Source organism: Streptomyces sp. NPDC052910, assembly GCF_055585605.1.
Genome location: NZ_JBVJJR010000002.1, coordinates 1,108,188 through 1,192,315, shown reverse-complemented (window position 1 = coordinate 1,192,315; position 84,128 = coordinate 1,108,188). Strand labels below are relative to the sequence as shown.

Here is an 84,128-nt window from a genome sequence, read left to right as displayed (position 1 = left end):
GGCGTGGCGCCCGACACCCCGTCGGGCGTGGCGCCCGACACCCCGTCGGGCGTGGCGCCCGACACCCCGTCGGGCGTGGCGCCCGACACCCCGTCGGGCGTGGCGCCCGACACCCCGTCCGGCGTGGCGCCCGGCGCCTCGCCTGACGCGGCGGCCGACGGAACGGCCGCCCGGACGGCCCTCGTTCGATGCCTGCGGCCGAGTGACGGCCGGTACCAGTGGTGCGCACAGAGCCTTGTGAGATTGACAGACGGTCAACACGAGGCGAGTCTGACTGCCGTGTTCGACGGCCCCCGGCGACCTGTCCCGGGGCGCGGTCGGCCTGGAACCATCACCGATTCTCCGGAGGCAGTAGTGGCAGACGCACGCGCACACGGCGGGCGGTACGGCAAGGCGCTGGCGGCGGTCGGCGCGGCCACGGCCCTGGCGGCGGGTGCCGCCGCCCCCGCCGCCGCCGGCACCCCGGTCCACGGCGGCGAGCGCTACGTCGCCCTCGGCGACTCGTACACCTCCGCACCCGGCGTGCCCGCCCAGAGCGGCGGCGACTGCGCGCGGTCCAGCGTCAACTACCCCTCGCTGACCGCGAAGGCGCTGCACGTGAAGTCCTTCAAGGACGTCAGTTGCAGCGGCGCCAAGACCGACGACATGTGGCGCGCGCAGGGCGCCAACGCCCCCCAGTTGAACGCCCTCGGCAAGAACACCCGCCTCGTCACCGTGGGCATCGGCGGCAACGACATCGGCTTCGGCGAGATCATCGGCACCTGTGCCCAGCTCTCCGTCTCCGACCCGGCCGGCGCCCCCTGCCGCAAGAAGTACACCGCGGCCGACGGCTCCGACCTGCTGAACAAGCGCATCGCCGGCGCCGCGCCCAAGGTCGCCCGCGTCCTCAAGGCCGTGCACCAGCGCGCCCCGCACGCCCGCGTCGTCCTGGTCGGCTACCCGTCGATCATGCCGGACAGCGGTGTCGGCTGCTTCCCGAACGTGCCGATCGCGGCCGGCGACACGCCGTACCTGCGCGACACCGAGAAGAAGCTCAACACGATGCTGCGCGCGCAGGCCCGCAAGGCGCACGTCCGGTACGCCGACACCTACCGCGCCACCGTCGGCCACGACGTCTGCCGCCCGGAGAAGGACCGCTGGATCGAGGGCGCCCAGCCCACCCGTCCCGCCGCGCCCTTCCACCCGAACGCCGACGGCGAGCGGGCGATGGCCAAGCCGGTGCTCACCCAGGCCCGGGGCCGCTGAGCGAAAGCCCGCACGAAAGCCCGCACGAAAGGGCGAACGCGAGCCGTGTCGCGCCCTGTCGGGGGAGGGGTCCGGCGAGTAGGGTCCGGTGCCTCTCAGCCGACAGGGAGGTACCCATGGCAAGACCGCCAGCGCGCCGGCGAACGACCGTGCTCTGCGCGACGGCCGCACTCGTGGCCGGACTCGGAATCGTGCCGGCCGCCGCTCAGGGGGCGGCCGGCACACCCGGTTCCACGGCCGCGTCGGGCCGCACCCCCGCCAAGACCCCGCTGGCCGTGGGCCGCGGCGGGGCCGTGGCGAGCGTCGACGCCGACGCCTCGGCCGCCGGCATCGAGGTGCTCAAGGGCGGCGGCAACGCCGTCGACGCGGCGGTGGCCACCGCCGCCGCCCTCGGCGTCACCGAGCCGTACTCCGGCGGCATCGGTGGTGGCGGCTACTTCGTCTACTACGACGCGAAGGCCCGCAAGGTCTTCACCATCGACGGCCGGGAGCGGGCGCCGCTCAGCGCCGACCGGAACCTGTTCGTCGAGAAGGGACACGCGATCCCCTTCGACGAGGCCATGACCAGCGGCCGGAGCGTCGGCGTCCCCGGCGCCCCCGCCACCTGGGACGCGGCGCTGCGCTCCTGGGGCCGCAGATCGCTCGGCCAGGTGCTGAAGCCCGCCGAGCGCCTGGCCCGCCAGGGCTTTACCGTCGACGCCACCTTCCGGCAGCAGACCGCCGACAACGAGAAGCGCTTCCGCGACTTCCCCGCCACCGCCAAGCTGTACTTGCCGGGCGGCAGGCTGCCGGCCGTCGGCTCCACCCTGAAGAACCCCGACCTCGCCCGCACCTACGCCCTGGTGGGCAAGCGCGGCATCGGCGCGATGTACGGCGGCGAGGTGGGACGGGACGTGGTCCGTACCGTCCGCAAGCCGCCCGTCGCCCGGACCGCGCACCGCGTCGTACGCTCCGGCGACCTCACCGAGCGCGACCTGCGCGCGTACGCGGTCAATCGGCCGGGCCCGACGCACAGCACCTACCGGGGGCTCGACGTCTACGGGATGGCCCCCTCCGCCTCCGGCGGGATCGCCGTCGCCGAGGCGCTGAACATCCTGGAGAAAAGCGACCTCCGCAAGCTCGACCGCACGGCCTACCTCCACCGCTACCTCGAGGCGAGCCGGATCGCGTTCGCCGACCGCAACCGGTGGATCGGCGACCCCGCGCAGGAGAACGTGCCGACCGCGGCGCTGACCTCCAAGCGGTTCGCCGCCTCGCGGGCCTGCCTGATCAAGGACGGCCGGGCGCTGACCAGCCCGCTCGCCCCCGGCGACCCCCGGCACCCCAAGCCCTGTGGCACGGCGGGCCGCGCCGCCCCCACCCCGTACGAGGGGCAGCAGACCACCCACCTGACGACGGCCGACAAGTGGGGCAACGTCGTCTCGTACACCTTCACCATCGAGCAGACCGGCGGCAGCGGCATCACCGTGCCCGGCCGGGGCTTCCTGCTCAACAACGAGCTGACCGACTTCTCGTTCACCCCCATCAGCCCGGGCGTCCACGACCCGAACCTGCCGGGACCGGGCAAGCGCCCGCGCTCGTCGATCTCGCCGACGATCGTCCTCGACCACGGGAAGCTCCGGTTCGCGCTCGGTTCGCCGGGCGGGGCGACGATCATCACGACCGTCCTGCAAACCCTGCTCAACCACGTGGACCGCGGGATGCCGCTGGTCGACGCCATCGCCGCGCCGCGCGCCAGCCAGCGCAACGCCGCGACGACGGACGTCGAACAGGCGCTGTGGGACGACTCCGTCCGCCGCAAGCTGGAGGCGAAGGGGCACGTGTTCAAGCTCAACCCGTCCTTCATCGGCGCGGCGACCGGCGTCGAACGACTGCCGGACGGCCGGTGGCTGGCCGCCGCCGAGAAGGTCCGGCGCGGCGGCGGGTCCGCGATGGTGGTGCGGCCGGGCCGATGAGCCCCGGGGCGCGCGGCGGTGTACCGGGAGGTACGGGCCGCGCGCTCCGGTGGAGCGGTGGTGTGCCGGGGGGGCCCGGGCCGTGCGCTCCAGCCGTGCGGGCGGTGTGCCGGAAGGTGCGGGGCCGGGCCGCGCGCTCCGGCCGAGCGGTGGTGTAGCGGGAGGCGTCCGACCCGCGCCCCGGCCGCACGGCCGGAGGACGTCCGTCGCCACGCCGGTCTCGTCCGGCGGCGGGAACCCATGCCCCGTCACGCCGTTCCGGTGCCGCTCCGGGGCGACGTCCGCGGCCGCGTCCGCCACCGCCGTCCCGTGTGGCCCCCGTGCTTCCGCGCGGCCCGGGCCGTGGAAGGCGGCGCCGGCGTCCTCGTCGCCGAGCGGATTCCGGGGCGGGTCGCGCCGGTCTTGCCTCGGCCGGTGCCGGGGCCTACGGTCGCAGGCACGCGGATCTTCGTGCCTAGCCCGGCACACGCCCCGGCGGAGGAGCAGCTCATGCCCAATGTTGTGCGCGCCGCACTGGTCCAGGCCGGCTGGACCGGTGACACCGAGTCGATGATCGCCAAACACGAGGAACACGCCCGCGCCGCCGCCGCGCAGGGCGCCCGGGTGATCGGCTTCCAGGAAGTCTTCAACGCCCCCTACTTCTGCCAGGTCCAGGAGAGCGAGCACTACCGCTGGGCCGAGCCGGTCCCCGACGGGCCGACCGTGCGCCGGATGCGCGATCTCGCCCGCGAGACGGGCATGGTGATCGTGGTGCCGGTCTTCGAGGTCGAGCAGTCCGGCTTCTACTACAACACCGCCGCTGTCATCGACGCCGACGGCGGGTACCTCGGCAAGTACCGCAAGCACCACATCCCGCAGGTGAAGGGCTTCTGGGAGAAGTACTACTTCAAGCCCGGCAACCTCGGCTGGCCCGTCTTCGACACCGCCGTGGGCCGGGTCGGCGTCTACATCTGCTACGACCGCCACTTCCCGGAGGGCTGGCGGCAGCTCGGCCTGGCCGGTGCCCAGCTCGTCTACAACCCCTCCGCCACCTCCCGCGGCCTCTCCGCGCACCTCTGGAAGCTCGAACAGCCCGCCGCCGCCGTCGCCAACGAGTACTTCGTCGCGGCGATCAACCGCGTGGGCCGGGAGGAGTACGGCGACAACGACTTCTACGGCACCTCCTACTTCGTCGACCCGCGCGGGCAGTTCGTCGGCGACGTCGCCAGCGACACCAAGGAGGAACTGGTCGTCCGGGACCTGGACTTCTCGCTGATCGACGAGGTGCGGACGCAGTGGGCGTTCTACCGCGACAGGCGCCCCGACGCGTACGAGGGGCTGGTGCGGCCGTGAGCGCCCCCGGCCCGGCCGTCGCCCCAGGACTGCACGCCCGCCACCGGGCCGTCCTCCCCGCCTGGCTGTCCCTCTACTACGCGGAGCCCCTCGAACTCACCCACGGCGAGGGCCGGTACGTCTGGGACGCCGAGGGCCGCCGCTACCTCGACTTCTTCGGCGGCATCCTCACCACCATGACCGCCCACGCGCTGCCCGAGGTCACCAAGGCCGTCGCCGAGCAGGCCGGGCGGATCCTCCACACGTCCACCCTCTACCTCGACCGGCACATGGTCGAACTGGCCGAACGGATCGCCGCGCTGAGCGGCATCCCCGACGCCCGCGTCTTCTTCACCACCTCCGGCACCGAGGCCAACGACGCCGCGCTGCTGCTGGCCACGACGTACCGGCGGTCCAACCAGATCCTGGCCATGCGCAACGGCTACCACGGCCGTTCCTTCTCCACCGTGGGGATCACGGGCAACTCGGCCTGGTCGCCCACCAGCCTCTCGCCGCTCCAGACGCTCTACGTCCACGGTGCCGTCCGCTCCCAGGGCCCGTACGCGCATCTCTCGGACGCGGCGTTCACCGCCGCCTGCGTCCGTGACCTGGAGGACATGCTCGGCCAGGCGCACGGGACGGTGGCCGCGCTGATCGCCGAACCGGTGCAGGGCGTCGGCGGGTTCACCGCGCCGCCCGACGGGCTCTACGCGGCCTTCCGCGAGGTCCTCGACCGGCACGGCATCCTCTGGATCAGCGACGAGGTGCAGACCGGCTGGGGCCGCACCGGCGACCACTTCTGGGGCTGGCAGGCCCACGCCGAGAACGGCCCGCCCGACCTCCTCACCTTCGCCAAGGGCATCGCCAACGGCATGTCCGTCGGCGGCGTCGTCGCCCGCGCCGAGGTGATGGACTGCCTGGGGGCCAACTCCATCTCCACCTTCGGCGGCAGCCCGGTCACCATGGCGGCCGGCCTCGCCAACCTCACCTACCTGCTCGAACACGACCTCCAGGGCAACGCCCGGCGCGTCGGCGGCCTGCTGACCGAACGGCTCCGGGCCGTCACCGCCGGCCTGCCGGCCGTCCGTGAGGTCCGCGGCCGGGGTCTGATGATCGGCGTCGAGCTGACCTCGTCCGAGGCGGCGAACCAGGCACTCGAACGGGCCCGTGAGGAAGGCCTGTTGATCGGCAAGGGCGGCCGGGACGGCACCGTCCTGCGCATCGCCCCGCCGCTGACCCTGACCGTCGCCGAGGCGGAGGAGGGCGCGGCGGCGCTGGAACGGGCGCTGCGCCGGGTCGGGCACGCGGGAGGGAGCTCGTGACCAGGACCCTCGTCAAGGGCGGTCTCGTCATCACCGCCGCCGAGGAGACGTACGCCGACGTCCTCGTCGAGGACGGGAAGGTGGCCGCGCTGGCGGCGGCCGGAGGCTCGGTCGCCCGGGGCTGGACGGCCGACCGGACGATCGACGCGACCGGCAAGTACGTCGTCCCGGGCGGCGTGGACGCCCACACCCACTTCGACTTCCCCTTCGGCGGCACCTCCTCCTCCGACACCTTCGAGACCGGCACCCGGGCCGCCGCCTGGGGCGGCACCACGACCGTCGTCGACTTCGCGGTGCAGACCAGGGGCCGGGCGCTGCGCGAGGGACTCGACACCTGGCACGCCAAGGCGGAGGGCCGGTGCGCGGTCGACTACGCCTTCCACGTGATCCTCTCCGATGTGACCGAGGAGTCGCTGAAGGAGATGGACCGGTTGGTGGGGGAGGGGGTGACCTCGTTCAAACTCTTCATGGCGTACCCGGGGGTGTTCTACAGCGACGACGGGCAGATCCTGCGGGCCATGCAGCGGGCCGCCGGGAACGGCGGGCTGATCATGATGCACGCCGAGAACGGCATCGCGATCGACGTCCTCGTCCGACAGGCGCTCGCGGCGGGCAAGACGGCGCCCCGCTACCACGGCGAGGTGCGCAGGGCCCTGCTGGAGGCCGAGGCCACCCACCGCGCGATCCAGTTGGCCCGGGTCGCCGGCAGCCCGCTGTACGTCGTCCACGTCTCGGCGGAGGAGGCGGTCGCGGAGCTCGCCTCGGCCCGCGACAAGGGGCTGCCGGTCTTCGGCGAGACCTGCCCCCAGTACCTCTTCCTGTCGACCGACAACCTGGCGGAACCCGGCTTCGAGGGCGCGAAGTACGTCTGCTCGACGCCGCTGCGGCCCCGTGAGCACCAGGCGGCCCTCTGGCGCGGGCTGCGCACGGACGACCTCCAGGTCGTCTCCACCGACCACTGCCCGTTCTGCTTCTCCGGCCAGAAGGAACTGGGCCGGGGCGACTTCTCGAAGATCCCCAACGGCCTGCCGGGCGTGGAGCACCGGATGGACCTCCTCCACCAGGCGGTCGTCGACGGCCGCATCTCCCGCCGCCGCTGGATCGAGCTTGCCTGCGCTGCCCCGGCCCGGATGGTCGGCCTCACCCCGCACAAGGGCACGATCAGCCCCGGCGCCGACGCCGACCTCGTCGTCTACGACCCGCACGCCACACAGGTTCTCTCCGCCACCACCCACCACATGAACGTCGACTACTCGGCGTACGAGGGGAGGGAGGTCACCGGCCGCGTCGAGACCGTCCTGTCCCGTGGCGAACTCGTCATCCACGAGCGTCGGTTCACCGGCCGGACCGGGCACGGCCGGTACGTGCCGCGCTCGACGTGCCAGTACCTCACGTAACGGACGCGCCGGCACCCCGCACCGGGGACCGCCCGCGGCCCCGTACGCCCCGGACGTCCCGTACACCCCTACACCCCGTACACCCCGCAGCTTCCCGTAAGGAGCACCACCCTTGGACTTCGGCCTCGTCCTCCAGACCGATCCGCCCGCCACCGCCGTCGTCGACCTGATGCGCCGCGCCGAGCGGCAGGGCTTCCGGTACGGGTGGACGTTCGACTCCGCCGTGCTGTGGCAGGAACCGTTCGTGATCCACAGCCGCATCCTCGAACACACGGAACGGCTCGTCGTGGGGCCGATGGTCACCAACCCGTCCACCCGCACCCCGGAGGTGACCGCCTCCACCTTCGCCACGCTCAACGACATGTACGGCAACCGCACGGTCTGCGGCATCGGACGCGGCGACTCGGCGATGCGGGTGGCCGGCCGCCGCCCCAACACCCTCGCCGCGCTGAGCGAGTCCATGCGGATCATCCGCGACCTCGCCGAGGGCCGCGAGACCGACGTCGGCGGCACACCGCTGCGGCTGCCATGGGTGCGTGACGGCCGGCTCCCGGTCTGGATGGCGGCCTACGGCCCGAAGGCACTCGCCCTGGCCGGCCGCGAGGCCGACGGTTTCATCCTCCAGCTCGCCGATCCCTTCCTGACCGAGTGGATGGTCAAGGCGGTCCGCGGGGCGGCGGAGGAGGCCGGCCGCGACCCGTCGTCCGTCACCGTCTGCGTCGCCGCCCCCGCCTACGTCGGCGACGACCTCGCCCACGCGCGGGAACAGTGCCGCTGGTTCGGCGGCATGGTCGGCAACCACGTCGCCGACCTCGTCACCCGCTACGGCGCCCACTCGGACCTGGTTCCCGAGGACCTCACCTCGTACATCGAACAGCGGCAGGGCTACGACTACAGCCACCACGGCCGGGCGGGCAACCCGTCGGCGGACTTCGTCCCTGACGGGATCGTGGACCGCTTCTGCCTCATCGGGCCGGCGGAGGCACATGTGGCGCGGCTGGAGGAGCTGCGGGCGCTGGGCGTGGACCAGTTCGCGGTGTACGCGATGCACGACGCGAAGGAGACGACGGTCGACGCGTACGGCGAGCGGGTGATCCCGGCGCTGGCCGGAGCGGCCTGACCCTCGTCACCCGACGCCCCGCCGCTCCTTCTCGTACGTCCCGTCCGGTCCTCGCGGAAACCGTCGAGCCCGCGGCGGACGCCGCGCCACACCGCGGTGGCGGCGTACGTCCACGAGCGCGACGGCGGCCCGGCGACGGCGGCCCGGCCGTACGCCGAGGCGATACACCAGGCACCCACCCGCGCCGAGCACGGCCGCCCGACGTGGCGGCCCGCCCGGCTCGACGGCCGCGGCTACGGCCGGTGACGCCTTCCCCCTCGGTCAGGGCGCGGTGCACACCACATGGGCGACCGCCAGGCGCGGGACGTTGTCGGTGTTCGTGGCGCGCAGAGACCAGCCGGTCGCCGTGGGGGCCGACGCGTTGTGGAGAACATTGGGATGACCGGCTCCCCCGCCCGCGGTCGGCACCTGTCCACTGGGGCACGACGCCGTGGACGTTCCGGTCTGTCCCGGCTGGAGATTCACGGGATCGCCGTTCGCGGCGGAGTGCGGCCTGTCGGAGCATCGCGCGAACGCGACCGTTTGGGAAAAGGGCGTGTTGACGTTCTTTGCCCGGCCGAACCAGTGGGAGGCGTCGGAGACGGCCAGGCTGAGGTAGTTCCTCGCCCCGGCAATCACCCCGCCGCCGGCCACGAACCGGCCCGCGGGACACGTCGCCGCGCTCTCTGCCGTAGGACCACTCACCGTGGTGCCGACCTGATGGGTGATGGACGGATCCGCCGCGCAGACCACCAGAGGCGTCACCGTGCGTGGCTCGTCGCTTTGGTTGTCGACGGTGACGTCCCAGCCGGTCCCACCGGGGGTGGACTCGCTGAGGAAGACTCCGTTGTCGGGATTGAGTCTGATCCCGCCACCGGTGGATGTCTGACCCTCCGGGCAGAAAACTCTGGGCAGACTTCGCCTCTCGTTCGCCTGCAGGGTTACGGAAGGGCCTTCCACTTGCCGGACAAGCGCGGACGCGGCGCGGGCGGCGTCCCCTTCGGCCTGCGCGACCGGGACTGCGGCGGCGAGAATCACGCAGGCTGCCAGTGCGGTGATGCGGCGTTTCTTCATCCCGGCACTCCTTGCGGTCTGAAGGAAACAGATCTGGAGCCCCAGAGTCCCCTGACCGGGGGACAATTGGCCGCGCGTCCGTGCAAAACCACCCGCACGGGGCATGTGCGGCGGGGGTGCGGATCCGCAGGTTGCCTTGCCTTGCCTTGCCTTGCCTTGCCCTGCCCTGCCGGGCCGTGCGGGCGGGGCAGGCGCCGGGTCGGTGGCGTGGCCGTCGCCGCCCATGTGAGTGGGGCGCCGTCTGGTGGATCATGTGCAAGCAGGGCTCGGTAGGTTGAGCACACCTCGGTAGGTTGGGCACACCTCGGTAGGTTGGGTCCATGCCTTCTGCACTTGTTGTCGGGTACGACCCGCAAGCGATTCCCGGCGTCGACGGGGAGGCTCTCCGCGCGGCGCTCGACGGGGAGATGGCCCGGTTCGGTGAGCACGGCATCGACGCGGCCCTGACGCTGATCCAGTTCGACGCAGCGGCCGAGTCCATCCTCGTCGCCTCGTTGACCAAGCAGCCGTTGGATGTCGTGATCGTCGGCGGCGGAATCCGCAAGACCGAGCAGTTGCTTCCGCTGTTCGAACTGATCGTGAACCTGATCCGCCGCCATGCGCCGCAAGCCGCCATCGCCTTCAACACCAGCGGCGGGGACAGCGTCGAGGCGGCACGGCGGTGGCTCTGAATCCCGGCCGCCCGACCGCGCCTTGAGCCACGAGCGGCCATCACCTGCCTTGCCCGGAGTCAGAACAGTGGCCCTCTGTCCGGCCTTGGGGAGTAACGCCCGTCAAACCGGTCAAGTGTGCGGTGTGATGGCCCCGGTGGAACATGAAGGTGACCGATCCGAGGGTGTCGCCTCACCTCTTCGCCGCGGAGTCCCGGGTGGCGGCAAGGAGATCTCGTGCCTGTTCACGGGCATGGCCGATGGGGTCCGCGATGATGTTCAGGCCGTGGGCGACGAGCGCTCCTTCGTGAAGCAGTGTCAGCGTCCGGCCCAGGCGATCGGCCCTGTCCGGGGTGACGTCCCTGGCGAGGTCGGTGAACAGGGCGAGCATCCACCGCTTCTGCCCGGTGATGACCGGGTACGCCGGGTGGGACGGATCGCTGATCTCGGCGTGGGCGTTGACCATGCCGCACCCCTTGGCATTGTTCTCCACCGACCATGCGCGTGAGGCGTCGAAGACGGCCAGGACGCGCGCCGCCGACGCCGGCTGCGCGGCGTCGAGGTACCGGGTGAGGAAGGCGCGCCAGCGTTCATCGCGGTCCGCGAGGTATTCGACGACGATCTGCTCTTTGGAGCCGAACCGGTCGTAGAGGGTCTTCTTCGTCACCCCGGCCTCGGAGGCGATCAGGTCCACCCCGACGGCATGGATGCCGCGCTCGTAGAACAGCCGCGCGGCGGCCTCCAGGACGCGCCGTGCGGCAGGCGTCATCGTGATCCGTCGCGGCCCTTCGGTGGTTCCCATGCTCAACAGTATACCGATCTGTATAGTGAGCGATGGGTATACCGATCTGTATAGTGAAGGGGGAGGCATGAACTTCCTGCTTTCGCTCGCTTTCGTGCTCTGCTGGAGTTCCGGGTTCATCGGGGCGAAGCTCGGCGCGGGCAGTGCGTCCGCGGTCACGATCCTGATGTGGCGGTTCCTGCCGCCGGCCATCGTGCTGACCGTCGTCGCCGCCGTTTCCGGAACGTTGTGGCGGGGCCTCAGGGTGCGGGACGTGGCCCGGCAGGCCCTGATCGGCGTGCTCTCGCAAAGCGGTTATCTGCTCACCGTCTACTACGCGATCCAACTCGGGGTCTCCAGCGGCACCACAGCCCTGATCGACGGTGTCCAGCCCCTCGTCGTCGGAGGACTTGCCGGACCGCTGTTGCGCCAATACGTCTCGCGCACACAGTGGTTCGGACTGTGTCTGGGGGTGGGGGGCGCCGCCATCGTCACGATGGCCGATGCCGCGGCCGGCTCCGGTGCGGCCTGGTGGGCCTACCTCATCCCCTTCCTCGGCATGTTCTCGCTGGTGGCGGCCACGTTCCTCGAAAGCCGTTCCCGCGCGCGGGTCACTCCCGCCGTGTCGATGACCGTCCACTGTGCCACCAGTGCCGTCGTCTTCACCGCCTTCGCCCTGGGCGCCGGAGCCGCCAAGCCGCCCGCCGAGCTCGCGTTCTGGGCCGCGATCGCCTGGCTCGTGGCCTTGTCGACCTTCGGCGGATACGGGCTGTACTGGCTCATCCTGAGGCGCTCCGGAGTCACCAAGGTCAATACGCTCATGTTCCTCATGGCTCCGGTGACGGCGGTCTGGGGAGCCCTCATGTTCGGTGAACCGTTCGGTCCGCTGACCGCTCTCGGCCTGGCCGTCGGCCTCGCGGCAGTGGTCATCGTCCATCGCGGTGACACCCGGTCCACCAGGACGGTCGCGCGGGACGCGCACACGGGCGAGGTCGCGCGCCCGGCCGAGCGAGGCGCCTGAACCCTCCGCCTCGTCGGAGAGGAGAGCTTCCTCGCCGAGTGCGGCACGGGCCGCCGGGTACGCGGCCCCGGCGCTCCCGGCGCAGGCGGCCCGGCGCAGCGGCGCCTCCGGTCACATCGGCGAGGGCCGGGCAGGAGCCGGGTGGCGTGAGCGGGATCGATGCGGAGCCGTGAGGACCCGCCGGTTTTCAGGGCGGGCGAAGCCGGGTCCGACGGGTACGCGCCGGTCGGCGGGGAGGCTAGGGCCTGTCCGGCGGATCTTGGATCGCCTCGGGGCCTGTTCATTGGCATGACTGGCCATGGGGCATAGTCCGATGGCGGCCTTCTCCGCTGTGAGCCGTGCTCCAGGATCCCGTGACGGATACCGAAAGGGCCTGGTCAGAGCGGTATTCCAGGCCTTAAGGTCCGGTCATGATCCAGGAAACGCCCACCACCATCGAGCCAGCCGCGCCGTTCCAGCCGGTACTGACCCGTCACGCCGACGCCGAGACCTGCGCCGACCCCAGCAGCGTGATGAAGCTGCTCGCCGACTCCGACCGCACGGCCGACGGCTTCACCTGCTACCGATCCACGTTCGCCGAGGGAGCCGTGGGGGCACCCGCGCACTTCCACACCAAGGCGACCGAGCTGTTCTTCGTGATCAGCGGCTCCCTCCAAGTGCTGGTAGGCGAAGAGATCACCCTGCTCAACACGGGCGACTTCCTGGCGGTGCCGCCGCACACCCCGCACGCCTTCGCCGCGGCGCCCGGCTGCGAGGCGGACGTCCTGTTCGTGTTCACCCCCGGCATGGGCCGCTTCGACTACCTGCGCCTGCTCGGCCGAGTCATGCGCGGTGAGGCCGACGCGAAGGAGATCGCAGAGTCGGCGGAGCGTTTCGACAACCACTACGTCGACAGCCCGCTCTGGCGCGCGGCCCTGGAAGCATCCGCATGATCGACTCCAACGCCCGCGTCCGGGTGGCCCGCCCCTCGCGCGACCTCGCTGCCGCCGAACGCTTCTACGTGGATGGCCTTGGCCTGGACGTTCTGTGGCGCACCACCGAGCGCGTCCCGGGCGAGCACGATCTGCTGATGGTCGGCCCCAAAGGCGGCGTCTGGCACTTCGAGCTCACCCATGACCCAGAGCACCCGCTGGAGCCCACCCCCACGGTGGATGACCTGTTCGTGGTCTACCTGGGCAAGCCGGTCGACCAGCCCCTGATCGATCGCCTCGTCGCGGCCGGCGGAACCCGCGTACCGGCACACAACCCGTACTGGGACGAGCACGGGGCAACGGTCGCCGATCCGGACGGCTACCGCCTGGTCCTGTGCTCCCACACCTGGACCTGACACCCATTCACCCGGTCATCAGCGAAGCCAGAGGCCGATCGAGGCGACGGTCATGGTGCCGTGGAAGATGTAGGCGCGTTTGTCGAACCTCGTGGCCACGGCCCGGAAGTTTTTTTAGGGCGTTGATCGTCCGCTCTACATCGTTCCTGCGCTTGTAGATCGTCTTGTCGAAACCGGCAGGCCGGCCGCCCTTGCTGCCACACCGTTGGCGGTTGGCCCGCTGGTTCTTCGGCTCGGGGATGGTGTGCTTGATCTGCCGTCTACGCAGATAGGAGCGGTTGCGGCGGGAGGAGTATGACGCTTATCCGCGTGGGATGTCTTGTCGCCGCCGAAATGGCCCGGTCGGGTGCGGGGACGTCCGCCACCGGGCCGGCCGACGCGGATACGGTCCATGACCGGGATGAGCCGCGGGGCGGCAGCCCACTGGCCCGGAGTGATCAGCAGGGCCAGTGGGCGGCATCCGCCCTCGCCCGCGAGGTGGATCTTGCTGGTGCAGCCGCCCCGGGAGCGTCCGAGTCCCTCGTCGGGACGGTGCTGCCGGGGCGTGGTTCTTTTCCCGGCACCCGCGGCCGCTTCTTGCGTGCTCCGGCCGCATGCTGGTGGGCCCGCGCGGTGGTGGAGTCCACACTCACCATGGACCAGTCGATCCGGCCTTCCGCTTCGGCGTCGGCCAGGACGTGCGCAAAGAGCCTGTCCCATGTGCCGTCCGCCGACCAGCGCCGATGCCGCTTGTACACGGTTTTCCACTTCCCGAATCGCGCAGGCAGGTCCCGCCATGGCACCCCCGTCCGGTTGCGGTACAGGATCCCGTTGATGAACCTGCGATGGCCCGCCCAACGGCCGCCCCGCTTACCGGACTTCGGCAGATGCGGCTTCAGCCGCGCCCATTCCTCTTGCGTGAGGTCTCCCCGCCCCATGAACACGTCAACGAGTAGAGGATCAAGAGGTCACATGATCCGCCGGACAGGCCCTAGCGAGGCGCCGCGAGGATGTCCCGGAGGACGTCCGCGAGCGTGACGCGGGCCAGTTCGCGTCGCAGCGTCTCCTCGATGCCCTCGTAGATGCCCCGCATCGCCGGCTGGATGCCGTAACCCACCACGCACTCCTGGTCCGGGGTGGTCCGGTGCATGGCGAACAGCGGGCCGGGCTCCACCGCCTCGTACACGTCGAGCAGGGTCGTCGCCTCCAGCTCGCGCGTCAGCGACCAGCCCGCGCCCACGCCCCGCCGGGACTCCACGAGTCCGGCCCTGCGCAGCTCGCCGAGCAGCCGCCTGATCACCACGGGGTTCGTGTTGGCGCTGGTCGCGATCTGCTCGGAGGTGGCGACCTCATGGCCTTGGCGCTGGTAGAGACCGATCCAGGTCAGGGCGTGGGCGGCAAGGGTCAACCTGCTGTTGGCGCTCACGCACCCTCCTCCCGGCCGCGACGCCCATGGTACGACAGCCCCGTCGTAACAGTGGTGGTTGCGACAGGGTTGTCGTAACCATTAGCGTTACGTCTCACCGGAAGGGTCAACCAACGAGGTGAGACGGATGAACAAGCCACTCATGGGCAAGGTCGCCCTGGTCACCGGGGGATCGCGTGGACTGGGAGCCGCGACCGTACGGCTGCTGGCCGAACAGGGCGCCGACGTCGCCTTCACCTACGTCAGCTCCGCGAAGCGGGCGCAGGCCGTCGTCGACGAGCTACACGGAAAGGGAGCCAAGGCCGTCGCCATCCAATCCGACCAGGCGGACACGAGCCGGGCGCCGGCACTGATCGACGACGTGGTCGCACACTTCGGCGGCCTGGACATCCTCGTCAACAACGCGGCGATCTCGGTGGAGCAGGGCCGCCGGGTGGACGACCCGGACGCCGACACCGCCGCACTGGACCGCATGCACGCCACCAACTACCTCGGCGTGATCGCCGTCATCCGGGCCGCCTCCCGGGTGCTGCGCGCGGGCGGCCGCATCATCACGGTCAGCTCCGGACTGGGCTCCCGGGTCGGCGCCCCGGGCCTTGCCGACTATTCGGCGACCAAGTCGGGGATCGAGAGGTACACCATGGGGGTCGCACGGGACCTCGGGCCCCGGAACATCACGGCCAACGTCGTGGAAGCCGGACTGATGGAGGGCGGCATGGAAGGGCCGGACCCCGAGACCCTCAAGGCCCTGGTCGGCTCGCTGTCCCTGCAACGCATGGGCCACCCCGACGAAATAGCCGCGGCGATCGCCTTTCTCGCGAGCCCCGCCGCCTCGTACGTCACAGGCGCGGTGCTGGACGCCCACGGCGGCTACAACGCCTGAACCGTAACCCCTCCCGCGTGCCCCGAAGGACACCGCACCTCCGGGGCGCGCACCGCACCGCCGGAGACCCGCGCGTGTGCGCAGGGCTCTCGGCGGGTGGCGCTGCCGGGATCTCGGGAAGTCCTGAGCCGGCCGTGCCGACGAAGCCGGTGGTCTGTCACCGTGCCTGGGTTGTCACGGAGGTCGCCTGGTAGACGGTGGGGGGGAAAGCGTGCGGCAGGACCGGGAGTTGTGATGACCGGCCGCCGCTCGAGATGTCTCGCCGACCCGCGGCGGCGTCGGCCCGTTCCGCGTACGCCTGTCCGTGGGCCGGGCGGGGTGGCCGTCCGGACAGGCGCGGGCACGGGTTCAGGTGGTGGGGAGGAAGGGGTAGTCGGTGTAGCCCTGGGCACCGGGTGTGTAGAACAGGTCGGGGCGCGGTGCGTTCTCCGGGTGCCGGCCCTGCCAGCGCTCGACCAGGTCGGGGTTGGCGATGAGCGGGCGGCCCACGGCCACGGCGTCGGCGTGTGCGGCTTCGATCAACTGGACCGCTTCCGCGCGGGTGGTGACGGTGCCGAAGCCGTTGTTGGCGATCAGCTTGCCGCCGAAGCGCCGGCGCAGCTCCTGGACCAGTTCGCCGGCGGGCTCCTTGTGCAGGACCGACAGGTAGGCCAGGCCCAGCGGGCGGAGCCGGTCGAGGAGGGCGCCGTAGGTGGCCAGGACGTCGTCCCGGTCGTTCTCGTAGGCGTCTTGGATGTTGTGCTCGGGGGAGATGCGCAGTCCGACCCGCCCGGGGCCCACGGCCTCGGCGACCGCCGTGACGACCTCGGCGACGAAGCGTGCCCGGTTCTCCGGCGAGCCGCCGTAGTGGTCGGTGCGCCGGTTGGAGGCCGGGGAGAGGAACTCGTGGAGCAGGTAGCCGTTGGCGCCGTGGATCTCCACGCCGTCCATTCCGGCTTCCATCGCCCGGCGGGCCGCGGTGACGAAGTCCTCCAGGGCCTCGCGCGCCTCTTCGGCGGTCATGGCCTGCGGGAGGGGGTAGGGCTGCTTGCCCTTGTAGGTGTGGGCCTCGGCGTCGATGGCGATCGCGCTGGGGGCCAGCACCCGGCGGCCTCCGTTGAGGTCGGGGTGGCCGGCGCGGCCGCCGTGCATGATCTGCATGACGATGCGGCCGCCACGGGCGTGCACGGCCTCGGCCACCCGCCGCCAGCCGGCCGCCTGCTCGTCGGTGACGATCCCCGGCTGCCCGACGAACGCCTGGGATTCGTGGCTGGGGTAGGTGCCCTCCGTGATGATCAGCCCGGCGCTCGCCCGCTGCCGGTAGTACTCCGCCAGCAGCTCCCCGGGGACACCTGAGGCGCCGGAGCGGGAGCGGGTCAGGGGCGCCATGACGACGCGGTTGGCGAGCTCGATGTCCCCGAGGGCGACCGGCGCGAATATGGAGGAACCAGAGAGACCGGCAGAAACCGGCGAAGGCGTGACAGACATTGCTACCTACTGTGAAAAGGGGGTGTAGCGGGATATGAGCGTTCCCGCTGTGCCACCGTAACGCATGTACGCAGCTTCGTGAACATAGATGTACGCAACTTCACGAACATGGGTGGGGGTGGGGCGGTATCCTGGCCCCATGGCCAGCCGCACCTCCTCCCCGCTCGTCCACCCCGACGAGGAAGACCTCGATCTGTTCAAGATCATGAGCGCGTTGGCCGACCCCGTCCGGCTCGGCGTCGTGGTGACCCTCTCCGCCAGCCCGGGCCTGGCCTGCAGCGGCTTCTACCAGGAAATCCACAAATCGTCCCTCACCCGCCACCTGCGCATCCTGCGCGAGGCCGGCCTGATCAGGCAGCACGACATCGGCACCCGTCGCATGAACACCCTGCGCAAGGAAGAACTCGACCGTCGCTTCCCCGGCCTGCTCGACCTGGTCATCAAGGAAGCCGCCGACCGCGACCTCCCCGTCCCGGACGCCGACAGCGCCTGACCGGCGCCCCGCGCACAAGAGCGCGCCTGGTCGCGGGTGTGGACGCGGCCAGGTGATCAACGACTGTCCTGCTCCGGTCCTGTCCTGCTCCGCCCCTGTCTCGCATCCGGCCTTGTATCGCATCCGGCCTTGTCTCGAAAAGGCCGGCCAAGGCGATGGCCCTCACCCTCTCGGACGCGCGAAGTCGTGGCCGCCGCCCGCCGCCCGCCGTACGAAGTGCCGAGCCCATGGTTCCCCGCACAGCCGTCACGAGCGGGCGGACTCCATCGACGCGCCGACCTCTTCCACCCCACCGGTGACAAGGGCCACGACCGATGCGTTCACCTGACCGTCACCGGCCGGCCGGGCGCGCGGCTTCTCGCCCCGCCCACCCCAGTACCGCACTAGGGTCCGTCCGGCGGATCATGGTTGATGCCATGGTGGTTGATGCCATGGTGGTTGTGTGAGTTACAGCCTCTTCCTGATTCGGTTCGAGCATGGCGAAGCATCTGTCATGGATGGTGCGCTCTTCGACGAGGTGATCGGGCCGTGCGTCGTCAAGCGTGAGCCGGAGCACGGCTTTGTACTCGTCCGGGCGGAGGATGGGGGCGAGGCCGACATCTACGCGAGGACGTCCGGAATTGAGTCAGGCCTGACCGGCGTGACGATCAGCCACTTCAGTCCCGGGCTGGTCCTAGACGTGATCGCGCGCCTGGCACAACGGCTTGAGGCTGCGGTCGTGCTTCAGGAAGGCGTCGCCCTCGTCGATACGAGCGGGCGCTTGGAGGATTTGCCGGAGAACCTTCGGTCTGACGCGGAGGTCGTCAACCTGTCCGGGACCGCGATCCAGGTGGCGATCGATCGTGCCTGATCCTGGCGTCGGATCAGCTTCTGAGCCAGAGGCGGATCGAGACCAGGACCACGGTGCCGGTGAAGACGTAGGCGCGCTTGTCATCCACTGAGGCCGCACGGCCCGCGCCCGCGCCGGTGATGAGCCACCAAGTCCCGGGCCGAGCCCGAACGGTGAGCCCCCGACCGAGCCCCGGACCGCGGGTCCGGGAGGGCGATGGGCGGCAACCGGCCACGGCGGTGCGGCCGGCCCCTACGGCACCCGCGCCGTCCACTCCACCGACGAGAACTTCTTCTCCGCCAGCTCCACAGCCCGCGCCATCTCCTCCTCTGTGACCGCTCCCGCCGTCGACCCGTACCGTCCCCGGAAGGAGTCGACCATGCGGTCGATGACGGCGGCGCGGGGGAGGCCGGTCTGGCGGCGGAGCGGGTCCACGCGCTTCTTGGCACTCTTGGTGCCCTTGTCGGAGAGCTTCTCGCGGCCGATGCGGAGGACGTCGAGCATCTTGTCGGCGTCGATGTCGTAGGCCATCGTCACGTGGTGGAGGACCGCCCCGTTCCCGCCGACCATGCGCTTCTGCGCAGCACCGGCGATCTTCCCGGCTTCGGTGGCGATGTCGTTCAGCGGCTGGTACCACGCCTTGATGCCCATGTCCCCGAGGGCGCCGAGGACCCAGTCGTCCAGGTAGGCGTAGCTGTCCGCGAAGGACAGTCCCTGCACGAGGGAGTCCGGTACGTAAAGGGAGTACGTGATCGTGCTCTGAGGCTCTACGAACATGGCCCCGCCACCGCTGATGCGCCGGACGACCGTCATGCCATGACGCGCGGCGGATTCCGTGTCCACCTCATTGCGAAGGGACTGGAAGCTGCCGATGATCACGGCCGGCGATTCCCATTCCCAGACCCGCAGCGTCGGCGGGCGACGGCCTGCGGCGACCTCGGCGGTCAGGACCTCGTCAAGGGCCATGTGCAGGGCCGGGGACTGAGGGCCGTCGTGGATGAGCTGCCAGTCGTAGTCGTGCCAGTCGGTGGCGTTGGCCAGCGCCCGCCGCACGGCGACGCCCACCGCCTCGGAGGTGAGGCCGAACATCACCGTCCCCTCCGGGAGCGCCGCGTCGACGCGCCCGGCGAGTTCCTGCGCGGACAGCTCTGCGCTCGCGCCCTCCAGCGCCCGGTTGATGTCGAACAGCGCCTCGTCGGGTTCGAGGAAGAAGTCCCCGGCCACCCGGACGTCGCGCAGCACCCCGTCCCGGACCTCCAGGTCCACGACGACGAGCTTGCCGCCCGGCACCTTGTACTCACCGTGCACGGCGTACCCTCCTGAAACACGCCCCTGGGCCGGTCCCAGCGGCAGCTACAGCCACGGTACGTGTTGGGGTCGGCTTCTCTTCGCCGACCGTCATCGACAGGTCACGGAAGCGCCGGCGGAGGAAGTCTCCGCGCAGGGCGAGGGCGCCGGATCGGGCAGGAGCCCCGCGGATGACCGGTCGGCCTTCGCCCGCGGCACCGGGGCTCAGGGGTCGGGGCTGGTGATCACCTCTTACCGCGCCCTCTTCAGGATGCGGTCCGCGACGACGGCTCGGCCGAGGTCACCCCGTCCCCGTGTCCCACCGGACCGGCGCCCATGCGCACAGGGGGGCGGAATGCGCCCCTCCATGATCACTTTTTGGCCCGTTGCGGGCTCACCTCGCCAACTCCGTGGCCGCTAAGTTCCCCCCTTGACCGAACACGCACAACCAGGGAGAAAGGGTAACGATGCGCCCCATCAGACCCGTCAGCCGCATAGGCAGACCGCTCATGGCCTGTGCCGCCTCGGCCGCTTTAGCCACTGTGGGACTTGCCGTCTCACCGGCCGCCGCCGCACCCGCCACGCCCGCCACCACCACGCAGGCCGAGCCCGGTGCCGCCTGCACGGCGGCCGACCTCGGCAAACGGCACCCGTACATCAAGACCTCCGAGGTGATCCCGACGATCACCCATTTCAAAGGCTGGTTCGTCACCGCCGGCTCGACCGGTACCCAGACCGTCAACACCAGCGTCCAGACGACCATCTCGGTGACCGTCGGCCTCACCGAAAACATCGAAGGTGGCTTCGGCGTCGAGACCCTCGGCAAGGTCGGCACGAGCCTGGGCCTGAACGTGCAGGTGAGCTACACCTCCACCAGCAGCGAATCGACGTCCGTCACGTGGGACTTCCGCAACCCCGGCTATTACGGCCTGTACAAGGGCACCAAGAAGGTCACCGGTACGTATGGCAGTCTCAACTGCAACCGCGTCCGGCAGGGTGACGGCAATTGGGCGCTGAAGTGGATCGAAGGGACCGACACCGGTAGCTACACCACCTACACCACCCTCGAAGAAGGTGCGGTGCGCTGCGAGGACAAGGTTCCCGCCAACAGCATCATGCGCAAGGCGCAGATCCTCCTCGACTGCGGCTCAGCCATGGCCACCGCGAAGCATCCGGCCGGGCCGGTCCCCTCGGCGAAGGCCGCCCAGGCCAGGCAGGAAGCCGAGAAGACCGCCAGGGCCGAGAAGACCGCCAGGGCCGAGAAGACCGCCAGGGCTGAAAAGACCGCCCAGGCCGGGAAGAAGGAGAAGGCGACCGGGAGCCCGGCCTCCGCCAAGCCGGTCGCCCTTGACTGCCAACCCGGCGTCTACAGGATCGATGTCCCCGGCAAGCCCCTGAACTGGAGCGCACCGCTCCTGGCCAACGACGGCATCCGCCTGCGCGAATCGAACTGGACCAGCGCCCACCTGGACAACTGGCGCCTGTGCAACGTGACGGAGCGCAACGGGGTCATCGAGGCGTCCCTGTGGAACTGGGGCAACGGCGAATGCGCGACCATCCCGGCGGACATCGCCAACCGGGAACAGGCCTACCTGACGACGGCCACCTGCGGGGAGGACGACCTCCAGAGGTTCTACGTCTACCGCGACGTACCCGGCAGCTCGAAGATCGGTCTGCAGAACAAGTACACCGGCTCCATGCTGGGCCACGACCGGTACGCCGACGGGGAGTTGATCCGCCAGTACTCCAGCGGCAGGCAGGACGGTACGGGTACGTACACCCTGACCGCAGTCTGACGGCCCCCACCGCGTGAGAGCGGTCCACACCTGAGCCCCCGGCCTCCCGGTTCCCACGGGGGCGACGACGCCGAGCGGGTGCTCACCCAGGTCTCCGGCCGGCCCCTCGGCCGGTCGCCCCGTCAACGGTAATGCCGCGGCCGTCGTGCCCGGTCGGTGGTGTCGTGGGGTGATGGTGTCCGGTGGGGTGGGAGTGGCGTCGGTCAGGGCGGTCCCGTGGGCGGTGGTGGCGTGGTGCGAACCGGTGGTCGTGGCCTTCGTCACCTCGGCGGCCTCGTCCGGTATGCACGGCGTCCCGGCGCGGGTGAGGAGGGTCAGCGGCCGCTCGGGAACGCAGGGAGGTTCTGCGCCGTCGAGCGCGTGCCAGGCCCACGGGGCTTCGAAGTGCCACGCCCGCCCCGCCGCGTCCGCCACCTCGTCGCCCGGGCGTAGGAACGCGTACGGCCTGACGAGGAGGCCGAAGGTGAACGGCGTGCCGTCGGCGGGGTGGAGTTCGTGGCCCGTGCCGTCGGCGTGGTCCGTGGGGACCTCGGGGTGCGAGCGGCCCCGGGGGAGCACCGTGACGCCGCGGCGCGGGCGCGGCAGCCGGTCGGTCTTCAGGGGCGGGGCGTAGTGGTCGACGGCGGTGACGTGCACCACCGTGGGCGGTAGGCCGACGCGGCGCGTGCCGCCCCGGGGTCAGGTCTTCCGGTGCCGGGTCGGTCCGGAACAGTTCCGGTGTGGTGTCGGCGCGGGTGCCCGCGTCCGTCCCCAGAGCTACGACGCCGTTCCAGTGGAACACGGCGGCCGGGTCGGGACGCCACCACGGCCACTCCACTCCCACGCGGCTGGGCTCCGGGCCATGGCTCACTCGAGCCGGCGTGATCGGGCAGGTGATTTCCGGAACGTCGCCCAGCCGACAGTCCGCTTCGGTCGGTTCTCTCGGCTCGTTCCGCATGGTGCGGCATCCTGCGAGGCCGCTCGGCGGTGCGTTCACCTCTTGGCCGCCCCACGGTCACCTCCCCGGCCCCGGTTGTCGGTGGGGCATGATTCGATGGCCGTATGAGCCGTACGATCGAAGACTTTCTCGCAGGGGACCTGACTGACGTCGAGGAAGCGGTGCGCAAGGCCGCCGCGGCCGAGATCATGCCGCGCTTCCGCCAGCTCGCCGCGCACGAGATCGTCGAGAAGAAGGGGCCGCACGATCTGGTGACGGTCGCCGACCGGCTCGCCGAGGAGCACCTGACGGCGTCGCTCACCGCGCTGCTGCCCGGGTCGCGGGTGGTCGGCGAGGAGGCCGTGCACGCGGACGCGGCGGTGCTCGACGCGCTGCGTGGTGACGATCCGGTGTGGATCGTGGACCCGGTGGACGGCACCCGGCAGTTCGTCCACGGCGACCCCGGCTTCGCCACCCTCGTCTGCCTCGCGCACCGCGGCGAGCTGCTCGCCTCCTGGACGTACGCGCCCGCGCTGGACGAGATGGCGACCGCCCGGCGGGGCGCGGGGGCGTTCCTCGGCGGGGAGCCGCTCCGGCTCGGGCCCGCCGCGCCCGGCGCGGCGCTGCGGGTGGCGATATCGCACTACGACTTCACCACCGACGACGAGAAGCGGCTGCTCGCGCGGCTCGACACGCCCGGCGTCGCGACGCGGCCCTGCGGCTCGGCCGGCCTGGAGTACCTGAACGTGGCGCGGGGCGAGATCGACGCGGTCGCCTTCTCCTGGCCCAATGCCTGGGACCACGCCGCCGGGTTGCTGCTGGTCGCCGAGGCGGGTGGGGCGAGCGCGACGGTGGCGGGCGAGCCCTTCCGGATCGCGGGCGGCAACACGATGCCGTTCTCCGCCGCGCGGGACGCGGGAACGCTCGCCCGTATCCTGGGGCTTCTGGCGGCCTGATCGGGTGTGTGGCGTCCCGGACGTGGACGCGGGGCCCGTCCCCGTTCCGGCCGGGGCGCGCCCGCACGCCCCTCAAGGCCGTCACATTCACCGCTCCGAAAAAACCGTCACGTCCCCCAGAATCGTCGCTTCCACCCAGAACCGTCACCCCCGCCCAGAACCGTCACACCCCCCGGGCCGTCATGCCGCTCAGGGGCGTCGCGCCGGTCAGGGCCGCCCCACCGTTCAGGGCGTCCCCGCCGGGAGCGCCCTCGGCTCCGGCCCGTCCCGACCGGGGCCGCCGGGTCCGTCCGGCCGGCCGATGCGCACGAGAAGGAGTCCGCCGGTGCCCACCATGCTCGACGCCGTCGTCGTAGGGGCCGGTCCCAACGGGCTGACGGCCGCCGTGGAACTGGCCCGCCGCGGCCTGTCCGTCGAGGTCTTCGAGGCGGCCGACGGCATCGGCGGCGGCGCCCGCACCGAGGAGCTGACCCTCCCCGGGTTCCGCCACGACCCGTGCTCCGCCGTCCACCCGCTCGGCATCGGCTCCCCGGCGTTCGAGGCCATGCCGCTCGCCCGGCACGGTCTGGAGTGGCTCCACCCCGAGCTGCCGATGGCGCACCCCTTCCCCGACGGGTCGGCCGCCGTGCTCTCCCGACGGGTGGGCGAGACGGCCGCCTCCCTCGGGGAGCACGACGCGGGAGCGTACCGCCGCGCGGTCGAGCCCTTCCACGGGAAGTGGGACGCCCTCGCCCGGGACTTTTTGCGCACGCAGTGGGACGGGCTGCCCGGCGACCCGGTGGGTTACGCCCGCTTCGGGCTGTCGGCCGGGCTGCCCGCGGCCGTCTACGTACGCCGGTTCCGCGACGCGAAGGCCCGGGCCCTGTTCGCGGGGCTGGCCGCGCACGGCATCGCCCCGCTCACCGGCATCGGCACGGCCGGCATGGCCCTGATCTTCGCCCTGGCCGCGCACGAACGCGGCTGGCCCGTGCCGCGCGGCGGTTCGCAGGCCGTCGCCGACGCCCTCGGCTCGTACCTGCGCGCCTGCGGCGGCGCGATCCACACCGGCTACGAGGTCCGGCGGCTCGACGAGCTGCCGCCCGCCCGCGCCTACCTCTTCGACACCTCGCCGACCGCCCTCGCCCGCATCGCCGGCCTCGGCGACGCCTACCGGGGCTTCCGCTACGGCCCCTCCGTCTTCAAGATCGACTATGCGCTGTCCGGGCCGGTGCCCTGGCGGTCCGAGGCCGCGCGCCGGGCCGGGACCGTCCACGTCGGGCCGACGTACGGGGAGATCCGCGAGGCGCTCGGCGCCGCCGTCCACGGCCGGGACCCCTCCGTCCCCTTCCTCATCACCGCCCAGCCCAGCATCGTCGACCCCAGCCGTGCGCCGGAGGGCAAGCACACGTTCTGGGTGTACGGGCACGTCCCCAACGGCTGGCGCGGCGACGCGACGGAGGTGATCGAGCGCCAGATCGAGCGCTTCGCCCCGGGCTTCCGTGACCTGGTGCTGGCCCGGGCCGTCGCGGGGCCGCCCGCGCTCGCCGCCCGGAACGCCAACTACGTGGGCGGCGACATCGCCTGCGGTTCGGTCGCCGGCCTGCGGTTGCTCGTCCGGCCCAAGCTGGCCCGCGTGCCCTACGCGACCGCCCACCCCGCCGTCTTCCTCTGCTCCTCCGCGACGCCGCCGGGGCCGGGGGTGCACGGGATGTCGGGGCATCACGCGGCACGGGCGGTGTGGCGGAGGTTGCGGGGGTTTCAGGGCGGGGCTGTGGGGGCTCTGGGGTGAGCGGCGCCTTGCCGCCACTATGGCGACGGGCCGAGTGATCTCGGGGCGCCCGGGCAATGCTGCGTCGGGTGGTGCCGCATGCGCGCCGGTTTCCGGCGGGGCCGCGGAGCCGCCCGGGGGAGCAGCCGCCCCGGCGTTCCCCCTAGGGCACACGAGAGAAACGGGTCCGTGATGAGACGAGCACTCGTGGCGGGGACGCTGGCGCTGGGACTGGCCGCGGCCGTGCCGGTCCTGGCCGCCACCCCCGCTTCCGCTCTGGACGCCTTCGAGATCCGCAACGACCGCAGCGGCAAGTGCCTGACCGTGAACGGCGACAACGTCGAGATCCGCACCTGCGGAAACGGTTCGTCGCAGTGGTGGATGTGGGACGGCAAGAAGCTCCGCAGCCTCGCGAACATGCACTGCCTCGACGTCCGCAACGGCGGCATCAACGAGGCCGTCCAGGCGGTCGGGGACTGTCACGGCAACGCCAACCAGCGCTGGTTCTTCTGGAACCGCGAGCTCCACACCGACCTGAACGGGCAGATCGCCCAGGTCCAGCGGGCGGACGACACCTGGGACGGCGCGGGGATCAACATGCGCGATCCCAATGGGGGGTCGTGGCAACACTGGTACACCACGCAGGTCTGAGACCGGCTTGTCGATTCGGCGGGGCCGGGGCCCTTCGCGCCTTCGGCGCGGTGGTGTGCCCCGGCACCTTCCCCGGAAGGGGCACCCTCTCCCTGGAAGGGGCACCCTCGCAGAGGGGGCGCCCCCAACGGACGGATTCCTCCTCAGGCCGCCGGCCGCAGGTGGGCCAGCAGGTCGGCGCGCAGCGTCTGCGGGTCGGTACCGAGGGTCCGGAGGGCCCGTACCACCGGCGGGTGGTCGAGGGCCAGGACGCCGAGGACGACGTGTTCGGTGCCGATCCGGTTCTCCTTGCGGGTGAGCGCCTCCCGCAGGGACTGTTCCAGGGCCCGCTTGGCCTCCCGGGTGAACGGGATGTGGTGCTGCCGGGGTCCCTTCACGGAGCGGAACGGCCACCGGCGGGACGGCGGTTCGTCGGTCGCCTCCGTCGCGCCGTCCCCGTCCAGCGCCCCCGGCCCGAAGGCCCGTTCCGCGCGGGCCCGTACGGCCGAGAGGTCGATGCCCAGCGAGCGCAGCGCCTCCGCGTCGTTCTCGTCCAGCCCGGCCGCCGACCGGATCGCCTCCCGGCACGCCTCGGGGGTGATGCCGAGTCGGGCGAGGGCGGCCCCGCCCGGCGACTCCGGGTGGCCCGCCGCGGCGGCGAGGAGGTGTTCCGCACCGATCCGGGAGTGGCGCAGGACGCGTGCCTCCTCCTGGGCGCCGATCACCACGAACCGGGCTTCCCTGGTGAACCTTTCGAACATCGTCGCCTACCTCCGGGCGTGCTTCTTGTGGACGGCCTGCCTGCTCACACCCAGTTGGGTGCCGATCTCCTCCCACGACCAGCCCATCCTGCGGGCGTTGTCGACCTGGAGTGCCTCAAGGCGTTCGACCAGCCGCCGCAGTGCGGCGACGGCGCGGAGCCCCACGCGGGGGTCGGTGTCCATGGCGGCCTCGGTGGTGCCGACCGCGTCTTTCGCGTCTGTTCCGGCCATGCGTCAACCATGGATGACACCCTCGCGGCGTGTCAACCTCCGTTGACGACGCCCCGGTTGACGCTCATGTCGGATTTCCGCCAGCCCCGGACGCCCGCGACGTCGATCCTTGTCTCCATGCACACCGACTTCGACCGTTGCGTCCGGGCCGCGCGGTCCAAGGACCCACGGTTCGACGGCTGGTTCTTCACCGCCGTCCTCACCACCCGCATCTACTGCCGGCCCAGTTGTCCCGCCGTCCTGCCCAAGGACCGGAACATGAGCTTCTACCCGAGTGCCGCCGCCGCGCAGCAGGCCGGCTTCCGGGCCTGCAAACGCTGCCGGCCCGACGCGAGCCCCGGCTCGCCGCGGTGGAACGAGCGGGCCGACGTGGTCGCCCGCGCCATGCGGCTCATCGCCGACGGCACGGTCGACCGCGAGGGCGTGCCCGGCCTCGCCGCCCGGCTCGGCTACAGCGCCCGCCAGATCGAGCGCCAGCTCCTCGCCGAACTCGGCGCCGGGCCGCTCGCCCTCGCCCGCGCCCAGCGCGCGCAGACCGCCCGCGTCCTCATCGAGGCCGGCGAACTGCCGATGACCGACGTCGCGTTCGCCGCCGGCTTCGCCTCGGTCCGCGCCTTCAACGAGACCGTGCGGGCCGTCTTCGCACTGACCCCCACCGAACTCCGGGCCCGCGCCGGGCGCGGCCGGCCGCCGGCCACGCCCGGCGCCCTCACCCTGCGCCTGCCGTTCCGCACCCCGTTCACCCCCGACAACCTCTTCGGCCACCTCGCCGCCACCGCCGTCCCCGGCGTGGAGGAATGGCGCGACGGCGCGTACCACCGCACCCTGCGCCTGCCGTACGGGCACGGCAGCGTCAGCCTGCGCCCCCTGCCCGACCACATCGTCTGCCGCCTCGCCCTCTCCGACCAGCGGGACCTCGCCGGGGCCATCAGCCGCTGCCGGCGCCTGCTCGACCTGGACGCCGACCCCGAGGCCGTCGACGCGCTGCTGCGGACCGACCCGCACCTGGCCCCGCTGATCGACAAGGCGCCGGGCCGCAGGGTGCCGCGCACGGTGGACGCCGAGGAGCTCGCCCTGCGGGCCGTCCTCGGACAGCAGGTGTCCACCGCGGCCGCCCGCACCCTGGCCGCCCGGCTGGTCACCGCCCACGGCACACCTGTCGAGGCGTCCGGCGAGGCGTCCGGCGAGCTGTCCGGAGGGACGTCCGGCGAGCCGTCCGGAGGGGCGACCGTCGGGACGTCCGTCGGGGCGTCCGGAGGGGCGTCCGCCGGGACGTTCGTCGGGGCGTCCGGAGGGGCGTCCGGAGGGGCGTCCGCCGGGACGTTCGTCGGGGCGTCCGTCGGCACGTCTCGTGGAGTCTCCGGAGGGCTCACCCATCTGTTCCCGAGCGCCGAGGCCCTGGCTGCCCTCGACCCCGCCTCCCTGGCCATGCCGGCCGGCCGCCGCACCGCCTTCACCCGCCTCGTCACCGCCCTCGCCGAGGGCGACCTCGACCTCGGCGTGGGCAGCGACTGGAACCTGGCCCGAGCCCGGCTCGCCGGGATACCCGGCATCGGCCCCTGGACCGCCGACCTCATCGCCATGCGCGGCCTCGGCGACCCCGACGCCTTCCTGCCGACGGACCTGGGCGTCCGCCGCGCGGCGACCGCCCTCGGCCTGCCCGCGACCCCCGGCGCCCTCACCCGCCACGCGGCGTTCTGGCGGCCGTGGCGGGCCTACGCGGTCCAGTACCTGTGGTCCGCGGACGACCATCCGGCGGCCCGGATGCCGTCGCGCCCGGGGGAGGGGCGCGGGTGACCGGGGTGTCCGGGACGCTCGCGGGGACTCGGCGCTCGGCACTCGGCACTCGGTGTCGGGTGCCGGGCGCCGGGCGGAGCGGGACCTCGGCCGGCCCGTCTCTCCGGCCGCTCGCGACGCCCGTCCCCCCCCCGGCCGCCCGCGCCGCTCGCGCCGCAGCGTCGGCTGGGGCCTCCTTCCCGAACGCCGTCTGCGGCGCTCCCCGCTCCGGGCGGGAGCCGCGGCGGGGCCCCGGCCGCGTCAGGGCCCGTGTCACCGACGATGCCGAGGCTTCTTGTGACGGGCCGGCCGCCGCCCTCGCCGAACGGGCGCCGGGGCGGGGGCCGGGGCCCGCGCCGCCGTTGCATCCCTTCCGGCGGCTCACGGCGTGGGCGCACAACGGCGGCGGGAGCAGGACGGCGGCGGCGCTCCGGTCGCCCTCCGTCCCCGGCCCGATCGCGAGCTCAAGAAGAGCGGCATCCGGCGGCCGCCGTCGGCCCCGACGGCGTACCCTCCGGCAGTACGAGTACGAGCCTCAGCCGCCCCCAAGGCCCCGCAAGTCACCCCGCCCACCGACCGACTGTCCCCGACACCGAACGGAAGCGAACGGATCCCCCATGTCCGCCGTACACACCGTCATCGACAGCCCCTACGGGCCCCTCACCCTGGTGGCCGCCGACGGCATCACGCTCTCCGGCCTCTACGTCCTCGACCAGCGCCACCGGCCGGGGGACGAGGGGTTCGGGCACCCCGACCCCACGCCGTTCACCGAGGTCGCGCGCCAGATGGCGGCGTACTTCGAGGGGAAGCTCACCCGTTTCGACGTCCCACTGGACCTGCGCGGAACCCCGTTCCAGCGCCGGGTCTGGGCCGGGCTCCTGGAGATCCCCTACGGGGAGACGCTGTCCTACGGGGAACTGGCGCGGCACATCGGCGCGCCCAACGCGTCGCGCGCGGTCGGACTGGCGAACGGGAAGAACCCCGTGTCGATCATCGTGCCCTGCCATCGGGTGATCGGCGCAGACGGCAGCCTCACGGGCTACGGCGGCGGCGTGGAGCGGAAGCGGCGGCTGCTGGAACTGGAGGGCGCGCTGCCGTCGGCGGACCGGCAGGACGCCCTGTTCTGACGGCGGCCGTCACCTGCCGCCGCGCCGGCCCGGGGCGACCGGCCGCCCTCAGCTCTCCGGGCGCCCCTCCCACCGCCGCAGCAGTTCCGGCAGCGCCGTTCCGATCGGCTCGCGGATCACCTCGTCCGCGCGCTCGTCGTACGGCGTCGGCTCGGCGTTGACGATGATGAGCCGGGCGCCGTGGTCGGCCGCCACCCCCGCGAGCGCCGCCGCCGGGTTGACCGTCAGGCTGGTGCCCACCGCGAGGAAGACGTCGCACGCCTTGGCCACCGTCAGCGCGTCGCCGAGCACGGCCGGGTCCAGCGGCTGGCCGAACATGACGGTCGCCGACTTCAGGATGCCGCCGCACGCCTCGCACGCCGGGTCGGGGTCGCCCGCCGTGACCCGCTCCAGCGCGGCCTCCATCGCCGACCGCGTCCCGCACTCCGTGCACACCACCGAGCGGGCGGAGCCGTGCAGTTCGAGCACCTTGCGGTCGGGCAGGCCGGCCGCCTGGTGGAGCCCGTCCACGTTCTGGGTGATGACCCGTAGGGGGATCCCCGAGCGTTCGAGGCGGACGATCGCCTCGTGCGCGGCGTTCGGGCGGGCCCGGAGGGTGGGGGCGTCGCGGCGCATCAGCCAGGAGCGGCGGCGGATCTCCGGGTCGTTCATGTAGTACCCGTAGGTGACGAGCTTCTCCGCCTCCGGGTCGCGCCGCCACAGGCCGTTGGGGCCGCGGTAGTCGGGGATGCCGGAGTCCGTGGAGACGCCTGCGCCGGTGAGGATCGCCACCAGGGGGTTCTTCGCCATGCGGCGAGGGTACGCAGCGGCGTCTCGCCGGGCGAGCGGAAATCGCCGGGCGCGCCGCGCGCGCCCGTGGGGGCGGCCCCTGTCCCGCCCTTTCTCCGTCTCTTGCATGGGCTGCGCCCCCGCACCCCCGAAACCGCGCTCCGCGCGGTTGTCCTCAAACGCCGGACGGGCTGTCAGGGAGCAGGCTGTCCATGAACGAGCTCACCGAGAACACCGCCCGCCCCGGCCCCGCCGGCCCGTACCCAGGCGGCGACGACAGCCCGAACTCGTCCATCGTCGCCCGGTAGGTCTCCAGCAGCCGGATGTGGTACTCCAACGGCGCGCCCTCCGGGTTGGCGCGGCCGAGCGGCGTCGTGGGCTCCGGGCACCAGGTGGTGAACCGCGGCGTGATGCCGCGCGACATGAAGAACCGCAGCCCCTCCGCCGTGGAGGCGATGGCCTCGTCGACCGTGGTGAACCCGGCCGGCGCGGCCATCTCCACGCCCGCCACGAAGTTGGGGATGACGTTCCGCGGGCCGAAGACCTCGGCCGAGTCCAGGATGCGGCGGTGCCACTCGTCCCGGCCGACGTAGCGCTCCTTGCCCGGGCAGTAGAGCTCGAACAACCGCCGGTCCCACACCTCGTAGTTGGGGTGGTAGATGCGTATCCCGTAGTCGTGGAACCGCTGGACGTCGGCCTTGGGCAGCGCCTGCGCGACGACCTTGCCGGTCCAGCGTCCGGGGAAGCGCTCCTCGATGGCCTGCGCGTAACGGCCGTAGAAGTCCGCCTCGCCGAGGCCGTCCACCCGCGAGGTGATGGAGCCGCCGGTGAGGGTGTACGCGCGGGAGGCGCCGGCCGTGTCGTGCCGGTCGATGATCGCCAGCGCCTCCAGCACCTCCTCGACCGACTTCACGCCCGTGTACGGCCGTCCGGCCGCCTTGTGCTGCCGCCAGTTGTGGTTGATGTCGCAGTATTGGCACTCCTCCTTGGCGCCGAAGTACTGGCAGACCCGGAAGACCGTCAGGTAGATCAGGTACCCCCACTGGATGGTCGGGGCGACCTCCATCACCGACTTCCCGTTGGCCAGGGTGTGCCGGTAGTAGTCCGGCATCGGCGGCAGCCCCACGTCGGCGATGTGCCGGCCGTCCAGCATCAGGCCGAGTGCCCCGTCGGGGGTGACCCCGACCCGGTACGGGGACTGCGGGTTGACCCGTACGGAGACGACGGTGCGCCGGAGCCCGTAGGGGCCGCCGGTCAGCACGATCTCCTCCGGCGGGCGGCGCAGGGCGGCGGCGCCGAGTTCGGGGAGGGTGCGGTGGTCGAAGGAGAAGATGAAGTAGGACTTCGGTTTGACGTCGCCGCCCTCCTCCCCGGTGAGCGCGGACTCGTCGAAGGCCACGCCGCCGCGCAGCAGGTCCTCCTTGATGACGGCTTCCCGCGGCACCCCGGGGAAGCGGCCCATCAGGTCCTCGACCTCTTCCGTACGGCTGCGTCCCATGACCGCTTCCTCCCCGTCCCTCATGTCCCTGGCGCCCCCTGACGCCTCCGGCGTCGCGGCGTCCCGCCTCGTCACGCACCGCCCGGCCCGGCCGGGAAGCCGCCGCCCCGGCGCGGGCAACGACGCGCAACGGTGTGCGCCGGGACGGCGGTTGTGCCCCCGGGGCACCCCCGGACGGAACCAACGGCGCCCGGACGGCACGCCGCCGATGCTAACGCGCGGGTAGGGGACGCCGGGGACCCAGGTCCGCGGGCGGATGCCGGACGCTTCGTCGGCGGTCGTCGCGCGGGGCGGCGACGGGGGGCGTCAGACGGCGTCGAAGCGGCCCCACGGGCAGGGGGAACCGGCCATTCTCACGAGCGGATCCGGCTCTGCGCCGTTCCGTTTCGTCGTCGCCGTACCAGCCGCCCATCACCCTGCTCACGCGACGGCTGGGGAAAGCCGCATTCCGGGTGGCGGGCGACTTCAGGTCAGTCCCCTCAAGGCACTCGACACAGACGCAACAAATTCACACTGTGACCACAAGCTCGGCAAGTTCTCCGCGCAGCGCCACAAGCGATCGCATCGACGTGCCGTCGCACGGTCGCCGGGGCCGGTCGCGCGGTCGCCCACCCACGACACCACACTCCGGAGAACCTCCTTGATACGCACACGACTGCTCTCCCTCCTCGTCGTCGGCACGTCGACCACGGCTCTGCTGCTCACCAGCGGCGCGGTGGCGCACGCCGACGGCCCCACCCCCGCACCGACGGCCACCGCCACGCAGCCGCCGTCCGAGGAACCGCCCGGGGAAGGGGCGGACGACCCGACGGACGAGCCGTCCGAGGAGCCTTCGACGGAGCCCACCGACGAGACGACGGGCAAGCCCGGCGACCCGTCGAAGGTGCCGCCGGACGGCAGACCCGGAACCGAGTCCGGCGGCCCGGTCATAGCCGACTACAAGGGCCGCAAGATCAACCTCGCCGAGTCCTGGGAGGGCGCGACCAGTTGCACGGAGCTTCCCGGCGGGAAGGTCCACTGCTACGACACGGACGAGGAAGCGCTGACCGACCCCGCCCTCCCGGCCGCGACCCGCGAGGCGACGCGTCAGGCCGACGCCTCCCCCGACGCGACGTTCAGAATGCCGAGCCGGTGCGTCACCGACTACTGGTGCCTGTACCAGCACGCCGATTACAAGGGCAAGATCCTCCGCTTCTCCGAAAGCGGCAAGAAGAAGCTCTCGAACTGGGGCATGGGCGACAAGCTGAGCTCCGTGTACTACCGGGTCAGGACCTGGCCGCTCAACTACGGCGACGCGACGATCATCGACTCGCGCTCGTGGCCCGTGGCGGACCGCGTCAGGAGGCTCGACGCCGGAAGCGACACCAGGGCGGGCGCTTACCCCAACTTCAAGCGGCTCGGCTACCCGGGTGGCGGCAACTGGAACGACAAGACCGACTACTTCCACGTCCGGCGCGCCTGACCGGCGCCGAGCGGGAGACTCGGCAGCCGCGCCGCCCGGCGATCACCGCGGCCGGTTCGGCCGCCGGCCGCCGCGTCCGGCGGGCTCGGAGAACACCGAGCCCGTGACCCGGCCCGTTCGGGGGCCCGTCAGGACGACGGGCCGTCCTCCCCGTCGCCGCGCTCCCGGGCGCTCTCCGCGACCCGCCGCAGTCGGGGGTGCCGGACGGGGCCCGGTCCCTGTTCGGTCATCGCCTCACCGACCATCGTCCGCAGGGCGTCCCGCAACCCGTGCAGCGCGTGGTGCCGGGCGGGACCCGCGCCCGGGTCCGCGCGCAGCTCGGTCAGCAGCGACCAGCACAGGGCCAGCATCACCAGCACGAACGGCAGGGCGACGAGGATCGTCGCGGACTGCAGCGACTTCAGCCCGCCGGCCACCAGCAGCACCGCCGCCACGGCGGCCATCAGCACGCCCCACGTGACCACCAGCCAGTTCTTCGGGTGCAGGGCGCCGCGGCTGGTGAGGGAGCCCATCACCAGGGAGGCGGAGTCGGCGCTGGTGATGAAGTACGTCATCACCAGCAACATGGCGATCCACGAGACGAGGGTGGCCAGCGGCAGCGTGTCGAGCAGGGCGAACAGCGAGGCCTCCGCGCCCTGGGCGACCGTCCCGGCCATGTCGGCGGCACCGGTCATGTCGAGCCGCAGGGCGCTGCCGCCCATGACGCAGAACCAGACGATCGTGGCGCCGCTGGGCACGAGCAGGACGCCGATCAGGAACTCGCGGATGGTCCGGCCGTGCGAGATGCGGGCGATGAACGTGCCGACGAACGGCGCCCAGGAGAGCCACCACGCCCAGTAGAAGACCGTCCAGGCGCCCAGCCACGCGGAGTCGGTGAAGGCGCCGGTCCGGGTGGCGAGGGTGACGAGGTCGTGCAGGTAGGCGCCGGTGGCGGCGGGAACGGTGTTCAGGACGAAGACCGTGGGGCCCAGGAGGAAGACGAAGAGCATCAGGCAGGCGGCCAGCGCGATGTTGAGCGTGCTCAGCCACTTGACGCCCTTGTGCAGGCCGGAGAAGGCGGAGAGGACGAACGCGGCGGAGAGGGCGCCGATGACGATGAGCTCCACGGACGTCGAGTCCTTGATCCCGGTGGTGATGTTCAGCCCCTTGGCCACCTGGAGGGCGCCGAGACCCAGGCTGGTGGCGGTGCCGAAGACCGTCGCGAACACGGCCAGCAGGTCGATGATCCGGCCCGGCCAGCCGTCCGCCCGCTCCTGGCCCAGCAGTGGCACGAAGACGGAGCTCAGCCGGTTGCCGCGGCCTTTGCGGAACCCGGCGTAGGCGAGGGCCAGGCCGGCCATGCCGTAGATGGCCCAGGGGTGCAGTGTCCAGTGGAAGAACGAGTACTCCAGCGCGGTGCGGGCGGCGGCCGGCGAGTTCGCGGTGACGCCGCTGCCCGGCGGGGGCGCGACGAAGTGCTGGAGCGGCTCGCCCACGCCGTAGAACATCAGTCCGATGCCCATGCCGGCGCTGAACATCATCGCGATCCACGCCAGGTTGCCGAACTCGGGCCGGTCGTCGTCCGCGCCGAGCCGGATCCGGCCGAACCGGCTGAGCGCGATGACCACGCACAGCACGAGGAACGCGTCGGCCGCGATGACGAACAACCAGGCGAAGTTGGACAGCACCCAGCCGAGGGCGGCGGTGGAGACCCGGTCGAAGGAGCGCTTGCCGAGCGCCGCCCAGGCGACCACCGCCAGGACGGCGACGGCGCCGATGGCGACCAGGGGCGGGTCCGGGCGGTCGTCCCGCGACGAAGACGAAGGGGACGCGTCGGTGGTCTCGGTGCTCATGACGCCCCACTATGGCCGGATTGGGGCGCATTCCCCGGGCTGGCACGCCGCCCGGGGGACGGGCGGGGGATGGGCGAGGGCACGGGCGGGGGGATGGGCGAGGGGATGGGCACCGCCCCGGCCGCCCCGATAGGGTGCGCGGGCGCGGCGCGGCGCCGGACCACACCCGGAGATTGAGGGGCAGCGGATGAACGACGCACAGGTGCTCATCGCCGCGGACAAGTTCAAGGGCTCGCTGACGGCCGTCGAGGTCGCCGCCCACCTCACGGCCGGGCTGCGCCGGGCGGCGCCCGGCCTCGACGTCACGGCGCTGCCGGTCGCCGACGGGGGCGACGGGACGGTGGACGCGGTGGTGGCCGCGGGATTCGGCCGGCACACGGCCCGGGTGACCGGGCCGCTCGGCGAGCCCGTCGAGGCGGCGTGGGCGCTGAGGGGTGACACGGCCGTGGTCGAGATGGCGGAGGCGTCCGGCCTCCGCCACGTACCGCCCGGGCGGCACGCGCCCCTGACCGCCACCACGTACGGCACCGGCGAGCTGCTGCGGGCCGCCCTCGACGCGGGCGCCCGGCGGATCGTGCTCGGCGTGGGCGGCAGCGCCACCACCGACGGCGGGACCGGCATGCTCGCCGCGCTGGGCGCGCGGTTCCTCGACGGGTCCGGGCGGCCCCTCGGGCCCGGGGGCGGGGCGCTCGCCTCGCTTTCGCGGGCGGACCTGTCCGGGCTGGACGGGCGGCTGGCGCGGACGGACGTCGTCCTCGCCTCCGACGTCGACAATCCGCTGACCGGGGCGGCGGGGGCGGCGGCTGTCTACGGTCCGCAGAAGGGGGCCTCTCCGGAGGATGTCGCCGTGCTGGACGCCGCTCTCGGGCGGCTCGCGGGCGTCCTGGATCCCGCCCGGGCCTCCGCCCCGGGGGCCGGCGCCGCCGGGGGGCTGGGGTACGGCGCCCTCGTCGGGCTCGGGGCCGGTTTCCGGCCCGGGATCGAGGTGCTGCTTGACGTCGTCGGGTTCGAGGAGGCGCTGGCCTATGCGGATGTCGTGATTACGGGGGAGGGGTCGCTCGACGCGCAGACGCTGTACGGGAAGGCGGTTCAGGGGGTCGCCACGGCGGCGCGAGCGCGGGGGGTGCGGGTTGTCGCCGTCTGCGGGCGGCTCGCGTTGTCGCACGACGCTCTCGTGGGGCTCGGCGTCGAGCGGGCTTATGCGCTGTCCGCGCTGGAGCCGGATCCGGCTCGGTCCATGGCCGACGCCGGTCCGCTTCTGGAACGGGTGGGGGAGCGGATCGCTCGCGAGGCGCTCGGCTGAGCCGAGGGGGGTGTGCCCCTGTCCCGCCCGTTCACCGTTTCTTGCGGGGGCTACGCCCCCGCACCCCCGAAGCGCGCTGCGCGCGCTGTCCTCAAACGCCGGACGGGCTATTCAGCCCGTCCGGCGTTTGAGGACAAGCGGCGAAGCCGCTTTCACGGGGTCCGGGGCGGAGCCCTGGAAGAAACGGTGAACGGGCGGGACAGGGGCACCCCCCGCGCCGGAGGCACGAAAAAGGCCCCGGGCTTCCGCCCGGGGCCTCAAACGAAAAACAGACTACGGAAGCTGCGCCGCCCGCGCTTCCCGCCGATTGTCACGGAAGGTATTCACCCGCCGCGCAGTGGCGAACAGCGGAATCACCGCCCCGAGCACCACCTGCAGAGCGCACCCCGTCTGAAGCAGCAGCTCCCCACCGGGCGCGTCGAACGCCCAGGCCGCCAGCAGCCCCATGCTGAGCACGATCCAGCTCAGCATCGCGACGGCCAGCCGTCCCCGCGGCTTCGGGTACTCGACGCGGCTCACCATCAGCCACGCGACACCCACGATCGCCAGCAGGGTCGGCACGAACGGCAGCTCCAGGAGCACCACGGAGACGACCGTCAGCGCGCCGAACGGACTCGGCATGCCCTGGAAGATCCCGTCCCGCAGCGTCACGCACGAGAAGCGGGCGAGCCGTAGGACGACCGCCAGCAGCACCACCACCGCGGCCACCGCGGAGACCTTCTGGTGGGCGCCCTGGGCGACGACGCCCCAGACCACCACGAAGTAGGCGGGGGCGAGGCCGAAGCTGATCAGGTCGGAGAGGTTGTCCAGCTCCGCGCCCATCGCCGAGCTGCGCAGCTTCCGCGCCACCAGGCCGTCGAACAGGTCGAAGACGGAGGCGAGCAGCATCAGCATCACCGCGGTGGCGGCGTTGTTGCGCGCCATGCCGCCGTCCTCGTTGTTGGTGAGGTGCGGGATGAGGATGCCGGTGGTGGTGAAGTACACCGCCATGAAGCCGCAGATCGCGTTGCCCAGAGTGAGGGTGTCCGCTATCGACAGCCGCGTGGAGAGCGGCATGTCGTCGACGTCGTCCTCGGGCTCCGCCTCCGGGACCCAGGTCGCTTGGGTGTCGGGATCAATCACGGTCAAGGCGGGTCACTCCTGCTGTCGTGGCCTGCCCCACCTCGACGGCCGCCTCGACGCCCTCCGGCAGGTAGACGTCGACGCGCGAGCCGAAGCGGATCAGGCCGATGCGCTCACCCTGCTCCACCTTGGTGCCCTGGGGCACGTAGGGGACGATGCGCCGGGCCACGGCACCGGCGATCTGCACCATCTCGATGTCGCCGAGCTCGGTGTCGAAGTGCCAGACGACGCGCTCGTTGTTCTCGCTCTCCTTGTTGAACGCCGGAACGAACCCGCCGGGGATGTGCTCGACCGACGTCACGGTGCCGGCCAGCGGCGCGCGGTTGACGTGGACGTTGAGCGGGCTCATGAAGATCGCGACGCGGGTGCGGCCGTCCTTCCAGGGCATGATGCTCTGCACCACGCCGTCGGCCGGGGAGATCACCCGGCCCTGGGCGATCTCGCGTTCCGGGTCGCGGAAGAACCACAGCATGCCGGCGGCCAGCGCGGTCGTCGGCACGGCGACCGCGGCCCAGCGCCCGGAGCGGCGGGCGCGGGTGAGGCTGACCGCCGCCGTGGCGACGGTGGGGAGGAGCCACGGCGATGCTCCGCGCGCGAGGCGTACACCGAGGAGGCTGTCGCGTGGTGCAGAGGTAGAGCTGTGGGGCATGGGTGACCTTCGTAGCGGAGGGTGCCGCATCAACGATCGGGGGACGGCGGCTTTCCGGCGATGCTATCGGTTGCGACCGACAACTGGCTAAGCGCCAGGGCCAGTACGTGGCCGGACATCGATGACAGAGTGTGATCTACTTCTCGACAAATCCTCTACGAAAGCCCTTCATTTCGGACAATTCCCCTCGCTTTACCCCTGGATCCGGTACTCCTCCAGAAGCCGGCGACCGATGATCATTTTCTGGATCTCGGCCGTCCCCTCACCGATCAGGAGCATCGGAGCCTCGCGGTAGAGGCGCTCGATCTCGTACTCCTTGGAGAAGCCGTAGCCCCCGTGGATGCGGAAGGCGTCCTCCACGACCTCCTTGCAGAACTCGGAGGCGAGGTATTTGGCCATCCCGGCCTCCAGGTCGTTGCGCTGACCGGAGTCCTTGGTGCGGGCGGCTCTCACCATCATCGCATGGGCCGCTTCGACCTTTGTCCCCATTTCGGCCAACTTGAACTGAATGGCCTGATGCTGAGCGATGGCCTTCCCGAACGTGTGACGCTGCTGCGCGTAGGCGACGCCCAGTTCGAACGCACGCTGTGCGACGCCGCAACCACGCGCCGCGACGTTCACGCGGCCGACCTCGACGCCGTCCATCATCTGGTAGAAGCCGCGCCCGGTGGTGCCGCCCAGGACGCGGTCGGCCGGCACCCGCAGCCCGTCCATGATCAGTTCGGTGGTGTCGACGCCCTTGTAACCCATTTTGTCGATCTTGCCGGGAATGGTGAGACCCGGCTTGACCTGCCCGAACCCGGGCTCCTTCTCCACCAGGAACGTGGTCATCGACTTGTGCGGCGCCGACCCCTCCGGCAGCCCCTCGTCCGTCCGGCAGAGCACCGCCACCAGCGTCGACGAGCCGCCGTTGGTCAGCCACATCTTCTGGCCGGTGAGGACGTAGTCGTCCCCGTCCCGGACGCCCTTCGACGTGATGGCCGACACATCGGAGCCCAGCCCCGGCTCGGACATCGAGAACGCGCCCCGCACCTCACCCGTCGCCATCCGCGGCAGGAAGTGCTCGCGCTGCTCCTGGGTGCCGTGCTGCTTGAGCATGTAGGCGACGATGAAGTGGGTGTTGATGATCCCCGACACGCTCATCCAGCCGCGGGCGATCTCCTCCACGCAGAGCGCGTATGTGAGAAGCGACTCACCGAGCCCTCCGTACTCCTCCGGGATCATCAGCCCGAACAGGCCGAGTTCCTTGAGGCCCTCGACTATCTCGGTCGGGTATTCGTCGCGGTGCTCCAGGTCCGTCGCGACCGGAATGATCTCCTTGTCGACGAAGTCCCGGACCGTGGCGAGGATCTCCCGCTGGACGTCCGTCAGTCCCTCGGTCTGTGCGAGGCGGCCCATGCCCATCTCACTTCTCCCGGACGATCGGCTCGGGGCGGCCGGGCTGCTCGCCGCCGCGCTCCTTGATGTACGTGGCGGTGGGCACCATCACCTTGCGCCGGAAGACGCAGACGACGGTGCCGTCCTGCTTGTATCCGCGGGTCTCGACGTACACGATCCCGCGGTCGCTCTTCGACTTCGACGGCGTCTTGTCCAGCACGGTCGTCTCGCCGTAGATCGTGTCGCCGTGGAACGTCGGCGCCACGTGCTTCAGCGACTCGACCTCCAGGTTGGCGATCGCCTTCCCCGACACGTCCGGTACGGACATTCCCAGCAGCAGCGAGTAGACGTAATTGCCGACGACGACGTTCTTTCCGAAATCCGTCGTCCGCTCCGCGTAGTTGGCGTCCATGTGCAGCGGGTGGTGATTCATCGTGAGCAGGCAGAAGAGGTGGTCGTCGTATTCGGTGACCGTCTTTCCGGGCCAGTGCTTGTAGACGTCGCCGACGGTGAACTCTTCGTAGGTCCGGCCGAACTGCATGACGGTCACGCCTCCGGGATCTCGAACTTGGACGTACGCGACATGCCGGCCGCCCGGCCCTTGCCCGCGATCACCAGCGCCATCTTCCGGCTGGCCTCGTCGATCATCTCGTCGCCGAGCATCGCCGAACCCTTGGCGCCGCCCGCCTCGGACGTGTAGTACGCGTAGGCGTCCAGGATCAGCTCGGCGTGGTCGTAGTCCTCCTGCGACGGCGAGAAGATCTCGTTGGCGAGTGCCACCTGATCCGGGTGGAGTACCCACTTGCCGTCGAAGCCCAGCGCCGCCGAGCGCCCGGCGACCTCGCGGTAGCCGTCGGCGTTGCGGATCTGGAGGTAGGGGCCGTCGATCGCCTGGAGGTCGTGGGCGCGGGCCGCCATCAGGATGCGCATCAGGATGTAGTGGTAGGCGTCGGCGCCGTAGCCGGGCGGCTGCTCGCCGACGACCAGGGACTTCATGTTGATCGACGCCATGAAGTCGGCCGGGCCGAAGACGATGGTCTCCATGCGCGGCGACGCGGCGGCGATGGCGTCCACGTTCACCAGGCCCTTGGCGTTCTCGATCTGCGCCTCGATGCCGATCCGGCCGACCTCGAAGCCCATGGTCTTCTCGATCTGCGTCAGCAGCAGGTCCAGGGCGGCGATCTGCTGGGCGTCCTGCACCTTGGGCAGCATGATGCAGTCCAGGTTCGGGCCCGCGCCCTCGACGACCGTGACGACGTCCCGGTACGTCCAGTGGGTGGTCCAGTCGTTGACGCGCACGACCCGGGTCTTGCCCGTCCAGTCGCCGTTGTTGAGCGCGTCCACGATCGTGTGGCGGGCGCCCTCCTTGGCGATCGGCGCGCAGGCGTCCTCCAGGTCGAGGAAGACCTGGTCCGCCGGGAGGCCCTGGGCCTTCTCCAGGAAGCGGGGGTTGCTGCCGGGGACGGCGAGGCAGGAGCGGCGGGGACGAAGCCGGTTAACCGGAGTGGCGGGGATGCCGGTCATGCGGAGACCTCCAGGGGGTCGAGCGCGTTCGCTGTGCGGATCTCATCGACGATACGGCCGATGATCTCGGTGATACCGAAGTCCTTCGGGGTGAAGACGGCCGCCACCCCGGCCTCCCGGAGCGCGGCGGCGTCGGCGGACGGGATGATCCCGCCCACGATCACGGGCACCTCGCCCGCCCCGGCCGCCCGCATCCGGGCCAGCACGTCGGGGACGAGTTCGGCGTGCGAGCCGGAGAGGATGGACAGGCCGACGCAGTGCACGTCCTCCGCGACGGCCGCCGCGACGATCTGCTCGGGGGTCAGCCGGATCCCCTGGTAGACCACCTCGAAGCCGGCGTCGCGGGCCCGGACGGCGATCTGCTCGGCGCCGTTGGAGTGCCCGTCCAGGCCGGGCTTGCCGACCAGCAGCCGCAGCCGGCCCGCGCCGAGCTCCTCGGCGGTCCTCGCGGCCTTCGCCCGGACCGCGGCGAGCGGGGTGCCCGCCTCGGCGGTGACGGCCAGCGGGGCGCCGCTGACGCCCGTCGGGGCGCGGAACTCGCCGAAGACGTCGCGCAGCGCCCAGGCCCACTCCCCGGTCGTCACCCCGGCGCGGACGCACTCCAGGGTGGCGGGCATCAGGTTCTCTGAGCCGGCCGCGGTCTTCTTCAGCACCGACAGGGCCTCCTGGGCCCGGAACTCGTCCCGGTCGTCCCGCCACCGGTGCAGCGCCGCGACCACCCGCGCCTCGTTGTCCGGGTCCACCGTCATGATCGCGGTGTCCAGGTCGGCGGTGAGCGGGTTGGGCTCGGTGGTCTCGAAGCAGTTGACCCCGACGATCTTCTCCTCGCCCGACTCGATCCGCGCCCGCCGCTCGGCGTGCGAGGAGACGAGCTGCGCCTTGAGGTAGCCGGACTCGACGGCGGCCATCGCGCCGCCCATCTCCTGGATGCGGTCGATTTCCGCCAGGCTGTCGGTGACCAGCCCGGCCACCTTCTCCTCGATCACGTGCGACCCGGCGAAGATGTCCTCGTACTCCAGCAGGTCGCTCTCGTGCGCCAGCACCTGCTGGATGCGCAGCGACCACTGCTGGTCCCAGGGGCGCGGCAGGCCCAGCGCCTCGTTCCAGGCGGGCAACTGGACGGCGCGGGCGCGGGCGTCCTTGGAGAGGGTGACGGCCAGCATCTCCAGGACGATCCGCTGGACGTTGTTCTCCGGCTGCGCCTCGGTCAGGCCCAGGGAGTTGACCTGGACGCCGTAGCGGAAGCGGCGCTGCTTGGCGTCCTGGATGCCGTACCGGTCCCGGGTGACCCGGTCCCAGATGCGGCCGAACGCCCGCATCTTGCACATTTCCTCGACGAAGCGGACGCCCGCGTTCACGAAGAACGAGATGCGGGCGACGACGTCCCCGAACCGCTCGGCCGGCACCTGCCCGGAGTCGCGCACCGCGTCCAGCACCGCGATGGCGGTGGACATGGCGTACGCGATCTCCTGGACGGGGGTGGCCCCCGCCTCCTGGAGGTGGTAGCTACAGATGTTGATCGGGTTCCACTTCGGCATGTGCGCCACCGTGTACGCGATCATGTCGGTGGTCAGCCGGAGGGACGGGCCCGGCGGGAACACATGGGTCCCGCGCGACAGGTACTCCTTGACGATGTCGTTCTGCGTCGTCCCCTGGAGCGTGGTGACGTCCGCGCCCTGCTCCTCCGCGACCACCTGGTACATCGCCAGCAGCCACATGGCGGTGGCGTTGATGGTCATGGAGGTGTTCATCCGCTCCAGCGGGATGCCCTCGAACAGCCGCCGCATGTCACCCAGTTGCGACACCGGGACGCCGACCCGGCCGACCTCGCCGCGGGCCAGGACGTGGTCCGGGTCGTAACCGGTCTGCGTCGGCAGGTCGAACGCGACGGACAGGCCCGTCTGGCCCTTGGCGAGGTTGCGGCGGTAGAGCTCGTTGGACGCCTCGGCGGTGGAGTGGCCGGCGTACGTCCGCATCAGCCAGGGACGGTCCTTCTGTCGGCCGGAGCCCATCAGACGTTCCGGAAGCGGTTGATGGCGTCGATGTGCCGGGACCGCATCTCCTCGTCGCGCACGCCCATGCCCTCCTCAGGAGCCAGCGCCAGCACGCCGACCTTGCCCTGGTGGAGGTTGCGGTGGACGTCGTACGCGGCCTGGCCGGTCTCCTCCAGCCGGTACGTCTTCGACAGCGTCGGGTGGATCTTGCCCTTGGCGACCAGCCGGTTGGCCTCCCACGCCTCGCGGTAGTTGGCGAAGTGCGAGCCGACGATCCGCTTCAGCGACATCCACAGGTAGCGGTTGTCGTACTGGTGGTCGTAGCCGGAGGTGGAGGCGCAGGTGACGATGGTGCCGCCCTTGCGCGTGACGTAGACGGAGGCGCCGAACGTCTCGCGGCCCGGGTGCTCGAAGACGATGTCCACGTCCTCACCGCCGGTCAGCTCACGGATGCGCTTGCCGAACCGCTTCCACTCGCGCGGGTCCTGGCTGTGCTCGTCCTTCCAGAACCGGTAGTCCTCGGCGTTCCGGTCGATGATCGCCTCGGCGCCCATCCGCCGGCAGATCTCCGCCTTCTGCTCGCTGGAGACGACGCAGATCGGGTTGGCACCACCGGCGAGCGCGAACTGCGTGGCGTACGAGCCGAGTCCACCGCTCGCGCCCCAGATCAGCACGTTGTCGCCCTGCTTCATGCCCGCGCCGTTGCGCGAGACGAGCTGCCGGTACGCGGTGGAGTTGACCAGGCCGGGGGCCGCGGCCTCCTCCCAGCTCAGGTGGTCCGGCTTGGGCATGAGCTGGTTGGACTTCACCAGCGCGATCTCCGCCAGGCCGCCGAAGTTGGTCTCGAAGCCCCAGATGCGCTGCTGCGGGTCCAGCATGGTGTCGTTGTGCCCGTCGGCGGACTCCAGCTCGACGGACAGGCAGTGCGCGACGACCTCGTCGCCCGGCTTCCAGGCGTTGACGCCCGGGCCCGTGCGCAGCACGACGCCCGCGAGGTCGGACCCGATGACGTGATACGGCAGGTCGTGGCGCGCGGCGAGCGGCGAGAGCCGGCCGTAGCGCTCCAGGAAGGAGAAGGTGGAGACGGGCTCGAAGATCGAGGTCCACACGGAGTTGTAGTTCACCGAGCTGGCCATCACGGCCACCAGCGCCTCGCCGGGCCCGAGTTCGGGCACCGGCACCTCCTCGACGTGCAGGGACTTGCGGGGGTCCTTCTCCCGGGTCGCCAGTCCGGCGAACATGTCCGCCTCGTCCTTGTGCACGGTGACCGCGCGGTAGGACTCGGGGATCGGCAGGGCGGCGAAGTCCTCGCTCGTGGTGTCCGCGGCGAGGATGGCGTCGAGTATCTGGTTCACGGTAGTGCCTCCGGCGAAGCGCGTTCTCGGGGAAACGGCTTGAGGGAACGTCGGGGGATGGTGCCGTCGGTTCGGTGGGGTGGCGCGGGAGCGCGCGGGGTGGCCGCGCAGGCGGTACGTGTGCCTGGTGACGCAGGCGGTCCGGGCGCACAAGTGGTGCTTGTGGGGACAGCCGGCACACGACGCTGTGGTCGGTGCGCCGGCCGCCCGGACGCCATCAAGGTATGGCACGCCGTGCCACTCGACAAGACACTCGGTGCCAGGAATTTGAGACATCTGTCACCGGGGGTTCACAGATGAGCGGGCATCGCCGGTGGAACGGGTGGATTTGCCGGGTCGCGGGGGAGTGGCCCGGCCGATCCGTTGATCGCCGTAGGGCGCCCCGCCTAGGTTGACGCGGGAGGAGTCCGTGTGGCCCGGCGTCCGGCCGGTCACCGGACGCGGCGACCGGTCCTCCCGGCCCGGGGGTACCGCCACCGTTGTCGACAGCACGGGAGGAACACATGGCTCAGATGCTGAGAGTGCAGAACTTCACCGTCTCGAGTGACGGAATCGGCGCCGGCGAGGACCAGAGCCTGGAGCGTCCGTTCGGCCACGTCGAGCCCGAGAGGCTGTTCGCCTGGGCCGGCGCCACCGCCAGTTGGACCATGCGCACCGACCCCGGCGGGAGCCGAGGTCTCGACGACTACTTCACGCGGGACTACGCCCGCAACATCGGCGCCGAGATCATGGGCCGCAACAAGTTCGGACCCCAGCGCGGGCCTTGGCAGGACCACGAGTGGCGCGGCTGGTGGGGCGACAAGCCCCCGTTCCGCACCCCGGTCTTCGTCATGACCCACCACGAACGCCCTTCGTTCACCCTCTCCGACACCACGTTCCACTTCGTCGCCGGCGACCCGGCCACGGTCCTGGAGCGGGCGCGGGAGGCGGCGCGGGGGAAGGACATCCGGCTCGGCGGCGGAGCCACCACCATCCGGCAGTTCCTCGACGCCGACCTCGTCGACACGATGCATGTGGCGGTCTCGCCGGTGAAGCTCGGGTCCGGAATGCGGCTCTGGGAGTCCCCCGACGAGCTCCTCGACCGGTTCCACCTCGATGTCGTGCCCAGCCCGAGCGGCGTGACGCACCACTTGTTCTGGCGCAAGTGACGCGAGGTCGTTCTCGGCTCGCGCGGATCCGGGCGCCACGGGGCCCGGGTCGAGAGCGTATGAGCTTGGTCCCGTTTCGGTCCGGCCGCCGGCCGGCGACGCGGGAGCGGCCGAGGATGGGGGGATGACCTCAAGCACCACATCTCACGGAGAGCCGATGGACCCGGTGGCCGAATCCGTCGCCGTCTACAGCGACCACGCCGACGCGTACGCGGCCGAGCACGCGCCCAAGATGGCCGATCGTGTCGAACGGTTCGCGGGCTCCCTGCCCGCGCCTTCGCTGATCCTCGACGCGGGGTGCGGTCCCGGTCGTGACCTCGCACGATTCCGGGACCACGGGCACGTGGCGCGCGGCGTCGACCTCAACCCGGTGTTCGTGGAGATGGCCAACGCTCACGCGCCCGCCTCCGCGTGCGACCTGCGCGAGGTCGGAACGCGGTTCCCGGCCGGAACGTTCGACGGGATCTGGGCCTCCGCCTCGCTCGTCCACCTCGACTCGGCGGACGCGGTGGACGTGCTCGGGCAGTTCGCCGGGCTGCTGCGTCCCGGGGGCCGTCTGTACGTGTGCCTGAAGGCCGCCGGCCGCACGGGCTGGCTCGACGAACCCGACGGCCGGCGGTGGTACACCGTCTGGGACCCGGACGAGTTCGCCGCGGCGGTGGCCGGTGCGGGTTTCACGGTCGACGCCGTGGACCCGGGCCCGTACGTCGAGGTCTGGGCGACCCGCAACGGCTGACCTCGGGGCCGGGGCCGGTGCCCGGTCCGTCGCCCAAGGCCGCGGTCACGGGACCCGCCCGGACCGGGGGGGGCGCCGGGAGCGAGCCCGGCCGGCCTGAGCGGCGGGTGAGGCGCCGTGGTGGGGCCGCGGATGGTGCCGCCGGGTCAGACGCGGTCGGCCGCGATCAGCACGTACTGGAAGGAGCCGTCCCGGTAGGACTCGATGAACGCCTTCTCGATCCCGGTGACCAGTGAGGACGTGGCCCGCAGTTCCCAGTACGGCAGGGTGTCGGGGGTCAGGTCGATCACGGTCTGCGGTACGAGCCGGTTGTCGGCCATGGCCCGCAGGTACTCGCGGCGGGAGTGGATGTTGCACTCGAAGTGGGCGTTGATCTGGGAGACCCACTTCGACGGCTGGCCGTAGCGGGGGTTCCAGCAGCCGGTGATGGTCACGTACCGGCCGCCCACCCTGAGGAAGCGGGAGTGCTCGGCGAACAGGTCGTGCAGGTCCACGTACATGGTCGACTCGTTGTTCCACGAGGCGGCCACACTGCCCTTCTCGAAGGGGGTGTCGAGCATGTTGCACACGCGGGAGCGCACGTGGTCCTGGATCCGCAGGTCCCGTGCCCGCCCGTTGCCGAAGTCGGCCTGGGCGGCGGACAGGGTGACGCCCTCGACGGTGCAGCCGAAGCGCCGGTGGGCCATGACCATGCATCCGCCGCGCCCGCAGCCGGCGTCGACGAGCAGGTCGTCGGTCTTGATGGGACCGAGGTGGTCCAGGAGGAAGTCGGCCTGAGCGGACTCGAGCCGGTGCAGCTCGGCGATCAGCTTCTTCTCGTACTCGCTGTGCTCCGGGTCGCCCAGGGCGTCGTGGTTGACGGCGCCGATGCCGTAGTGATGGTGGTAGAGCCCGTCCACGTCACCGAGGCGCAGGTTCACCGGCCGCGCCTCGTTGTTCCAGTACCGGGCGATGTCCTTCTGGTAGGGGGTCGCCGGGGCCGGGATCGCCGCGGAGCCGGCGGGGATGATTTCTGTGGTCATCGAGGTGTCCGTTCCTTACCAGAAGTCGGGCAGGCTGTAGCGGTAGGTGTTGGTGCGGTGCCAGTCGTGGTTGCCGTCGACCCATGTGGCCACGCCCTTGAGGAAGCGCAGCACGGTGGGCAGCGGGCAGTCCGCGGCGAGCTCGGCCGCCGCCGCCTCGAAGGCGTGCATGAGGTCGTTGTGGATCTCGATCGCCTTGAGGTAGGCGTCGCGCTCCGAGAGCTGTTGGCGTTCGGCGAGGACCACGGGCAGGTTCAGGTGCCTGCCGGGACTGGCGAGTTCCTTGGTGTAGGAGTACAGGTCGTTGACGATGGTGGTCGCGTTCCCGGCCAGCGCGATGACCCGCTGCATCTCCGGGCGTGCGTGCAGGTCCGCCGGGAGCTCGTAGCCTCCGACGGTGTCGGTGATGGTGGGACAGGGGCGGAAGTTGTTGAACTGGCGCATGGCCAGGTACTCCCACACCTCCGGATCATGGTCGGTCTCGGCCCAGGCGGCCTCGGCCAGATAACCCAGGTGCAACCGGGCCATGTCGTGACGGAAGCGGTCGACCTGGGAGGGCGTGGCCATGCGGACGAAGTAGTCCATCGCGCTGCGGTAGGCGCGCCGCGGGGCGTCCGAGCCGAGCGACTCCCCCCACGCCGCCGCGTACTCGGGGGTCGTGTGGAGCGGGTCCAGTGCGGTGTGTGCCAGGAGAAGGCGTCCGCCGAGGCCGACGGGCGAGCCGCCGTGATCCTCGCAGTAGCAGTCGTCGACGGCGTTCTCCGCGACCATCATCCGGGTGGCGATCATCAAGTGATCGATCGTGGGAGCGTCGGGGTGGCAGCCGACCATGTACCGCCCGACCGACAAGCCGTCGAACTGCCCTTCCCACTCCTCGGGGTAGAGCCGGACCTCGTCCTCGGCCCAGCGCTTGATCCGGCGGCTCACTTCCTCCACACGGACGGGGTCGGGCTCCGGAACGGGATGGTGGTACAGGCCGGGTACGGCCTGGCCTTCGGCGGGCGGGGCCGGGTCGGGCTCCGGCGGTGGCCGGTGCGAGGTGAGGGCGAGGGACAGCGCGGCGGTGCCCAGCCCGCTCGGCCCTCCCGGGAGCCGTCGAGGACCCGGGCCGGCCACCGGTTCGGCCACCGGTCCGGAGGGGGTGACCGCTCCCGCGCCGGTGACCGGCGGAGGAGCGGGAGGCGGCGACGGCGCGCCGGCCGGTCGCGGACCGCCCGCCAGGGACAGCGAGGTCGTGCCCAGTCCGGTGGGCCCTCCCAGGAGCTGCCGGACGGTGGGCTCGGCAGCGGGCTCGGCAGCGGGTTCGGCGGCGGGGGCGGAGGGCGGTGCGGGCGGCGTGCCGGTGCCCGACGGCAGAGGGGGAGCAGGGGGGAGAGCGATCGGCGGATGCGGCATCGCGGCGAGGCCGAGGGCCGCCGCCGGGATCGGAAGGTCGGGCGTCGCCGGTGTGGGGACGTCCGCCACCGGGGCGTCCGGCCTCGACGGCTGCGCGGGGACGGCTGGTCCACGGGGCCCGGGATCGGGCATCTGCTGCTCCTCTGCTGCTCCTCGTCGCGGTGGGGTGAGCGCTCGTGCGGCGTGGACGGGCCGGCCCGGCCCGCTCCGCGCGGCGTACGTGCCCTCAGCCGCGTCCGCGGGCGATCTGCACGTTCTCCATGACCCCGAGGGCGTCGGGTACGAGCACCGCGGCGGAGTAGTACGTGCTGACGAGGTACGAGACGACCGCCTGCTCGTTGATGCCCATGAAGCGCGCCGAGAGGCCCGGCTCGACCTCGTCCGGCAGCCCTGTCTGCCACAGGCCGATGACCCCTTGGCTCTTCTCGCCCGTACGCATGGCGATGATGGAGCTGGTCTGCTCTTTGCTGATCGGGATCTTGTTGCAGGGCAGGATCGGGACCCCGCGCCAGGCCGGGACGGACTGTCCGCCGAGGTCGACGTGGTCCGGATAGAGCCCGTAGGCGTTGAAGCCGCGCCCGATCGCGGCGATCGTCCTCGGGTGGGCGAGGAAGAACTTGGTGCCGCGGCGGCGACAGAGCAGATCGTCCATGTCGTCCGGGGTCGGCGGGCCGGAGTGGGGCTGGATGCGCTGCTTGAAGTCGACGTTGTGCAGCAGCCCGAACTCACGGTTGTTGACCAGCTCGTACTCCTGGCGTTCGCGCAGCGCCTCGATGGTCAGCCGGAGCTGCTCCTCCGTCTGGTCCATCGGCCCGTTGAAAAGGTCGGAGACCCGCGTGTGGACCCTCAGGACGGTCTGGGCGACCGACAGTTCGTACTCGCGCGGCTCGAGCTCGTAGTCGACGAAGGCTTTCGGCAGGTCGGCCTCGCCGACGTGCCCGGCCGACATGGCGATCTCGGCCTCACCGTGCTTGTTCTGCGGTCGCTGCGCGGCGGCGGCGAACTCGGTGACGTGGGCGCGAAGACCGGGCACGGAGTCCTGCACGGCGGCGAAGTCCGCACGGGAGAGCGTGAGAAGGGTGCCGGACGTCTCGGCGGTGGCCGTGTAGTCGTAGCGGGCGTCGGGGTCCAGAAGGGCGTTCTCCCCGAAGTGGCCACCGTCCGCGAGCACCGCGAGGAAAGTCTCTCCGCCGTACTGTCCCTCACCGACCTGCCGGACACGGCCGTGGGCGATCAGATGGATTCGGTCCGCCGGGCTGCCGCGTTCGACGATGACCTCACCCGCGGTGAAGTCCCGCTGTTCGCAGCGACCGGCGAGAGCGGTGAGGGCGGTCAGGTCCTCGAAACCCCGCAGGAGGGCCAGTTCGCCGAGTTCGCGGGGGATGACACGGACCGTGGCACCCTCCTGCACGAACTCGACGCGCCCGTCGCCGACGGTATGACGCAACCGTCGGTTGACCCGGTAGGTGCCGCCCTTGGTCTCGACCCAAGGGAGCATCCGCAGCAACCAGCGGGAGGTGATCTCCTGCATCTGCGGGGCGGACTTCGTGGTGGTGGTGAGGTTGCGTGCGGCGGAGGTGCTCAGCGACTGCTGAGGTGCGGCCGGTGCGGCCTCGGGTCCCGGGCTGCTGTCCACGGTCATCGGGGTGGGCTGCTCCTTGCGTGGCCGGGCGACCGGCGCACGCGGGTGCGCCGATACGGGAGACGCGGAGGATCCGGTAGGCAGGGAGGGACGATTGCGGTGATCCGTCCGCCAACAGCACGGTAACGGCCGGCCGAGTCGGTTCGCCCGGAGAGCCCGGCAGCTTCCTTCGAAGCGGTGATTATCTTTCGAATGCGGTTTGTCCGACCATCGAGCGACAGCGCGCCGCCTCCATCGCCCGGCAACGGATCGCGCAGGCCGGGCACCACGCCCGCTCAACGCCTCACGCCGCCGCCGGCACGCGAGGGCGCCGTGCTGTTCGAGGGCGGGGCACCGGAGCGGACCGGGCAGGCGGCCGGCTTCGGCCGCCCGCGGCGCGCTGAGCGCTGGGCGCGGCGGGTGTGAAGCCCCCGAGCGGTCGTCCGCCGGAGGGCGACCGGACCCGGCGACCGACGCGGTGCGGCTCGCTCATGCCGAGCGGTTGACGAGATCCTCGACGTAGTTCGGGCGGTCGGGTGACACGATGCGCTCCGGCCGGTAGCGTCCGGTCTCGATCTCCCACTGGTGATACCCGGCCATCCATGCCTTGAAGGCCGCGACGGACTTGTCGACGGCGGCGCGGTCGCGGGCGTCGAGGCCGAGTGCCGCGCAGGTTCGCATCAGTTCCGGTTCCAGGCTCCGGAAACGAGGAATGCGGTCATCGACGACCATGTCCCGCACCGCGCGCAGTGCCTCGGCGCGGCTGCACCCACGCTCGTGCTCGACGACGAGGACGGCATTGTCGACATCGCCGCGGGGCGCCTCCTTGTGCACCGAGTGCACATCGTTGCAGAGCAAGGGCACATCGGCGGCGATGCGACGCATCATGCGGTACTGGGGAGTGTGGGCGACGACCTGCGGAACGGTGAATCGGCCGGTCCGCTCGCCGTAGTCGACGACGGTGCGGGTGCCGGACATACCGCGTCGCACCTCCAGGTAGTGCTGCCAGGACGGAACGCGGCCGCTGGTGCGATCGATCGCTTCGGGGATGTAAGTGCCCAGGTAGTACTCCCAGTTGCAGGCGGCACGGGCGGCCCACCAGGCGGGCATGCCCTGCCTGCTGCGTTCCCATAGGTCGGTGAAGAAGGACACCAACGGCGAGCAGGGACGGGGCAGCGGCTGCCCGGCCGACCGGTACAGGACGGCGATCAGTTCGGCGGTGAAGGCTGCCGCGCCCGCCGGGTCATGCCCGAGTGGGCCGTCGAACTGGTCGTCGAAGACGAAGAAGAACGCCATCAGGTCCACCGCGAGATCCAGTTCGTCACCGACGGCCGACGGATAGCTGTATCCGGCCAACCGGGCCATGTCCCAGGACAGGTAACACTCCTCGGCTTCGAGGGTGGCCAGCATTCCGTGGGCCTTCATGCGGGACAGGTTCGCAGCCCTGGCCCGCTTCACGTCAGGGCTGGATCGCGGGGGAAACGGGAGGTCGAACCCGGGAAGGTCGGTCGATGTCATCATGTCCTCGACATTCACCCTGGCTGATCATTTTTTCGATTCAGCTTCGATTCAGCCTTTTTGTCCGCCCCCACCAGGGTCCGGGCAACCATCAGGTCTGACAAGAGGGCCCTCACCCGCTCCGGACGAACGCGCGACCCCGGTCGCGGCACGTCCCCTCCGTTCACGGAGTCCCCAGCGGCCGCCGGCGACCCCGTACGCCTCACCACCGAGAACGAGCGGCTGCCCGGCGCGCTTGCCGCGGAGGGCCGCGTCGGCTTCGTCGATCTTGCCGGGCGGCGGACTCCACCCCGGGCCGGGCGTCCCGCCGCCTCCGCACCCCGCTCCGGTGACCACCGCTCCCGGACCGGACGTGATCTGCGTCGCGATTCGGCCACCGGCCGTTTCGCGGGTCCGCCCGGTGTGAAGGCGCGCCGCGACATCGGGCCCCGTGCGGGGAAACGCCTGTTGCCGGGCCCGCGCCACCGCGGGAAAGGAACCGAGCCTTGTCAGGAGGCGGCAGCGTCGACGTCCGGCGCGACGGCAGTGATCGGACGGCGGCCGGAGGGCGTCGCACACCAGGTCGGCGACGCACGGAAGGCACGGCCGCGGACGGCACGGCCACGGGCGGGACGGTCACGGGCGGGACGGTCATGGAGGGCACGGCCACGGACATCACCCGCGCGGACGTCACGGTCACGGACGAACGCCTGGTCAGACGGGCGGTGAAGGCCGCGGCGCTCGGCAACGCGATGGAGTGGTTCGACTTCGGGATCTACAGCTACCTCGCCGTGACGATCGGCGACGTGTTCTTCCCGTCCGACGACGGCGCGGTGCGGCTGCTGTCGTCCCTGGCGACCTTCGCCGTGGCGTTCCTCGTCCGGCCGCTCGGCGGGCTGTTCTTCGGGCCGCTCGGCGACCGCGTCGGCCGCAAACGGGTGCTCGCGCTGACGATGGTGCTGATGGCCGCCGGCACGTTCGCCATCGGGCTGATCCCGTCCTACGCCGCCATCGGCTTCTGGTCACCGGTCCTCCTGATCACCTTCCGGATGGTGCAGGGCTTCTCCACCGGCGGCGAGTACGGCGGCGCGTCCACCTTCATCGCCGAGTACGCGCCCGACAAACGCCGTGGTCACTACGGCAGTTTCCTGGAGTTCGGCACCCTCGCCGGCTACGTCGGCGCCGCCGGACTCGTCACCGTCATGAGCGCGTGGCTCGGCGGCGACGGCATGCGCGAATGGGGATGGCGTGTGCCCTTCCTCGTCGCCGGGCCGCTCGGCCTCGTCGGCCTCCACCTGCGGCTGAAGCTGGAGGACACACCGGCCTTCCGGAAGCTGTCCGAGGACTCGGCGAGCCGGACCGGGCACCGCGAGGAAGCGGCCGGGCTACGGGAGATCTTCGCCACCCAGTGGCCCCGGCTGACCCTGTGCGTCGTCCTGGCCGGCGCCTACGGCATCACCGACTACATGCTGCTCTCCTACCTGCCCACCTACCTCACCGACCGCCTCGGCTACGACGAGGCGCACGGCGTCGTCGTCCTGATCGTCACCATGCTGCTGCTGATGTGCGTCATCACCTTCGTGGGGCGGCTCAGCGACCGCGTGGGCCGGAAGCCGCTGCTGATGGCGGGCATGGGCGGGTTCGTCGTCCTGTCGGTGCCCGCCTTCCTGCTGATCGGGCAGGGCGGCCTCGCCCCGGTGTTCGGCGGCACGCTCATGCTCGGCCTGTCCCTCGTCTGTCTGCTCGGCACGATGTCGGCCGCGCTCCCCGCCCTGTTCCCCACCCGCGTCCGCTACGGCTCCCTCTCCATCGGCTACAACCTCTCCACCTCCCTCTTCGGCGGCACCACTCCGCTGATCACCACCGGCCTGATCCACGCCACCGGCAGTGACCTGGCCCCCGCCTGGTACGCCGCCGGGGCGGCACTGGTCGGCCTGGCCGCGGTGGCCGTCATGAAGGAGACCGCCGGACGGCCGTTGGAGGGGTCGCCGCCGTCGGTGGCGACGGAGGAGGAAGCGGCGGAGATCGCGGGGGCCCGGGCCCCGGAAGCCGGGGCGTGACGGCGCTCCGGCTCTGTGGGCGTGACGGCGCCCCGGCCCGGTGGGTGCGAGGGCGGGGAGCCAGTGCCCTCCCGGACGGCTGCTCGCCGGCCGAGGGGTTCTGCGGCTGCGCCCGCCGCACGGACACCCGGGACCAGGTCTGCCTCGACGTTCGGCTCCGGCGACCAGGGCGTCGTCGGGAACGACCGGACCCGGTGCCAGTGGCTGGCGCCTGGTACTCCGCAGAACTTTGCCGTTCGGTCGACCAAGCATCAGCGCAGGTCGGATAGCGTCCAGGCATTCACTGTCGAAGGCGGGGCGCGGATTCGTGTGCGCCCGGTGGGAGGAGTGTGTCGTGAGCCTGACCAACCTGGTGAACACCGCGGTAGACCTCCCGGAAGGGTGGCGGTCCCGGGTGCTGGGGCACGTGGGCACCGCCTGCGTGAAGGTGCTGAGGATGGACGAGATGCCCGTGGAGGCGGAGAGCCATGATGCCCCCGAGGCTCTGCTGGTTCTCGAGGGGCAGCTCCGGCTCGAAGTCGAGGGCCGGCCTGTTCCGGTCGGTGCGGGCGAGCTGTACATGATTCCGGCGGGCACGACCCACGCGGTCCGCCCCGGCAGCCGGGGGACACTCCTGATCGTGGAACTCCGGGAAGGCGCCACTGCGAACTGAGCGCGTATGACGGCCCGGACGGGCTCTGGCCAGGGCACGGAGCACGGAGAGAGAAGGTCCACCCACCTCGCCGTCACCTCACCGTCGACCGGAAGCGCCGCCCGCCGGCGGTCGTCCCGACGCGGTGGGGCGCACCATGTCCCGTGCCCTCTGCCGTCTGCCGTCCGGATCGACGGGGGAGCGGCCCGCTGTACGGCCTGTCGGGCACTGCTCAGTAGGCGGCGATCGCCCAGAAGAGGCCCACTTCGTCCTCGTTGACCGCGATCAGCCCCAGATCGCCCCACAAGTCGATGCCGTCGATGTACTCGCAGCTCAGGAAGCCGCTGAAGGAGAAGTACGCCGAGAGGCCCGAGGCGAGGAAGTCGTGGCCCGGTTCCTCCGTGGGCGACGCGGTGGTCCAGAAGCGGGCCGTGGGGCCGTAGCGGTCGAGCAGGGTCCGGGCGTCCGCCAGGACGGCGGCCCGGTCCGGGCGCGAACGGACGGGGGCGGGTTCCGCCGACCACCCCTCGGTCATGACGGCGAGCGAGGCGACCGCCGTCTCTTTCTCCACGGGGTGCACATACTTGGCGACTTCGTCGGCGGTCGGTGGCGCGAAGGGGTAGGCGGGCAGTGTCTCGCGGGCGGCGTTGGTGCGGTCCCAGTCCAGGCGTATCAAGCCGCGGGGGTCGGGAGCCGACCGGTGCATGACGGCGATGGCGTCCTGCTTCCAGTCCTCGTGACGGCGGGGCCCGGTGGCCATGAAGGTGTAGTGATCGTCGAGCAGCCGCAACGCCGCCGCGTTCCAGGGGCTGCGGCGGCCGCGGAGGTCGTGCAGCAGACCGTTGACCTGAAGCCCGAAGGCGTCGTTCGGCTCGCGGGGGATGCGGCGGAGCCGATCGAGGGCCCAGGCGAGGAGCTCTGCTTCTCTCTCGTCGGTGCCGGTGCCGGTGCCGGTGCCGGTGCCGGTGAACGCGGGAAGCTCCGGGAGGGCGAGGGCGTCCGTGAGGGCGCCTTGGCTGTTCCACAGGGCGTCCGAGAGCGCTTCCAGGTGACTGTCGAGGAGGTCGAGGGGCGACCGGTCGGCGGGCGTGATCATGACGTCACTGTAAACATGGACGCATTTGGTGTGATCGTCACTACGCCGCGGTGCGGGGGCCCGGTGCGGCGATCGGATGTGACCGTCGTCGGTGGCGCCTCTCCGCACTGCCGGAAGACGGCGGGGATGAGGGGGCCGGCAGGCACAGTGACACGTGCGGCACGGTCATCCCGCCTCGAAGGCGGAACGCAGGGTGTCGCGATGGGCGCGCACATAGCGGATGTCGGCCTCGTACAGGTCGGTGTGACCGTCCGCGACGTGTTGCCGGAACGCCTCGTTGCCCTGTGCGGCCTGGTGGCGCATGAAGTCGATGAGGGCCCGCAACCGGTCGGGGACGATGTCGATGACGTCGGCGCCCGCTCCCGGCCCGTATGCCCGGCAGAAGGCGGCGACCCGGCGTCCCTGCTCCCGCGGGGTGCCGAAGCTCTCCGGGTTGTCCGGCCCCTGCAACGGCGCGAACCGGTACACGGCGTAAGCGACGTCCCAGGCGCGTGGCCCGGGATGCGCCGCGTCGAAATCGATGAAACCGACCGCCACGCCGTCCTTCACCACGCAGTTGTAGTGAGCGGCGTCGCCGTGGCACATGACCTCGGCCGGCTGCCGGGCCGGTAACAGCCAGGAGTCGTGGCGACTCGGCCGGAACGTCGTACCGGCGTCGTGAAGGCCCCGCAGCAGTGTCGCCGCGGAGGCGAGGAGCTCGGGCGTACGCAGGTCCGGCGTAGCACGTCGTGCACCTCGCCGTCGAGGAAGTGAGCAGTTCGTTGCCGTCGTCGTCGAAGCCCCGTGGCTCCGGTGCGCCGTGGAAGCCCTGATCGTGGAGGTGCCGCAGCAGCCGGTGGATCGCCGGCGCCGCTTGCGACGCCGGGCGGTGGACGAGGCCACCGTGGCGGCGCACGACGTTCACGCCGCCGCGGAATTCCTCCCATGCGCTCATTCGCGGCTCGCTTTCCGCGGACCAGGGACCGGGCTTCTTCGACCGTACGTCGGGCGGGGGCATTTGGTGAGTCGGCGGTTGCAGATGAGGGCTGCGCCGATGACGAGGGCTGCGGTGATGACAGGGCGAGGAAGCGCCCGGGTTTGCGTTCGGAGCGGCCGTGCGGGCGGCGGCATCCGGCCGGGCAGGACCTGGTGCCCCCTGACGGTCCGGCGGTGGCAGCCGAGCCGGATGGAGGGCTCGGTGCCCCGACGGGCGACGCGGTGGGTAATGCCGCGTTTCCGCAGTCGGCGGCGCGGCCCGCGCCGGGGGCGGATCGGCTGGGTGCGGATCGGCTGGGTGCCGCATATCAGGGTGCCGTGTATCAGGGACTTGAGCGCTTGACCGTCGCGCGGGTTGGCGCCGGGGACGCCCGGGGGCAGGGGCAGACCGGTGCGCTCGGTGTCCGGGTGGGCCTTCGGCCTGCTCTGGCTCCGGTCGACAGGGTGCGGACCTGTCAGCTCCCCCTCTTCGGCACCCGTAGGGCGCCCGCGCCGGGCGTGGGAGCCGGCGCGGGCGCGGCCTGATGAATGCTTCGGTCTTCAGGCGGTGAAAGCGCCGGTCTTTATGGCGGATACGAGATCCGCGAAGGCGGCGACGGGGACGTGCAGCACGGGGCCGGTGGGGCGCTTGCTGTCACGGACGGGGACGAGGCCGGACGTCGTGGAGGTGGGCGCCCACTCGACGCAGTCGGTGCCATCCGGGTGGCTGTAGCTGCTCTTGACCCATTTATTCATGTCGGTACCCATTTCTCGCCCTTCTCGTCAGGAAATGAGGTCTCCCTCCTTGAGGGAGGATACGAACTTCGCGAGAGTGGCGGCGGGAAACCACAGGACGGGGCCGGTCGGCGTTTTACTGTCCCGCACGAGGGCGGAGTCGGGGGTACCTTGGCCGATTTCCACGCAGTTGGTGCCGTCGGGGTGGCTGTAGCTGCTCTTCACCCATCGCGCGGCGCTTGTAGTGACCTCCATGATCCCTCCCGTACTCTTCCAGTACATCTTTGATGAATGCAGCGGAGTCGCTGGCTGATAGGCAATCAGCTCTGAGGATCTCGTAGCTGTGGTTATGGCGGGCGACGACTTCCGGATCGTCACTGAAGTGTCCCCTGTCTAGCGATTCGTAGTACAGCCATTCTTCCCCGTCGGGAAGCTTGAGGATCGTCATCGACGTCCTGGGGCGCATGAGTTTGCTGTTACTCGCCGGTGCTACCTGAATGCGAATGTTGGGGAGCTTCCCGACATTCAGGAGAAACTGGCACTGCCCCGCCATCACTCTCGCCGACTCCACCACGTTGCGGAGAGCGCTCTCGTCCAAGACGACTGCCAGAAGCGGACCGCCCGAACGAAGGAACCGCTCTTGCCTACCCAAACGAGTGCGGATGCGCTGCTCCCTTCTCACCGGGTCCGTATCCCTGGAGAACAGTGCATGCACGTACGCCTCACTCTGCAAGAGCCCGGGCATGACATTTTCCTGAAACACACGGAGGGATGTCGCCTTGGCTTCCAGATTCAGCCGACGCTGGAACCAGTCGGGGTACGCCTGATCCGGATACCAGTCCGTCTCCCGCCACACCTTGTACAGCGCACCGCCGGTGTTCAGCTTCTTGTCGCATCTCTTCACCAGGGGCTCGCTCGGGACCCGGTCGCCCGTTTCGATGCGGCTCAGCACCGACCGCTCGCAGAGGATCTGCGGTGCCAGTGATTCCTGTGTTTCTCCGGCCGCTCTCCGGTAGTGGGCGAGCAGTTGGCCGAACGCGCGGCGCCCTCCCGGGGCGACGCTGGCGGCGTTGCGGGCGGACATGCGCCTCCAACCGTGATCACGTGTCGTGTCAGTGCGTCACTGGCACGACACGAAGTGTTGCGTGCGCGCTGTGACCCGCGCAACTCTGCTGGTGGAGCCCGAAGTTGCGCTCTGTGGGAAGCAGGAAGGTGCACAAATGATCGAGTTCACGTATCGCGTGGGCGGTGCCGCGTGACGCACATGTCGTTCGGGGTCGGGGCCCGGCCCGCGCTCGTGCCCAACCCGCGCGTGCCGTGCGTCGCGTGCGCGCGGATCACCGACGCGCGGCATGCCGCCGAGCGCGCCGGCGAGTGGAAGCGTGTGGAGTTGCTGCGGCGGGAGGGGCTGCGGCACGGGGATGAGGTGCACCGTGGTTGACGACTGGATCCCTCAACCGCTCGAACCCGTCCTCGACGTGGAACTCGACCGGGTCGGCGTCGTCGTCGGCTGGGACCACGACACCGGGCAGATCACCCTCCGGCCTCCCGGCGGCGGGCGGACCTGGCGGCCGGCGCGCTACCGTCGCGCCACCGCCACCGACAAGCTCCGCGCCCGCGTGAGCGAGCTGAACCGGGAGGGACGCAGGTGGTGACGCCTGTCGGGGGACAAGGCGCGGGGTGCCCCGAGTGCGCCCGGTCGAAGACCGCGTTCGCGCATGCGCTGCGTACCGGCGACCGTGACGAGGGAGAGCGCGTGATGGCGGCCCGCGGACTGCACCTGTACGCGGCACATTGGGGGCCTGACCGGGGGCGGCGAACGGCCGTCGGGCCCGGAGACGCTTCCGGGCCGCACCCGGCACCGCGCCCGGCGTGAAGGCTGCATCGGAAGACCAAGGTGGCGGTCAGGTTAGGCAATTGCGACCGCGGAACCCACCACGGCGAATCGACGAGACACTGGAGATGGCGGTGGGCGGGGGAGGTGCCGTCGGCGGCCCCAAGTCCCCCCGGTGACCTCGGCGATGGCAGCGATGGCGGCTCGGCGAAGAAGGGTGAGCTCTCTTTCGTCTACTCGAACTGCGACGTCAGTTGGGCATCACCGCCTATGGCGGGAAGGACGGGGCGGGGACACCCCCGGAGTGTTTGAGTGTCGGGCGTCGGAACGCACGCGACGTACCGTCGGGCCGTCGCGTGGGCGCTCGCGTTCAGGGTGGGCGACCTGCTCTGTCGGTGACGTCCGGCCCTGCCGGCCCCTCGCGCGTGGTGAACGCGGTTCGTGGAATGCCGTCGCCGGGGGCCGCTTAGGCTGCTCCCATGGGTGAGGGGGCCGAGGACATCGGCGTGGATCCTGACGGTCAGTGCTGGAGTGCCACGCGCTCCTGGGTGGAGAAGGCGCTGCCCGCTGCGGAGCGCATCGAAAAGGTCGAGCGACTGCGCGGCGGCTGGACGTCGGAAATGCGCCGGCTGGACCTCTGCGGTCCGGACGGTCGGCGCTCAGTCGTCCTGCGGTCCTTCGTCAAGCCGTTCTTCGTTCGGCACGCGGAGGGTCTGTTGACCCGTGAGGCGACCATCCTGCGCCTGCTCGGTGACACGGACGTACCCGCGGCCACGCTCCTGGCGGTGGACGCGGCGGCGCACCACTGCGATCACCCCTCGTTGTTGATGTCCCGACTGCCGGGGAGCGTGCGCCTGGACGACCGGGGTGCTGACGACCGCGCCGAACTGCTGGCCCGGCAACTCGTGCGTATCCATCGGCTGCCGGTGACCGCGCGGCAACGGCCTCGCACCTACCAGGCCTGGGCCTCTCCCGAGCGAGTGACTCCGCCCGTGGCCACCGGACGGCCTGAGCTCTGGCAGCGGGCTGTCGACGTCATCCGCCGCGAGCCCCCGGCCTACCAGGGCTGCTTTCTCCACCGGGACTTCCATCCCGGCAACGTCCTCTTCACAGGCCCCGACGACGATCCGCGGATCAGTGGGGTCGTCGACTGGGTGGAGACGTCCTGGGGGCCGGCCGACCTGGACGTGGCGCATTGCTCGACGGCTCTCGCCCTGCTGCACGGAGTTCCGGCGGGCATGCGCTTCGCGGATCGCTACGTCGCGGCGGGAGGGGCCTTGGCCGAAGACGGCACCGCCCATCTTTACTGGCGGCTGCTGGACGCGCTGGGGTTCGCTCCGGACGCGGAGAAGGTCGCTGTCCCCTGGCGTGAACTGGGCCGCGCCGACCTGACGCCCGGAGTCCTGACGCAGAGGCTTGAGGGATACATCGAAGCCCTTTTCAGCCGATACGTCTGAGCACGTCTGAGCCGTCGCCCGTGAGGTGAGCAGCGCGCGATCAGGTCCTCCGACGGCGCGCCTCCGAACCGAGGGGCGCAGCCGCATCGTGAGGCGGAGCTGCCGCGCTCGTCCGGTGCCGGTTCGCCACCGGCTGCCGAGGCGGCCGGGCGGGCGAGGGAGCGGGCGAGTGCGGGGTGGGGCCGGAGCGGGGCCGGGGCACCCTGCACCCCGCCCCCCTCAACGGCTCTTGAGTACCTTCTCGATCGCCGCCATCACGTCCCCCAGCGGAGTGTCCGTCCGGGCCACCGTCACCAGGACCTCGCCCTCCGTCTGCGCGGTGACCGCCGGGGCGGCCGGCAGGGGCGCGCGGCCCGCGCCGATGCCCTTCCCGAAGGTCTCGCGGACGATGGCGAACGCGTGGTCGAGCTGGGCCTCGACGTCGCCCTCGCCGCCGCTGCGGAGCCAGCGGCGCAGGACGTGGTTGTGGGCGGTGACCACGGCGGAGGCGGCCACCTCGGCGAGCAGGGGGTCGTCGTCGTGGTGGGTGCCCTCCTCGAAATGGCCCAGGAGGTAGCGGGTGAAGAGGCGTTCGTAGCGGGCCACCGAGGCGATCTCGCGCTCGCGGAGCGTGGGGACCTCGCGGGTGAGGCGGTAGCGGGCGACGGAGACGGCGGGGGAGGCCGCGTACATGCGCATGACCTCCTTGATGCCGCGGCACACCGTGTCCAGCGGGTTCTCGTGCGCGGGCGCGGCGTCCAGGACCCCGGCCGCGCGGACGAGGGTGTCGTCGTGATCGGGGAAGATGGCCTCTTCCTTGGAGCGGAAGTGGCGGAAGAAGGTCCGCCGGGCGACACCGGCCGCCGCCGCGATCTCGTCGACGGTGGTGGCCTCGTACCCCTTGGTGGCGAACAACTCCATCGCCGCAGCGGCGAGTTTGCGCCGCATGGTCAGACGCTGGGCGGCGGCGCGGCCGGAGCCTGACGCCTCGGAGGCGGGGGAGGACGGCGACGGGCGCGGGCCGGGTGGGCCGGGCTCCTCGGAGCCCCGGGTGGCGGTCCCGCGCGGGGAGCGGACGGACTTGGCGGGCTGGGACATGTGGGGAACGTAACACGCTCCCGCGCGGGCGTGCCGGGACGGACCGGCGGCCGGTTCCAGCAGGCCGCCCCAGCTTGAGCCGTCCCGGCTGCCGGTACGGTTCCGGCTTCCGGCACCGTCCGGGCCGCGGGAGTCCTCCCGGCTCCCGGTATCGCTCCGGCTCCCGGTATCGCTCCGGACTCCGTTGCCGCCCGAAGCGGCGGTGCCGCCCCGGCCTCCAGCGGCGCGTCGGCCGCCGGTTGCCCCGGCCCCGCCCGTTCCTCCGGCCCTGCCCGTTCCCCCGGCCCCGCCAGTTGCCCCGGCCCTCCCCGTTCCCCCGGTCCCGCCCGATCCCTCAGGCCCGCGCATACTCGCGGAAGCCACGTCCCGTCTTGCGCCCGAGGCAGCCCGCCGCGACGAGGTGTTCCAGGAGCGGCGCGGGTGCCAGGCCGGGGTCGCGGAACTCGCGGTGCAGGACGCGTTCGATGGCCAGCGAGACGTCGAGGCCGACCACGTCGAGGAGTTCGAAGGGGCCCATCGGGTAGCCGCCGCCGAGCTTCATGGCGGTGTCGATGTCGTCCGGCGAGGCGTAGTGCTCCTGCACCATCTTGACCGCGTTGTTGAGGTACGGGAACAGCAGCGCGTTGACGATGAACCCGGCGCGGTCGCCGCAGTCCACGGGGTGCTTGCGGACGGCCGCGCAGACCTCGCGGACGGTGGCGTGCGCGTCGTCGGCCGTCAGGACCGTCCGCACCACCTCCACCAGCTTCATGGCGGGCGCCGGGTTGAAGAAGTGCATGCCGACGACGTCCTGCGGCCGGGAGGTCGCCCGGGCGCAGGCGATCACCGGCAGCGAGGAGGTGGTGGTGGCGAGGACGGCGCCGGGGCGGCACACCTTGTCGAGCGCGGCGAACAGGTCCCGCTTGACGGTGAGGTCCTCGGCGACGGCCTCCACGGCCAGGTCCACCTCGGCGAGGGCGTCCAGGGTGCCGGCCGGGGTGATCAGTTCCAGGGCCGCGTCGCGCTGCCCGGCGGTGATCCTGCCCTTGTCCACCGAGCGGGCCAGCGACTTCGCGACCCGGGTCCGGGCGGCGTCCGCCTTGGCCGGCGTCCGGGCGGTGAGCACCACCGGGAGTCCCGCCCGGGCGAAGACCTCGGCGATGCCGCTCGCCATCGTCCCGGAGCCGACGACGCCGACGGAGCGCACCGGCCGGCCGGTGCTTCCGGCGGCGGACGCGGCGGGCGTCTCGGCGTCCGGGACGGTCTCGGACGAGCCCGGGGCCGCGTACGTGTAGAAGCCGCGGCCCGCCTTGCGGCCGGTCAGCCCGGCCGCCGTCAGGTGGCCGAGGATCGGCGCGGGCGCGTGCAGCCGGTCGTGGGAGTCCGCGTACATGGCCTCCAGGACGGTCCTGGCGGTGTCGACGCCGATGAGGTCCAGCAGGGCCAGCGGGCCCATGGGCAGGCCGCAGCCCAGCTTCATCGCGGCGTCGATGTCCTCCCGGGACGCGTACCGCGACTCGTACATGGCGGCGGCCTGGTTGAGGTAACCGAACAGCAGGCCGTCGGCGACGAAACCGGGCCGGTCGCCCACCGCGACCGGCTCCTTGCCCAGTTCACGGGCGAGTTCGGTGACGGCGGCGACCGCGGCGGGCGCGGTGAGCACCGAGGACACCACCTCGACGAGCTTCATGGCCGGGGCGGGGTTGAAGAAGTGCAGGCCGAGCACCCGTTCGGGACGGGCGGAGTCGGCTGCCAGCCGGGTGACGGACAGCGCGTTGGTGCCGGTGGCCAGGATCGTCGTGGGAGACACGATCGAGTCGAGGGCGGTGAAGACGTCGTGCTTGAGCGCGTAGTCCTCGGGCACGACCTCGATCACCAGGTCGGCACCGGCCGCGTCGGCGAGATCGGCGGAGGTGCGGAACCGGCCCAGTGCGGCCCGGCGTTCGTCCTCGGTGAGCCTGCCGCGGGCCACCGCGCGGGCCGTGGCGGCGGTGAGCGCCTCGACGGCCCGGGCGGCCGCGCCGGGGCTGACGTCGATGCCGACGACCTCGCGGCCGGCTCGGACCAGGACCTCGGCGATGCCGGTGCCCATCGTGCCGAGGCCGACCACGGCGACGGACCTCAGGGGGGCGGTGGCGGCGTCGGGGGTCGCCCGGGTTCCGGGGGTGAGGGAGGGCAGGGAAGGGGGGACGGCGGACTGACGGTCCATGACGGGACTCCAGAGGGTGTTTCCCGGGCACGGGGAGCTCGACGGGAGCGGGGAACCGCCCCGGCGGCGCTGCCGGGTACGGGTGCGCGGCACGTCCCTGCGCGGGCGCGGCGCCTTAAGGATTTCCGCGGACGGGTAAAGGGCGTCCACGGGAAGGGAGTTGTGCGACCGGCCGGCCCTGTCCCGGGGCCGTGCCGTACTGGAGTGCCGAACCGGCGGGCGGCACCGGGCGGACCGGTGCCACGACGGCCGCGTCACCGGCCGCCCGAGCCGGGGTACGGCTCGTGCCGGGAGATTAACTCACCGGTAACCGGGAGCGCCAGGGGGCCCGGGCGCGACTTACCATGTGGTCCAGGCCACTCGGGGAGGAGAGCAGGAAATGGAAGAGGAATTCCGCGTACTGCTGAAGCGGGTACGGGCCGAACTGGTCTCCCCGGCCGAGTTCACGGCGTACGAACGGCTGGTGTCCCTGGCGGGCACCGACGGACGGGCCGCCCGGGACACGCTCGCCGAGGTGCTGGTCGCCCCCGAACAGCCGCTCTGGGCGCGGGAGATCGCCGCCTTCGCGCTCGGCGTCCAAGGGGACCGGCGGGCCTTCGAGACGCTCGTGCTGCTCCTCAACTACCGCGAACCGGTACGGTGCGCGACCGCGGCCCATGTCCTCGCCCGGCTCCGCGACCCGCGCACGGCGCGCGCCGCCGCCGCCCTCGCGACCAACCCGCTGCGCACCGCCTACGCCCTCCACCCCGTCCGGCTGCTGACCGAACTGCGCGCTCCCGAGTCCGTCCCCGCCCTCCTCTCCACCCTCGAACGGCTGCTGGCCGCGCGGGACCACTGCTGGCCCGTCGCCCGCGCCTGCGTCGAGGGGCTGGGACTGCTCGGCGACCGCCGGGCCGAGGCGACTCTGGTCGCCGCGCGGGAGCACGAACGGCTGCGGTCGGCGGCGGTGGTGGCACTGGCGCGGCTCAACGGAAGGCCGTTGCCGAGCGCTCAGGCGGTGCGGTCTGCCCGGAACGGGCCGCGTGGTTGACGTCGGGGGCCCGTCCGGGGGAGCTCGGGGACATCCGCGCGAAGCGCGGTTTCGGGACCGCGGGGGCCTGCCCCCGCGAGAAGCGGTGAAATCGGCCGGCCTCTGGGGGAGGGGCCGGGGCGCCCCCTACAGCTCCCGCACGTACCGCACCTCCGTCAGCGGTTCGCCGTCCACCGGATCGACGCGCTCCGCGCCGTCCGGGGCGAAGCCGGCGCACGCGTAGAAGCGGCGGGCGCGTGCGTTGTCGCGCAGCACCCACAGCCCCAGACGCGCGTCGCCGCGCTCCCGGGCGCTTTCCAGTGCGGAGGCGCACAGGGCGCGGCCCACGCCGGTGCCGATGAGCGCGGGGCGCACATAGAGGGCGTACAGCTCACCGGCGGGCGCCGGGAGATCGTCGTCGCGGCAGGGGCCGAGACAGGCCCAGCCGGTGAGGGAGCCGTCGGGGGACTCGGCCACGAGCTCGACCATCGGGAACTCGGCCGCCGTCCGGCGCGCCCGGTGGGCGGTGGCGTCCGCCGCCGGGTCCATGGCGTCGAGGTAGGAGGCGGGGACGAGGTCCCGGTACGCCTTCCGCCACCCGCTGACCCGGATTTCCGCCACAGTGTCCACATCGTTGTCGGTCATCGTTCGTATGCGCACCATGCACGCACGTTAGCGGGCGCGGGACGCGAGCAGACGGAAACGCCGGTATGTACGCGGAACGAGGGCACTCCGATTTGGGCGGGTGTGGCGATGGTGATTGGCTTTGCCCGCACCCGCGGGACACGCGGGCTGTTGCACATATCGTCATCCCGGAGGGCAAGTCATGGGCCAGGTCGAGGCCACCACCGAGCGGATCATCGCGGCGGACCCGGAGGAGGTGTTCGACGCGCTCGCCGACTACAGCGGCACCCGTCCCAAGCTCCTGCCCGAGCAGTACAGCGAGTACGAGGTCCGGGAGGGCGGCGACGGCGAGGGCACGCTGGTGCACTGGAAGCTCCAGGCGACCAGCAAGCGCGTCCGGGACTGCCTGCTGGAGGTCACCGAGCCGTCCGCCGGGCAACTGGTGGAGAAGGACCGCAACTCCAGCATGGTGACCACCTGGACGGTCACCCCCGCCGGTGAGGGCCGCGCGAAGGTCGTCGTCACCACCACGTGGACGGGCGCGACCGGCATCGGCGGCTTCTTCGAGCGGGCCTTCGCGCCCAAGGGCCTGGCGCGGATCCACGACGCGGTGCTCGCCCGGCTGGCCGGCGAGGTGGAGAAGGGCTGACCCCGCCTTTCCCACGGCCGGCGGCGGACGCGGGCCGAGCCGGGGCCGGCCCACCACCGCGGGCCGCGCCACGGCCGGTCCACCGCCGTGGGCCGCGCCAGGGGCCGGTTCACCGCCGTGGGCTGACCTGCGGCCTCACCTGTTCGAGTGGTTTTCCCGGCCGGGTGCCGGACTGTCACAACGCCTCCGACCGGCGGAAAGCCCGCACGGGCGAACTCCCGGGTAAAACGTCGCGCTTGCTCCCCGTTGTCGCGTAATGCGAAAAAAGGGCGGCCGGACCAGGCGCGACGACGGGAGATCACACGTGGGCGGGTCCATCTCCGAGGCCATCGTGGCGACGAGCGGGCCACCCGCCCTGCCCGCGAGCGGGCCCGTCCCGGCCGGACCCCCCGGCCGGGTCTCCCGGCGCGGGCGGGGGCGGGTCCGCGTCGTCTTCACCGCGCTGATGCTCACCCTGCTCCTCGCGGCGCTCGACCAGACGATCGTGGCCACCGCCCTCCCGCGGATCGTCGGCGACCTGCACGGCGTGGACCGCATGTCCTGGGCCGTCACCGCCTACCTGCTCACCTCCACCGTCGTGCTGCCGCTCTACGGCAAGGTCGGCGACCTCCTCGGCCGCAAGACCGTCTTCGTCTTCGCGATCGTCGTCTTCGTCCTCGGCTCCGGGCTGGCGGGCTGGTCGCGGACGATGGACCAGCTCATCGCCTTCCGCGCGCTCCAGGGCGTCGGCGCCGGCGGACTGCTGATCGGCGTGCAGGCGATCATCGCCGACATCGTCCCGCCCCGCGAACGCGGCCGCTTCATGGGCGTCATCAGCGCCGCCTTCGGCCTCGCCTCCGTCGCCGGGCCGCTGCTGGGCGGGTACCTGACCGACCACGCCTCCTGGCGCTGGTGCTTCTACGCCAACGTCCCCTTCGGCCTGGTCACCCTCGCTGTCGTCCTCAAGGCCCTGGACCTGCCCCGGCCCACCGCCCGCGGCAGGTTCGACGTGCTCGGGGCGCTGCTGCTCAGCACCTCCGCCACCTGCCTGGTGCTGCTCACCAGTTGGGGCGGCACCGAGTACGCCTGGACCTCCCGCGTCACCCTCGGCCTCGCCGCCGGGGCGCTCGGCACGGCCCTGCTGTTCCTCGTCGTCGAGCAGTACGCGGCCGAACCGATCATCCCGCCGCACCTGTTCCGCGACTCCGTCTTCACCGTCACCGGACTGATCGGCGCGGTCGTGGGGGTCGGCCTCTTCGGCGCGGCCACCTACCTGCCGACCTTCCTCCAGATGGTCGACGGCGCCGACGCCACCGAGTCCGGGCTGCTGATGCTGCCGATGATGGGCGGTGTCGTGGCGGCCTCGCTCGTCGCCGGCCAACTCGTCAGCCGCACCGGCCACTACAAGCTGCTGCCCGTCCTCGGCTGCGCCCTCGCCGCCGAGGGCATGTACCTGCTCTCGCACCTGGACGCCGGGACCGGCCGGCTGGTCTACAGCCTCTGGATGGCCGTGCTCGGCGTCGGCATCGGCCTGGCCCTGCCCGTACTGGTCCTCGCCGTGCAGAACTCCGTCCACCCCGCCGACCTGGGCACCGCCACCAGCGCCAACAACTTCTTCCGGCAGATCGGCGGTTCCGTGGGCGCGGCCGTCTTCGGCACCCTCTTCGCGCACCGGCTGGCCGCCCGGCTCGCCGGCGAACCGCCGCACCGCGCCGGGCTCCCCGACGCCGACTCCCTCACCCCCGGCCTCGTCCACGCCCTCCCGGCGGCCCTGCGGGACGGCTACGTCCGGGCGTACGCGGACGCCATGCCGCGGATCTTCCTCTACCTGGTGCCGGTGTTCATCCTCGGCTTCCTGCTCGCCTTCCTGCTGAAGGAGAAACCGCTGGTGTCCCACAACGCCCCCGACGCGCCCACCATCCCGTCCGCCCGCACCGAACCGCCCCCGCCGCCGCCCGCGCCCCTGATCACCGAGCCGGACCCGGTGCGCGACGCGTACGTCCCGCGCGCCGCCACCCCGGATGACGACCTTCCACACGTCACCGGGGCCGGCGCGGCGGGGGGATCCGAGAGAGCCGCAGGGGTGCCCGTCACCGGGGCCGTCCAGCACCAGGACGGCACCACCGTCGCCCGGGCCGCGCTCACCCTGATCGACGTCCAGGGCCGGCAGATCGGGCGCGGTTCCAGCGGCGAGGACGGCCGGTACGCGCTCAGCACGCCCGGCACCGGCTCGTACGTCCTCATCGCCGCGGCCGGGGGCCACCAGCCGCAGGCGGTCACCGTCACCGTCGGCGACCGGCCGGTCGAACTGGACGTGGTACTCGGCGGCGCCGGCCGGCTGGCGGGCACCGTCCGCGCCGCCGACGGCAGTCCGGTGTGCGAGGCGCTGGTGACGCTCACCAGCGTGCAGGGCGAGGTCGTCGCCTCCACCCGGACCGGGCACGAGGGCGGCTACGTCATCGGCGAACTCGTCGCCGGCGAGTACACCCTGGCCGCCAGCGCCCCCGCCTACCGCCCGGCCGCCCTCCCGGTCACCGTCCAGTCCGCCCGCGAGACCCGGCAGGACATCGAGCTGGCGGGCGGCGCGGTGCTGCGCGGCACGGTCCGTGCCGGGGGCGGGCGACCGGTCGAGGACGCCCGGGTCACCCTGCTCGACGCGGCCGGGAACGTCGTCGACTCCGCCATCACGGGCGCCGACGGCACCTTCCGCTTCGTCGACCTGTCCGCGGGGGAGTACACCGTGGTCGCGGCCGGGTACCCGCCGGTCGCGACGGTCCTCCAGGTCGCCGGGGGCGGCCGGACGGAGCGGGACCTGCAACTGGGCCACGCGGACCAGGGAATGACGGACATGTTCCGGGAGCGGCACGGAAGGTGAGGCGGGGGAGGCGGGGAGTCGGGGGGAGGCGCGGGCCGGGGAGGCTCGGGGAGGTCCGGGGCGTCTCAGCCGCCGGCCGGTGACGACGCGTCGGCACCCGCCCGTTCCGCGCCCGCCCGTTGCCTGCCCGCCCGGTCCTCGGAGGCCGCCCGGTGGGCGCTCGGGCTCACGCCCCTGACCCGCTTGAACGCCGCGCTGAAGCCGAACGGATCGGCGTACCCGACGCGCCGCGCGACGGCGGCGACCGTCGTGCCGGGCTCGGACAGCAGATCGGCGGCCAGCGCCATGCGCCATTCCGTCAGGTAGGCCAGCGGAGGTTCGCCCAGCAGGGCCTGGAAGCGCTTGGCGAACGTGGAACGGGACACTCCGGCGACGGCCGCCAGGGACGGCAGCGTCCAGGCCCGTTCCGGAGCGTCGTGCATCGCGCGCAGGGCGGGACCCACCACGTCGTCCCCCAGCGCCAGGTACCAGGCGGGCGGGGCGGCCCCCGGCCGGTCGAACCACTGACGCAGCGTGCACACCAGCAGCCAGTCCAGCAGCCGGTCGGCCACGATCTGCCGGCCGGGCAGACCATCGGTGAGCTGGACCTCCAGATAGCCGCGCATGGCGGCGCAGTCGTGCTCGTCCGGGACGACGGCGACCGGCGGCAGGGCGCACAGCAGCCGGCGGGGCACCTCGCCCGGGACGCGGTAGGCGCCGGCGAGGAGCACCGTCCGGCCGTCGCCGTCCGGCACCGGCTCCGGGCGGCCGCCGGACGTTCCCAGGGCGTCCGTGAAGGTGAACGGGCCGCGGACGATCGCCGCCTCGCCCGTACGCAGCGGTCGCGGCTCCCCTCCGCCGTCCGGGACGATCCGGCCCGCGCCGCGCAGGGGGACGCACAGGGTGAGGTAGGCGTCGTCGGGGAAGCGGAGCGTCCACGGCGGGGTGAGCACCGGGCCGGCGAGGACGGCGCCGTTGGCGCGCACGCCGCGCAGGAGGTCGTCGAAGGGGTCCATGGGCGGCACGATATGCGGGCCCGTGGGGGCGGAGGCCGGGGTGGGGCCGGTTCGGGGTGGTGGCCGCGAGGGCGGGCGGGGCCGTGGATGCGCGGACTCGCGGACATGGGGTGCGGACGGTCGCCCATGTCCCGCCCTGCGGACGCCGGGTTGACTCGTCCCCATGTCCAAGAGCACTTCCCCTTCCGCCCCCTCCGTCCTTTCCACCGGTGTCCGTTCCGTCCTGGTCCTCGGCGCGACCGGCAAGACCGGCCGCCGCGTGGTGCGCGAGCTGCGCGCCGCGGGCGTCCCCGTCCGGGCCGCGTCCCGCTCCGGCGAGGTCCGCTTCGACTGGACCGAGCCCGCCACCTGGTCCGCCGCCCTCGACGGCGCCTCCGCCGTCTACCTCGTCGCACCCGACGAGGGGTACGAGGCGGTGCCGGAGTTCACCGCGCGGGCCGTACGGGCGGGCGTCGGCCGGTTCGTGGCCCTCTCGGGGCGGGGCATCGAGCACGTCGGCCCCGACTTCGGACAGGGCATGGCCGCGGCCGAGGCGGCGGTGCGCGCCTCCGGCGTCGAATGGGCCGTCCTGCGGGCCAGCAACTTCAACCAGAACTTCGACGAGGACCTGTGGCGCGGGCCCCTGCGCGACGGCCGGCTGGCCCTGCCCATCGGGGACGTCCCGGAGCCGTTCGTCGACGCGGACGACGTCGCGGCGGTGGCCGCGACGCTGCTCACGCGCGCCGCGCACACCGACGGCGTGACCGAGATCTCCGGGCCGCGCGCCCTGACCTTCGGCGAGGCCGTGGCGGAGATGGCCCGGGCGGCCGGGCGCGAGATCGCCTACGTGGAGCTCTCCCCGGCGGAGTACCACGCCGAACTGCTCGCCGCCGGCGTCCCGGAAGCGGCGGCGAGGGCCCTCGGCGCCCTGTTCGCCCTCCACCGCGCGGGGCACACGGCCGCCCCGACGGACGGCGTGCGGCGGATCCTGGGCCGCGAGCCGGTGGACTTCACGGCCTACGCGGAACGGGCCGCGGCGGCCGGGGCGTGGGCACAGGCGTAGCCGTGAGGGGCGGACGGCGGCGGTGCGCGGCGGGGGCGGTCAGCGGTCCGGGGCGTCGGGGGCGTCGGGGGCGCGCCGGTACACCGCGTGCTGGAGCTGGTCCTTGGCCGGGCCGGTGGTGCGCCAGGCGAGGCGCCATTCGTCGGCCGAGACGACGGTGAACGTCCCGTCGTAGCGGTCCCGGCCGCAGGGGTGGCGGGTGGCCCAGTGCCCGGTGCGCAGGTCCAGGGGGTGGAAGGGGCGGCCGTCGGCGAACGTGACGTCCGCCGTGCCGTCGGGGCGGCCGTGCAGCCCGAGCGTCCGGCCCGCCCGGCGCGTGCCGCCGTTCCAGGTCAGCTCACCCTCCTCGACGTGCAGCAGGCGCGCGGGGTCGGTCCCGTCCGGCCGGAAGGCGGCCGTGCCCCGGAACGTGCCCTCCAGGCCGGTGGCCAGGTCCCGGAGAACGCGGCGGACCACCCACCGGCCGGCCAGGTAGGCGACGGCGTCGGGAACCGGATGCGGCGCCCCCGGGGCCGTCGGGGCCCACGTCGGGGCCGGGGCCGGGATCGGGGCCGTGGGGGTCGTCGGGGCCGGGCCGGTGGAGCTCATGGCGGCCATTATCGCCGGGGCGGGAGCGCTTACCCCATGTCGCCGCGCATCGCCCGCTGGAGGTGGCGGATCAGCGCGTTCGCCGCCGGATTGGCGGAACCGTCCTTGCGCCAGGCGAAGGCGATGGACCCGCGCATCGGCGGTTCCGTGAGGGGGATGCCCCGCAGCGTCGCCGGGCGGGCCGCCGCGAAAGGGGCGGGGAGAATGGCCACGCCGAGGCCCCGTGCGGCGAGTTCCGCCAGGAGATTGGGGTCACTGGCCTCGAAGGCGATGCGCGGCGGAAACCCGGCCTCGGCGCACGCCTCCTCGACGGTCGCCCGCGCGCCCACGCTCTGGTGGAAGACGATGAGCGGTTCGTCGCGCAGGTCGGCGAGGCGCAGCCGGTCGTGGCCGGCGAAGGGGTGGTCGGGGCTGACGGCCGCGACGAGGGGTTCGTCGGCCACGGTCAGCGTCTCCACACCCGGCGGCACGGCCGTGGACGGGGAGATCGCCACGGCGTCGAAACGGCCCTCGCGCAACGCGTTGAGCAGGTGGTCGGACGTGGACTCGGAGAGGGTGATCTCGATCGCGGGATGCTCCCGGTGGAAGTCCGCGAGCAGCCGCGGCAGATCGTAGGCGGAGGCCGACGAGGCGACCATCCCGACCGAGACCCGTCCGCGCAGCAGCCCCGTGTGCTCGTCCACGGCCTGCCGCACTCCGGCCACCGCGGCGAGCGCGGCCTGTGCGTAGGGCAGGACCGCCGCGCCGACCTCGGTGAGCAGGACGGTGCGTCCGGTCCGGTCCAGCAGTTTCTGTTTCAGTTCCCTTTCGAGCTGGCGAATTTGAGTGCTCACGCCGGGCTGGGCGACGTGTAATTTGGCCGCCGCTCTGGTGAAGCTCTTTTCCTCCGCCACGGCTACGAAGTACTCCAATTGCCTCATTTCCATAAGGATTCATTATACCAGTCAGAGGGACTCGGTATTGGACTTATGAATGGCCCGGCCGGACCATACGGGTGAGGTACTTCCGGATCGCCGGCCCACCGTGGCCGCACCCCGGATGACGTGCGATCGAGGTGCGCGGCACGGGCGTTGGGCCGCCGGCGCGGGAGGTACGGGACGAGGTCCGGCGCCCCCGGACGCCGGACGGCCGCCGACGGCCGGGCCGGTTCCCGTGTCTCCGCGCCGTCGACCCGCGCGGCGCCCGGCCGGAATCCCGTACGAGGCGACCGCGCGTCACGCCCGCCGAAAAAGCGGACTCTGCTTGGGAGGAAAGCAAGTGTCACATGCCACCGACGCGGCACCGGGGCGAATGTCCCGGTTCAGCGTCCCGCTCCTGGGATTCGGCGTATTCGCGGTAGCCACGAACGAATTCGTGCTGGCCGGCATGCTGCCCCACCTTGAGGACACGCTGCACGTCTCGACGGCGGCCGCGGGCCAGGTGGTCACCGTCTACGCGCTGGCGTGTGCCCTGTTCGGCCCCGTCTTCGCCACCGTGACGGCCGCTTGGTCGCGCCGCGTCGTGCTGCTGACCGCCGCGCTCGTCTATCTGGTGGGGACCATCGGCGCCGCCGTCGCGCCCAACTACCCGCTGCTGCTGGTCGCCCAGGCGGTCGCGGCCGGCGGTACCGGACTGTTCGTCCCCGTCGCCGCCTCGTCGGGGGCCTCGCTGGTGGCGCCGGAGCGCCGGGGCCGCGCCATCGCCACCGTGCTCACCGGCTTCACCGCGGCGACGGCCTTCGGCGCCCCGATCGGCACCGCGTTCGGCAGCCGTTTCGGCTGGCGCGGCACCATGTGGTTCGTCGCGGGCCTGGCCGTCCTCGGGATCGTCGGGCTGGTGACCCTGGTACCGCGCACCATCCCGACCCCGCCGGCCGAGAGCCTCAGGAAGCGCTTCCTGCCGCTGGCCGACCCCCGCGTGCTGACCACGCTGGGCACCACGGCACTCGCGTTCACGTCGGTGTACGTCCTCTACACCTACATCGCCGACATCTTCGACGGCGCCACCGGCGGGTCCGGCGGCAGGGTCGCCACCCTGATGTTCGTCCTCGGTGTGGTGTCCATCGTCGGCAGCTACCTCGCCGGCGTCGTGACCGACCGCATCGGCGGCCGCGGTGTCATGGCCATCTGCCTGACCTGGGTGGCCGTCTGCCTGGCGCTGGTGCAACTGGTCAGCGACTCGTTCCCGGCGTCGGTCGGCTTCATCGCCGTCTTCGCGGTCGCCTGCTTCAGCATGAGCGCCCCGCAGCAGCACCGGCTGATCGGCCTGAACCCGCCGCTGGCCTCGGTGCTGATCTCGCTGCACGCCTCCATCCTCTACGTGGCCATCGCCCTCGCGGGCGCCATCGGCGGCGCCGGCCTGTCCGTCGGCGGCTCCGCCAGCCTCGGCTACATCGGCGCGGCCATCGCCCTCCTCGGTCTCGGCCTCTCGGAGCTCGCCCACCGGCTGACCCGGCACAAGGCCGCCGCGGTCGCGACGGGCGCCCCCGAACCGGCGGAGGGCGCGGCGGCGGCGTCCTGACCGGACCCCGCCCGCACGAGGGCTGCCGACCGTACGGCATGGACCCCCGCCTTCCGTACCGGGGGCCCCGGCCCTCCGCCGACCTCGGCCGGTGCGCGGTTCCCCGGAACCGCGCACCGGCCGCGGACGTTCGGATGGGCCGGCGATGCTGTGCCCGGGGAGGTGCCGGAACGCCGTGGCTCCGGGCCGCACTCCGTGTCGAGTGCGGCCCGGAGCCACGGCGTTCCTCAGGCGCACTCCCGGGCGAGCCACGGCACTCCGGTGAGCGAGCCGAAGCGGCCGGCGTGGAAGACCAGCGGACCCTCCCGGCCGGTCAGGGCCCCCTCCAGGGCCTCCGCGACGACGAGTTCGTGGTCGCCCGCCGGCTGGATCGTGGAGATGGCGCAGTCCAGCCAGCCCAGTCCGTCCCGCAGGACCGGGTGCCCCGACCGGGTGAACGTCCACTCCCCGCCCGCGAACCGGTCCGCCCCGCGGGTGCCGAACGCCCGGCACACCTCCTCGTGCTGTCCCCCGAGGATGGTCACGGCGAAGCCCCCGGCGGCCCGGACGGCCGGCCAGGTGGTCGAGGTCCGCGCGGCACACACCGCGATCAGCGGCGGTTCCAGCGAGACGGAGGTGAAGGAGTTGACGGCCATGCCCACCGGGCCGTGCGGCGTCCGCGCGGTGATCAGCACGACGCCGGTGGCGAACCGGCCGAGGATGTCGCGAAAGGAGCGCTGCTCCAGCATCTGTTCTCCCGTTCGGTACGGCGGTCCCGGGCGTGCCGGTCCGCCTGTGCACAGCGTCGGGCCGCGGCGGCGCCGCCGGCCGCCCCCGCGCGGGAGCGGCCCGGCGGCGGCCCGGCGAGCCGTTACAGCAGGAAGCTGACGGCCTGCGGATCCTCGCCGAGCAGCACCCGGCCGTACATCTCCTCCGGGATACCGGCGCCGAAGCCCGCGTGGCGGTTGGCCACGTGCACGTCCCGCCAGATCCGCTGGAGCGGGTTGGACTCGGCGAAGGCCGACGTCCCGTGGGCGGTGACCAGCAGGTCGACGGCTTCGCGGCACTGGCGGCTCGCGTAGGCCGAGTCGTTGCGGACGCGGGTGCGGGTGGGCACGTCGGGGGTTTCGGCGCGGCGCGCGTGCGCGTCGATGTCCTCGGTGAGCCGGTGGGCGTGGAACCGGGCGGTGTCGATCTTGGTCGCCGCTTCGGCGACGGTCGTCTGGAAGGTGACCGACTGGACCTGGCTGGTGTACGTGGAGGCGTTGACGGAGCGCTTCGGTGCCTTCTCCAGGACGAGCTCCAGCGCCGCGCCCACCTCGCCGAGCTGTGCGCCGAGCAGTGAAGTGAGCAGCATGCCGGCGAAGTTGCTGCGGTAGAGGGTCTCCTCCGGGTGGCGGGGCGGCACCGTGCCGGCGAGGGCGGGCGGCAGGGGGATCAGACGGTGGTCGGGCACGGTCTTGCCGTCGACCACGATGGTGTTGCTGCCGGTGCCGCGCAGGCCGGTGATGAACCACGTGTCCCTGACGGTGGTGTCCCCCGCGGGGATCAGGGCGAGGAACGGCTCGGGCGCGGCGTCCCCGTCCCGGACCGGGACGACGACCACGGCCCAGTCGCAGTGCGCGGAGCCGGAGGCGTAGGGCCACTCGGCGGTGACCAGCGCGCCGCCCTCGACCCTGCGCGCGGGGGCGCCGGGGCCGAGGACCAGGGCGACGCCGGCGTCGGGGTTCCCGCCCCAGACCTCCTCGCGGGCCTCGTCGGGGAAGAGCGCGGCGACGAAGTTGCCCGCGTTGAGGACGCCGGTGACCCACGCGGCCGAACCGCAGCCGCGGCCGAGCTCGGTGACGACGTCCAGCAACGTACGGGAGTCCGTTTCCCAGCCCCCGAAGCGCCGGGGGGTGAGAAGCCTGAAGAGCCCCGCGTCCCGGATCGCGTCGACGGTGCCGGAGCCGAGGCGCCGGTCGCGGTCGGCCCGCGGCGCGTCCTCCCACAGTCGGTCCCGCAGGGCCGCGGCCCGTGCGACGAGTTCGGCACGGGACGGCACGTCGTCCGGGGCGGCCGCGGCGGACGGGCTCTGGGTTGCCATGGTCATGGGCAGGTGTCTCCTGTCGGACTGAGGGGCCGGCCGACGGCGGAACGGCGCGAGCCGCCGGGCCGGCCGGCAGGACGGGACGGGCCGGGCGCTGTCCGGCGCGGCCGGGGCGGACCGTCGGGACGACGGAGGCGGGGCCGCGGCCGCCCGTGGGAGGCCGGCCACCGTGCGGCACGCCGTGACGGCGGCGGTACGGTGCGCCCGGCCGGAGCGGTGACGTCACGCGGGCAGGGCGCGAGGACGTTCATCTCCCACTTCCCCCGTTGGTCCCCGTTTTCAAGCCGAAGGTCCGTCCAGGGACCTAGGCCGATGGTTCGAGCTTCCCCTACCGACGGGCGGAGTTCCAATACGAACGACGTATGGGAGGCATAGGAAAATCGAATCGCCGCACCGGGTCCTGCCGTATGGTACGAGGCTGTCGTACGTGCGCCACGGAGCATTCACGTAAAGGTCCCGAACGCGTGGGTCCGACCGTGGAGTTGGGGATGATTTGACCCGACGAATGGTGAAGTGACTCAGCGGAACGGCCGATTCGAATGGCGGTGCCATCCGTACGGCCCAAATACGCCCTGGGCGTTGCAAGTCAAGCCCCCAGCGTGTCAAATGGTCTCCATGTGGCGCGCCTTGATATCCATTGCCTGGCGCCGCCGAGTGGGTCAGAATCGACCGAGCCGCCGGACCCGGCAGGGCCGGCGGACCAGGTGTATTCAGCAGGGGGCGGCACCCGTGGTCCGGCTACGCGGAAGCCTGCTCCCGAACGGGGGATCGGCATGAACACCACTTTGTGTCCATTTTCGCCCGCACCGCCCAGCGGGGCGGTTCCATGCCCTCGCCCGGTGACCGGGCGACGTGACGGCTAGACGAGCCGGCTGACACGGGCCGGCTGACACGGGCCGGTCCGGGCGCCGTCGCCGTGCCGCCCGAGGGAACGGCGGAGTGCGCGGCACCGGCGGTCCTTCGCGCGGCCACACCGCTCCCGGCGAGCCCGACGGCCTCCGCGTGATCCGTCCGCCTGCCCGCCCTGCTCCGGACCGCATCACCCGCCGGCGCGTACGGGGCGCCGGCACGGCCGCCGTTCCGTGCCGAGTGGCGGGCCGGTGCGAAGAGACGCCATGTGCCCCGGCGTCAGGGCGACGGAAAGCGGAATTCCCAAACCCGTACTCCCGTACTCCATCCGACATCCACGGAGGAAATCCCATGTCCGAGCCTGTGCGGTCGCGAGGATTCACCGACGACGCCGAGCTGCGGCGGATCAATCGCGCCACGGTCGAGAAGTACATGAACACCAAGGGTCAGGACCGGCTGAAGCGGCACGAGCTTTTCACCGAGAACGGCGGCGGCGGTCTGTGGACCACCGACACCGGCGCCCCGATCACCATCAACGGCCGTGACCGCCTCGCCGAGCACGCCGTCTGGTCCCTCCGGTGCTTCCCCGACTGGGAGTGGTACAACATCAAGATATTCGAGACCGACGACCCCGATCACTTCTGGGTCGAGTGCGACGGGCACGGGAAGATCCGGTTCGAGGGATACCCCGAGGGTTACTACGAGAACCACTTCCTGCACTCCTTCGAGCTGGAGAACGGGAAGATCAAACAGAACCGCGAGTTCATGAACCCGTTCGAGCAGCTTCGCGCCCTGGGCATTCCGGTCCCGGAGATCAAGCGCGAGGGCATCCCCACCTGACGCCCCCACCCGGCGTCCCGCGGCCGGAGCCGGCCCGGGCCGGCCGGCCGCCACCCCCCTCAACCCGATCCACCGCTCCCACCGCCGGATTGGAGTTCGAGTACGTGATCAAGAACGACGTCTTGGAAGACATACGGACGCGCGACGCCCGGCAGCAGCCCGCATGGACCGATCCTCTCCAGGTCAGCCGGGTACGGGAGGCCCTGGCCGCCCGCCCGCCCCTGGTCCGGGCCGCCGACGTCGCCACCCTGCGCGGGTACCTGGCCCAGGCCGCTGCCGGTCAGGCGCTGATCCTCCAGGCCGGCGACTGCGCCGAGGACCCCCAAGAGTGCACCGCCTTCCACGTCGCCCGCAAGGCGGCCCTGCTGGACCTCCTCGCGGGCGCCCTGCGCCTGGCCGCCCACAAGCCCGTCATCCGCGTCGGACGCATCGCCGGCCAGTTCGCCAAGCCGCGCTCCAGGCCCACCGAGATCGTCGAAGGCGTCGAACTCCCCGTGTTCCGCGGCCACATGGTCAACGGACCCGAAGCCGATGCCGACAGCAGGTGGCCCGACCCGCTGCGCATCCTCACCGGCCACATGGCCGCCGGCGACATCGTGGAGCACCTGGGCTGGCGCGAGCGCGCCGCCGGCCGCGACGTCATCGAGCCGGTCGTCTGGACCAGCCACGAGGCACTGCTGCTCGACTACGAGGTGCCGATGCTGCGCACCGACGACCAGGACAGGCTCTACCTGGGCTCCACCCACTTCCCCTGGATCGGCGAGCGCACCCGGCAGGTGGAGGGCGCCCACGTCGCGCTGCTCGCGGAAGTGGGCAACCCGGTGGCCTGCAAGGTCGGCCCCGCCATGACCCCGGAGGAACTCCTCGCCCTCTGCGAGCGGCTCGACCCCTGCCGCGAGCCCGGCCGGCTCACCCTCATCGCCCGGATGGGCGCCGACCACGTCACCGAGCGGCTGCCCGCCCTGGTCGGGGCCGTCCGGGCCGCAGGCCATCCGGTGATCTGGCTGACCGATCCCATGCACGGCAACACCGTCCCCGCGCCCGGCGGTCGCAAGACCCGCCTCGTGCGGACCGTCGCCCTGGAGGTCGCGCGCTTCCTGGAGGCCGTCACCGACGCCGGCGGCACCGCCGGCGGACTGCACCTGGAGACCACCCCCGACGACGTGACCGAGTGCGCCGCCGACGAGTCCGGCCTGGCCGGCGTCGGCGAGCGGTACACGTCCTGCTGCGACCCGCGGCTCAACCCGTGGCAGGCCGTCAGTGTCGTCTCCTCCTGGACGGCCGCCTGACGCGCCGGCCCGACGGGCTCGTACCCACGTGACGCCGAAGCGCGTCGGCGCGCTCCGGACCACAGCAAGGAACTCGAAAGCAGGGTCATGTCCGGCATACCACCGATCAGTCCGTATCCGCTGCCCACCGCGGGCGACCTGCCCCCCGACACCATCGACTGGATCCCCGACGCCGACCGCGCCGTCCTCCTCGTCCACGACATGCAGCGCTACTTCCTCAAGCCGTTCCCGGAGAGCGTCCGCGCACCGCTGGTCCGCAACGCCGCCGCGCTGCGCGACCGTTGCGCCGCCCGCGGCGTTCCGGTCGCCTACACGGCCCAGCCGGGCGGGATGACCGACGAACAGCGGGGCCTGCTCAAGGACTTCTGGGGCCCCGGCATGCGCCCGGAGCCCGCCGACCGGCTCGTGGTGGACGAACTGGCGCCGGCCGACGGCGACTGGGAGTTCACCAAGTGGCGCTACAGCGCCTTCTTCCGGTCCGACCTGCGGGAGAGGATGCGCGCCAGCGGCCGTGACCAACTGATCCTCTGCGGCGTCTACGCCCACGTCGGCGTGCTGATGACCGCGGTCGACGCGTACACCCGTGACATCCGGGCGTTCCTCGTCGCCGACGCCGTGGCGGACTTCTCCGAGGAGTACCACCGAATGGCCCTGCGGTACGCGGCCGAGCGCTGCGCCCGGGTCGTCACCGTGAAGGAGGTCTTCGCATGAGCGCCCGTCCCGCCACCGGTGATCTTCTCGGCCGCGTGCTCGGCACGGCCGGCCCGCGCCCGGCGGCCTTCGCCCTGCTCCACCGCCCCGAGGCCGTCGGCGCCGACGTCCTGGACGTCCTGGTGGGCGAGGTGTCACATCCCGCCACCCTCGGCGAGATCCCGTTACCGGACGGTCCGGCCGGCGGGGGAGCCCGGCATGAGGTGCTCACCGTCGTCCCGTACCGGCAGATCGCCGAGCGCGGCTACCACTGCGCCGACGACGGGGCTCCGCTGATCGCGATGACGGTCACCGGCCAGGAGCGGGTACCCGTCGCCGAGCTCGACCGTTTCCCCCTCGTGCCGACCCGGCCGGCCGGCGGGCACTTCGACCTCGACGACGACGCGTACGCGGAGGTCGTCGCCCGGGTCGTCAAGGAGGTGATCGGTACCGGTGAGGGCGCCAACTTCGTGATGAAACGTTCCTTCATCGCGGACATCACCGACTACGGACCGCACAGCGCGCCGGCCTTCTTCCGCCGGCTGCTCCGGCGGGAATCGGGCGCCTACTGGACGTTCCTCGTGCACACCGGCGACCGCACCTTCGTCGGCGCCTCGCCCGAGCGGCACGTCAGCCTCGACCGCGGCACGGCCGTGATGAACCCCATCAGCGGCACCTACCGCTACCCGGCCTCGGGCCCCAGCCTGCCCGAGGTGATGGAGTTCCTCGCCGACCCGAAGGAGACCGACGAGCTCTACATGGTCGTGGACGAGGAACTGAAGATGATGGCCCGCGTCTGCGAGTCGGGCGGCCGGGTGGTCGGCCCGTACCTCAAGGAGATGGCCCGCCTCGCCCACACCGAGTACTTCATCGAGGGGCACACCACCCGCGACGTCCGCGAGATCCTGCGCGAGACCATGTTCGCCCCCACCGTCACCGGCAGCCCGCTGGAGAGCGCCTGCCGTGTCATCGACCGGTACGAGCCCGCCGGACGCGGCTACTACAGCGGCGTCGTGGCCCTCATCGGCCGGGACGAGGACGGCGGCCGGGCGATGGATTCGGCCATTCTCATCCGCACCGCGGAGATCGACGCCACCGGCCGCGTCACCATCGGCGTCGGCGCCACCATCGTGCGCCACTCCGACCCGGCCTCCGAGGCCGCCGAGACCCGGGCCAAGGCCGCCGGCCTCGTCGCCGCCCTGGAATCCGGCGGCGACCGGCGGCTGGGCAGCCATCCCGCGGTCAAGGCCGCCCTGGCCCGGCGCAACGAGACCATCGCGGACTTCTGGCTGCGCGACCTCGACGGCCGTTCGAGCACCCTGCCCGGACTCGACGGCCGCCGGGTGCTGGTGGTGGACGCGGAGGACACCTTCACCTCCATGATCGACCACCAACTGCGGTCGCTGGGTCTTGAGGTGGAGGTCCGCCGGTACGACGAGGCGTACTCCTTCGACGGCCACGACCTGATCGTGATGGGCCCCGGCCCCGGCGACCCCCGGGAGACCGACCGGCCCAAGATGGCCCACCTGCACGCCGCGGTGCGCACCCTGCTCGCCCAACGCCGCCCGTTCCTGGCCGTCTGCCTCAGCCACCAGGTGCTCGGCCTCCGACTGGGCTTCGGACTGTGCCGGCGCGAGGTGCCCAACCAGGGGGTGCAGAAACAGATCGACCTGTTCGGCCGCACCGAACACGTCGGCTTCTACAACACCTTCGCCGCCCACAGCGACCGCGACGAGGTCGAGGTGGACGGCGTGGGCACCGTCCGGGTCAGCCGCGACCCGGACACCGGCGAGGTGCACGCCCTGCGCGGTCCGCACTTCGCCTCCATGCAGTTCCACGCCGAGTCGGTGCTCACCCAGGACGGACCGCGGATCGTCGCCACCGCGGTGCGGCAGGTCCTGGGCGTCCTGGAGACCGAGGCCGTCGGCTGAGCCGGCCGCGGCACGGTCCACCGGTCCGCGCCCCGGCGGCGCGGACCGCCGCCCCGGCGGTACGGCGCGGCCGGGCCGCCACCCTTGCGGCGGGGGATGGCGTGTCGTTCGGCCGTCACGCCCGCCGTTTTCGCCACGCCCGTCGTATTCGCCGCACCCGTCGTACTCGTCACGCCCGCCGTATCCGCCACGTCTGTCGTATTCGACGCACCCGTCGTACTTGCCGCACCTTCCGTATCCGCCACGCCCGTCGTACCAGCCCCACCCGTCGTACTTGCCTCACCCGCCGTACTTGCCGCACCCGTCACACCGTTCGCATCCGTCGGCCCGCCCCCCTCGCACCACTTGGAGCAGCACATGCCTTCCTACGTAGTCGTCGACGCCTTCGCGACGCAGCCGCTCAAGGGCAACCCGGTCGCCGTCTTCTTCGACAGTGACCACCTCTCCGCGGAGCGCATGCAGGGCATCGCCCGGGAGATGAACCTTTCCGAGACGACCTTCGTCCTGAAGCCCAAGCAGGACGGCGACCACCACGTCCGGGTCTTCACCCCCGTCAACGAACTGCCCTTCGCCGGGCACCCGTTGCTGGGCACCGCCGTGGCGCTCGGCCGCCGCACCGAGGCGGACAGGCTGCGGCTGGAGACGGCCATGGGCATCATCCCGTTCGAGCTGGAGCGGGAGGACGGCGAGGTGACCGCCGCGTGGATGCGGCAGCCCATCCCGACCTGGCAGCCCTTCGACCGCACGGAGGAACTCCTCGCCGCCCTGGGCGTCCGCGAGTCCGCGCTGCCGGTGGAGATCTACCGCAACGGCCCCCGGCACGTCCTCGTCGCCCTGGAGAGCGTCGAGGCGCTCTCCGCCCTCCACCCCGACCACCGGGCCCTCGGCGCCTTCGAGGACATGGCCGCCAACTGCTTCGCCGGTTCGGGCACCGCGTGGCGCAACCGGATGTTCTCGCCCGCCTACGGCGTCGTCGAGGACGCCGCGACCGGTTCCGCCGCCGGGCCGATCGCCATCCACCTGGCCCGCCACGGCCTGATCGAGTACGGGCGGCGCATCACCATCACCCAGGGCGTCGAGATGGGCCGCCCCTCGCCGATGCACGCGCTCGTCCACGGCACGGGCGACGCCGTCGAATCCGTCGAGGTCGGCGGCAACGGGGTCCTCGCCATCGAGGGCACGCTGCACGTGTGACCGGCCCGGTGCGCCGACCGAACGCCGTCCCTCACCGCTGGAGTCACTCATGAGCAACCTCGCGAGCACGAGGTCGGAATCCATGACCGGGAACATCGACGTCGGCTTCCCGGAGTTCGCCGACCCGCCGGCGGAGCCCTACGGCCTGCTGCGGGCCTGGATCGAGAACGCGAAGGAGAACGCGGTCCGGGAGCCCCTGGCGCTCGCCCTGGCCACCGCCGACGAACGCGGCCGCTCCTCCTCCCGGATCGTGGTCCTGGGCGCGGTGACCGACCGAGGACTCCACTTCACCTCCCACAGCACCAGCCGGAAGGGGCGCGAACTGGCCGTCAACCCCTGGGCGTCCGGCGTCCTGTACTGGCGCGAGACCAGCCGGCAGATCATCGTCGGCGGCCCGGTGCGGAAGCTGCCGGACGAGGAGGCCGATGCCCTCTGGCACGCCCGCCCGGTCTTCACCCACGCCATGTCCTCGGCCGCCCGCCAGAGCGCGCCGTTCGAGGACCACGCCCACGTCGAGGCGGTGCGCGCGGAGGCCCGGCGGCTCGCCGGGCTCGGCCGCCCGCTGCCGCGCCCCGCCTCGTACGCCGTCTACCGACTGGAGCCGGAACTCCTCGAGTTCTGGGCCAACGGCACCGACCGGCTCCACGAGCGGCTGCGCTACGACCGTTCGGCGGAGGGCTGGACCACCAGCCGCCTCCAGCCCTGAGCACCGGCCACCGAACGACCCTCTCCCGCCAGGTCCCCACCCGACTCCCGCCAGGCCCCCACCCGACTCCCGCGAGGATCCCATGAGCGACGACACCACGCCGGCCCCGGCCCTATCCGCCTTCACCAGCCACCTCGACCTGCGCGCCCGCAACCGGGAAGCGGTCGAGAAGTACCTGCGCACCGGTCCCGAGGCGCGCCTGGAGCGTCACACGCTCTACACGGAGGACGGCGAGACCGCCCTCTTCTACACCGACATCGGCCGCCCGATCGTGGTCAGGGGCAGGGACCGGCTGAAACGGCACGGCGAGCTCTCCCTGCGGGTGCTGCCCGACTGGCAGTGGACCGACGTGCGGATCTACGAGACGCAGGACCCCGACGTCATCTGGGTGGAGTGCGACGGGGAAGGGACGATCAGGTTCCCGGACTATCCCGAGGGGCACTACCGCAACCACTTCGTCCACGGGTTCACCCTGCGCGA

The 84,128-nt window shown here is 72.0% G+C and carries 75 protein-coding genes and 1 pseudogene (1 of these 76 only partly in view); 41 read left to right on the top strand and 35 right to left on the bottom strand.

All coding sequences use genetic code 11. The annotated features are described in order from the left end of the window. The first annotated feature begins 354 nt into the window (after positions 1–354). The 7 genes from ACZ6X9_RS10705 (at position 355) to ACZ6X9_RS10675 (ending at position 8,596) form a co-directional block, all read left to right on the top strand. Positions 355–1,245, top strand: a complete 891-nt coding sequence (locus ACZ6X9_RS10705) for an SGNH/GDSL hydrolase family protein (RefSeq protein ID WP_469777570.1) — start codon at positions 355–357, stop codon at positions 1,243–1,245. 116 nt (positions 1,246–1,361) lie between these two features. Next, positions 1,362–3,200: a gamma-glutamyltransferase gene (ggt, locus tag ACZ6X9_RS10700; RefSeq protein ID WP_469777569.1), complete on the top strand. Its 1,839-nt coding sequence runs from the start codon at positions 1,362–1,364 to the stop codon at positions 3,198–3,200. 489 nt (positions 3,201–3,689) lie between these two features. Next, positions 3,690–4,532, top strand: coding sequence for a nitrilase-related carbon-nitrogen hydrolase (locus ACZ6X9_RS10695; protein ID WP_469777568.1), 843 nt, complete (start codon positions 3,690–3,692; stop codon positions 4,530–4,532). Continuing rightward, positions 4,529–5,833 carry an aspartate aminotransferase family protein gene (locus ACZ6X9_RS10690; RefSeq protein WP_469777567.1) on the top strand — a complete coding sequence of 435 codons (1,305 nt, stop codon included), beginning with the start codon at positions 4,529–4,531 and terminating at the stop codon, positions 5,831–5,833. The genes ACZ6X9_RS10695 and ACZ6X9_RS10690 overlap by 4 nt, the downstream gene beginning before the upstream one ends. Then, positions 5,830–7,230, top strand: a complete 1,401-nt coding sequence (hydA, locus tag ACZ6X9_RS10685) for a dihydropyrimidinase (protein WP_469777566.1) — start codon at positions 5,830–5,832, stop codon at positions 7,228–7,230. Before ACZ6X9_RS10690 ends, hydA begins: the two co-directional genes overlap by 4 nt. A gap of 112 nt (positions 7,231–7,342) precedes the next feature. Further along, a complete protein-coding gene (locus ACZ6X9_RS10680; RefSeq protein WP_469777565.1) occupies positions 7,343–8,350 on the top strand; it encodes a TIGR03842 family LLM class F420-dependent oxidoreductase in 1,008 nt (335 codons plus the stop codon). 96 nt (positions 8,351–8,446) lie between these two features. Next, entirely contained in the window at positions 8,447–8,596 is a 150-nt protein-coding gene (locus tag ACZ6X9_RS10675; protein ID WP_469777564.1) for a hypothetical protein, read from the top strand. A 15-nt stretch (positions 8,597–8,611) separates the two neighbouring features. On the opposite strand, the gene ACZ6X9_RS10670 is transcribed toward ACZ6X9_RS10675, so the two are convergent. After that, a complete protein-coding gene (locus ACZ6X9_RS10670) occupies positions 8,612–9,403 on the bottom strand; it encodes a hypothetical protein (RefSeq protein WP_469777563.1) in 792 nt (263 codons plus the stop codon). 320 nt (positions 9,404–9,723) lie between these two features. Here ACZ6X9_RS10670 and ACZ6X9_RS10665 point away from each other — a divergent pair, with 320 nt between their 5' ends. Beyond that, entirely contained in the window at positions 9,724–10,074 is a 351-nt protein-coding gene (locus tag ACZ6X9_RS10665; protein WP_469777562.1) for a hypothetical protein, read from the top strand. A gap of 172 nt (positions 10,075–10,246) precedes the next feature. On the opposite strand, the gene ACZ6X9_RS10660 is transcribed toward ACZ6X9_RS10665, so the two are convergent. Next, complete coding sequence (locus ACZ6X9_RS10660; protein ID WP_469777561.1) at positions 10,247–10,855, bottom strand: TetR/AcrR family transcriptional regulator; 609 nt, start codon at positions 10,853–10,855, stop codon at positions 10,247–10,249. Positions 10,856–10,922: 67 nt separating this feature from the next. On the opposite strand from ACZ6X9_RS10660, the gene ACZ6X9_RS10655 reads away from it, so the two are divergent. The 3 genes from ACZ6X9_RS10655 to ACZ6X9_RS10645 all read left to right on the top strand — a co-directional run bounded on the left by ACZ6X9_RS10655 (position 10,923) and on the right by ACZ6X9_RS10645 (position 13,182). Next, positions 10,923–11,855: a DMT family transporter gene (locus tag ACZ6X9_RS10655; protein WP_469777679.1), complete on the top strand. Its 933-nt coding sequence runs from the start codon at positions 10,923–10,925 to the stop codon at positions 11,853–11,855. A gap of 410 nt (positions 11,856–12,265) precedes the next feature. After that, on the top strand, positions 12,266–12,787 hold the full coding sequence (locus ACZ6X9_RS10650) for a cupin domain-containing protein (RefSeq protein WP_469777560.1): 522 nt from the start codon (positions 12,266–12,268) through the stop codon (positions 12,785–12,787). Then, complete coding sequence (locus ACZ6X9_RS10645; RefSeq protein ID WP_469777559.1) at positions 12,784–13,182, top strand: VOC family protein; 399 nt, start codon at positions 12,784–12,786, stop codon at positions 13,180–13,182. The genes ACZ6X9_RS10650 and ACZ6X9_RS10645 overlap by 4 nt, the downstream gene beginning before the upstream one ends. An 18-nt stretch (positions 13,183–13,200) precedes the next feature. Here the strand turns inward: ACZ6X9_RS10645 and ACZ6X9_RS10640 are convergent. Then, positions 13,201–14,099: pseudogene (locus ACZ6X9_RS10640) on the bottom strand (IS5 family transposase). A gap of 53 nt (positions 14,100–14,152) precedes the next feature. Further along, positions 14,153–14,587, bottom strand: coding sequence for an Rrf2 family transcriptional regulator (locus ACZ6X9_RS10635; protein WP_469777558.1), 435 nt, complete (start codon positions 14,585–14,587; stop codon positions 14,153–14,155). A 127-nt stretch (positions 14,588–14,714) separates the two neighbouring features. On the opposite strand from ACZ6X9_RS10635, the gene ACZ6X9_RS10630 reads away from it, so the two are divergent. Continuing rightward, positions 14,715–15,470: an SDR family NAD(P)-dependent oxidoreductase gene (locus tag ACZ6X9_RS10630; RefSeq protein WP_469777557.1), complete on the top strand. Its 756-nt coding sequence runs from the start codon at positions 14,715–14,717 to the stop codon at positions 15,468–15,470. 348 nt (positions 15,471–15,818) lie between these two features. Here ACZ6X9_RS10630 and ACZ6X9_RS10625 read toward each other — a convergent pair whose 3' ends face one another. Then, a complete protein-coding gene (locus ACZ6X9_RS10625; protein ID WP_469777556.1) occupies positions 15,819–16,937 on the bottom strand; it encodes an alkene reductase in 1,119 nt (372 codons plus the stop codon). Between the two features lie 139 nt (positions 16,938–17,076). On the opposite strand from ACZ6X9_RS10625, the gene ACZ6X9_RS10620 reads away from it, so the two are divergent. Both ACZ6X9_RS10620 and ACZ6X9_RS10615 read left to right on the top strand, forming a co-directional pair. After that, complete coding sequence (locus tag ACZ6X9_RS10620; protein WP_469777555.1) at positions 17,077–17,430, top strand: ArsR/SmtB family transcription factor; 354 nt, start codon at positions 17,077–17,079, stop codon at positions 17,428–17,430. Positions 17,431–17,872: 442 nt separating this feature from the next. Continuing rightward, entirely contained in the window at positions 17,873–18,280 is a 408-nt protein-coding gene (locus ACZ6X9_RS10615; RefSeq protein WP_469777554.1) for a hypothetical protein, read from the top strand. 231 nt (positions 18,281–18,511) lie between these two features. Here ACZ6X9_RS10615 and ACZ6X9_RS10610 read toward each other — a convergent pair whose 3' ends face one another. Then, positions 18,512–19,567 (bottom strand): lipoate--protein ligase family protein, encoded by a 1,056-nt coding sequence (locus tag ACZ6X9_RS10610; RefSeq protein ID WP_469777553.1) that lies wholly within the window; start codon positions 19,565–19,567, stop codon positions 18,512–18,514. Positions 19,568–20,055: 488 nt separating this feature from the next. Between ACZ6X9_RS10610 and ACZ6X9_RS10605 the strand changes: the two genes are divergently transcribed. From ACZ6X9_RS10605 to ACZ6X9_RS10590, 4 genes are all read left to right on the top strand, one after another. Then, a complete protein-coding gene (locus tag ACZ6X9_RS10605; RefSeq protein ID WP_469777552.1) occupies positions 20,056–21,342 on the top strand; it encodes a cell envelope integrity protein TolA in 1,287 nt (428 codons plus the stop codon). A gap of 1,041 nt (positions 21,343–22,383) precedes the next feature. Beyond that, positions 22,384–23,214 carry an inositol monophosphatase family protein gene (locus tag ACZ6X9_RS10600; RefSeq protein WP_469777551.1) on the top strand — a complete coding sequence of 277 codons (831 nt, stop codon included), beginning with the start codon at positions 22,384–22,386 and terminating at the stop codon, positions 23,212–23,214. A 325-nt stretch (positions 23,215–23,539) separates the two neighbouring features. Next, entirely contained in the window at positions 23,540–24,982 is a 1,443-nt protein-coding gene (locus ACZ6X9_RS10595; protein WP_469777550.1) for a phytoene desaturase family protein, read from the top strand. Between the two features lie 171 nt (positions 24,983–25,153). Continuing rightward, positions 25,154–25,612 (top strand): RICIN domain-containing protein, encoded by a 459-nt coding sequence (locus tag ACZ6X9_RS10590; RefSeq protein WP_469777549.1) that lies wholly within the window; start codon positions 25,154–25,156, stop codon positions 25,610–25,612. Between the two features lie 143 nt (positions 25,613–25,755). Here the strand turns inward: ACZ6X9_RS10590 and ACZ6X9_RS10585 are convergent, their stop codons facing one another. Together ACZ6X9_RS10585 and ACZ6X9_RS10580 are read right to left on the bottom strand one after the other, a co-directional pair. After that, complete coding sequence (locus ACZ6X9_RS10585; RefSeq protein ID WP_469777548.1) at positions 25,756–26,352, bottom strand: Clp protease N-terminal domain-containing protein; 597 nt, start codon at positions 26,350–26,352, stop codon at positions 25,756–25,758. A gap of 6 nt (positions 26,353–26,358) precedes the next feature. Beyond that, complete coding sequence (locus tag ACZ6X9_RS10580; protein ID WP_469777547.1) at positions 26,359–26,583, bottom strand: hypothetical protein; 225 nt, start codon at positions 26,581–26,583, stop codon at positions 26,359–26,361. 117 nt (positions 26,584–26,700) lie between these two features. On the opposite strand from ACZ6X9_RS10580, the gene ACZ6X9_RS10575 reads away from it, so the two are divergent. Continuing rightward, complete coding sequence (locus ACZ6X9_RS10575) at positions 26,701–28,380, top strand: DNA-3-methyladenine glycosylase 2 family protein (RefSeq protein WP_469777546.1); 1,680 nt, start codon at positions 26,701–26,703, stop codon at positions 28,378–28,380. A 596-nt stretch (positions 28,381–28,976) separates the two neighbouring features. Further along, the gene (locus ACZ6X9_RS10570) at positions 28,977–29,486 is read left to right on the top strand and encodes a methylated-DNA--[protein]-cysteine S-methyltransferase (protein ID WP_469777545.1); all 510 of its coding nucleotides are present in this window, start codon (positions 28,977–28,979) and stop codon (positions 29,484–29,486) included. A gap of 48 nt (positions 29,487–29,534) precedes the next feature. Here ACZ6X9_RS10570 and ACZ6X9_RS10565 read toward each other — a convergent pair whose 3' ends face one another. Beyond that, complete coding sequence (locus ACZ6X9_RS10565) at positions 29,535–30,275, bottom strand: SIR2 family NAD-dependent protein deacylase (RefSeq protein WP_469777544.1); 741 nt, start codon at positions 30,273–30,275, stop codon at positions 29,535–29,537. A 154-nt stretch (positions 30,276–30,429) separates the two neighbouring features. Then, positions 30,430–31,752, bottom strand: a complete 1,323-nt coding sequence (locus tag ACZ6X9_RS10560; protein ID WP_469777543.1) for a radical SAM protein — start codon at positions 31,750–31,752, stop codon at positions 30,430–30,432. Between the two features lie 640 nt (positions 31,753–32,392). Between ACZ6X9_RS10560 and ACZ6X9_RS10555 the strand changes: the two genes are divergently transcribed. Next, on the top strand, positions 32,393–33,214 hold the full coding sequence (locus tag ACZ6X9_RS10555) for a peptidase inhibitor family I36 protein (RefSeq protein WP_469777542.1): 822 nt from the start codon (positions 32,393–32,395) through the stop codon (positions 33,212–33,214). A 128-nt stretch (positions 33,215–33,342) separates the two neighbouring features. Here the strand turns inward: ACZ6X9_RS10555 and ACZ6X9_RS10550 are convergent, their stop codons facing one another. Continuing rightward, on the bottom strand, positions 33,343–35,046 hold the full coding sequence (locus tag ACZ6X9_RS10550) for a BCCT family transporter (protein WP_469777541.1): 1,704 nt from the start codon (positions 35,044–35,046) through the stop codon (positions 33,343–33,345). 187 nt (positions 35,047–35,233) lie between these two features. On the opposite strand from ACZ6X9_RS10550, the gene ACZ6X9_RS10545 reads away from it, so the two are divergent. After that, positions 35,234–36,349: a glycerate kinase gene (locus ACZ6X9_RS10545; protein WP_469777540.1), complete on the top strand. Its 1,116-nt coding sequence runs from the start codon at positions 35,234–35,236 to the stop codon at positions 36,347–36,349. A 273-nt stretch (positions 36,350–36,622) separates the two neighbouring features. On the opposite strand, the gene pssA is transcribed toward ACZ6X9_RS10545, so the two are convergent. The 7 genes from pssA to ccrA all read right to left on the bottom strand — a co-directional run bounded on the left by pssA (position 36,623) and on the right by ccrA (position 44,370). Beyond that, positions 36,623–37,477 carry a CDP-diacylglycerol--serine O-phosphatidyltransferase gene (gene pssA, locus ACZ6X9_RS10540; protein ID WP_004945535.1) on the bottom strand — a complete coding sequence of 285 codons (855 nt, stop codon included), beginning with the start codon at positions 37,475–37,477 and terminating at the stop codon, positions 36,623–36,625. Continuing rightward, positions 37,464–38,120 carry a phosphatidylserine decarboxylase gene (locus ACZ6X9_RS10535; RefSeq protein ID WP_436781667.1) on the bottom strand — a complete coding sequence of 219 codons (657 nt, stop codon included), beginning with the start codon at positions 38,118–38,120 and terminating at the stop codon, positions 37,464–37,466. The genes pssA and ACZ6X9_RS10535 overlap by 14 nt, the downstream gene beginning before the upstream one ends. 192 nt (positions 38,121–38,312) lie before the next feature. Then, positions 38,313–39,518: an acyl-CoA dehydrogenase family protein gene (locus ACZ6X9_RS10530; RefSeq protein ID WP_469777539.1), complete on the bottom strand. Its 1,206-nt coding sequence runs from the start codon at positions 39,516–39,518 to the stop codon at positions 38,313–38,315. 7 nt (positions 39,519–39,525) lie between these two features. Beyond that, entirely contained in the window at positions 39,526–40,038 is a 513-nt protein-coding gene (locus ACZ6X9_RS10525) for a MaoC family dehydratase (protein WP_469777678.1), read from the bottom strand. 5 nt (positions 40,039–40,043) lie between these two features. Beyond that, positions 40,044–41,021, bottom strand: a complete 978-nt coding sequence (locus ACZ6X9_RS10520) for an HpcH/HpaI aldolase/citrate lyase family protein (protein WP_469777538.1) — start codon at positions 41,019–41,021, stop codon at positions 40,044–40,046. Next, positions 41,018–43,033: a protein meaA gene (locus ACZ6X9_RS10515; RefSeq protein ID WP_469777537.1), complete on the bottom strand. Its 2,016-nt coding sequence runs from the start codon at positions 43,031–43,033 to the stop codon at positions 41,018–41,020. Before ACZ6X9_RS10515 ends, ACZ6X9_RS10520 begins: the two co-directional genes overlap by 4 nt. After that, positions 43,033–44,370: a crotonyl-CoA carboxylase/reductase gene (gene ccrA / locus ACZ6X9_RS10510; protein ID WP_469777536.1), complete on the bottom strand. Its 1,338-nt coding sequence runs from the start codon at positions 44,368–44,370 to the stop codon at positions 43,033–43,035. The genes ACZ6X9_RS10515 and ccrA overlap by 1 nt, the downstream gene beginning before the upstream one ends. A gap of 503 nt (positions 44,371–44,873) precedes the next feature. Between ccrA and ACZ6X9_RS10505 the strand changes: the two genes are divergently transcribed. Both ACZ6X9_RS10505 and ACZ6X9_RS10500 read left to right on the top strand, forming a co-directional pair. Next, positions 44,874–45,518 (top strand): dihydrofolate reductase family protein, encoded by a 645-nt coding sequence (locus tag ACZ6X9_RS10505; protein ID WP_469777535.1) that lies wholly within the window; start codon positions 44,874–44,876, stop codon positions 45,516–45,518. Between the two features lie 124 nt (positions 45,519–45,642). Beyond that, positions 45,643–46,254, top strand: coding sequence for a class I SAM-dependent methyltransferase (locus ACZ6X9_RS10500; RefSeq protein WP_469777534.1), 612 nt, complete (start codon positions 45,643–45,645; stop codon positions 46,252–46,254). 146 nt (positions 46,255–46,400) lie between these two features. Here ACZ6X9_RS10500 and ACZ6X9_RS10495 read toward each other — a convergent pair whose 3' ends face one another. From ACZ6X9_RS10495 to ACZ6X9_RS10480, 4 genes are all read right to left on the bottom strand, one after another. Beyond that, positions 46,401–47,276, bottom strand: a complete 876-nt coding sequence (locus tag ACZ6X9_RS10495; RefSeq protein ID WP_469777533.1) for a geranyl diphosphate 2-C-methyltransferase — start codon at positions 47,274–47,276, stop codon at positions 46,401–46,403. 15 nt (positions 47,277–47,291) lie between these two features. Next, positions 47,292–48,803 carry a family 2 encapsulin nanocompartment cargo protein terpene cyclase gene (locus ACZ6X9_RS10490; RefSeq protein WP_469777532.1) on the bottom strand — a complete coding sequence of 504 codons (1,512 nt, stop codon included), beginning with the start codon at positions 48,801–48,803 and terminating at the stop codon, positions 47,292–47,294. Between the two features lie 94 nt (positions 48,804–48,897). After that, the gene (locus ACZ6X9_RS10485) at positions 48,898–50,313 is read right to left on the bottom strand and encodes a family 2B encapsulin nanocompartment shell protein (protein ID WP_469777531.1); all 1,416 of its coding nucleotides are present in this window, start codon (positions 50,311–50,313) and stop codon (positions 48,898–48,900) included. Positions 50,314–50,781: 468 nt separating this feature from the next. Then, positions 50,782–51,717: a terpene synthase family protein gene (locus ACZ6X9_RS10480; protein ID WP_469777530.1), complete on the bottom strand. Its 936-nt coding sequence runs from the start codon at positions 51,715–51,717 to the stop codon at positions 50,782–50,784. A gap of 578 nt (positions 51,718–52,295) precedes the next feature. Between ACZ6X9_RS10480 and ACZ6X9_RS10475 the strand changes: the two genes are divergently transcribed. Continuing rightward, a complete protein-coding gene (locus ACZ6X9_RS10475) occupies positions 52,296–53,849 on the top strand; it encodes an MFS transporter (RefSeq protein ID WP_469777529.1) in 1,554 nt (517 codons plus the stop codon). A 334-nt stretch (positions 53,850–54,183) separates the two neighbouring features. After that, complete coding sequence (locus ACZ6X9_RS10470) at positions 54,184–54,501, top strand: cupin domain-containing protein (protein ID WP_469777528.1); 318 nt, start codon at positions 54,184–54,186, stop codon at positions 54,499–54,501. 211 nt (positions 54,502–54,712) lie between these two features. Here ACZ6X9_RS10470 and ACZ6X9_RS10465 read toward each other — a convergent pair whose 3' ends face one another. From ACZ6X9_RS10465 to ACZ6X9_RS10445, 5 genes are all read right to left on the bottom strand, one after another. Then, complete coding sequence (locus tag ACZ6X9_RS10465; protein ID WP_469777527.1) at positions 54,713–55,576, bottom strand: hypothetical protein; 864 nt, start codon at positions 55,574–55,576, stop codon at positions 54,713–54,715. Positions 55,577–55,741: 165 nt separating this feature from the next. Next, the gene (locus tag ACZ6X9_RS10460) at positions 55,742–56,458 is read right to left on the bottom strand and encodes a phosphotransferase (protein WP_469777526.1); all 717 of its coding nucleotides are present in this window, start codon (positions 56,456–56,458) and stop codon (positions 55,742–55,744) included. Between the two features lie 633 nt (positions 56,459–57,091). Further along, the gene (locus ACZ6X9_RS10455; RefSeq protein ID WP_469777525.1) at positions 57,092–57,298 is read right to left on the bottom strand and encodes a DUF397 domain-containing protein; all 207 of its coding nucleotides are present in this window, start codon (positions 57,296–57,298) and stop codon (positions 57,092–57,094) included. Between the two features lie 15 nt (positions 57,299–57,313). Continuing rightward, complete coding sequence (locus ACZ6X9_RS10450) at positions 57,314–57,451, bottom strand: DUF397 domain-containing protein (RefSeq protein WP_469777524.1); 138 nt, start codon at positions 57,449–57,451, stop codon at positions 57,314–57,316. Then, positions 57,402–58,349 (bottom strand): helix-turn-helix domain-containing protein, encoded by a 948-nt coding sequence (locus tag ACZ6X9_RS10445; protein WP_469777523.1) that lies wholly within the window; start codon positions 58,347–58,349, stop codon positions 57,402–57,404. The genes ACZ6X9_RS10450 and ACZ6X9_RS10445 overlap by 50 nt, the downstream gene beginning before the upstream one ends. A 171-nt stretch (positions 58,350–58,520) precedes the next feature. On the opposite strand from ACZ6X9_RS10445, the gene ACZ6X9_RS10440 reads away from it, so the two are divergent. The 3 genes from ACZ6X9_RS10440 to ACZ6X9_RS10430 all read left to right on the top strand — a co-directional run bounded on the left by ACZ6X9_RS10440 (position 58,521) and on the right by ACZ6X9_RS10430 (position 60,556). Further along, on the top strand, positions 58,521–58,706 hold the full coding sequence (locus ACZ6X9_RS10440; protein WP_469777687.1) for a hypothetical protein: 186 nt from the start codon (positions 58,521–58,523) through the stop codon (positions 58,704–58,706). After that, on the top strand, positions 58,699–58,920 hold the full coding sequence (locus ACZ6X9_RS10435; protein ID WP_469777522.1) for a hypothetical protein: 222 nt from the start codon (positions 58,699–58,701) through the stop codon (positions 58,918–58,920). The genes ACZ6X9_RS10440 and ACZ6X9_RS10435 overlap by 8 nt, the downstream gene beginning before the upstream one ends. A gap of 658 nt (positions 58,921–59,578) precedes the next feature. Then, complete coding sequence (locus ACZ6X9_RS10430; protein WP_469777521.1) at positions 59,579–60,556, top strand: phosphotransferase family protein; 978 nt, start codon at positions 59,579–59,581, stop codon at positions 60,554–60,556. A gap of 219 nt (positions 60,557–60,775) precedes the next feature. On the opposite strand, the gene ACZ6X9_RS10425 is transcribed toward ACZ6X9_RS10430, so the two are convergent. Further along, complete coding sequence (locus ACZ6X9_RS10425) at positions 60,776–61,633, bottom strand: TetR family transcriptional regulator (RefSeq protein ID WP_469777520.1); 858 nt, start codon at positions 61,631–61,633, stop codon at positions 60,776–60,778. Between the two features lie 334 nt (positions 61,634–61,967). Beyond that, positions 61,968–63,821 carry a 3-hydroxyacyl-CoA dehydrogenase family protein gene (locus ACZ6X9_RS10420; RefSeq protein ID WP_469777519.1) on the bottom strand — a complete coding sequence of 618 codons (1,854 nt, stop codon included), beginning with the start codon at positions 63,819–63,821 and terminating at the stop codon, positions 61,968–61,970. A gap of 379 nt (positions 63,822–64,200) precedes the next feature. Here ACZ6X9_RS10420 and ACZ6X9_RS10415 point away from each other — a divergent pair, with 379 nt between their 5' ends. Further along, a complete protein-coding gene (locus tag ACZ6X9_RS10415) occupies positions 64,201–64,851 on the top strand; it encodes a HEAT repeat domain-containing protein (protein WP_469777518.1) in 651 nt (216 codons plus the stop codon). Positions 64,852–64,977: 126 nt separating this feature from the next. On the opposite strand, the gene ACZ6X9_RS10410 is transcribed toward ACZ6X9_RS10415, so the two are convergent. Beyond that, the gene (locus tag ACZ6X9_RS10410; protein WP_469777517.1) at positions 64,978–65,493 is read right to left on the bottom strand and encodes a GNAT family N-acetyltransferase; all 516 of its coding nucleotides are present in this window, start codon (positions 65,491–65,493) and stop codon (positions 64,978–64,980) included. A 163-nt stretch (positions 65,494–65,656) separates the two neighbouring features. On the opposite strand from ACZ6X9_RS10410, the gene ACZ6X9_RS10405 reads away from it, so the two are divergent. Both ACZ6X9_RS10405 and ACZ6X9_RS10400 read left to right on the top strand, forming a co-directional pair. Further along, positions 65,657–66,103, top strand: a complete 447-nt coding sequence (locus tag ACZ6X9_RS10405) for an SRPBCC family protein (RefSeq protein ID WP_469777516.1) — start codon at positions 65,657–65,659, stop codon at positions 66,101–66,103. 256 nt (positions 66,104–66,359) lie between these two features. Further along, a complete protein-coding gene (locus ACZ6X9_RS10400) occupies positions 66,360–68,957 on the top strand; it encodes an MFS transporter (RefSeq protein ID WP_469777515.1) in 2,598 nt (865 codons plus the stop codon). Between the two features lie 65 nt (positions 68,958–69,022). Here the strand turns inward: ACZ6X9_RS10400 and ACZ6X9_RS10395 are convergent, their stop codons facing one another. Beyond that, the gene (locus ACZ6X9_RS10395; protein ID WP_469777514.1) at positions 69,023–69,952 is read right to left on the bottom strand and encodes an AraC family transcriptional regulator; all 930 of its coding nucleotides are present in this window, start codon (positions 69,950–69,952) and stop codon (positions 69,023–69,025) included. Positions 69,953–70,115: 163 nt separating this feature from the next. Between ACZ6X9_RS10395 and ACZ6X9_RS10390 the strand changes: the two genes are divergently transcribed. Beyond that, complete coding sequence (locus ACZ6X9_RS10390) at positions 70,116–70,994, top strand: NmrA family NAD(P)-binding protein (RefSeq protein WP_469777513.1); 879 nt, start codon at positions 70,116–70,118, stop codon at positions 70,992–70,994. A 39-nt stretch (positions 70,995–71,033) separates the two neighbouring features. On the opposite strand, the gene ACZ6X9_RS10385 is transcribed toward ACZ6X9_RS10390, so the two are convergent. Together ACZ6X9_RS10385 and ACZ6X9_RS10380 are read right to left on the bottom strand one after the other, a co-directional pair. Further along, the gene (locus ACZ6X9_RS10385) at positions 71,034–71,582 is read right to left on the bottom strand and encodes a DUF6314 family protein (RefSeq protein ID WP_469777512.1); all 549 of its coding nucleotides are present in this window, start codon (positions 71,580–71,582) and stop codon (positions 71,034–71,036) included. Positions 71,583–71,611: 29 nt separating this feature from the next. After that, positions 71,612–72,502, bottom strand: a complete 891-nt coding sequence (locus ACZ6X9_RS10380; protein WP_469777511.1) for a LysR family transcriptional regulator — start codon at positions 72,500–72,502, stop codon at positions 71,612–71,614. 337 nt (positions 72,503–72,839) lie between these two features. Here ACZ6X9_RS10380 and ACZ6X9_RS10375 point away from each other — a divergent pair, with 337 nt between their 5' ends. Beyond that, positions 72,840–74,081, top strand: a complete 1,242-nt coding sequence (locus tag ACZ6X9_RS10375; RefSeq protein WP_469777510.1) for an MFS transporter — start codon at positions 72,840–72,842, stop codon at positions 74,079–74,081. A 227-nt stretch (positions 74,082–74,308) separates the two neighbouring features. Here the strand turns inward: ACZ6X9_RS10375 and ACZ6X9_RS10370 are convergent, their stop codons facing one another. Together ACZ6X9_RS10370 and ACZ6X9_RS10365 are read right to left on the bottom strand one after the other, a co-directional pair. After that, entirely contained in the window at positions 74,309–74,809 is a 501-nt protein-coding gene (locus ACZ6X9_RS10370) for a flavin reductase family protein (RefSeq protein WP_469777509.1), read from the bottom strand. Positions 74,810–74,931: 122 nt separating this feature from the next. Then, the gene (locus tag ACZ6X9_RS10365) at positions 74,932–76,152 is read right to left on the bottom strand and encodes an acyl-CoA dehydrogenase family protein (RefSeq protein ID WP_469777508.1); all 1,221 of its coding nucleotides are present in this window, start codon (positions 76,150–76,152) and stop codon (positions 74,932–74,934) included. Positions 76,153–77,349: 1,197 nt separating this feature from the next. Between ACZ6X9_RS10365 and ACZ6X9_RS10360 the strand changes: the two genes are divergently transcribed. The 7 genes from ACZ6X9_RS10360 to ACZ6X9_RS10330 all read left to right on the top strand — a co-directional run. Beyond that, positions 77,350–77,838, top strand: coding sequence for a PhzA/PhzB family protein (locus tag ACZ6X9_RS10360; RefSeq protein WP_469777507.1), 489 nt, complete (start codon positions 77,350–77,352; stop codon positions 77,836–77,838). A 104-nt stretch (positions 77,839–77,942) separates the two neighbouring features. Continuing rightward, entirely contained in the window at positions 77,943–79,127 is a 1,185-nt protein-coding gene (locus ACZ6X9_RS10355) for a 3-deoxy-7-phosphoheptulonate synthase (protein ID WP_469777506.1), read from the top strand. Positions 79,128–79,214: 87 nt separating this feature from the next. Beyond that, the gene (locus tag ACZ6X9_RS10350) at positions 79,215–79,838 is read left to right on the top strand and encodes an isochorismatase family protein (RefSeq protein WP_469777505.1); all 624 of its coding nucleotides are present in this window, start codon (positions 79,215–79,217) and stop codon (positions 79,836–79,838) included. Further along, a complete protein-coding gene (locus tag ACZ6X9_RS10345; RefSeq protein WP_469777504.1) occupies positions 79,835–81,748 on the top strand; it encodes an anthranilate synthase family protein in 1,914 nt (637 codons plus the stop codon). The genes ACZ6X9_RS10350 and ACZ6X9_RS10345 overlap by 4 nt, the downstream gene beginning before the upstream one ends. A gap of 357 nt (positions 81,749–82,105) precedes the next feature. Beyond that, a complete protein-coding gene (locus ACZ6X9_RS10340) occupies positions 82,106–82,942 on the top strand; it encodes a PhzF family phenazine biosynthesis protein (RefSeq protein ID WP_469777503.1) in 837 nt (278 codons plus the stop codon). A gap of 82 nt (positions 82,943–83,024) precedes the next feature. Then, positions 83,025–83,648: a phenazine biosynthesis FMN-dependent oxidase PhzG gene (phzG, locus tag ACZ6X9_RS10335; protein WP_469777502.1), complete on the top strand. Its 624-nt coding sequence runs from the start codon at positions 83,025–83,027 to the stop codon at positions 83,646–83,648. A gap of 82 nt (positions 83,649–83,730) precedes the next feature. Next, a protein-coding gene (locus ACZ6X9_RS10330) for a PhzA/PhzB family protein (protein ID WP_469777501.1) crosses the window boundary here: on the top strand, positions 83,731–84,128 show its 5' portion. 109 nt of this gene lie beyond the right edge of the window; the window shows 398 of its 507 coding nt (coding positions 1–398); its start codon is at positions 83,731–83,733; its stop codon lies off the right edge, out of view.

Bases quoted from the DNA above. Each gene is read 5' to 3' on its own strand.
- ggt (WP_469777569.1), top strand. From the start codon at position 1,362: ATGGCAAGACCGCCAGCGCGCCGGCGAACGACCGTGCTCTGCGCGACG.
- ACZ6X9_RS10695 (WP_469777568.1), top strand. From the start codon at position 3,690: ATGCCCAATGTTGTGCGCGCCGCACTGGTCCAGGCCGGCTGGACCGGT.
- ACZ6X9_RS10670 (WP_469777563.1), bottom strand. From the start codon at position 9,403: ATGAAGAAACGCCGCATCACCGCACTGGCAGCCTGCGTGATTCTCGCC.
- ACZ6X9_RS10665 (WP_469777562.1), top strand. From the start codon at position 9,724: ATGCCTTCTGCACTTGTTGTCGGGTACGACCCGCAAGCGATTCCCGGC.
- ACZ6X9_RS10660 (WP_469777561.1), bottom strand. From the start codon at position 10,855: ATGGGAACCACCGAAGGGCCGCGACGGATCACGATGACGCCTGCCGCA.
- ACZ6X9_RS10655 (WP_469777679.1), top strand. From the start codon at position 10,923: ATGAACTTCCTGCTTTCGCTCGCTTTCGTGCTCTGCTGGAGTTCCGGG.
- ACZ6X9_RS10650 (WP_469777560.1), top strand. From the start codon at position 12,266: ATGATCCAGGAAACGCCCACCACCATCGAGCCAGCCGCGCCGTTCCAG.
- ACZ6X9_RS10645 (WP_469777559.1), top strand. From the start codon at position 12,784: ATGATCGACTCCAACGCCCGCGTCCGGGTGGCCCGCCCCTCGCGCGAC.
- ACZ6X9_RS10630 (WP_469777557.1), top strand. From the start codon at position 14,715: ATGAACAAGCCACTCATGGGCAAGGTCGCCCTGGTCACCGGGGGATCG.
- ACZ6X9_RS10625 (WP_469777556.1), bottom strand. From the start codon at position 16,937: ATGTCTGTCACGCCTTCGCCGGTTTCTGCCGGTCTCTCTGGTTCCTCC.
- ACZ6X9_RS10620 (WP_469777555.1), top strand. From the start codon at position 17,077: ATGGCCAGCCGCACCTCCTCCCCGCTCGTCCACCCCGACGAGGAAGAC.
- ACZ6X9_RS10605 (WP_469777552.1), top strand. From the start codon at position 20,056: ATGGCCTGTGCCGCCTCGGCCGCTTTAGCCACTGTGGGACTTGCCGTC.
- ACZ6X9_RS10600 (WP_469777551.1), top strand. From the start codon at position 22,384: ATGAGCCGTACGATCGAAGACTTTCTCGCAGGGGACCTGACTGACGTC.
- ACZ6X9_RS10590 (WP_469777549.1), top strand. From the start codon at position 25,154: ATGAGACGAGCACTCGTGGCGGGGACGCTGGCGCTGGGACTGGCCGCG.
- ACZ6X9_RS10585 (WP_469777548.1), bottom strand. From the start codon at position 26,352: ATGTTCGAAAGGTTCACCAGGGAAGCCCGGTTCGTGGTGATCGGCGCC.
- ACZ6X9_RS10580 (WP_469777547.1), bottom strand. From the start codon at position 26,583: ATGGCCGGAACAGACGCGAAAGACGCGGTCGGCACCACCGAGGCCGCC.
- ACZ6X9_RS10575 (WP_469777546.1), top strand. From the start codon at position 26,701: ATGCACACCGACTTCGACCGTTGCGTCCGGGCCGCGCGGTCCAAGGAC.
- ACZ6X9_RS10570 (WP_469777545.1), top strand. From the start codon at position 28,977: ATGTCCGCCGTACACACCGTCATCGACAGCCCCTACGGGCCCCTCACC.
- ACZ6X9_RS10565 (WP_469777544.1), bottom strand. From the start codon at position 30,275: ATGGCGAAGAACCCCCTGGTGGCGATCCTCACCGGCGCAGGCGTCTCC.
- ACZ6X9_RS10560 (WP_469777543.1), bottom strand. From the start codon at position 31,752: ATGGGACGCAGCCGTACGGAAGAGGTCGAGGACCTGATGGGCCGCTTC.
- ACZ6X9_RS10550 (WP_469777541.1), bottom strand. From the start codon at position 35,046: ATGAGCACCGAGACCACCGACGCGTCCCCTTCGTCTTCGTCGCGGGAC.
- ACZ6X9_RS10545 (WP_469777540.1), top strand. From the start codon at position 35,234: ATGAACGACGCACAGGTGCTCATCGCCGCGGACAAGTTCAAGGGCTCG.
- ACZ6X9_RS10535 (WP_436781667.1), bottom strand. From the start codon at position 38,120: ATGCCCCACAGCTCTACCTCTGCACCACGCGACAGCCTCCTCGGTGTA.
- ACZ6X9_RS10530 (WP_469777539.1), bottom strand. From the start codon at position 39,518: ATGGGCCGCCTCGCACAGACCGAGGGACTGACGGACGTCCAGCGGGAG.
- ACZ6X9_RS10525 (WP_469777678.1), bottom strand. From the start codon at position 40,038: ATGCAGTTCGGCCGGACCTACGAAGAGTTCACCGTCGGCGACGTCTAC.
- ACZ6X9_RS10520 (WP_469777538.1), bottom strand. From the start codon at position 41,021: ATGACCGGCATCCCCGCCACTCCGGTTAACCGGCTTCGTCCCCGCCGC.
- ACZ6X9_RS10515 (WP_469777537.1), bottom strand. From the start codon at position 43,033: ATGGGCTCCGGCCGACAGAAGGACCGTCCCTGGCTGATGCGGACGTAC.
- ACZ6X9_RS10505 (WP_469777535.1), top strand. From the start codon at position 44,874: ATGGCTCAGATGCTGAGAGTGCAGAACTTCACCGTCTCGAGTGACGGA.
- ACZ6X9_RS10500 (WP_469777534.1), top strand. From the start codon at position 45,643: ATGACCTCAAGCACCACATCTCACGGAGAGCCGATGGACCCGGTGGCC.
- ACZ6X9_RS10495 (WP_469777533.1), bottom strand. From the start codon at position 47,276: ATGACCACAGAAATCATCCCCGCCGGCTCCGCGGCGATCCCGGCCCCG.
- ACZ6X9_RS10490 (WP_469777532.1), bottom strand. From the start codon at position 48,803: ATGCCCGATCCCGGGCCCCGTGGACCAGCCGTCCCCGCGCAGCCGTCG.
- ACZ6X9_RS10485 (WP_469777531.1), bottom strand. From the start codon at position 50,313: ATGACCGTGGACAGCAGCCCGGGACCCGAGGCCGCACCGGCCGCACCT.
- ACZ6X9_RS10480 (WP_469777530.1), bottom strand. From the start codon at position 51,717: ATGAAGGCCCACGGAATGCTGGCCACCCTCGAAGCCGAGGAGTGTTAC.
- ACZ6X9_RS10465 (WP_469777527.1), bottom strand. From the start codon at position 55,576: ATGATCACGCCCGCCGACCGGTCGCCCCTCGACCTCCTCGACAGTCAC.
- ACZ6X9_RS10455 (WP_469777525.1), bottom strand. From the start codon at position 57,298: ATGGGTACCGACATGAATAAATGGGTCAAGAGCAGCTACAGCCACCCG.
- ACZ6X9_RS10445 (WP_469777523.1), bottom strand. From the start codon at position 58,349: ATGTCCGCCCGCAACGCCGCCAGCGTCGCCCCGGGAGGGCGCCGCGCG.
- ACZ6X9_RS10430 (WP_469777521.1), top strand. From the start codon at position 59,579: ATGGGTGAGGGGGCCGAGGACATCGGCGTGGATCCTGACGGTCAGTGC.
- ACZ6X9_RS10425 (WP_469777520.1), bottom strand. From the start codon at position 61,633: ATGTCCCAGCCCGCCAAGTCCGTCCGCTCCCCGCGCGGGACCGCCACC.
- ACZ6X9_RS10420 (WP_469777519.1), bottom strand. From the start codon at position 63,821: ATGGACCGTCAGTCCGCCGTCCCCCCTTCCCTGCCCTCCCTCACCCCC.
- ACZ6X9_RS10415 (WP_469777518.1), top strand. From the start codon at position 64,201: ATGGAAGAGGAATTCCGCGTACTGCTGAAGCGGGTACGGGCCGAACTG.
- ACZ6X9_RS10410 (WP_469777517.1), bottom strand. From the start codon at position 65,493: ATGGTGCGCATACGAACGATGACCGACAACGATGTGGACACTGTGGCG.
- ACZ6X9_RS10405 (WP_469777516.1), top strand. From the start codon at position 65,657: ATGGGCCAGGTCGAGGCCACCACCGAGCGGATCATCGCGGCGGACCCG.
- ACZ6X9_RS10400 (WP_469777515.1), top strand. From the start codon at position 66,360: ATGCGAAAAAAGGGCGGCCGGACCAGGCGCGACGACGGGAGATCACAC.
- ACZ6X9_RS10395 (WP_469777514.1), bottom strand. From the start codon at position 69,952: ATGGACCCCTTCGACGACCTCCTGCGCGGCGTGCGCGCCAACGGCGCC.
- ACZ6X9_RS10390 (WP_469777513.1), top strand. From the start codon at position 70,116: ATGTCCAAGAGCACTTCCCCTTCCGCCCCCTCCGTCCTTTCCACCGGT.
- ACZ6X9_RS10385 (WP_469777512.1), bottom strand. From the start codon at position 71,582: ATGAGCTCCACCGGCCCGGCCCCGACGACCCCCACGGCCCCGATCCCG.
- ACZ6X9_RS10380 (WP_469777511.1), bottom strand. From the start codon at position 72,502: ATGAGGCAATTGGAGTACTTCGTAGCCGTGGCGGAGGAAAAGAGCTTC.
- ACZ6X9_RS10370 (WP_469777509.1), bottom strand. From the start codon at position 74,809: ATGCTGGAGCAGCGCTCCTTTCGCGACATCCTCGGCCGGTTCGCCACC.
- ACZ6X9_RS10365 (WP_469777508.1), bottom strand. From the start codon at position 76,152: ATGACCATGGCAACCCAGAGCCCGTCCGCCGCGGCCGCCCCGGACGAC.
- ACZ6X9_RS10360 (WP_469777507.1), top strand. From the start codon at position 77,350: ATGTCCGAGCCTGTGCGGTCGCGAGGATTCACCGACGACGCCGAGCTG.
- ACZ6X9_RS10350 (WP_469777505.1), top strand. From the start codon at position 79,215: ATGTCCGGCATACCACCGATCAGTCCGTATCCGCTGCCCACCGCGGGC.
- ACZ6X9_RS10345 (WP_469777504.1), top strand. From the start codon at position 79,835: ATGAGCGCCCGTCCCGCCACCGGTGATCTTCTCGGCCGCGTGCTCGGC.
- ACZ6X9_RS10340 (WP_469777503.1), top strand. From the start codon at position 82,106: ATGCCTTCCTACGTAGTCGTCGACGCCTTCGCGACGCAGCCGCTCAAG.
- phzG (WP_469777502.1), top strand. From the start codon at position 83,025: ATGACCGGGAACATCGACGTCGGCTTCCCGGAGTTCGCCGACCCGCCG.